105 protein-coding genes, 1 pseudogene and 2 riboswitches (1 of these 108 running past the window's edge) are annotated in these 112,898 nt (G+C 69.3%); of the genes and pseudogenes, 42 read left to right on the top strand and 64 right to left on the bottom strand.

The genetic code is table 11. The features are described 5' to 3' along the window. The 6 genes from DMC61_RS39385 to DMC61_RS39360 form a co-directional block, all read right to left on the bottom strand. A protein-coding gene (locus DMC61_RS39385; RefSeq protein ID WP_034308369.1) for an HAD-IIA family hydrolase crosses the window boundary here: on the bottom strand, positions 1-360 show its beginning. It extends 435 nt beyond the left edge of the window; 360 of the gene's 795 nt are visible here — the first part of the coding sequence; the start codon lies at positions 358-360; the stop codon falls past the left edge of the window. A gap of 10 nt (positions 361-370) precedes the next feature. Continuing rightward, positions 371-1,435, bottom strand: a complete 1,065-nt coding sequence (locus DMC61_RS39380) for a sulfate/molybdate ABC transporter ATP-binding protein (RefSeq protein ID WP_125695531.1) — start codon at positions 1,433-1,435, stop codon at positions 371-373. Next, entirely contained in the window at positions 1,432-2,199 is a 768-nt protein-coding gene (locus DMC61_RS39375; RefSeq protein WP_043849199.1) for an ABC transporter permease, read from the bottom strand. The genes DMC61_RS39380 and DMC61_RS39375 overlap by 4 nt, the downstream gene beginning before the upstream one ends. Before the next feature lie 85 nt (positions 2,200-2,284). Then, positions 2,285-3,037 (bottom strand): molybdate ABC transporter substrate-binding protein, encoded by a 753-nt coding sequence (gene modA, locus DMC61_RS39370; protein ID WP_125695530.1) that lies wholly within the window; start codon positions 3,035-3,037, stop codon positions 2,285-2,287. After that, positions 3,034-3,438, bottom strand: a complete 405-nt coding sequence (locus DMC61_RS39365) for a molybdopterin-binding protein (RefSeq protein WP_125695529.1) — start codon at positions 3,436-3,438, stop codon at positions 3,034-3,036. Before DMC61_RS39365 ends, modA begins: the two co-directional genes overlap by 4 nt. A 33-nt stretch (positions 3,439-3,471) precedes the next feature. Further along, on the bottom strand, positions 3,472-3,936 hold the full coding sequence (locus tag DMC61_RS39360; RefSeq protein ID WP_125695528.1) for a MarR family winged helix-turn-helix transcriptional regulator: 465 nt from the start codon (positions 3,934-3,936) through the stop codon (positions 3,472-3,474). 79 nt (positions 3,937-4,015) lie between these two features. Between DMC61_RS39360 and moaA the strand changes: the two genes are divergently transcribed. From moaA to DMC61_RS39340, 4 genes are all read left to right on the top strand, one after another. Continuing rightward, on the top strand, positions 4,016-5,080 hold the full coding sequence (moaA, locus tag DMC61_RS39355; RefSeq protein WP_199750214.1) for a GTP 3',8-cyclase MoaA: 1,065 nt from the start codon (positions 4,016-4,018) through the stop codon (positions 5,078-5,080). Between the two features lies 1 nt (position 5,081). After that, on the top strand, positions 5,082-5,336 hold the full coding sequence (locus DMC61_RS39350) for a MoaD/ThiS family protein (RefSeq protein WP_007033383.1): 255 nt from the start codon (positions 5,082-5,084) through the stop codon (positions 5,334-5,336). 111 nt (positions 5,337-5,447) lie between these two features. Further along, positions 5,448-6,299 carry a phosphatidylinositol-specific phospholipase C/glycerophosphodiester phosphodiesterase family protein gene (locus DMC61_RS39345; RefSeq protein ID WP_125695527.1) on the top strand — a complete coding sequence of 284 codons (852 nt, stop codon included), beginning with the start codon at positions 5,448-5,450 and terminating at the stop codon, positions 6,297-6,299. 455 nt (positions 6,300-6,754) lie between these two features. After that, entirely contained in the window at positions 6,755-7,393 is a 639-nt protein-coding gene (locus DMC61_RS39340) for a transglycosylase family protein (protein ID WP_125695526.1), read from the top strand. 217 nt (positions 7,394-7,610) lie between these two features. Here the strand turns inward: DMC61_RS39340 and DMC61_RS42055 are convergent. The 5 genes and pseudogenes from DMC61_RS42055 to DMC61_RS39310 all read right to left on the bottom strand — a co-directional run bounded on the left by DMC61_RS42055 (position 7,611) and on the right by DMC61_RS39310 (position 12,392). Further along, a pseudogene (locus DMC61_RS42055) lies at positions 7,611-8,527 on the bottom strand (molybdenum cofactor biosynthesis protein MoaE). After that, a complete protein-coding gene (gene moaC / locus DMC61_RS39325) occupies positions 8,524-8,994 on the bottom strand; it encodes a cyclic pyranopterin monophosphate synthase MoaC (RefSeq protein ID WP_016337573.1) in 471 nt (156 codons plus the stop codon). The pseudogene DMC61_RS42055 and the gene moaC overlap by 4 nt, the downstream one beginning before the upstream one ends. A gap of 17 nt (positions 8,995-9,011) precedes the next feature. Beyond that, positions 9,012-10,559, bottom strand: coding sequence for an alpha/beta hydrolase (locus DMC61_RS39320; protein ID WP_125695523.1), 1,548 nt, complete (start codon positions 10,557-10,559; stop codon positions 9,012-9,014). A gap of 148 nt (positions 10,560-10,707) precedes the next feature. Continuing rightward, a complete protein-coding gene (locus tag DMC61_RS39315) occupies positions 10,708-12,108 on the bottom strand; it encodes an NAD-dependent malic enzyme (RefSeq protein WP_125695522.1) in 1,401 nt (466 codons plus the stop codon). 101 nt (positions 12,109-12,209) lie between these two features. Then, positions 12,210-12,392, bottom strand: coding sequence for a hypothetical protein (locus DMC61_RS39310; RefSeq protein WP_016337576.1), 183 nt, complete (start codon positions 12,390-12,392; stop codon positions 12,210-12,212). A 93-nt stretch (positions 12,393-12,485) separates the two neighbouring features. Here DMC61_RS39310 and DMC61_RS39305 point away from each other — a divergent pair, with 93 nt between their 5' ends. Next, positions 12,486-14,729 (top strand): helicase-associated domain-containing protein, encoded by a 2,244-nt coding sequence (locus tag DMC61_RS39305; RefSeq protein WP_125695521.1) that lies wholly within the window; start codon positions 12,486-12,488, stop codon positions 14,727-14,729. 153 nt (positions 14,730-14,882) lie between these two features. Here DMC61_RS39305 and DMC61_RS39300 read toward each other — a convergent pair whose 3' ends face one another. The 6 genes from DMC61_RS39300 to DMC61_RS39275 form a co-directional block, all read right to left on the bottom strand. After that, complete coding sequence (locus tag DMC61_RS39300; RefSeq protein ID WP_125695520.1) at positions 14,883-15,473, bottom strand: DUF742 domain-containing protein; 591 nt, start codon at positions 15,471-15,473, stop codon at positions 14,883-14,885. A gap of 3 nt (positions 15,474-15,476) precedes the next feature. Further along, the gene (locus DMC61_RS39295; RefSeq protein WP_005156190.1) at positions 15,477-15,896 is read right to left on the bottom strand and encodes a roadblock/LC7 domain-containing protein; all 420 of its coding nucleotides are present in this window, start codon (positions 15,894-15,896) and stop codon (positions 15,477-15,479) included. A gap of 429 nt (positions 15,897-16,325) precedes the next feature. Beyond that, on the bottom strand, positions 16,326-16,934 hold the full coding sequence (locus DMC61_RS39290) for an ATP/GTP-binding protein (RefSeq protein WP_007033392.1): 609 nt from the start codon (positions 16,932-16,934) through the stop codon (positions 16,326-16,328). Then, positions 16,915-17,700: a DUF742 domain-containing protein gene (locus DMC61_RS39285; RefSeq protein ID WP_125695519.1), complete on the bottom strand. Its 786-nt coding sequence runs from the start codon at positions 17,698-17,700 to the stop codon at positions 16,915-16,917. Before DMC61_RS39285 ends, DMC61_RS39290 begins: the two co-directional genes overlap by 20 nt. 25 nt (positions 17,701-17,725) lie before the next feature. After that, positions 17,726-18,184, bottom strand: coding sequence for a roadblock/LC7 domain-containing protein (locus DMC61_RS39280; protein WP_085939650.1), 459 nt, complete (start codon positions 18,182-18,184; stop codon positions 17,726-17,728). 20 nt (positions 18,185-18,204) lie between these two features. Beyond that, positions 18,205-21,309: a nitrate- and nitrite sensing domain-containing protein gene (locus DMC61_RS39275; protein ID WP_125695518.1), complete on the bottom strand. Its 3,105-nt coding sequence runs from the start codon at positions 21,307-21,309 to the stop codon at positions 18,205-18,207. Positions 21,310-21,958: 649 nt separating this feature from the next. On the opposite strand from DMC61_RS39275, the gene DMC61_RS39270 reads away from it, so the two are divergent. The 5 genes from DMC61_RS39270 (at position 21,959) to DMC61_RS39250 (ending at position 26,740) form a co-directional block, all read left to right on the top strand. Then, positions 21,959-22,990 (top strand): ABC transporter substrate-binding protein, encoded by a 1,032-nt coding sequence (locus tag DMC61_RS39270; protein WP_125695517.1) that lies wholly within the window; start codon positions 21,959-21,961, stop codon positions 22,988-22,990. A gap of 247 nt (positions 22,991-23,237) precedes the next feature. After that, the gene (locus DMC61_RS39265; protein ID WP_228688255.1) at positions 23,238-24,242 is read left to right on the top strand and encodes an ABC transporter substrate-binding protein; all 1,005 of its coding nucleotides are present in this window, start codon (positions 23,238-23,240) and stop codon (positions 24,240-24,242) included. Positions 24,243-24,250: 8 nt separating this feature from the next. After that, positions 24,251-25,021, top strand: a complete 771-nt coding sequence (locus DMC61_RS39260) for an ABC transporter permease (RefSeq protein ID WP_037335622.1) — start codon at positions 24,251-24,253, stop codon at positions 25,019-25,021. Then, a complete protein-coding gene (locus DMC61_RS39255) occupies positions 25,018-25,851 on the top strand; it encodes an ABC transporter permease (protein WP_016337585.1) in 834 nt (277 codons plus the stop codon). The genes DMC61_RS39260 and DMC61_RS39255 overlap by 4 nt, the downstream gene beginning before the upstream one ends. Before the next feature lie 19 nt (positions 25,852-25,870). Next, entirely contained in the window at positions 25,871-26,740 is an 870-nt protein-coding gene (locus DMC61_RS39250; RefSeq protein WP_125695516.1) for an ABC transporter ATP-binding protein, read from the top strand. Between the two features lie 67 nt (positions 26,741-26,807). Here the strand turns inward: DMC61_RS39250 and mdlC are convergent, their stop codons facing one another. From mdlC to DMC61_RS39235, 3 genes are all read right to left on the bottom strand, one after another. Beyond that, positions 26,808-28,391, bottom strand: coding sequence for a benzoylformate decarboxylase (mdlC, locus tag DMC61_RS39245; RefSeq protein ID WP_125695515.1), 1,584 nt, complete (start codon positions 28,389-28,391; stop codon positions 26,808-26,810). A gap of 347 nt (positions 28,392-28,738) precedes the next feature. Further along, on the bottom strand, positions 28,739-29,416 hold the full coding sequence (locus DMC61_RS39240; RefSeq protein ID WP_016337588.1) for a copper homeostasis protein CutC: 678 nt from the start codon (positions 29,414-29,416) through the stop codon (positions 28,739-28,741). Between the two features lie 16 nt (positions 29,417-29,432). Beyond that, a complete protein-coding gene (locus DMC61_RS39235; RefSeq protein WP_199750213.1) occupies positions 29,433-32,108 on the bottom strand; it encodes a nitrate- and nitrite sensing domain-containing protein in 2,676 nt (891 codons plus the stop codon). A 191-nt stretch (positions 32,109-32,299) separates the two neighbouring features. Between DMC61_RS39235 and DMC61_RS39230 the strand changes: the two genes are divergently transcribed. Continuing rightward, positions 32,300-33,259 (top strand): ABC transporter substrate-binding protein, encoded by a 960-nt coding sequence (locus DMC61_RS39230; protein ID WP_125695513.1) that lies wholly within the window; start codon positions 32,300-32,302, stop codon positions 33,257-33,259. Here DMC61_RS39230 and DMC61_RS39225 read toward each other — a convergent pair. After that, positions 33,256-33,891 carry a hypothetical protein gene (locus DMC61_RS39225; protein WP_125695512.1) on the bottom strand — a complete coding sequence of 212 codons (636 nt, stop codon included), beginning with the start codon at positions 33,889-33,891 and terminating at the stop codon, positions 33,256-33,258. The genes DMC61_RS39230 and DMC61_RS39225 overlap by 4 nt on opposite strands. Before the next feature lie 86 nt (positions 33,892-33,977). Between DMC61_RS39225 and DMC61_RS39220 the strand changes: the two genes are divergently transcribed. The 3 genes from DMC61_RS39220 (at position 33,978) to DMC61_RS39210 (ending at position 37,707) form a co-directional block, all read left to right on the top strand. Next, positions 33,978-35,624 carry a DNA repair helicase XPB gene (locus DMC61_RS39220; protein WP_125695511.1) on the top strand — a complete coding sequence of 549 codons (1,647 nt, stop codon included), beginning with the start codon at positions 33,978-33,980 and terminating at the stop codon, positions 35,622-35,624. Between the two features lie 459 nt (positions 35,625-36,083). Further along, positions 36,084-36,839 (top strand): DUF4253 domain-containing protein, encoded by a 756-nt coding sequence (locus tag DMC61_RS39215; protein ID WP_125695510.1) that lies wholly within the window; start codon positions 36,084-36,086, stop codon positions 36,837-36,839. Positions 36,840-36,891: 52 nt separating this feature from the next. After that, positions 36,892-37,707, top strand: a complete 816-nt coding sequence (locus DMC61_RS39210; protein WP_125695509.1) for a DUF72 domain-containing protein — start codon at positions 36,892-36,894, stop codon at positions 37,705-37,707. Between the two features lie 115 nt (positions 37,708-37,822). On the opposite strand, the gene DMC61_RS39205 is transcribed toward DMC61_RS39210, so the two are convergent. Next, positions 37,823-40,645 carry a BTAD domain-containing putative transcriptional regulator gene (locus DMC61_RS39205; protein ID WP_125695508.1) on the bottom strand — a complete coding sequence of 941 codons (2,823 nt, stop codon included), beginning with the start codon at positions 40,643-40,645 and terminating at the stop codon, positions 37,823-37,825. Positions 40,646-40,702: 57 nt separating this feature from the next. Between DMC61_RS39205 and DMC61_RS39200 the strand changes: the two genes are divergently transcribed. Then, the gene (locus DMC61_RS39200) at positions 40,703-41,647 is read left to right on the top strand and encodes an o-succinylbenzoate synthase (RefSeq protein ID WP_125695507.1); all 945 of its coding nucleotides are present in this window, start codon (positions 40,703-40,705) and stop codon (positions 41,645-41,647) included. 56 nt (positions 41,648-41,703) lie between these two features. Here the strand turns inward: DMC61_RS39200 and DMC61_RS39195 are convergent, their stop codons facing one another. From DMC61_RS39195 to DMC61_RS39180, 4 genes are all read right to left on the bottom strand, one after another. Beyond that, a complete protein-coding gene (locus DMC61_RS39195; RefSeq protein ID WP_043848420.1) occupies positions 41,704-42,612 on the bottom strand; it encodes a M23 family metallopeptidase in 909 nt (302 codons plus the stop codon). 158 nt (positions 42,613-42,770) lie between these two features. Beyond that, positions 42,771-43,394, bottom strand: a complete 624-nt coding sequence (locus DMC61_RS39190) for a hypothetical protein (protein ID WP_125695506.1) — start codon at positions 43,392-43,394, stop codon at positions 42,771-42,773. A 78-nt stretch (positions 43,395-43,472) separates the two neighbouring features. Continuing rightward, complete coding sequence (locus DMC61_RS39185) at positions 43,473-44,267, bottom strand: transporter substrate-binding domain-containing protein (protein WP_016337599.1); 795 nt, start codon at positions 44,265-44,267, stop codon at positions 43,473-43,475. Then, entirely contained in the window at positions 44,267-45,037 is a 771-nt protein-coding gene (locus DMC61_RS39180; protein ID WP_125695505.1) for a DNA polymerase beta superfamily protein, read from the bottom strand. The genes DMC61_RS39185 and DMC61_RS39180 overlap by 1 nt, the downstream gene beginning before the upstream one ends. 128 nt (positions 45,038-45,165) lie before the next feature. Between DMC61_RS39180 and DMC61_RS39175 the strand changes: the two genes are divergently transcribed. After that, on the top strand, positions 45,166-45,390 hold the full coding sequence (locus DMC61_RS39175) for a PspC domain-containing protein (RefSeq protein WP_007033414.1): 225 nt from the start codon (positions 45,166-45,168) through the stop codon (positions 45,388-45,390). A gap of 181 nt (positions 45,391-45,571) precedes the next feature. Continuing rightward, entirely contained in the window at positions 45,572-47,266 is a 1,695-nt protein-coding gene (locus DMC61_RS39170) for a hypothetical protein (protein ID WP_125695504.1), read from the top strand. A 422-nt stretch (positions 47,267-47,688) separates the two neighbouring features. On the opposite strand, the gene groL is transcribed toward DMC61_RS39170, so the two are convergent. The 5 genes from groL to DMC61_RS39145 form a co-directional block, all read right to left on the bottom strand. Then, positions 47,689-49,317, bottom strand: coding sequence for a chaperonin GroEL (groL, locus tag DMC61_RS39165; RefSeq protein ID WP_016337602.1), 1,629 nt, complete (start codon positions 49,315-49,317; stop codon positions 47,689-47,691). 249 nt (positions 49,318-49,566) lie between these two features. Continuing rightward, a complete protein-coding gene (locus tag DMC61_RS39160; protein ID WP_125695503.1) occupies positions 49,567-51,012 on the bottom strand; it encodes a serine/threonine-protein kinase in 1,446 nt (481 codons plus the stop codon). A gap of 56 nt (positions 51,013-51,068) precedes the next feature. Beyond that, entirely contained in the window at positions 51,069-51,275 is a 207-nt protein-coding gene (locus DMC61_RS39155) for a cold-shock protein (protein WP_005164266.1), read from the bottom strand. Between the two features lie 114 nt (positions 51,276-51,389). After that, positions 51,390-52,013, bottom strand: coding sequence for an AIM24 family protein (locus DMC61_RS39150; RefSeq protein WP_063277719.1), 624 nt, complete (start codon positions 52,011-52,013; stop codon positions 51,390-51,392). 4 nt (positions 52,014-52,017) lie between these two features. Continuing rightward, entirely contained in the window at positions 52,018-52,695 is a 678-nt protein-coding gene (locus DMC61_RS39145) for a TIGR00266 family protein (RefSeq protein ID WP_016337606.1), read from the bottom strand. 74 nt (positions 52,696-52,769) lie between these two features. Here DMC61_RS39145 and glp point away from each other — a divergent pair, with 74 nt between their 5' ends. Next, entirely contained in the window at positions 52,770-53,963 is a 1,194-nt protein-coding gene (gene glp, locus DMC61_RS39140) for a gephyrin-like molybdotransferase Glp (RefSeq protein WP_125695502.1), read from the top strand. Between the two features lie 15 nt (positions 53,964-53,978). Here the strand turns inward: glp and DMC61_RS39135 are convergent, their stop codons facing one another. Further along, entirely contained in the window at positions 53,979-55,223 is a 1,245-nt protein-coding gene (locus DMC61_RS39135; protein WP_125695501.1) for an MFS transporter, read from the bottom strand. Beyond that, positions 55,220-55,792 carry a helix-turn-helix domain-containing protein gene (locus DMC61_RS39130; RefSeq protein WP_016337609.1) on the bottom strand — a complete coding sequence of 191 codons (573 nt, stop codon included), beginning with the start codon at positions 55,790-55,792 and terminating at the stop codon, positions 55,220-55,222. Before DMC61_RS39130 ends, DMC61_RS39135 begins: the two co-directional genes overlap by 4 nt. 81 nt (positions 55,793-55,873) lie before the next feature. On the opposite strand from DMC61_RS39130, the gene DMC61_RS39125 reads away from it, so the two are divergent. The 3 genes from DMC61_RS39125 (at position 55,874) to pssA (ending at position 58,325) form a co-directional block, all read left to right on the top strand. After that, positions 55,874-56,155, top strand: coding sequence for a GlsB/YeaQ/YmgE family stress response membrane protein (locus tag DMC61_RS39125; protein WP_125695500.1), 282 nt, complete (start codon positions 55,874-55,876; stop codon positions 56,153-56,155). 478 nt (positions 56,156-56,633) lie between these two features. After that, positions 56,634-57,362 (top strand): phosphatidylserine decarboxylase, encoded by a 729-nt coding sequence (locus tag DMC61_RS39115; RefSeq protein ID WP_125695498.1) that lies wholly within the window; start codon positions 56,634-56,636, stop codon positions 57,360-57,362. Positions 57,363-57,365: 3 nt separating this feature from the next. After that, positions 57,366-58,325 (top strand): CDP-diacylglycerol--serine O-phosphatidyltransferase, encoded by a 960-nt coding sequence (gene pssA, locus DMC61_RS39110; protein WP_016337613.1) that lies wholly within the window; start codon positions 57,366-57,368, stop codon positions 58,323-58,325. A 248-nt stretch (positions 58,326-58,573) separates the two neighbouring features. Here the strand turns inward: pssA and DMC61_RS39105 are convergent, their stop codons facing one another. Next, positions 58,574-59,215, bottom strand: a complete 642-nt coding sequence (locus DMC61_RS39105; protein WP_125695497.1) for a TetR/AcrR family transcriptional regulator — start codon at positions 59,213-59,215, stop codon at positions 58,574-58,576. 81 nt (positions 59,216-59,296) lie between these two features. Here DMC61_RS39105 and DMC61_RS39100 point away from each other — a divergent pair, with 81 nt between their 5' ends. Both DMC61_RS39100 and DMC61_RS39095 read left to right on the top strand, forming a co-directional pair. Continuing rightward, positions 59,297-59,911 carry a nitroreductase family protein gene (locus DMC61_RS39100; RefSeq protein WP_016337615.1) on the top strand — a complete coding sequence of 205 codons (615 nt, stop codon included), beginning with the start codon at positions 59,297-59,299 and terminating at the stop codon, positions 59,909-59,911. A gap of 13 nt (positions 59,912-59,924) precedes the next feature. Then, positions 59,925-62,204 carry an AAA family ATPase gene (locus tag DMC61_RS39095; RefSeq protein ID WP_125695496.1) on the top strand — a complete coding sequence of 760 codons (2,280 nt, stop codon included), beginning with the start codon at positions 59,925-59,927 and terminating at the stop codon, positions 62,202-62,204. A gap of 54 nt (positions 62,205-62,258) precedes the next feature. On the opposite strand, the gene DMC61_RS39090 is transcribed toward DMC61_RS39095, so the two are convergent. Next, the gene (locus DMC61_RS39090) at positions 62,259-62,900 is read right to left on the bottom strand and encodes a LytR C-terminal domain-containing protein (protein WP_125695495.1); all 642 of its coding nucleotides are present in this window, start codon (positions 62,898-62,900) and stop codon (positions 62,259-62,261) included. After that, on the bottom strand, positions 62,897-63,208 hold the full coding sequence (locus DMC61_RS39085) for a DUF3263 domain-containing protein (RefSeq protein ID WP_005160574.1): 312 nt from the start codon (positions 63,206-63,208) through the stop codon (positions 62,897-62,899). The genes DMC61_RS39090 and DMC61_RS39085 overlap by 4 nt, the downstream gene beginning before the upstream one ends. Before the next feature lie 158 nt (positions 63,209-63,366). On the opposite strand from DMC61_RS39085, the gene DMC61_RS39080 reads away from it, so the two are divergent. Beyond that, a complete protein-coding gene (locus DMC61_RS39080) occupies positions 63,367-63,933 on the top strand; it encodes a peptide deformylase (protein WP_037335552.1) in 567 nt (188 codons plus the stop codon). 79 nt (positions 63,934-64,012) lie between these two features. On the opposite strand, the gene DMC61_RS39075 is transcribed toward DMC61_RS39080, so the two are convergent. Next, complete coding sequence (locus tag DMC61_RS39075) at positions 64,013-66,181, bottom strand: glycoside hydrolase family 15 protein (protein ID WP_125695494.1); 2,169 nt, start codon at positions 66,179-66,181, stop codon at positions 64,013-64,015. Positions 66,182-66,342: 161 nt separating this feature from the next. Then, positions 66,343-66,473, top strand: a riboswitch (TPP riboswitch). On the opposite strand from DMC61_RS39075, the gene thiC reads away from it, so the two are divergent. Together thiC and thiD (DMC61_RS39065) are read left to right on the top strand one after the other, a co-directional pair. Then, positions 66,467-68,110 carry a phosphomethylpyrimidine synthase ThiC gene (gene thiC, locus DMC61_RS39070; protein WP_016337620.1) on the top strand — a complete coding sequence of 548 codons (1,644 nt, stop codon included), beginning with the start codon at positions 66,467-66,469 and terminating at the stop codon, positions 68,108-68,110. Its footprint overlaps the riboswitch before it by 7 nt. Then, entirely contained in the window at positions 68,107-68,925 is an 819-nt protein-coding gene (gene thiD, locus DMC61_RS39065) for a bifunctional hydroxymethylpyrimidine kinase/phosphomethylpyrimidine kinase (protein WP_125695493.1), read from the top strand. The genes thiC and thiD (DMC61_RS39065) overlap by 4 nt, the downstream gene beginning before the upstream one ends. A gap of 63 nt (positions 68,926-68,988) precedes the next feature. Here the strand turns inward: thiD (DMC61_RS39065) and DMC61_RS39060 are convergent, their stop codons facing one another. Then, entirely contained in the window at positions 68,989-70,506 is a 1,518-nt protein-coding gene (locus tag DMC61_RS39060; RefSeq protein ID WP_125695492.1) for an alkaline phosphatase family protein, read from the bottom strand. A gap of 95 nt (positions 70,507-70,601) precedes the next feature. Beyond that, on the bottom strand, positions 70,602-71,000 hold the full coding sequence (locus tag DMC61_RS39055; protein ID WP_199750211.1) for a helix-turn-helix domain-containing protein: 399 nt from the start codon (positions 70,998-71,000) through the stop codon (positions 70,602-70,604). Between the two features lie 88 nt (positions 71,001-71,088). Between DMC61_RS39055 and DMC61_RS39050 the strand changes: the two genes are divergently transcribed. Genes DMC61_RS39050 through DMC61_RS39040 form a run of 3 tightly spaced genes read left to right on the top strand, consistent with a single transcriptional unit; the run spans position 71,089 to position 73,690 of the window. After that, on the top strand, positions 71,089-72,012 hold the full coding sequence (locus DMC61_RS39050) for an NADP-dependent oxidoreductase (protein WP_125695491.1): 924 nt from the start codon (positions 71,089-71,091) through the stop codon (positions 72,010-72,012). 23 nt (positions 72,013-72,035) lie between these two features. Continuing rightward, on the top strand, positions 72,036-72,866 hold the full coding sequence (thiD, locus tag DMC61_RS39045) for a bifunctional hydroxymethylpyrimidine kinase/phosphomethylpyrimidine kinase (RefSeq protein WP_125695490.1): 831 nt from the start codon (positions 72,036-72,038) through the stop codon (positions 72,864-72,866). Between the two features lie 26 nt (positions 72,867-72,892). After that, entirely contained in the window at positions 72,893-73,690 is a 798-nt protein-coding gene (locus DMC61_RS39040) for an ion transporter (RefSeq protein WP_125695489.1), read from the top strand. On the opposite strand, the gene DMC61_RS39035 is transcribed toward DMC61_RS39040, so the two are convergent. The 4 genes from DMC61_RS39035 to thiO form a co-directional block, all read right to left on the bottom strand. After that, positions 73,668-74,102: a MarR family winged helix-turn-helix transcriptional regulator gene (locus DMC61_RS39035; protein WP_125695488.1), complete on the bottom strand. Its 435-nt coding sequence runs from the start codon at positions 74,100-74,102 to the stop codon at positions 73,668-73,670. The genes DMC61_RS39040 and DMC61_RS39035 overlap by 23 nt on opposite strands. Positions 74,103-74,211: 109 nt before the next feature. Then, positions 74,212-74,970 carry a thiazole synthase gene (locus DMC61_RS39030; RefSeq protein ID WP_016337628.1) on the bottom strand — a complete coding sequence of 253 codons (759 nt, stop codon included), beginning with the start codon at positions 74,968-74,970 and terminating at the stop codon, positions 74,212-74,214. A 1-nt stretch (position 74,971) separates the two neighbouring features. Further along, a complete protein-coding gene (gene thiS / locus DMC61_RS39025; RefSeq protein ID WP_016337629.1) occupies positions 74,972-75,172 on the bottom strand; it encodes a sulfur carrier protein ThiS in 201 nt (66 codons plus the stop codon). Beyond that, positions 75,172-76,245: a glycine oxidase ThiO gene (gene thiO, locus DMC61_RS39020; protein WP_125695487.1), complete on the bottom strand. Its 1,074-nt coding sequence runs from the start codon at positions 76,243-76,245 to the stop codon at positions 75,172-75,174. The genes thiS and thiO overlap by 1 nt, the downstream gene beginning before the upstream one ends. After that, positions 76,239-76,346, bottom strand: a riboswitch (TPP riboswitch). Its footprint overlaps the gene before it by 7 nt. Before the next feature lie 30 nt (positions 76,347-76,376). Here thiO and thiE point away from each other — a divergent pair. Beyond that, positions 76,377-77,042 (top strand): thiamine phosphate synthase, encoded by a 666-nt coding sequence (thiE, locus tag DMC61_RS39015; RefSeq protein ID WP_125695486.1) that lies wholly within the window; start codon positions 76,377-76,379, stop codon positions 77,040-77,042. Positions 77,043-77,118: 76 nt separating this feature from the next. On the opposite strand, the gene DMC61_RS39010 is transcribed toward thiE, so the two are convergent. Beyond that, entirely contained in the window at positions 77,119-77,832 is a 714-nt protein-coding gene (locus DMC61_RS39010; RefSeq protein WP_125695485.1) for a hypothetical protein, read from the bottom strand. A gap of 149 nt (positions 77,833-77,981) precedes the next feature. Between DMC61_RS39010 and DMC61_RS39005 the strand changes: the two genes are divergently transcribed. Next, on the top strand, positions 77,982-78,920 hold the full coding sequence (locus DMC61_RS39005; RefSeq protein WP_125695484.1) for a threonine/serine dehydratase: 939 nt from the start codon (positions 77,982-77,984) through the stop codon (positions 78,918-78,920). A 22-nt stretch (positions 78,921-78,942) separates the two neighbouring features. Here DMC61_RS39005 and DMC61_RS39000 read toward each other — a convergent pair whose 3' ends face one another. Further along, entirely contained in the window at positions 78,943-80,448 is a 1,506-nt protein-coding gene (locus tag DMC61_RS39000; RefSeq protein ID WP_125695483.1) for an MFS transporter, read from the bottom strand. 92 nt (positions 80,449-80,540) lie between these two features. Further along, entirely contained in the window at positions 80,541-81,296 is a 756-nt protein-coding gene (locus DMC61_RS38995; protein WP_005160527.1) for a GntR family transcriptional regulator, read from the bottom strand. A 140-nt stretch (positions 81,297-81,436) separates the two neighbouring features. Here DMC61_RS38995 and DMC61_RS38990 point away from each other — a divergent pair, with 140 nt between their 5' ends. Together DMC61_RS38990 and DMC61_RS38985 are read left to right on the top strand one after the other, a co-directional pair. Next, on the top strand, positions 81,437-82,480 hold the full coding sequence (locus DMC61_RS38990; protein ID WP_125695482.1) for an SIS domain-containing protein: 1,044 nt from the start codon (positions 81,437-81,439) through the stop codon (positions 82,478-82,480). Continuing rightward, the gene (locus DMC61_RS38985; RefSeq protein WP_125695481.1) at positions 82,477-83,424 is read left to right on the top strand and encodes an N-acetylglucosamine kinase; all 948 of its coding nucleotides are present in this window, start codon (positions 82,477-82,479) and stop codon (positions 83,422-83,424) included. Before DMC61_RS38990 ends, DMC61_RS38985 begins: the two co-directional genes overlap by 4 nt. 108 nt (positions 83,425-83,532) lie before the next feature. Here DMC61_RS38985 and DMC61_RS38980 read toward each other — a convergent pair whose 3' ends face one another. Beyond that, positions 83,533-84,216: a DUF3159 domain-containing protein gene (locus DMC61_RS38980; protein WP_016337637.1), complete on the bottom strand. Its 684-nt coding sequence runs from the start codon at positions 84,214-84,216 to the stop codon at positions 83,533-83,535. 272 nt (positions 84,217-84,488) lie between these two features. Here DMC61_RS38980 and DMC61_RS38975 point away from each other — a divergent pair, with 272 nt between their 5' ends. From DMC61_RS38975 to DMC61_RS38950, 6 genes are all read left to right on the top strand, one after another. After that, the gene (locus tag DMC61_RS38975) at positions 84,489-85,328 is read left to right on the top strand and encodes an SGNH/GDSL hydrolase family protein (RefSeq protein ID WP_125695480.1); all 840 of its coding nucleotides are present in this window, start codon (positions 84,489-84,491) and stop codon (positions 85,326-85,328) included. A gap of 143 nt (positions 85,329-85,471) precedes the next feature. Continuing rightward, entirely contained in the window at positions 85,472-86,188 is a 717-nt protein-coding gene (locus DMC61_RS38970) for a cell envelope biogenesis protein OmpA (protein WP_233595099.1), read from the top strand. Between the two features lie 7 nt (positions 86,189-86,195). Continuing rightward, positions 86,196-86,636 (top strand): hypothetical protein, encoded by a 441-nt coding sequence (locus DMC61_RS38965; protein ID WP_016337640.1) that lies wholly within the window; start codon positions 86,196-86,198, stop codon positions 86,634-86,636. Between the two features lie 91 nt (positions 86,637-86,727). Continuing rightward, positions 86,728-87,204, top strand: coding sequence for a hypothetical protein (locus DMC61_RS38960; protein ID WP_063273048.1), 477 nt, complete (start codon positions 86,728-86,730; stop codon positions 87,202-87,204). Beyond that, a complete protein-coding gene (locus tag DMC61_RS38955; protein ID WP_093936499.1) occupies positions 87,201-88,085 on the top strand; it encodes a hypothetical protein in 885 nt (294 codons plus the stop codon). The genes DMC61_RS38960 and DMC61_RS38955 overlap by 4 nt, the downstream gene beginning before the upstream one ends. Positions 88,086-88,231: 146 nt before the next feature. Continuing rightward, positions 88,232-88,882 (top strand): DUF4190 domain-containing protein, encoded by a 651-nt coding sequence (locus DMC61_RS38950; RefSeq protein ID WP_125695479.1) that lies wholly within the window; start codon positions 88,232-88,234, stop codon positions 88,880-88,882. Positions 88,883-89,162: 280 nt separating this feature from the next. Here the strand turns inward: DMC61_RS38950 and DMC61_RS38945 are convergent, their stop codons facing one another. The 8 genes from DMC61_RS38945 to DMC61_RS38910 all read right to left on the bottom strand — a co-directional run bounded on the left by DMC61_RS38945 (position 89,163) and on the right by DMC61_RS38910 (position 100,993). After that, positions 89,163-91,952, bottom strand: coding sequence for a BTAD domain-containing putative transcriptional regulator (locus tag DMC61_RS38945; RefSeq protein WP_125695478.1), 2,790 nt, complete (start codon positions 91,950-91,952; stop codon positions 89,163-89,165). A 557-nt stretch (positions 91,953-92,509) separates the two neighbouring features. Beyond that, positions 92,510-93,409, bottom strand: coding sequence for an ectoine hydroxylase (gene thpD, locus DMC61_RS38940; RefSeq protein ID WP_125695477.1), 900 nt, complete (start codon positions 93,407-93,409; stop codon positions 92,510-92,512). 24 nt (positions 93,410-93,433) lie between these two features. Next, on the bottom strand, positions 93,434-93,823 hold the full coding sequence (locus DMC61_RS38935) for an ectoine synthase (RefSeq protein WP_007033454.1): 390 nt from the start codon (positions 93,821-93,823) through the stop codon (positions 93,434-93,436). A 44-nt stretch (positions 93,824-93,867) separates the two neighbouring features. Continuing rightward, the gene (gene ectB / locus DMC61_RS38930) at positions 93,868-95,118 is read right to left on the bottom strand and encodes a diaminobutyrate--2-oxoglutarate transaminase (protein WP_043848424.1); all 1,251 of its coding nucleotides are present in this window, start codon (positions 95,116-95,118) and stop codon (positions 93,868-93,870) included. Positions 95,119-95,156: 38 nt separating this feature from the next. After that, positions 95,157-95,648, bottom strand: a complete 492-nt coding sequence (gene ectA / locus DMC61_RS38925; protein ID WP_125695476.1) for a diaminobutyrate acetyltransferase — start codon at positions 95,646-95,648, stop codon at positions 95,157-95,159. Between the two features lie 223 nt (positions 95,649-95,871). Continuing rightward, a complete protein-coding gene (locus DMC61_RS38920) occupies positions 95,872-98,844 on the bottom strand; it encodes a patatin-like protein (protein ID WP_125695475.1) in 2,973 nt (990 codons plus the stop codon). A 114-nt stretch (positions 98,845-98,958) separates the two neighbouring features. Then, entirely contained in the window at positions 98,959-100,203 is a 1,245-nt protein-coding gene (locus DMC61_RS38915; protein WP_125695474.1) for a DUF445 domain-containing protein, read from the bottom strand. A gap of 7 nt (positions 100,204-100,210) precedes the next feature. Beyond that, positions 100,211-100,993, bottom strand: coding sequence for an Abi-alpha family protein (locus DMC61_RS38910; protein WP_016337650.1), 783 nt, complete (start codon positions 100,991-100,993; stop codon positions 100,211-100,213). An 80-nt stretch (positions 100,994-101,073) separates the two neighbouring features. Between DMC61_RS38910 and DMC61_RS38905 the strand changes: the two genes are divergently transcribed. Beyond that, a complete protein-coding gene (locus DMC61_RS38905; RefSeq protein WP_233595098.1) occupies positions 101,074-101,961 on the top strand; it encodes a maleylpyruvate isomerase family mycothiol-dependent enzyme in 888 nt (295 codons plus the stop codon). A gap of 115 nt (positions 101,962-102,076) precedes the next feature. Here the strand turns inward: DMC61_RS38905 and DMC61_RS38900 are convergent, their stop codons facing one another. Further along, positions 102,077-102,475 carry a pyridoxamine 5'-phosphate oxidase family protein gene (locus DMC61_RS38900; protein ID WP_125695473.1) on the bottom strand — a complete coding sequence of 133 codons (399 nt, stop codon included), beginning with the start codon at positions 102,473-102,475 and terminating at the stop codon, positions 102,077-102,079. An 82-nt stretch (positions 102,476-102,557) separates the two neighbouring features. Between DMC61_RS38900 and DMC61_RS38895 the strand changes: the two genes are divergently transcribed. Continuing rightward, positions 102,558-103,487, top strand: a complete 930-nt coding sequence (locus DMC61_RS38895; RefSeq protein WP_125695472.1) for an AraC family transcriptional regulator — start codon at positions 102,558-102,560, stop codon at positions 103,485-103,487. On the opposite strand, the gene DMC61_RS38890 is transcribed toward DMC61_RS38895, so the two are convergent. Genes DMC61_RS38890 through DMC61_RS38875 form a run of 4 tightly spaced genes read right to left on the bottom strand, consistent with a single transcriptional unit; the run spans position 103,475 to position 106,616 of the window. Continuing rightward, the gene (locus DMC61_RS38890; protein WP_125695471.1) at positions 103,475-103,831 is read right to left on the bottom strand and encodes a lipopolysaccharide assembly LapA domain-containing protein; all 357 of its coding nucleotides are present in this window, start codon (positions 103,829-103,831) and stop codon (positions 103,475-103,477) included. The genes DMC61_RS38895 and DMC61_RS38890 overlap by 13 nt on opposite strands. Before the next feature lie 38 nt (positions 103,832-103,869). Beyond that, positions 103,870-105,018: a dipeptidase gene (locus tag DMC61_RS38885; protein WP_125695470.1), complete on the bottom strand. Its 1,149-nt coding sequence runs from the start codon at positions 105,016-105,018 to the stop codon at positions 103,870-103,872. A 9-nt stretch (positions 105,019-105,027) separates the two neighbouring features. Continuing rightward, a complete protein-coding gene (locus DMC61_RS38880) occupies positions 105,028-105,660 on the bottom strand; it encodes an alpha/beta hydrolase (protein ID WP_125695469.1) in 633 nt (210 codons plus the stop codon). Continuing rightward, positions 105,657-106,616 (bottom strand): ring-cleaving dioxygenase, encoded by a 960-nt coding sequence (locus DMC61_RS38875; protein ID WP_125695468.1) that lies wholly within the window; start codon positions 106,614-106,616, stop codon positions 105,657-105,659. Before DMC61_RS38875 ends, DMC61_RS38880 begins: the two co-directional genes overlap by 4 nt. A 97-nt stretch (positions 106,617-106,713) precedes the next feature. Between DMC61_RS38875 and DMC61_RS38870 the strand changes: the two genes are divergently transcribed. Beyond that, positions 106,714-107,166, top strand: a complete 453-nt coding sequence (locus DMC61_RS38870; protein ID WP_125695467.1) for a MarR family winged helix-turn-helix transcriptional regulator — start codon at positions 106,714-106,716, stop codon at positions 107,164-107,166. A 52-nt stretch (positions 107,167-107,218) separates the two neighbouring features. Here DMC61_RS38870 and DMC61_RS38865 read toward each other — a convergent pair whose 3' ends face one another. The 4 genes from DMC61_RS38865 to DMC61_RS38850 form a co-directional block, all read right to left on the bottom strand. Then, complete coding sequence (locus DMC61_RS38865) at positions 107,219-108,817, bottom strand: benzoate-CoA ligase family protein (protein WP_125695466.1); 1,599 nt, start codon at positions 108,815-108,817, stop codon at positions 107,219-107,221. Positions 108,818-108,834: 17 nt separating this feature from the next. Beyond that, complete coding sequence (gene boxB, locus DMC61_RS38860) at positions 108,835-110,256, bottom strand: benzoyl-CoA 2,3-epoxidase subunit BoxB (RefSeq protein WP_125695465.1); 1,422 nt, start codon at positions 110,254-110,256, stop codon at positions 108,835-108,837. A gap of 7 nt (positions 110,257-110,263) precedes the next feature. Beyond that, positions 110,264-111,856 (bottom strand): 2,3-epoxybenzoyl-CoA dihydrolase, encoded by a 1,593-nt coding sequence (gene boxC / locus DMC61_RS38855; RefSeq protein ID WP_125695464.1) that lies wholly within the window; start codon positions 111,854-111,856, stop codon positions 110,264-110,266. 93 nt (positions 111,857-111,949) lie between these two features. Beyond that, complete coding sequence (locus DMC61_RS38850) at positions 111,950-112,381, bottom strand: hypothetical protein (RefSeq protein WP_125695463.1); 432 nt, start codon at positions 112,379-112,381, stop codon at positions 111,950-111,952. Between the last annotated feature and the right edge of the window lie 517 nt (positions 112,382-112,898).

Here is a 112,898-nt window from a genome sequence, read left to right as displayed (position 1 = left end):
GCCGAGGACGACGTAGTCCGGGTCGCGTTCGGTCAGCACGTAGCCGACCTCGTGCAGCGCCGTGGTGAGCCCGGCCTCGCCGATCACGAACGCCGAGCCGTTCGGCCGCTGCGACGCGAGGAACTTCGCGGTCGCCAGCGCGGAGGTCCAGATGGCCTCCTCGGGGATGTCGAGGCCGGTCCGCTCGAGCCTCGCCCGCAGGTCGCGCGGGGTGTAGATCGAGTTGTTGGTCAGCACCAGGAAGCCGATGTCGTTGGCGCGCAGCTCCTTGAGGAACTCGTCCGCGCCGGGCACGAGATGCTCCTCCTGCACCAGCACGCCATCCATGTCGCTGAGGTAGGTCCAACGGCGCTCGTTCATGGGTCCCACCCTAATGATTGGAGACGGCGTGAACAGCCACGGACGCCGCCTTGACCGAAAGATCGACCGGTGTGCCGGGTTCGAGCGCCAGTTCGGCGACCGCGGCCGGGGTGAGGTCGGCGGCGAGACCCGCCGCCCAGCCGTCACCGCGGGCCCGGACGCGGATCACCGGCCCGTGTGGTTCGAGCGCGTCGACGGTTCCCCCGACGGTGTTGCGCGGGCTGCCCCGATGCTCGCCGTCGCGCAGATACACGGCGACGGCGCTGGGCGCGAAGACGGCGACGGCCGCTTCGCCCTCGACGACGTCTTCGGCCGAAATTCCGGCCAACAACCCGCCTGACGTGCGCAAACCGCCTTCAGCGGCGACGCCCGGCACCAGGTTCAGCCCGGCGATCCGCGCGGTGAACGCCGTGCGCGGCGCGGAGAGGACTTTGCGGGTCTCGCCGCGTTCGACGATCCTGCCGCCGTCGAGGACGGCGACGTGATCGGCCAGCGCCAGCGCGTCGAGCGGGTCGTGGGTGACCAGGACGGTCGGCGGTCCGGACCGCAACACCCGGCGGAGCAGCCCCCGGATGGCTGGCGCCGCGTCGACGTCCAGCGCGGCGAACGGCTCGTCGAGCAGTAGAAGTCCCGGCTCGGCGGCCAGCGCCCGCGCGATCGCGACCCGCTGCGCCTGCCCGCCGGAGAGCTGGGCGGGCCGTCGATCGGCCAGTTCGAGCGCGTCCACTTCGGTCAGCCACTCCCGGGCGCGCCGCTTCGCCTCGGCGCGCCCGGCTCCGGTCGAGCGCGGCGCGAAGGCGACGTTGTCCAAAGCGGACAGATGGGGGAAGAGCAGGGCGTCCTGGGAGAGCAGGCCGATCCCGCGCGCGTGCGGCGGCAGGCCCGCCAGGCCACGTCCGCCGAGCGTGATCCGTGCCCGGTCCGGCCGGAGCAGACCGGCGAGGCAGCCGAGCACGCTGGACTTGCCCGACCCGTTCGGGCCGAGCAGCGCGAGCACACCGCCGTCGGGGACGTCGAAGCCGACGTCCAAGGTGAACTCGCCGCGCCGGAGGGCGATCTCGGCCGAAAGGGTCACGACCGCACTCCTTCGAGCGCGCGCGGCCGGGCGAGCGCGATCACCGCGACGGCGACCAGGATGAGCAGCAAGGCGAGCGCCACGGCGCTGTCGACGTCGACCTCGGCCTGGGTGTAGACCTCCAGCGGCAGGGTCCTGGTCACCCCTTCGAGGCTTCCCGCGAAGGTGATCGTCGCGCCGAACTCGCCCAGCGCCCGCGCGAAGCTGAGCACGATGCCCGAGCCGAGCGCGGGCATCAGCAGCGGCAGCGTGACCCGGCGGAACACCGTCCACGGTTTGGCGCCGAGCGTGGCGGCGACCCGTTCGTACCGGTCACCGGCGCCGCGGAGGGCTCCTTCGAGGCTGACCACCAGGAACGGCATCGCGACGAACGTCTGCGCGATGACCACGGCGGCCGTGGTGAACGGCACCTGCTCACCGGTCAGCGTGGTCACCAGGATGCCGAGGAAACCCTTGCGGCCCAGCAGGTACAGCAGCGCCAGCCCGCCGACCACCGGTGGCAGGACCAGCGGCAGCAGCACCACCGCGCGCAGCACGCGGACACCGCGCGCCCCCGAACGCGCGAGCACCACGGCGAGCGGGACGCCGAGCAGCACACAGGCCACAGTGGACAGTCCGGCGGTGAGCAGCGAGAGTTTGAGCGCGTTCAGGGACGACGTCGAGGTGATGAGGCTCGGGAAGCGCGTCAGGTCCGACCGCACCAGCAGGCCGACGACCGGCAGCACCACCAGCGCCAGCGCGCAGATCGCCGGCGGCCAGAGGATCCAGGGGACCCCACCCCGCGCGTTTCGTCCTCTGAATGCGGTAGTTGCGCGTGCATCTATCGCATCCAGAGGACGAAACGCGGGGTCACGGCGTGCCAAAACCGACCTTCGCCAATTCCTTCTTGCCTTCCTCACCGAGGACGAAGTCCCTGAACAGCCCGGCGAGCTGGGCCTGCGGAGCGTCCTTCACCACCGCGATCGGGTACTCGTTGATCGCGCCCGCCGCCTCGGGGAAGTCCACTTTGTCCACCTTCGCGGCCACCGACGTCGCGTCGGTGACGTAGACGAGCCCGGCGTCGGCGTCGCCCGACTGCACCTTCGCGAGCACCGACTTGACGTCCTGCTCCTCGCTGGCGGGTTTGAGCGTGACCCCGGACGACTGCCGGACCTTCTTCGCCGCCGACCCGCACGGCACCTGCGGAGCGCAGACGACCACGGTCAGCCCGTCCTTCGCGAGGTCGGCCAGGCCCTTGATGCCCTTGGGATTGCCCTTCCCGACCGCGATGGCGAGCCGATTGGTGGCGAACACCGACGGCTGCCCGTCGAGCAACTCTCCCTTGGCGGCCTTGTCCATATTGGCCTGATCGGCGGAGGCGAACACGTCCGCCTTGGCGCCCTGGGTCAGTTTCTGGACCAGCGCCGAAGACCCCTCGAAGCTGAACTTCACGGTCACCCCGGAGTTCTGCGCCTCGAACCGCTTGCCCAGCGTCCCGAACGACTCGGTCAGCGACGCCGCCGCGAACACGGTCAGCGTCTTGGCCTCCGCGGCCGGCTCCCCGGAACCACAGGCCGTCGCGCCCAGTGCCAGGGCGAGCAGGGCGGGGACGACTCTCCTCATCGGCTTCCTTCCGGGGTTTCGATCACGACGGTGGTCGCCTTGACGACGGCGACCGCGAGCACCCCGGGCCGCAGCCCCAGCTCGCGGACGGCTTCGGCGCTCATCAGGGAGACCACGCGATGCGGGCCGCACTGCAGCTCGACCTGCGCCATCACCTTGTCCGTGACGACCTCGGTGACGAGGCCGACGAAGCGGTTGCGCGCGGAACGGCCGACGTTCGAGGGATCCTCGGGCTGTTCGGCCTGCGCCTTGGCGAACGCGGCGAGCTCGGCGCCCTCGACGACCTTGCGGCCCGCCGAGTCGTCGAACGCGGTGAGCTGGCCGGCGCGGACCCAGCGGCGGACGGTGTCGTCACTGACACCGAGCAGACGAGCGGCCTCAGACAACCGAAATTGCGGCATGCTTGGCAGATTACTTCCGCAGATACGGAAAAGCTATGCGATACCGGGGAGTTCGTCGCGAAGGCCGTCGAGCAACGCGCTCTGGAATCGCTCCAGCACTTTCCGCTCGTCCGGAGAGAACTGTTCGAGCACCGACTTCATGTTCGTGTACGCGGATTCGAAGAGCGGCGCGTACCGCTCCATGGCGCCGGGAACGACCTCTATCAGTACCTTCCGACGGTCGGCGGTGTCGCGGACGCGGCGGGCGAGGCCCGCCTTCTCGAGCCTGTCCATGACGCCGGTCACAGCACCCGTCGACAACCCGGTCAGTTCCGCGATCCTGCCCGCTGTCAACGGTCCCGGCGCCTGCCCGGCGAGTTCGAGCACCTTGTGGTCGGTGGCGGACAGGCCCATCCGCTCGGCGATGCGCGCGTGCCGGAGAACGGTCAGCGTGCTGCTTTCCCTGCCGAGATGGGCGAACCGGGCCAATTCCTCCGCCGAGAGCGGATATTTCGCCATCCGGAAACCCCTCCGATTCGGTGCGAAATGAGATTCTAGACAGTCGGTTTTCGCCCGCTTCGGGGTTAGTCTGGTGTCAATGACAGCAGTCGATCTCGGGTTTCCCCGTGTCCCCGGTACACGTGGTCGCCCCAGCGTGCCCAGGCCGGACAACCCCGCTCTGATCGACACCTTCGGCCGCGTGGCGACCGACCTGCGGGTGTCGCTCACCGACAAGTGCAATCTGCGCTGCACCTACTGCATGCCCGCCGAAGGGCTCGAATGGATGCCGAGCGCGGACGTGCTGACCGACGACGAACTGGTGCTCCTGCTGCGGATCGCCGTCGAACGGCTCGGGATCACCGACATCCGGCTCACCGGTGGCGAACCGCTGCTGCGCCAAGGGCTGGAGAAGATCGTCGAGCGGGTCGCGGCACTCGAACCGCGACCGCGGCTTTCCATGACCACCAACGGGATCGGGCTCGCGAAGCGCGCGAAGTCGCTCGCAGACGCCGGGCTGGACCGCATCAACGTCTCGCTGGACACCGTCGACCGCGCGCTGTTCGAGACGATCACGCGTCGCGACCGGCTTTCGCACGTGCTCGCCGGCATGGCCGCAGCGCGCGAAGCCGGGCTTGACCCGGTGAAGGTCAACGCGGTGCTGATGCGCGGGCTGAACGAAGACCAGGCCGTGCCGCTGCTGAAGTTCTGCCTCGCCGAGGGGTACCACCTGCGGTTCATCGAGCAGATGCCGCTGGACGCGCAGCACGGCTGGAACCGCGGCGACATGATCACCGCCGAGGAGATCCTCGGCATGCTCGGCGAGGAGTTCACGCTGTCGCCGTTCCCCGCCGCGCGAGGCGGGGCGCCCGCCGAACGCTGGCTGGTCGACGGCGGCCCTGGCGACGTCGGCGTGATCGCGTCGGTGACGCGTCCCTTCTGCGGCGCCTGCGAGCGGACGCGGCTGACCGCGGACGGTGCGGTGCGCTCGTGCCTGTTCAGCAACGACGAGACGGATCTACGCGCCCTCGTGCGCGCGGGCGCGCGCGAAGAAGAGGTGGCGGACGCCTGGCGGGCGACCATGTGGGGCAAGCTCGCCGGACACGAGATCAACGAGGCCGGGTTCGCGCAGCCGATCCGGCCGATGAGCGCGATCGGCGGCTGACATGGTGACCATCGTGGTGCGGTACTTCGCGTCGGCCCGCGCGGCCGTCGGCCTCGACGAGGAGAAGGTGACCCTCCCGGACGGCGCCCGCGTCGCCGACGCCGTCGCCCGCCTTCGCGAACTCCACCCGGAGAAGCTGGCGAAGCTGCTCGACGCGGTCTCGTACCTGCTGGACGGCGTCGCGGTGCGGGACCTCACGCGGCCGCTGACCGACGCGGCCGAACTGGACGTCCTGCCCCCGTTCGCCGGCGGCTGACCCCCTTTCGAACGTCACTGACCTGCGCGAACCTCGAAAGTGGTAGCAAAGGTCCCTTGCTCGCCGTCTCGCGTTCACCGTCCGGTCGCCGAAGCAGCCGAGGATGCGCCAGTGATCACTCCCCGCCGTATCCTCGCCGCGCTGCTCGCCGCGGTCGCCGCCACGAGCCTGGCGACCGCGCCCGCCTCCGCCCACGAACGTGGCGTCAAGCCGTTGCCGCAGGCGCACAGCCACAACGACTACGAGCACACCCGTCCGCTGCAGGACGCGCTCGACCAGGGCTTCACCAGTGTCGAGGCCGACATCTTCCTCGTGGACGGGCAGCTGCTGGTCGCCCACGACCTCGCGGACACCCGCCCGGACCGCACCCTGGAGTCGCTCTACCTGGAGCCGCTGCGCAAGCGCGTGCTGGGCAACCACGGCGTCGGCGTCTACCGGCAGCGTGCGGAGTTCCAGTTGCTGATCGACGTCAAGGGCGACGCGAACAGCACGTACGCGGCGCTGGAGAAGCGCCTGTACGCCCCGCGCTACTCCTTCCTTTTCTCTCTGTACGCGTTCGGACACGTGAAGAAGCGGGCCGTCACCGCGGTCATCTCCGGCGGCCGCCCCAAGGACGTGATGCTCGGGCAGAAGTTCCGGCTCGCCTTCTACGACGGCCGGATCAAGGACCAGAACGACCTCGGCATCGGCTCGGACCCCCGGGTCACCCCGCTGGTCTCGGACTCCTGGCCCGGGCTGTTCACCTGGACTGGCGAAGGCCCCTTCGCCGCCGAGGAGCGGGCGAAGCTGCACGACATCGTCAAGCGTGCCCACGCGGCGGGTCAGCGCGTGCGCTTCTGGGCCACGCCGGACGTCGCGGGGCCCGGCCGTGACGCGTTGTGGAAAGAGCTGGTCGCCGCCGGGGTCGACCACCTGAATACGGATGACCTGCCAGGGCTGGCGAACTTCTTGAGGTCTCGCTAAAGTGCGCGGCCCATTCGCGCGCGAAGGCGCACGAATGGGCCAGTCACCCCTTAATCCACGTGATGCAAGCCTCACGATCTGTGAATTATCTCGGTCAGGAAACGGCCAGATAACGGCCCGCTGACCTGCATAAACAGCCGAATCGTTATGGGTTGCGTGCTGTTACTGTGATGTAGGTCACAGCTCGAATAATTTCCGTCCCGGCCGTTCGTTACGTACCGTCGCTTTTCGGTTGGCCCCGACCGACCACGCAACACCGGGAACCCGTAGCGCCGAGCCCTGTCCAACGGATTCCCGGACCCAACCCCGAGCGAAAGCATTTCCGGACAGGGACGAGGGGACCGAGCCGACGCGTCGTGCGTCAGGCGAAGTCAGCTGGCCCGAGACGGCCGGCCAGGACCCGCGGGTCTTCCCTCAGCACCGACTCGTAGGCGCAGGGAGCGAGATTTATTCACATGTCTTACCGAGGCAAGCACCGCAAGATGTCCGCCGCCACCCGTCACATCGCCCGCGTCGCCATTGCGGGTGTCGCGGTCGGCGCTCCCCTCGCAATCGCCGCGACCCCCGCGTCGGCGACCAACTGGGACGCCATCGCGCAGTGCGAGAGCAGCGGCAACTGGAGCACCAACACCGGTAACGGCTACTACGGTGGTCTGCAGTTCTCGCAGAGCACCTGGCGCGCCTACGGCGGCACCGGCAGCGCGCACAACGCCACGCGTGAGCAGCAGATCGCCGTCGCCGAGCGGGTCCTCCAGGGCCAGGGCATCGGCGCGTGGCCGCACTGTGGCAAGAAGGGCGGCTCCGCCAGCCCCGCCAAGGCCAAGTCGAGCGCCCCGAAGGCCACCAAGAAGGTGACCCCGAAGAAGTCGACCGCGCCGGTCCAGAAGCAGCAGGCTCCGGCCCCTGCCCCGGCCGCGAACGTCGCCAACTCGAACCCGGCGGGTGACTACACCGTCGTGGCCGGCGACACGCTGTCGAAGATCGCTTCCAAGTTCAACGTCCAGGGCGGCTACCAGAAGCTGCAGGAGCTGAACAAGGAATACGTGCCGAACGCCGACTTCATCGTCGTCGGCCAGAAGCTCGCCACCAAGTGAGCTCTTGAGCACCAGTAAGTCGTGATGCCCGCGGGATTCCCCGCGCGGCCACGTCACGGCTGACAAAGCCCCACCGCGCCATTCCCCCGGCGGTGGGGCTTTGTCGTGTCCGGGGCCAGATCGCGCCTCCAGATGTCATGAAAGGGTCGTTCAGGACGAAAAATGTCCTGAACGACCCTTTCATGACACTTGGTGGGTCCGGGGCCGGCTCACCCCGCTACGGCGAGTTGACCCATTCGTCGCTGCCGTCGCTGAAGTGCTGGTGCTTCCACACCGGCAGCCGCGCCTTGACCTCGTCGACCAGCTCCGAGCACGCCGCGAAGGCCTGCCCCCGGTGCTCGGCCGCCACGGCGCACGCCAGCGCGACGTCCCCGATGGCCAGCGCGCCCAGCCGGTGGCTGACGGCGACCGCCCGCACGCCCTCCCATTTCCCCGAGAGGTCCATGACGACCTCCGCGAGCACGTCGGCGGCACTAGGGTGCCCTTCGTAGGCGAGCCTCTCCACCGACCGCCCGCCGTCGTGGTCCCGGACGACCCCACCGAAGGTCACGACGGCGCCCGCGGCCGCGTCGTCCACCAGCCGGGCGTGTTCTTCGACCGAAAGCGGCTCGTCGACCACCGCGATCCGTGCGACCCGAACGCTCACTGCTGTGCCTCCCGTGGGTGGTCGCCGCCCGCCAGCTGGTCGACGGCGTGGTCGAGAATCCCGTCCAGTACGCCCAGGCCGTCCCTCACCCCGCCGCGTGAACCGGGCAGGTTCACCACGAGGGTCCGGCCCGCGACGCCGGCGACGCCACGCGAGAGCACGGCCGTGGGGACCTTGGGCAGTCCGGCGGCGCGGATCGCGTCCGCGACGCCGGGGAGTTCGTAGTCGAGGACGGCGCGGGTGACGTCCGGGGTGCGGTCCGTCGGCGAGATGCCGGTGCCGCCGGTCGTCACGATCACCTGGACCTCAGCCGCGATGGCGTCCCGCAGGGCCTCGCCGACCGGGTCGCCGTCCTGGACGACGACGGGCGCGGGAACGTCCCAGCCCCGTGAAGCGAGCCAGTCCGCGATGACCGGGCCGGTCGTGTCCTCGTAGACGCCCTTCGCGGCGCGATTGGACGCCACGATCACCCTCGCGACCCGGTTCACGGCCGCTCCCAGGTCCCGGTCTTGCCGCCGTCCTTGCGGATCAGGCGGACGTCGTCGAGGGTCGCCGCCGGGTCCACGGCCTTGATCATGTCGTGCAGGGTCAGCCCGGCGACGGCGACGGCGGTCAGCGCCTCCATCTCGACGCCGGTCCGGTCGTTCGTCTTCGCGGTCGCGGTGATGTGCACGGCGGTCTCGTCGAGGACGAACTCGACCTTCACCCCGGACAACGCGATCTGGTGGCAGAGCGGGATCAGCTCGGGCACCTTCTTCGCGCCCATGATGCCCGCGATCCGGGCGGTCGCGAGCGCGTCGCCCTTGGGTAGCCCGTCCGTCGCCAGCAGGCCGAGCACCTCGGCCGTGGTGTGCACGGTGCCGCCCGCCAGCGCGGTGCGGGCGGTGGGCGTCTTGCCGGAAACGTCGACCATACGGGCGGCGCCCGTATGGTCGACGTGGCTGAGTTCACTCACGCCCAGCAGGCTAGTCCTCAGAACATCCGCTGCTTCGAGCGAACCTCGCCGAGGGCCTTCTCCCGTTCCTGCCGCTGCTCCGGCGTCATCGAGGCGAAGAGCCCGCCCCGGTCCGCGGCGCAGGCCGTGTCGTGGCCGGGACGCTTGCCTTCCACGAAGAACCGGTTGACGGCGTTGTTGCCGCAGGCGTTCTCCGAGCTCAGCCAGACCCCGTGCCCGCCGTCGTCGACCGACACCATCCGCGCCCGGTCGCCCAGCGCGCGCCGCATCTCCCTGGCCCCGCTCAGCGGGGTCGCCGGGTCACGCAGGTTCTGCACCACCAGGATGTTCGACGGGCCCCGGTCGCCGATCCGCACCTGCGGCTCGATCGGCTCGGACGGCCAGTAGGCGCACGCCCAGATGTTCGCCGCGGCGGCGCCGAACATCGGGTACCGCACCCGGTCCTTCTCGACGTTGCGCTGGTAGGCCGCGACGTTCTCCGGCCAGTTCACGTCGTTGCACACCACGTGCAGCTGCGCGGACAGCAGCTGCGCCACGTCGAACTGAGGAGCCTCCGCGGCCTGCTTCACGACGCCTTCGGTGTCGAGCGCCTGCCACTGCTGTGCCAGCGTCGGGAAGGAGGCGGTCGAGTACAGCGCGCCGAACGTCCCCGCCCGGAAGGCCGCGCCGTCCACCCCCGGGACCGCGCCGCCGTCGAGCTTGGCGACGAGCTCGTGGAACTTCGCCGTCACCTGCTGCGGTGTGCGGCCGAGCCGGTAGCTCTCGTGCCGCGCCGCCGCCCACTTCGCGAAGTCCGGGAAGCGGTCCTGGAACCCCTCCGCCAGCCGTCGGGACCCGGTCGTGTCGAGCCCGCCCGGACCGGTCGCGCTGTCGAGCACGATGCGATCGGTCTGCCGCGGGAACAGCGTCGAATACACGGCGCCCAGGTACGTGCCGTACGAGACGCCGTAGTACGAGAGCTTCTTCTCGCCCAGGGCCTCACGGATGCGGTCCATGTCGCGGGCGGTGTTGGCAGTGGTGATGTACGGCAGGTTCGCGGCCGTCTTCGAGTCGGCGCACTGCTTCGCGACGCCCTTCACGTACTCGGCGCGCTCCGCCACCGCCGCGGCGTCACGGGCGTACGGCGGGACGTTGCTGACCTGCTGCTCTGGCTTGAGGTCGCAGGTCACCGGCGTGCTGCGGCCGATCCCGCGCGGATCGAAGCCGATGATGTCGTACGCGTCGAGCACACTCGACGGCATGCCCGCCGACCGCAACCCGGCCGGCATCGTGAGCCCGGGCCCGCCGGGGCCGCCCGGGTTGGTGAGCATGATGCCGCGCCGCTTCGCCGGCTTGGTGCTGGCGAGCTTGGAAATGGCGACATCGATGGTCTTCCCGCCCGGGTCCCGGTAGTCGAGCGGGACCTTCAAGGTGGCGCATTGCACGCCGGGCGCGGCCACGCCCTCCGGGCACGGCCCCCAGTTGACCGACGAAACCGCGGCGGACGCCGTGGCCGGTACGAGTACCGCCATGGTGACCGCCGCGGCGGTGAGTGTCCCGATCCTGCTCAGGACAGAGCGTGTCATCCCCAACCCCCGTCATGATCGACTTCCTGGTCGGAGCCGAGCCTATGAGCGGGCCATCGGCGGAGTCGTCACCCTGAAGTCGGCCTCGAGGTCGGTCTCAGTGATGACGGCGCCGCCGAATGGAGCAAGGGACCTTTGCTACCACGTCCTAGGACTGAGCAGTCTTCGCTGCTTTTGCGGCCTTCTTCACGGCCTCGGCGACCGCGGGCGCGACGGCGTTGTCGAACACGCTCGGCACGATGAACGAAGCGTTCAGCTTGCCGTTGTCCACGACGTCCGCGATGGCGTCGGCGGCCGCGAGGAGCATCGAGTCGTCGATGTGGTGCGCCTGCGCGTCGAGCAGCCCGCGGAAGACGCCGGGGAACGCGAGCACGTTGTTGATCTGGTTCGGGAAGTCGCTGCGGCCGGTGGCGACCACGGCGGCGTGCTTCTGCGCCTCCAGCGGGTCGATCTCCGGGTCCGGGTTGGCCAGCGCGAACACGACGGCGTCGGATTTCATGGTCGCGACCTGCTCGGCCCCGAACAGGTTCGGCGCGGAGACCCCGATGAACACGTCGGCGCCGACGAGCGCCTCGTGCAGCGTGCCCGCCTGCTGCTCCTTGTTCGTGTGCCCCGCGATCCAGGTCAGGTTCTCGTCGAGGTTGCCGCGCTCGGAGTGCACGATGCCGTCGATGTCGGCGGCCACGATGTCGCCCGGGTTCTTGCGCAGCAGCAGGCGGATGATCGCCGAGCCCGCCGCACCGACGCCGCTGACGACGATCTTGCAGTCTTCGATGTTCTTCCCGACCACGCGCAGGGCGTTGCGCAGCGCGGCGACCACGACGATCGCGGTGCCGTGCTGGTCGTCGTGGAAGACCGGGATGTCGAGCTGCTCACGCAGGCGCTTCTCGATCTCGAAGCAGCGCGGCGCGGCGATGTCCTCGAGGTTGATGCCCGCGTACACCGGCGCGAGCGCCTTCGCGATCATGATGATCTCTTCGGTGTCCTGGGTGTCCAGGCAGACCGGCCACGCGTCGACGTCGGCGAACTTCTTGAACAGCGCCGCCTTGCCCTCCATCACCGGCAGCGCGGCGGCCGGGCCGATGTTGCCCAGCCCCAGCACCGCGGAGCCGTCGGTGAGCACCGCGACCGTGTTGCGCTTGATGGTCAGGCGGCGCGCGTCCTCGGGGTTCGCCGCGATCGCCTGGCACACACGGGCGACACCCGGCGTGTACGCGCGGGAGAGGTCGTCACGGTTGCGGAGCGCGACCTTGGGGGTGACCTCGATCTTGCCGCCGAGGTGGATCAGGAACGTCCGGTCGGAGATCTTGCGCACGCGGACGCCCGGCAGCGAGTCCAGGGTCTGCGTGATGTCCTGCGCGTGGTTCTCCGACAGGGCGTTGGCGCTGATGTCGACGACGATCGAGTCGGGGTGCGACTCGACGACGTCGAACGCGGTCAGCACGCCGCCGACCCGGCCGACGGCGGTCGTCAGGTCGCCCGCCGCGGTGGACGACGCGGGGGCCTCCACCCGGACGGTGATCGAATATCCGGGACCGGGAACCGGCATGGCACTACCCCCGCTGAGGAAAGCTCGAATAGGTCGATCGAAAACCTACTCCCGTGACGACCGCCACGAACCCTCGCAGGGGGTAACCCGTCGGTAGCTTCTTACCGGTTGATCTCGGTCTCGGGGTGCACGTACGGCACCGTGTCGAGGGGGAAGGTCACGTCGCCGAACGGGGACAAGGCGCCCTGCCGATCGGACGCGAGCTCGGTGACGGGGTGCTCCCCGTCCTCACCGGGCCACGTGGGGTCGATGCCCGCGCGCTTCTTGTTATCGCCCTTCGCCACAACGTCCTCCAGAGCATGGTCAAGCCGTTCTCGAGGGACAGTCTGCCCGAACGCGGCTGCCGGGCCACCACCCGCCCGGTATCCTGGTCGTCTATGCCCGCGCCATCCCTGGCGGACTGGCTGCGCCAGGAGTCCGACGACGCCCTCGCCGCGCTGCTGCGCACGCGTCGCGACCTGTCCACGCCGCCCCCGTCCGACACCATCGTGCTCGCCACCCGGGCAGGCACGCCGGGCTCCGTCGCGCGTGCGTGTGAAGACCTCGACACCTTTACCCTCGCCGTCCTCGACGCCCTGCTGCTGGCCGGAGCGGACACCGGACCGGTCGCCGCGGCCGAGGTCGCGCGGCTCGTGGGCAGGGAGATCGGCGAACCGCTGGCGTTGTTGCGCAAACGGGCACTGGTCTGGGGCGAGGACGACGCGCTGCGCGTCCCGCCGTCGGCCCGCGACGCGCTCGGCCCCTTCCCCGCCGGGCTCGGGGCGTCGTCCCCCGCGCTCGCCGGAGCGGACATCGAGGCCGCGCTCGCGGAGGTCGGCGAGGACGAACGCGCCCTGCTGACGACGCTGGCCGCCGGGCCGCCGATCGGCCGCACCCGCGACGCGTCGGCGGACGTCCCGCTGGAGCGGGCGCAGAACCCCGTCCAGCGCCTCCTCGCCCGGGGGTTACTGCTGCGCCGGGACGATCAGACCGTCGAGCTGCCGCGTGAGATCGGGATCGCGCTGCGCGGCGGGGTGGTGTTCGAGCAGGCGTCGCTGCGCGAACCGGAACTCCCCGTCCATCCGCATCAGCAGTCCACTGTGGACACGACGGCGGCCGGCGAGGCGATGGAGTTCTTGCGCCAAACCGAAAACATGCTCCGCGCCTGGTCCGAAACGCCGCCACCGGTGCTGAAGTCCGGCGGGCTCGGAGTCCGCGAACTGAAGAAGCTCGCGAAGGATCTCGACGTCGACGAGGCGCGGGTGACCCTGCTGGCGGAGATCGCGGTCGGCGCCGGTCTGGTGGCCGACAGCGAAGCGACCACACCGGAATGGGTGCCGACGACACTCACGGATTCGTGGCTCGCGTCGCCGACCGCGCAGCGCTGGATGACGGTCGCGCAGGCCTGGCTCGAACTGCCCCGGCTGCCCGGCCTCGCCGGCGGACGGGACGCGAAGGACAAGCCGATCGCGCCGTTGTCGGAGGATCTGCGCCGTCCGCTGGCGCCCACTTCGCGGCGCCGGATCCTCCTCGCGCTGGCGGCGCTGCCCGAGGGCGCAGGCGTGAAGAGCACCGACGAACTGGTCGCCGCGCTCGCCTGGCGCGCACCGAGGCGGGGCGGGCGGCTGCGGGACGAGACCGTGCGCTGGACGATGGCCGAGGGGACCGCGCTCGGCCTGATCGGGCTCGGCGGGCTCACCACGGCGACCCGGGCGCTGCTGGCCGAGGATCGCCCAGGGGCGATCGAGGCGATGCTCGACGCGCTGCCGCGTCCGGTGGACCACGTGCTCGTCCAAGCGGACCTGACCGTCGTCGCGCCGGGTCCGCTGGAGGCCGAACTCGCGGCCGAGATGGCGGCTGTCGCCGACATCGAATCGGCCGGGCACGCGACCGTCTACCGGATCACCGAGACGTCCGTGCGGCGCGCGCTCGACACCGGGCGGACCGCGGGCGAACTGCATCAGCTGTTCACGTCGAAGTCGGCGACGCCGGTGCCCCAATCGCTGAGCTACCTCATCGACGACGTCGCGCGGCGGCACGGACGGCTGCGCGGCGGGGCCGCCGAGTCGTTCCTGCGCTGCGACGACGCGTCGCTGCTCGCCGAGGTCATGGGGAGCCCCGTCGCGACCGAGTACGGCTTGCGCATGATCGCGCCGACCGTGCTCATCAGCGCGTACCCGCTCGCCGAAGTCCTCGACGCGCTCCGCGCCGCCGGGTTCGCTCCGGCCGCCGAAGGCCCCGACGGACGCGTCATGGACATCAGGCCGTCCGGCCGCCGCCTGCCCGCGAAGGCGCGTGCCGCGCGTCGCGCGCCTGGGGAGCCTGCCGGACTGACGGACGAGCAGGTGGGCAAGATCGTCGCGCACGTCCGGGCCGGTGACGCCGCTTCGGCGCGCCGCCGGGGCGAGACGGTGCGCGCGCCGCAGGGTGGCGGCGCCGGGGACACTTCCGCGACGCTGGCGCTGCTGTCGCAGGCGACCATCGAGCGGCGCGAGGTGTGGATCGGGTTCGTCGACTCACGCGGGACGGCGAGCCAGCGCGTGGTGCGGCCGCTGCGGGTCGGCGGCGGGGTCCTCGAAGGGACCGACAACGAGCGCTACCCGCTGCACCGGATCACGTCGGCCGCCCTCGTCGAAGACTGACCACTCCCCGCATTTAGAGGACGAAATGCGGGGAGTCAGGCACCGTGAAGCGATGTCCTGAAGGCCACCCTTGAGACATCTAACGTCCTGAAGGTGGCCTTCAGGACAGCCGAGAGCACCGGTGCGCATTTAGAGGACGAAATGCAGGAGGGGTCAGAGGGCCCGAAGGCCTTGAAGCACCCGTTCCATGAAAGCGCGCGAAGAGGAATCCCCGAGGATCAGCTCCGTCTGGTGGATCAGCACCAGCCCGGCGTCCGCCATGTCGCCCACGAGCACCTTCACCACGCCCAGCGGCAGCCGCAGATGCGCGGCGATCTCCGCGATCGAGCGGGTGTCCAGGCAGAGGTCGCAGATCTGCCGGTGTTCGGGGGTCCGCACGCCGCGGTACCGGCGGCCGTCCTCGCTGGTCGACACCAGCGCCTCCAGCGCCAGGTCGTGCGCGGTGCGGGTGCGCCCGCCGGTGCGGGTGTAGGGCCGGACCCGGGAGCCCGAAGCCGGAGGCAGGTAGACCGAAGCGGGCGCGACGTCAGCGGGCGCGGACCGCGGAGGCGATTGACGGATCGGCGAAGGCATCGAAGCGGGAGGCGCCGGCTCGGGAGGCGGCGCGGGCGGACGCCGCGGCATCACCGTGCTGATCGAGCTCAGCTCGAACCGGCTCGGCGAATCGAAGGCCTCGCGTTCGGTGCCCTGATAGAGGGAGTCCCAGCCGGAGGGGTCCGGTTCGGTGAATCCGCTGATCTTCATCGGTCACCCACGTACGCCGCCCTGCAGCTGCGCCCGCAGCTCGGGGGTGATCTGCTGGCCGACCCGCTCGACGAGCAGCGTCATCTCGTAGGCCACGGTGCCGATGTCGCAGGTCGGCGCGGCCAGCACGGCGAGTGACGAGCCGTCGGCGACCGACATGAGGAAGAGGTAGCCGCGTTCCATCTCGACGACGGTCTGGTTGACCCCGCCCGCGTCGAAGCAGCGGGCCGCGCCGGCGGTGAGGCTGATCAGGCCGGAGGCGACCGCGGAGAGCTGTTCGGCCCGTTCCTGCGGCAGCCCGTCCGACGGCGCGAGGAGAAGCCCGTCCGCGGAGACCAGCACGGCGTGTGCCGCACCGGGAACCCGGCGCGCGAAATCCGTGATGAGCCAGCCGAACGAGCTCTGCTGCCCGGATGCCGTCACAAGTCCCTCCTCGCTGCGTCAAGACCACCTGGGCGGCGTGGTCCGGGCGTCTCCCGCCCACCAGCACCGATCCCGGTGCCGACGAGCCGAAAGACGCCTCCACCCAGCGTATTCGTCCCGTCGATCGTGTCGAGCCCGCCACCCGGCCGACCGCGTTAACCGAACGTAAACGTCCAGCCGCTCACCGCGTCGACACATCGTGAACCACGCATTCGTGGGTCACCCTGTGGTGGCCTGGCGCGACCAGGTGTGAACCGGCGTCCGCGCAGGTCACCGACGTCGCGGCCACTCGATCGGGGGTCACCGCCGCCGGAACGCGTGAAAGGGGTCGCCCCGCGTTCGATCCGACCGGTGACGCCACTCCCCGAAGCGGGTGAAGCCTGCCGAGTTCACTCCAACGGCCGCATCCGCTCCGGGCTTTTGTCCCTTTTACCCCGCGCGCAACGCCGAATCGTGTGCGATGGCGTGCTGCACGACCGAGATCAACACCTGCTTGGCGGACTCACGTTCCCGCGCGTCACAGGCCATGATCGGCACGGACGGCGAGATCGTCAGCGCGTGCCGGACGTCCTCGATCTGGTGGTGCAGCAGCCGGTCGAAGCAGTTGATCGCCACGACGTACGGCAGCTTCCGGTTCTCGAAGAAGTCGATCGACGGGAACGCGTCGGCGAGCCGCCGCGTGTCGACCAGCACGACGGCACCGATGGCGCCGACCGCGAGGTCGTCCCACATGAACCAGAACCGGTGCTGGCCCGGCGTACCGAACACGTACAGCACCAGATCCGAGTCCAGCGAAATCCGGCCGAAGTCCATGGCCACGGTCGTCGTCGACTTGTTCGGGGTGGCCGAATTGTCGTCGACGCCGGTACTGGCCTCGGTCATCATGGCCTCGGTGGTCAGCGGATCGATCTCCGAAACCGCTCCGACCAGCGTGGTCTTCCCCGAGCCGAATCCGCCAGCGACCACGATCTTGGCCGACGAAGTCGGTCCGGTCACCTGCGGCGCATTCGCGTCGGAGTCAAATTCTCCGAAGCCCACTGAGCACCCTCTCCATGAACTCGATACTCGGCCGGTCACCCACGTTCTGGCTGGCGGTGTGCACCAGGACCAGACCGAGGCCGGCCACGTCTCCGATCAGCACCCGGACCACGCCGAGCGGCAGGCGCAACAGCGCCGCGACTTCGGCGACGGACCGGGTGTCCAGGCAAAGGTCGCAGATCGACCGGTGTTCGGGGACGCGTACCCGGTCGAGCACACGTCCCTGTTCGCTGGTCGAGATCAACGCCTCGATGGCAAGGTCGTACGTCGGCTTGGTCCGGCCCCGCGTGCGGAAATACGGCCGGACCAGGCCGGAGGATTCGACGTCGGTGGTGTACTGCTCGTCGACGTACTCGTTCTGCGCCTGCTGCGGCAGGGCCGCGCCGAGCGGGTCGGCGGCGGCCGCCGCCGCCCGGCGCTCCTCCTCCTTGTCGAAGGAGAACTTGGCGAACTCGCCCGAGTCGTAGAGCGGGCCGCTGCCACCACCGAACAGCTCCGCCCCCGGCCCGCCGAGCAGGCGTTCCCGGTAGTCCGAGACGCTGAAGTCGGCGGGTCCCTGACCCGCGTTCGAATCGGTCAGCCAGCGGGAGGCCTCGTCCGGGGACACGGGGTCGTTGTCCGCCCCCTGTGCCCGCCTCGATCGCCATTCGCGGTCGACCCGGTCCCGGAAGGACGTCCAGTCCTCCCGGCCGTCGTCTCGTTCCGACCACCCGCCGGAGAAGTCGTCACCGAGCCGGCCATCGCCCCTCAAGCGCCCGTCGTCCACGGCATTCTCCTCGGTTCCCGGTCGCTCAGCGGCGGACCGACGCGCCCTGCAGCTGCGCGCGCATCTCCGGTGTCAGCTGTTGCCCCACCCGTTCCACCAGCAGGGTCATCTCGTAGACGACCAAGCCGATGTCGCTCTCCGGCGATCCGAGGACCGCCAGGCAGGAACCGTCGGACACCGACATCAGGAAGAGGAAGCCGTTGGCCATCTCGACCACCGTCTGCGCGACCGTGCCGCCCTCGAACACCTTCGCCGCACCGCGCGCGAGGCTCGTGAGCCCCGACGCGACCGCGGCCAGCTGATCGGCCCTGTCCTTGGGAAGTCCCTTCGAGGACGCCAGCAGCAACCCGTCCGCCGACACCACCACGGCATGCGCCGCGCCCGGGACCCGGTGCACGAAATCCGTGATCAGCCAGGCAAAGCTGCTCGTGTGTCCTTTACCCTGCGCCTGGCCGCCAGGCTGCGCCGGACCACCCGGCTGCATCGCACCCGCCCGTGTCACTGTCACTCCTTACTGCTGTCATCGGCAGAGGTATCCCTGCCGGTCACCGGAACGCCGTTGTCATCCAGCGCATCGAGCGGGCGTTCCTTCAACGCGTGCCGTCCCGACGTGTAGCCCTTCTGGAAGCTTGCCATCCGACTCCGTGCCGCCGTCGCCGAGCGGGCGATCGCGCCCGTGCCCGGCATTCCGGAGGTCTTGTCGGCGAACGAGTCTTCCTTCTTCGGCTCGTTCCCGCCGATCGAGCCGGGGACGAGGTACTGGTTCGGCACCCGTTTGGGCAGGCCCGCCGGGGTGATCTCGTCGTTCCGGTCTTCGTACAGGACCTGCGCCGCCTGCCAGCCGTCGTCCGACGCGCTGCGCCAGCCATTGTCCTGGAGCACCGTCTCCGGCGGAACACTCCGTGGCGTCCGAGTGGGCAATGCCTCTCCGGAAGTGTCCTCGGCCGCGGGTTCCGCCGCTTCGGCGCCACCATTGGGGGTCCGCACGGGCAGTTCGGACTCGACCGGCTCGGTGTACGTCGTCGGGGAGTCGCCCCCGGTCTCGTCACCTTCGCTGAACCAGCGCGAGAGCACCGACTGGTAGATCGGCAGCCGCCGGGTGGGGACGTCGTCATCGAGCGCCGACTTTCCGGCGTCGGAGGACTCCTCCGGCTTGCTCGGCGGCTCGACCGGCGTGTACTTCGGCTCCCGCTTCGGCAGCACCAGCGACGCGAACTGGGTGTCGGTGCCGCTGGAGGCGCCGTCGCCGTTCGCCGGCGAGATGTCTTCGGCCGTCGGCCACGCCGGGGTCTCTTCGGCGGGGGACGCGGGGCTGAGGAACGGCCCGGCCGCGTTCTTGCCCGCGACCAGGTCGTCGAGGCTGATCGGCTGGTCGAGCGGGACGAGCCCGCCCTGCGACGCGACCGGTTGCGGAGCGGCCGGCGGCTTCGACGGCGGCGGAGGAGTCATCTCCAGGCCGCGGTCGGAGGCGGGGATGTTCGGCAGCGAGGACGACATCTCGGACACCGACGGCATCGAAGGCATCGACGTCTCCGAGCGGTTCGCCGGCGGCGGGGTGTTGCGCGCGCCGGGCCGCATCTGCGTGAGCAGCTCGGCGGGCACGACGACCCGCGCGATCACGCCGCCCTCGATGTCCTCGTTCTCCCGGAGCCGGACCTCGATGCCGTGGCGGCGCGCCAGGCGCGCGACCACGTACAGGCCCATCCGCCGGGTCACCGAGACGTCCAGGTCCGGCGGGTCGGCCAGGCGCTGGTTGACCTCGGCGAGCCGCTCCTCGGTCATGCCGACACCGTGGTCGGTGACCTGGATGGCGAGCGCCTTCTTGCGGGTGATCACCGCGCGGACGGTCACCTTCGTCTCCGGCTCGGAGAAGTAGGTGGCGTTGTCCAGCAGTTCCGCGAGCACGTGCACGAGGTCGTGGATCGTCAGGCCCTGGACGGCGACCTCGGGGACGATCCCGATCTCGATCCGGGCGTACTGCTCGATCTCCGAGACCGCGGCGCCGATGACGTCGGCGGCGGGCACCGGCTTGGGCACCGACTTCGCGAGACCGGCACCCGAGAGCACCAGGAGGCTTTCACCGTTGCGGCGCAGCCGCGTGGCGAGGTGGTCGAGCTCGAACAGGCTGGCCAAGTGGTCCGGGTCCTGCTCGTCGGCCTCCAGCCGGTCGATCACGCCGAGCTGGCGTTCCACCAGCCGCTGCGACCGGCGGGACAGGTTCACGAAGATGCCGTTGACGTTCTCGCGCAGGAGGGCCTGTTCGGCGGCCATCTTGACGGCCTGCTCGTGGACGACGTCGAACGACCGCGCCACCTCACCGATCTCGTCACGCGACGTGACGGGCACCGGTTCGACCGACCGCTTCGACGCGTTGACCGGGTCCGGGTCGTCGAGGATCGCTTGCACGGTTTCCGGCAGTCGTGTGTAGGCCACGTCGAGCGCCGTCTTCCGCAGCACCCGCAGCGGGCGCAGCATCAGGCGGGCGATGACGAGCATCAGGAACAGCGCCGCGAGCAGCGCCAGCAGCACGACCGCGCCGCCGATCCAGGCCGAGTTGATCGCGTCGGTGGCCAGGCCGTCGGCCTGTGCCCGCAGCTGACCGAGCAGATTGGTCTCGACCGCGCGCAGCTTGTCCAGCGCGACGCGGCTGTCGTTGCCGAGGGCGACGTTGTCGATCGCCGGCGGCTCGTTCTGCTGGTGCAGCGAGAACGCCATCGTGGTGATCCGGCGGCGGTCGTCGACCTCGGGACCGGAGAAGGTGTCCGAATAAAGCTGCCGCTGTTCGGGGCTGGCGTTGTTGAGGAACGCCGCCGTCGAGGCGTCACCGCTGGCGACCGCCGAACGCGCCTGGTCGAACAGGTCGCCGGGGAAGCCGGAGCGGAAGGAGGCGATCAGCAGCGCCGCGTCACCGCGGGCGATGAACTCCTTGCTCTCACTGATGGCCTGCACGGTGACGCCGAGGCGGAGCACGTCGCGGTTCGCCACCGCGGTGGTCACCTCGCGGCCGAGCTGGACCAGCGAGTCGAGGATGCCGGAGTAGGCGATGAGGATCGGGGTGTCGCCCAGCAGCGAGGTGTTCATCGCGCCGCGCAGCGGGCGCAGGGCGTCGAGCCGCTGCAGACCACGCGCGTAGCGGTCCCTCGTGTCCTGATCGTCCGGGTTGATCTGGTTCGCCGAGGCACGCAGGTCGTCGACGGCGCGGTCGACCTTGGCGATCTGCGCGTCGAGGCCGTTCTGGCGCGACGGGTCACCGGAGGCGATCTTGGCGACGGCGAGCGCGCGTTCGCTCTGCAGCTCGTGCACCACGAGGGTGATCTTGTCGGCGAACGCGACCTGGTCGGCCGTGTCCTGGAACCGGGCCGCTTCGCTGCTGTCGTCGATCACGCGGAGCGTGCCGAGCGCGAGCGCGGTCAGCGTCGGAATGATCAGGACGGCCGCGAGCTTCGATCGCAGACGCCAGTTACGCAGGCCCAGGAACGACCCGGCCTTCCCACCAGGACCGTCTCCGGTTTCCCGCGCAGGGGTCCCTCCCACCCCCGCGGTGTCTTCGTTCGGCACCGCCGCACCACCATCATCTTCATTCGGGCCGGGAAAGCCCATTTTGGACATGCCGTTCTGCTGCTGCCTGGGTCGGTTGTCGGGGACCACTACCCGCACGCTCCTGCCACCCGGCAGGGAGACGTTGAACGCGAGTGCTCACTCTGACGAATGAGGAAGTCGTCTTTGACGCAGTCTCTCAAGTGCACTTGGCCGAAATCCCGCCTGACGTCATTGGTCTATTCGGCCTAACCCGCCAGTGCGCGGGCGCGCACCAGTGAAGCACGGTCGTGTCCGACATCAGGATCGCGTTCGACACAGAGTGCCTTGCACCTCGGGAAAGGTCCAGAGCGTTCGGCCATCCAAGGCACTCTCTTTCACTACATCAGTGGTCCACACCTCACTACCGGTGCATGAGGGTAGCGAACGGGCGGCCCAGATGTAACCCTTCGGTCAAGACCTGCAAGTAAGCCCCGGACGGGTCTTGACCCGTTGACACTCAATCGTCAACAACTCCCCGCCCCGAACACGCCCAGTTGTGTTCACTTCTGACAAACAACCTGTTCGGGTGATCGTTACCACTTGGGATCATGGGATGACCACCCATTGTGAGCACAGTGTGTGTTCTCTACAGTGGGCCCGTGACTCGACAAAGAGTCACTTCCGAATTCCACATCAGGCCACGTCATCACGTGTCCTCCCCCTCGATCAGGAGCACCACTTGCTTTCGAAGAAGGCCTTGAGCGCCCGCCTCGGGCGGCCGTCTCGTGGAATGGCGAGGGCGATCGCATTCGCGATGGCGGCCGTCGTCACGACGTCGGTCGGTGGCTGCGGCCTGCTCGGCGGTGACGATTCGTCCTCTTCCGGCGGCTCGGGGAACCTCGAGAAGTCGAAGATCAAGGTCGCCGTGATGTCGACCATCGACCTGGCCCCGCTGCGCCTCGCCCAGGACGGCGGCTACTTCAAGAACGAGGGCCTCGACGTCGAGGCGGTGGAAGCCGCGACCGGTCAGGTCTCGCTGACCAAGCTGATCGGCGGCGAGGTCGACATCGCGTACGCGAGCTACACGCCGTTCTTCATCGCGATGAGCAAGAACACCGCCGACATCAAGCTGGTCGCGGACGCCTCCTCCGCCGGTCCGAAGAGCACGATGCTGGTCACGCTGCCGACGTCGTCGGTGAAGAGCGTCAGCGACCTGGCGGGCAAGAAGATCGGCATCACCGCGCCGAACACCGTGTCCGACACACTGTCCAAATCGGTCATGAAGGACCACGGCGTCGACGCCAGCAAGGTCCAGTGGGTGCCGATCCCGCTGCCGAACGTCGGGACCGCGCTCAAGAACGGCGACATCGACGCCGGCTTCCTGACCGAGCCGTTCATCACCCAGACCGCGAAGCAGGCGGGCACCGTCCCGGTCGTGGACACCGCCACCGGCGCCACCCAGGACTTCCCCACCGCGGGCTACGGCTCGCTCGGCAAGTTCGTGTCGGAGAACCCGAAGACCGTGGCCGCCTTCCAGCGCGCCATGCAGAAGGCCACCCGGGACGCGGCGGACCGCTCCAAGATCGAGCCGCTGCTGGTCAAGTACGCCAAGATCGACCAGGACACCGCCGCACTGACCACGCTGCTGACGTTCCAGTCCACCCTGGACCCCCGCCGCATCCAGCGGGTCCCGGACCTGCTCCTGCAGATGAGCGCGATCCCGACCAAGATCGACGTCGGTCCGATGATCGCGGCGCAGGCCACCAGCTGACGACGCGGCATTACATCTAATAGTCACATTTCTCGGAAATTGATCACTGAAAGTAATGATGTCCAAGCGGGTGATCAGGTGATCGGGCGAATGGCCTAAAATGATCACCCGCTCACGACACCCATTGTGAGCAGGTGGGCAAATCTCTAAGGTGACCGCGTGCCTGGCGGAATGAAGCCACGACACGGATGAAAAAACCCAACGGTGATTCATTGTTTCCGAGGAGCTGGCTTTGTTTCGAAACGCCATGAGCAGGAGCGGTGTACGTAGAGGACGGGGTGCCGTCGGCGTCGCCCTGAGCGCGCTCATGCTGGCCACCTTGGGCGCCTGTGGCGCACTCGGCGGCGAGGACACGTCCAAGGCGTCGGGTGGCGAAGGCGGCCTTGAGAAGCCGAAGATCAAGGTCGCCCTGCTGCCCGTCGTCGACCTCGCGCCGCTGCGGCTGGCGCAGGAGGGCGGCTACTTCAAGGCCGAAGGTCTCGAGGTCGAAGCGGTCGACGCGCCCAGCGGCCAGCAGGCGATGACCAAGATGATCGGTGGCGAGGTCGACATCGCCTTCTCCACCTACATGCCGTTCTTCGTGGCGAAGAGCAAGGGCGCGGCCGACATCAGGCTCGTCGCCGACGCGGTTTCGGCCAGCCCCAAGAGCAACGCGGTCGTCACCGTGCCGACCTCCTCGGTCAAGACGATCAACGACCTCGCGGGCAAGAAGATCGCGATCACCGACAAGAACACCGCCTCCCACCTGCTCACCGTCTCGGTGATGAAGGACCACGGCGTCGACACCAGCAAGGTCCAGTGGGTGCCGATGGCGCTGCCGAACATCGCCTCGGCGCTCGCGGCGGGCCAGGTCGACGCGGGCTACCTGCCCGAGCCGTTCCTGACCCAGGCCTCCAAGGTCGTCGGCGCGACCCCGGTCGTCGACATCTCGACCGGCGCCACCCAGGACTTCCCCCTGGCGGGCTTCGGCGCGCTCGGGTCCTTCGTGGACAAGAACCCCAAGACGCTGGCCGCGTTCCAGCGCGCACTGGGCAAGGCCGTGCGCGACTCGGCCGACCGCTCCAAGATCGAACCCCTCATCGTCAAGTTCGCCAAGGTCGACGCGGAAACCGCTTCACTGCTCACGCTGCCGACGTTCGGGTCCACTCTGGACGCCCGTCGCCTGCAGCGGGTACCGGACCTGCTGCTGCAGACCGGAGTGATCGGGGCCAAGCTCGACGCCGCTCCGATGCTCGCCCCTCAAGCTGGATAAAGGTAAAGGTGTCACGACTTCTCCGTGCCCTTGCCGGTCTGGCCGGTTTCTTCCTCGTGTGGGAAGTGATCGTCCAGGCCGGCCTGGTCCGTAAAGAGTTCCTCCCCCCGCCGTCCGTCGTCCTCGTGACGATCTTCGAACAGTTCGGCGAGACCCAGTTCGTCCGGGACCTGATCGCCACGTTCCTCGCGTGGGCGATCGCCCTGCTGATCGCGGTCGCCATCGCGGTGCCCGCCGGCCTGCTGCTGGGCAGCATCCCCGGCCTGCGCACGGCGACCGCGGTGGTCATCGAGTTCCTGCGGCCGATCCCCGCCGTCGCGCTGATCCCGCTGGTGCTCCTGCTGATCGGCGGCGGGCCCGAGGCGAAGATCACGCTGGCCGTGTACGCCTCGTTGTGGCCCATCATGTTCAACACGATCTACGCGCTCGGCGAGATCGACCCTGTGCTGCTGGAGACCGCGAAAGCCTGCGGTACCAGCAAGTTCCGGACGCTGACGTCGGTGGCGCTGCCGCATACCGCGCCGTTCGTGTTCACCGGGGTGCGGCTGTCCGCCAACATCGCGCTGATCGCGGTGGTCAGTACCGAGTTCCTCGCCGGGGCCAAACTCGGCATCGGCAACTTCATCATGCAGGCCAGCACCGGCTCCACCAGGTTCGACCTCGTGCTCGCCGGCACCGTGGTGGTCGGCGCGCTCGGCTTCCTCATCAACGGCGGGCTCGAGATGATCGGCAGGCGGGCGTTCCGCTGGAGCACGGTCGACCGGGAGGCGGTCTCGTGACGACCCTCACGCTGACCAGCCGCGTCGGCAGGCGCGTCGGCCGGGGTATCGGCATCCTCGTCCGCAACTGGCTGCTCTTCTTCGCCCTGCTCGGCCTCTGGGAGCTCGCGACCCGGCTCGCGGAAAGCCCGTTCTTCCCGCCGCCGAGCGAGATCCTGAACGCCTCGGTGAAGCTGTGGTTCACCGGCCCGGCCTCGCAGCTGTTCCTGACCGACACCGTGTTCGACAACGTGCTCCCGAGCCTCGGCCGGACGCTCGGCGGCTGGCTGCTGGCCGGCGCGTTCGGTGTCGCGCTGGGTGTCCTCTTGGGACGGTCCAAGCACGGGATGGACTACGTCGGGCCGCTTTTCGCGTTCTTCCGCTCGGTACCGCCGCCCGCGCTGATCCCGGTGTTCATCGTCCTTTTCGGACTCGGGCCGGGGATGCAGACCGGGTCGATCATCTTCGGCGCGATCTGGCCGGTGCTGCTCAACACCGTGGACGGCGTCCGGTCGGTGGACCAGGTGAAGATCGACACCGCGAAGTCGTTCCGGACGCCGCGGTCGTACTGGGTGCGCTCGATCGTGCTGCCCGCCGCGGGGCCGAAGATCTTCGCGGGCCTGCGGCTCAGCCTGTCCATTTCCCTGCTGCTGATGGTGATCTCGGAGCTGGTCGGCTCCTACAACGGCATCGGCCGCTCCCTGATGGACGCCCAGCAGGCGTTCGACTTCCCGCTCATGTGGTCGTGGCTGGTCCTGCTCGGACTGCTCGGCTTCGGGTTCAACGCGGCCTTCCTCGCGGTGGAGCAGAGAGTGCTTCGCTGGCAGCCCACCCGCAACGGCCGTATCTAGCTTTCGAAGGGTCAGCAAGATGTCAACCATGCTCGAAGTCTCCGGGCTGAACCACCGGTACGGCGCGGGAGAAAAGGCGCACGTCGCGGTCAACGACCTGTCGTTCACCGTCGAGGCGGGACAGCTCGCGAGCATCGTCGGCCCGTCGGGCTGCGGCAAGTCCACGCTCCTGCGCTGCATCGCCGGGCTGATCAAGCCGACGTCCGGCCGCGTCAGCCTGCACGGCGACGACGTCTCCGGCGTGCCGGAGGATCTGGCCGTCGTGTTCCAGGACTACAGCCGCTCGCTGTTCCCGTGGCTTTCGGTCGCGAAGAACGTCGAGTTCCCCCTGCGGTGGCGCAATTTGAGCCGCACGGAGCGCCGGACGCGGGCGCAGGAGGCACTGGAGTCGGTCGGCCTGTCCGGAGTCGGTTCGAAGTTCCCGTGGCAGCTCTCGGGCGGTATGCAGCAGCGCGTGTCGATCGCGCGGGCGCTGGCCAGCCGTCCCGCGCTGCTGCTGATGGACGAGCCGTTCGCTTCGGTCGACGCGCAGACGCGGTTCGAACTCGAAGACCTGACGCGGCGCGTGCAGCGCGAGAACGGGAGCACGGTCCTCGTCGTCACGCACGACATCGACGAGAGCGTCTACCTGTCGGACCGGGTGCTGGTGCTGTCGAAGTCGCCCGCGAAGATCGTCGCCGACCTGCCGGTCGGGCTGCCCGCGGAGCGGGACCAGATCACCACGCGCGAGTCCGCCGAGTTCGTGACGCTGCGGGGTGAGGTCGCGCGGCTGCTGCACGGTGGTGCCCCGGAAGCGGCCGCCGCCGCTTCGGACGCGGCCGAGTACGAGCTGGCGCAGCAGGAAGCTGCTGCCGATGCCGAAGCCGAGGCGCGCGCCAAGAGTTCCTGACGCGTGCGATGAAAGGTCCTTTCCTTGCAAAATTTGCGAGGAAAGGACCTTTCATTGCGTGTACGGCTCAGTACAGCGTGCGCGGGTTAGCGTCGATGCGGACGTGCACCAGATGCGGCCGCTCGTCCGGCAGCGCGGCCTCCAGCGCCGGCTTGAGGTCTTCGGCCTTCTCGACGACCGACGTGTTCAGCCCCAGGCTCTTCGCCAGCGCGGGGAAATCGATGCCGCCGAGGTCGACGCCCGGCACCTTCTCCCCGCCCGCGGCCTCGCCGAGGATGCGCACGGCGGCGTACTGCGAGTTGTCGAAGATCACGAACGTCACCGGCAGGTTGTGCTGCGCCGCCGTCCACAGTGCCTGGACGCAGTACATGCTCGACCCGTCGCCGAGGATCGCGACGACCTTGCGGTCCGGGCGGGCCAGCGCGGCGCCGACGGCGGCCGGGAGACCGTAGCCGAGGGTGCCGCTGGCGACGGTGAGGAAGCCGGTGTCGGTGGACTTGATCGGCAGGTGGTCGTGCAGGTCGTTGCGGTGGCTCGGGGTCTCCTCGACGACGATCGCGTCGTCCGGCAGGACTTCCGAGATCACGGAGTAGGCGAAGGCCGGGGTGATCGGCGTGACCGCGGCGGGCTTTTCCAGCCTGGTGCGGGGTTTCGGCGCTTCCCGCGGCGCGGCGCGGTCCAGCAGCGCGCGGATCGCGAGCTTCGGCGTCGCGCGGATGCCGGTGCCTTCCGCGGCCCTGGCGAGGATCTGCTCGTCGTCGCTGACCAGGAACAGTGGCGGCAGCGCGGTTTCCGACTCGCCGCGGTACACGTGGTAGGTGAACGCCGGGGCACCGATGACGACCACGAGATCGTGGTCGGTCAGCGCGCTCGCGAGCGCTTTCCGTTCCGGCTGAAGGAATCCGAAGAACTGCGGGTGGTCCTCGGGGAAGGAGCAGCGGGCACCCATCGGCGGCGCCCAGACCCCGGCGCCGACCTTCTCGGCCAGCTCGACGACGTCGGGCACGGCTCCTTCACCGTCGATACCGGGGCCGACCACGATCGCCGGGTGCTCGGCGGCGTCCAGTGCCGACACCAATTCGTCCAAAGCGGACGGATCGGGCGCGAACCCGCGGATCTGCGGCCGGGACACGATCGGCTTCGTGGTCTCGACGTCCCAGTCGTCCACGGGCACCGAGACGAACACCGGACCCATGGGTGCCTGCGTCGCGATGTGGTACGCCCGCGCCAGCGCCGCCGGGACGTCCTCCGCCCTGGCGGGCTCACAGCTCCACTTCACGTACGGCTTGGGGAAGTTCGCCGCCTCGACGGCGCCGAGGAAGGGATCGTCCGGCAGCAACGACCTGGTCTGCTGGCCGGCGAGGATGATCAGCGGGGCGTTGTTGCGGTACGCGGTGAAGATATGTCCGAGCGCGTGCCCGACCCCGCCCGCGGAATGCAGGTTCACCAGCGCCGCGCGCCTGCTCGCGCGGGCGTACCCGTCGGCCATCGCGACGACGGACGCCTCGTGGAGCGCGAGCACGTAGGTGAAGTCGTCGGGCCACTCCGTGAGGAAGGCGATCTCGGTCGTCCCGGGATTGCCGAAAACGGTGGTCAGGCCCAGATCGCGCAGCAGTTCCCTGGTCGCGTCACGTACGGTGCGGGTAGCCATGGCCACACGCTATCTCGTCGGTACCCGATAGTTGAAGATGCAACCTCGTATCACCGTGTGTGGTCTGGACCTGACCCCGTGCGTCCGTCCGGCAGCCCCGCATTTCGTCCTCTGAATGCGGTAGTCGCACGCGCAAGGAACCCCGGTGCGTACGGCCTGTTCCTTGATGCGATGCGGTGAAGCAAGCTATCCGGCGAAAAGTCCGTGAAGGCCTCCTTGCCTACCTTGAGGGTAGGGAAGGAGGCCTTCACGGCATGCCGAAGCGGCGCGGGGTGGAGCCGCACCCCTGGGAAGCCCCGCATTTCGTCCTCTGAATGCGGTAGCCGCACGCGCGAGGAATGCCCGGCCTACTCCTTGACCAGCGCCGCCCATTCGCGCACGGCGGCGACGTCCACATCGGACTCCCAGCCACCCGGCCGGACCGCGCTGCCGACGTGGAACGCGCCGACGCCGCCCGCCCGCAGCAGGTGCACCTGCTGCGCCCGCAGGCCACCGCCGACGAGCAGCCGCGGCCCGTCCTCGCGCCGGGCGAGCCGCTGCAGGACCGAAAGCCCGTGCGCCACCCCGTGCGGATGCCCGGCCGCGAGCACCGTGTCGCAGCCGAGCGCGGTCAGCTGGTCGTAGGCGCGCAACGGATCCCGCGCGCGGTCGATGGCGCGGTGGAACGTCCACGGCAGCCCGTCGAGTTCCTTGACCAGCGTCTCGCAGGCGTCCACGTCGACTTCGCTTTCCAGGTCGAGGAAACCGAAGACGAACTCGCGCGCGCCCGCGTCGATCAGGCGCCCGGCGTCCGCGCGCAGCCCGTCGAGGTCGCCGGCGGCGAAGGACATGTTGTCGCGCAGCATCACCCGCACCGGGAGATCGGTGGCGGCGAGTACGTCGCGCAGCGTCCCGACCGACGGCGTGAGACCGTCGCTGGCCATGTCGCTGACCAGTTCGAGGCGATCGGCCCCGCCCTCCTGTGCGCGCTCCGCGTCCACCGCGGTCAGCGCGATCACTTCCAGCAGGCCGGTTTTCGGGCTCATGGACCTTCCAATTCGCTCAAGCCGAGGGGTTGTCGTCACCCCTGGCGTGGCGACCGCGCCGGAAACCGCCTTGCAGGCTGGTCATCCGTTCGCGGACCGCTTCGGGGGAAAGTGAGAGTATCGGCCTCTCCCCCCGCGGTTTCTCCGGCCTGTCGTCCTGCGACCGGGCCTCGGGGACGACGGCGGGCAGCACCGGCCAGGTCTCCTCCGCCCCGTCCTCCTGTTCCAGCTCGGCGGGCGTCGGCCAAGCGGGCTCGGGTTCCGGCGCCTTTTCCTTGGGTTCCAGCGGCTTCAGCGTCGGCTCGGTCGGCTCGTCGGGATCCTGCGCGGGCACCTCGGGCACGGCGTTCTTCACCGGTTCGAATGACGGCAGCGAGGGCGGGCCGGGCTCGGCGGGCGAAGGTCCTTCGCGCGGGCCTCCGTGATCGAACCACTGCGAAAGCACGCTCTGGTACTTGGGCATCCGCTCGGTCGGCGAGTCCAGTTCGAGATGGTTGACGGCGTCGTCGTCCGAAGACGGCCACTCCGGCGGGGTCTCGCGTTCGACGACCGGGGCGCGCCGCAGCGGGCCGGGGTCCAGCACGGGCGCGAACCGCGATTCGTCCGCGCTCTCCTCGGGTTCGGGCAGCGGCGGGACTTCCAGCGGCGGTTCGGGTTCCGGCTCCGGCACGACGACGGTGACGGGCGGGGGTTCCGGCAGCGGGGCGGGACGCGGCGCTTCGACGATCAGCTCGGCGGGCACGACGACCACCGCGGTGATCCCGCCGCCGTCGGCGGACCGCAGGCGGACGTCGATGTGATGCCGGACGGCCAGCGTCGCGACCACGAACAGGCCCATCCGCCGGGAGACCTCGACGTCGACCTCCGGCGGGTTCGCCAGCCGCGTGTTGGTCCGGTCGATCTCCGCCTGCGGCATGCCGGCGCCGTGGTCGGTGATCTCGATCTGCCATTCGCCGCGGTCGGTCTCGTGCCCCTCGACCTGCACCATCGTGCTCTGATCCGAATAGCGGGTCGCGTTCTCCAGCAGCTCGGACACCACGTGCACGAGGTCGTTGACGGCCTCGCCGCGCACCGCGATCCGCGGCGCCGCACCGAGTTCGATCCGCTGGTAGTGCTCCACCTCCGACAGCGCGGCGCCGATGATCTCGTCGGCGACCACCGCGCCGCCGTCTTCACGGACGACGTCGGTTCCGGAGAGCACCAGCAGGTTCTCGCTGTTGCGGCGCATCCGGGTGGCGAGGTGGTCGAGCTCGAAGAGACCGGCGAGGGTGTCGGGATCCTGTTCGTCGGCCTCCATGCGGTCCAATACGGACAGCTGCCGCTCGACGAGATCCTGGCTCCGCTGCGACAGGTTCACGAACATCGCGTTGATGTTCTCCCGCAGCATGGCCTGTTCGCCCGCGAGCCGGACGGCCTCGCCGTGCACCGCGTCGAACGCCCGTGCCACCTGGCCGAGTTCCTCGCGGCTGAACACCGGGACCGGCGCGACGGCCAGCCGTCGCCGCAGGTTCTCCGGCTGCGGTTCGGGATCGCTGAGCAGACCTTCGACGGCCGCCGGGAGCTGGTGCTCGGCGACCTGGAGCGCGCTGCGGCGCAGGATCCGCAACGGCCGCAGCAGCGACCGCGCGATGATCACCGAAAGCACACCGGCGACGAGCAGCACGGCGAGCACGATGCCGCCGTCCCAGATCGCGGACGTCCTCGCGCGCGCCGCGAGGGCGTCGGTGCGTTCCTGGAGCTGGACGAGCAGCGCCTGCTGCACCTGATGGGCCAGATTGACCGTGTACGTGGCCGAGGTGTCCCACTGGTTCGGGTCCAGCCCGGCGAGCCCCTGATCGTTCTCGGCGCGGATGAGCGCCGATTCCACCATGTCGTTGCCGATGTCGACGATCAGGCCGATGACCGTGTCGTCGTACATGCGCTGCTGTTCGGGCGTCGCGAAGGTGCGGTAGTCGCTGCGGGCGGCGGCGAGTTCGGCCTCCGCGCCGAGCAGCGCGCGGGTCCGGTCGCGGTTGAGCCCGCCCTGCGCGAGCGCGGCCGCCATGATCGCGCGTTTGACCGACATCTGGTCCTTGACCCGCGCGAGCGCGTTGCCCGCGAGGCGGAGCTTCCCGAGATCCGGGTCGGAGACGTCGGCCGCGGTGGCGTCGCTGATGTCGAGCAGGCCGGAGATCAGCTCACTGTAGGACCGCAGCACCGCGTCGGCGGGAAAAGCGGAGTGTTCCGCGGAAAAGCGGAGCCCGGTCAGCACGCGCAGGCGGTCGCTGGTCTGCTGCAGACTCGTCGCCGCCTTGTCGCCGAGCCTGCTTTTGCTCTCGCCGAGTGTGCGGTCGAACGTGCCGATGGCTTCGTCGGCACGTTTGCGCTGTTCGGTCAATTCGGAAAGATCGCCCTTGCGATCACCCGCGACGAACCGGACGGTGAGGTCGCGTTCGCGCTGAAGCTGGTGCACCGCCTCGGCGACGGTGCTGTCGACCCGGCCGCGGGTGGCGAATTCGGCCAGCTGCCGCGCGTCCCGCAGATCCGAGTTGACCCGGAGCCCGACGAGGGCGACCACCGCGAGCGCGGGAATCAGGAGTACCACGAAGAGTTTGGTACGCAGGTGCCAGTTCCGCAGCCGCCAGCGGCCGCCGACACGGGGATGCCGTTCCGCCGCGTCGCCCCCACGGGGACGCTTGTCGCGACGGGCCACCTGGTTTCCTTTTCCCACCACGGGACCCTTTCCCATGGCTGACATCGGGGACGAGAGCCCGAACCTACTGTAGAGTAACAAGGTTCGAGAACGATCGAAAGCCGCGCCATCCGGCGTCTCCCGCAGGCGATCGTATGGGGCACGGACCATACGATCCAGAAGGAGGAGCACATTCTCTCGGTAGGTGAGCGGTGACGAAGATGCGTGTCTTGGCGATTCCGCTGGTAGCGGCGCTGCTGGCGACCGCCGGTTGCGGAGTGTTTTCCGGTGGTGACGCAAGTACCGACGCGCCACTCGAACGGACGGAACTCCGCATCGGCGTCGGAAGCCCCATCGACACGGCACCGTTGCGGGTCGCCGTCGCCGAAGGGAAGTTCACCGCGGCCGGCCTTTCCGTGACCCTCGTCGAGGTTCCCGCCGACCAGGCGATCGGCAAGCTCTCCGCCGGAGAGGTCGACCTGGCGTTCGCCAGCGACGTGACGATCTTCCGCGCGGCCGCGGCCGGGACGGCGCTGCAGTTGCAGGGCGAGGCCTACACCGCCGGCCGCAACACCATGGCGCTCGTCACACTCCCCGGCTCCGACTACACCGAACCGACGCTCAAGAAGTCACCGAAGATCGCGGTGAACATGCTCGACGACGTCGGCGTGCTGGCGGCCCGGTCCGTGCTGGCGACGGCGGGCGTCGACGTGAACCGGATCCAGTTCAAGCAGAACCCGTTCGACCGGATGCCGCAGGCGTTGCAGGCGGGCGAGGCCGACGCCGCGTGGATGGTGGAGCCGTACATCACCAGGGCCGAGAAGGAGCTCGGGGCGAGCATCCTCGCCGACGGCGCCCGCGGCGCGACCCTGGACTTCCCGATGTCGTCCTACGTTTCGATGGGCGCCTTCGGCCAGGCCAACGCCCGCACGCTCACGGTGTTCCGGAAGGTGCTCGGCGAAGCGCAGGTGCGGGCCGCCGATCCCGCCGTCGTCCGCGACGCGCTGCCGTCGTTCTCCGACATCGACCGGACGACGGCATCGCTGATCTCGCTCGGGACGTACCCGGTCTCCCTCAACGGCATCCGGCTGCAGCGCGTCGCCGACCTGATGCACAACTCGGGCATGCTCGGCGCCCGGCTCGACGTGCAGTCGATGGTGGCGCGCCCCTAGATGTTCTCGCCGGTCGGCCTGAGGCACACGGTGCGCTCGGGCGGCCCGGTGTAGTGCAGGGCGGTGTCTTCCGACGAACAGGCGGTCTCCGACGATCCCCGCGTGACGACCGCCCGCGCCTCCGCGCTGATGTCGGTGCAGCGGACCTTCGCGATCCGCGTCTCGTGCACGACGTCACGCAGGCAATCCCCGGTTTCGACGTTCAGCGCGAGACAGAGCGTCTTCTTGGCCGTCCGGCTGGACGAACTCCCGTACAGCTCGAACTGGATGTAGTCCGCGTCGCGGCATTCGGACGAGCCCGTCCTCACCTCGTCGACCCGGAAGGTCGCGCGGTTCGAGCTGCAACTGGCCGTCGTGTAGCTCTGGTTGCCGCCCGCCTCGTCGGTCAGGTACAGGCATTTGCCCGCCTCGACCGTGCCGAAACTGCCCGACCGCGAGATCCCCCAGGCGGCCAGGCTCCCCAGGCCCAGCGCGAGGACCACACCCAGCACGATCGAGACCCTGGCCAGCACGCTCAGCGGCGCCGGTTTCGGGAAGGGCGTCGGCGGTGTCGCCTCGGGCATCGGCGGCAGGGGCGCGGGCGCGTCGAACGGGTCGTACTCGGGCGTCCCGCCGGTCGGTGTAGTCGTCAAGGGTCCCCTCCAGTCACCTTGCGTACATCCTTCCACCAGCGGTGCCGCGACGGGAGCCGGTGTGGCCGGAACGTATAAAGGAGGATGTGACCGATGGCCCGCTGATCGTCCAATCCGACAAGACCGTGCTCCTCGAGGTCGACAACAGCCAGGCCGACGACGCGCGGATCGCCATCGCGCCGTTCGCCGAACTGGAACGCGCGCCCGAGCACGTCCACACCTACCGGATCACGCCGCTCGCGTTGTGGAACGCCCGCGCGGCCGGCCACGACGCCGAACAGGTCGTCGACGCGCTGACCACGTACTCGCGGTTCCCCGTGCCGCAGCCGCTGCTCATCGACATCGTGGACACGATGGGCCGGTTCGGGCGGTTGCAGATCGCGAACCATCCGGCGCACGGCCTGGTCATGTCGACCATCGACCGCGCGGTGCTGGAGGAGATCCTCCGGCACAAGAAGATCAGCCCGATGCTGGGCGCGCGTATCGACGAGGACACCGTCGTCGTGCACCCGTCCGAACGCGGACGGCTCAAGCAGGCGCTGCTGAAGGTCGGCTGGCCCGCGGAAGACCTCGCCGGTTACGTCGACGGCGAAGCGCACCCGATCGACCTGGCCGAGGACGACTGGGAGCTGCGCGACTACCAGCGCAAGGCCGCCGAGGCGTTCTGGGCGGGCGGATCCGGTGTCGTCGTGCTGCCGTGCGGCGCGGGCAAGACCCTGGTCGGCGCCGCGGCCATGGCGCACGCGAAGGCGACCACGCTGATCCTGGTGACGAACACCGTCGCCGGACGGCAGTGGAAGCGCGAGCTGGTCGCGCGGACCTCGCTGACCGAAGACGAGATCGGCGAATACTCCGGCGAGAAGAAGGAGATCCGGCCGGTCACCATCGCGACGTATCAGGTGGTCACGCGCAAGACCAAGGGCGAGTACAAGCATCTGGACCTGTTCGATTCGCGGGACTGGGGGCTGGTGGTCTACGACGAGGTCCACCTGCTGCCCGCGCCGGTCTTCCGGATGACCGCGGACCTGCAGTCGCGGCGGCGGCTCGGGCTCACCGCGACCCTCGTGCGCGAAGACGGGCGCGAGGGCGACGTGTTCTCCCTGATCGGCCCGAAGCGATACGACGTCCCCTGGCGTGACATCGAGGCGCAGGGCTGGATCGCCCCGGCCGAGTGCACCGAGGTCCGCGTGACGCTGACGGACGCCGAGAGGCTCGCGTACGCGACGGCCGAGGCCGAGGAGCGGTACAAGCTGGCGGCGACCGCGGACACCAAGACCAAGGTGATCAAATCGCTGGTCGACCGGCACCCCGGCGAGCCGACGCTGGTCATCGGTGCCTACCTCGACCAGCTGGAGATGATCGGCGACGAACTCGACGCGCCGGTGATCCAGGGCGCGACGCGGAACAAGGAACGCGAGGAACTGTTCGACGCGTTCCGGCGCGGCGAGATCAGGACGCTGGTCGTTTCGAAGGTCGCGAACTTCTCGATCGACCTGCCGGAGGCGTCGGTCGCGATCCAGATCTCCGGGACGTTCGGCTCGCGGCAGGAGGAGGCGCAGCGGCTCGGGCGTCTGTTGCGACCCAAGGGCGACGGACGGCAGGCGCATTTCTACTCGGTCGTCTCGCGGGACACCGTCGACACGGAGTACGCGGCACACCGGCAGCGGTTCCTGGCGGAACAGGGGTACGCGTACCGGATCGTGGACGCGGACGACCTGCTGCGCCCGATGTAGGCGCTCCGCTGGGGTGGTTGCGCTGTCCGTGAAGGCCTCCTTGAGGGACTCTGGGTCCCTCAAGGAGGCCTTCACGGCATTTCGGGCACTGGTCTGGGCCAAGGTGTCCTGAAGGCCTCCTTTGAGACGTTCAACGTCCCGAAGGAGGCCTTCAGGGCATCCGACCACCCGCCGGCCTGCGGCAAGAGAGCAAAGGACCTTTGCTACCACTTGCGCTCCGCCCCGACCACAAAGTCCGTGAAGGCCTCCTTCCCTACCTTGAAAGTAGGGAAGGAGGCCTTCACGGCATTTCGGCACCCAGCACGGCGAGTCCACTGTGGACACCCCATGGTGCACGTGTGACTCCAGCGACGCCTGAGGCGGCCGCTCCCGGATCCCGCAAACGGGGTATCGAAAATTGTCGGTGCTTCGAACTAGTGTTCGGTAGAGTTGACCGAACACCAGTTCGAGGGGAAGCCGATGACCATCGCACCGTTCCGACCGGGTACACCGCCAGTCCAGACCTTGCCGCCCGGCCGGTGGCACGGCCGGATCTGGGTTTCCGACCTGCCGTTGGCCAGGCCGGAGCGCTACACCGGCTGCGTCGCCGAGTTCGACCGGTCCGGGCTGTGGCCGGTGCTGATCCCGCACGACCAGCGCTTCGCGGCCAACGGCGAGGACTGGATCGACGACCGCGGCAGGCTCGCCCCCGCCGACCACCGGATCGACTCGGTGGATCCGGCCGAGGTGCTGGCCCGCTGGTGGGACACGTCGTGCTGCGACGGCGCCTGCCTGCGCCCGTTCGGCGCGAAGTTCCCCGGCCTCGCCCGCCGTCCGTCGCGCCGGGCGGATCCGCTGGCCGAGGCGGGCAACACCGGGTCGATCCTGGCCGCGCGCGGGCAGCACCGGCTGGCGCTGGTGCAGTCGGAGCGGCCCGCCGACATCCCCGCGATCCTCGGCTGGACCGGCATGATCAAGGCGACCGATCAGGTCCACGAGCTGTCCGCCGTCCTGCGCAGCTGGGAAGACCGCTTCGGCGCGACGCTCACGGTGCTGGGCTTCGATTCCATGGAGCTGTCGGTGGCCGCGCCGCCGCGGACCCAGGGCCGCGCGCTCACGGTCGCCGCCGAGCACCGCTCGTTCTGCCTGCCGTCGTTCGCCGGTCAGCCGGGCAATCTGCGCGAGTTCGCGTCCACCCTGGTGCAGACCCGCCGATGGCGGTTCTCGTGGGCGTGAGTGGACGTTTGTCGCGAGAAGAGAGGGGGAATCAGGCCCGCACGGGAAGGCGGTGATCGAAGTCGCGGAGCTGAGGATCGGCACCTCGGGCTGGCGCTACCCACCGTGGCGCGGGGACTTCTACCCCCGCGGCCTGGTGCAGCGGCGCGAGCTGGAATACCTGTCGTCCCGGATGAACTCCGTCGAGATCAACGGCTCGTTCTACTCGCTGCAGCGTCCCGAGCGGTACCGCGCGTGGGCCGAGCAGACACCGGACGATTTCGTCTTCGCCGTCAAGGGCGGCCGCTTCATCACGCATCTGAAGCAACTGCGCGACGTCGAGACGCCGCTGGCGAACTTCTTCGCCTCTGGCGTGCTGGCGCTCGGCCGGAAGCTGGGGCCGTTCCTCTGGCAGCTGCCGCCGCGGCTGGCGTTCGACGCCGAGCGCGTCGAAACGTTCTTCAAGATGCTGCCGCGCACCAGCCACGCCGCCGCCAAGCTCGCGAAGCGACACGACGACAAGCTGAAGGCCGAACCACATACCGATCCGAGCCCTCGCCGGAAGCTCCGCCACGCCGTCGAGGTGCGGCATCCGAGCTTCGACGAGCCCGAAAGCCTGGAACTGTTCCGGAAACACGACATCGCGCTCGTGGTCGCCGACACCGCGGGCAAGTTCCCGTTCATCGACGAGATGACGAGCGAAGACTTCGCGTACGTCCGCCTCCACGGCGACGAGGAGCTGTACGTCAGCGGCTACAGCGACGAGGCCCTCGGGAAGTGGGCCCGGAAGATCAAGAGCTGGGGTCGCGACACGTACGTCTACTTCGACAACGACGTCAAGGTCGAGGCGCCGAAGAACGCGATCGCCCTCGCGGAACTCCTGGCTTGACCGGCGCAAGCTGCACAGTCAGCGCGCAGTGAGCGGTGTCCGGTTTAGTGGCACTCGAGGTCACGGGCGTACTCGCGTGCTGTGCCTGGGGGTCGGCACGCCGGGCGCCCGTGCCTCACTCAGCCTTCACGGTTTCGCCGACGAGCGACGCCAGCTTGGTGCGGACGTCCTCGGCGTCGGGATGTGAAAGCTCGGTCAGCACCCGCACCGAACGCAGCCAGCACTCACGCGCCGACGAGGGATCACCGAGCCGCAGATGGATTCCGCCGAGCTGGGCCAGCACGTCGGCCGCCTCGTAGAGCTCGCCGTGGGCGAAGAACATCTCGACGGCGCGGCGCATGCAGGCGATGCCCTCGTCGCCGCGGCCGAGCCCGACCAGCGCGGTTCCCTTGGTGTGCAGGGTGAAGCGGGCTTCGTCGGGGAGCGCGTGCGCCTCCAGCGCCAAGGCCTGGTCGGCGAAGTCGAGCGCCTGCTCGAAACGGCCGGCCTGGGTGCAGATGTCGCCGAGGGCCTGCAGTGCGCTGGCCTCCATGCCCGCGCCGACGTTGCTCTCCCGGATGAGCCGCAACGCGCGCGTGCCGTAGTCCCAGCCCGTGTCGGGATCCTGGCTGGCCAGCGTGAGGTTGTAGAGGGCCCGCGCCTCGCCCTGCCGGTCCCCGACCTGCCGTTGCAGTTCGACGACCTGCTTCAGGTAGGCGATGCTGTCCTCGTACTGGCGGGCGACCCCGCAGGCCACGCCGAGCCCGCTGAGGATGGCGGCCTCGCCGGAGCGGTCCCCGAGGTCGCGGGCGGCGCGGAGCGCGACGCCGAACACCGAGCGCCAGTCCTCCAGCCGGGCCCGCACGATGAAGTACGACTGCAGCAGCCACGCCAGCTGCCAGCATTCCCGGTACCGCCGCTCCCGGTACGCGATGTTCACCGCGGCGATGAGGTTCCCGGCTTCCTCGTCGAACCAGTCGAGTGCCTGTTCGTAGTGCCCGAACTTCAGCCCGGCGCCGTCGAACCGCTCCGGCTGGACGAGCCGGTAGTGCCGTTCCGGACGCAGCAGTCTCGACGCGTTCAGCGCGGAGGCGAGCGACGCGTGCAGCAGCCTGTCCAGCACGGCCGTCCGCTCCTCGGGCCCGTCGAGCTTCGCCGAGAGTTCGGCCGCGTACGCGCGGATCAGGTCGTGGAACTGGTACCGGCCCGGCTTGGACCGCGCGATCAGATGCGCGGAAGCGAGTTTCGCCAGGTCCTCGTGTGCTTCCGCGATGTCGACGCCGGCCACCGCCGCGGCCGCGGGCACGCTGAAGTCGCCGCCGGTCGGCAGGCCGAGCAGCCGCAGCATCCGCGCGGCCCGCTGGTCGAGCGCCCGGTACGAGTACGAGAAGACGGCCCGGATGTTCGTCTCGTCGCCGTCGGCGAGGTCGAACGAACCCAGCCTGTCCTGTTCGGCTTCCAGCAGCCGGACGAACTCGCCCAGCGCGAGGTCCGGGAACTGCGCCGCCCGCACCGCGAGGATCCGGATGGCCAGCGGCAGCCCGCCGCAGTACCGGACGAACCGTTCGGTGGCCTCGGGGTCTTCGGCGACCCGGTCCAGCCCGATCGTCGACGCGAGGAGCGCGATCGCGTCCTCGTCCGGCAGTTCTTCCAGCGCGACACGCCGCGCGCCGTGGGTGGCGACGAGCGCCTGGAGCTGCCATCGGCTGGTCACCAGCACCAGGCAGCCGGGCCCGGGCAGCAGGGGCCGGATCTGCTCGGTGCTCCCCGCGTTGTCGAGCAGGATCAGCATCCGGCGGCCCGCGCTGTACGTGCGCCAGGTGGCCGCGCGCCCGTCGACGTCGGCGGGGATCCGGTCGGCGGGGACGCCGACGGAGACGAGCATGGTTTCGAGCGCGGCGGCGGGCTCGACCGGCTCGCCGGGACCGTAACCGCGAAGGTTGAGATACACCTGCCCGCCGGGGAAGCGGTCTCCGACCTCGTGCGCGAAGTGAACTGCGAGCGTTGTCTTGCCGATCCCACCCATGCCTTCGATCGAGGCGATGGACGTCGACCGTTCGGTGTCCAGCGCCTCCGGGACGAGCCCGTGCAGTGCCTTGAGGTCGCGTTGGCGGCCGGAGAACACCCGCAGATCGGCGGGGAGCTGGCGAGGGATCAGCGGTTCGGCGCCGAGCCGGTAGCGCGTCAGCTCGGAGTCCAATGTGGTCTCGGCGGACTCTTCGCCGGTCAGGATCGCCTGGTGCGCCCGCTGCAGCGACGCGCCGGGGTCCAGGCCGAGCTCTTCGGCCAGCACCGCGCCGATCCGGCGGTAGACGTTCAGCGCCTCGGCCTGCCTGCCGGAGCGGTAGAGCGCGATCATCAGCTGTTCGTGCAGCCGCTCCCGCAGCGGGTTCTCGCGGCACAGCCTGATCAGCTCGGGCACGACGACGTTGTGCTCGCCGAGCGCGATGAGCGCGTCGGCCCACTGCTCGCACACTCGTAACCGCTCTTCGCCCAGCTGATCGGCTTCGTCCCGAAGCAGCGCTTCGGAGTGGACGCCTTGCAAGGCCGGGCCGCGCCATTCGGACAAGGCCGCGGCGAACCGGCCCGCGGCTCCGCGCAGGTCGCCGTCCCGCGCGGCCTCCGCTCCGGCCGCGGCGTGGGCGCGGAAGCGGGCGAGGTCGAGCAGGCTTTCGTCGAGTTCGAGCAGGTAGCCGCCCCGTTCGGTGCGGATGGTGACCTCGTCGCCGAGCGCGCGGCGGACCCGCAGGACGTAGGTCTGGAGCGCCCCCTTGGACCGTCGCCGGTCGTCCGGCCACAGCCAGCGGCCCAGCTCCCCGACCGATACGACCGTGTTCGCGCGCAGCAACAGGCCGGCCAGCACGATGAGCGGCCTGCTGCCGCCCAAGGGCACCGGCAGCCCGTCCGCCGTGACCTCGGTGGGCCCCAGCACGCGAAAGTCGAGTGCCACGTCGCTCATTCTGTCCGGAACCGACGGAATCGGCACGCGATTCCCGCGGTGGCATGATCGGTGCCGATGGACGTCTACGCTATCCCCCTGCGCACGCGGTTCCGGGGCATCACGGTCCGCGAGGGGCTGCTGATCCGCGGTGAAGCGGGCTGGGGCGAGTTCTGCCCGTTCTCCGACTACTCCGACGCCGAGAGCGCGCCGTGGCTCGCGTCGGCGCTGGAGGCGAGCGAGCGCGGCTGGCCGTCGCCGGTGCGGGACAGCGTCGAGGTGAACGCGACCGTGCCGGTGGTGTCCCCGGAGAAGGCGTTCGAACTCGTTTCCGCTTCGGGCTGTCGCACGGCGAAGGTGAAGGTCGCCGACCCGCGGGTGAGCCTCGCCGAAGACTGCGCCCGGGTGGAGGCGGTGCGGGCCGCGCTGGGCCCGCGGGGCGCCGTCCGCGTCGACGCCAACATGGCCTGGGACGTGGACGCCGCGGTCAAGGCCATCGGTGAGCTGGACCGCGCGGCCGGCGGGCTCGAATACGTCGAGCAGCCGTGCCCGTCGATCGGCGAACTGGCCGTCGTCCGGCGCCGGGTCGGAGTGCGGATCGCCGCGGACGAATCGATCCGCCGGGCCGAGGATCCGCTCAAGGTGGCCGTCGCGGGTGCGGCCGACGTCGCCGTGCTGAAGGTGGCGCCGCTGGGCGGGGTGCGGCGCGCGCTGGAGGTCGCCGAGGCCTGCGGTCTGCCGTGCGTGGTGTCGTCCGCCGTCGAGACGAGCGTCGGGCTCGCCGCCGGGCTGGCGCTCGCGGGCGCACTGCCCACTTTGGACTTCGCGTGCGGCCTGGGCACGATGTCGTTGCTCACGGGCGACGTCTGCGGTGACTCACTGTCCCCTGTGGATGGTCGACTGCCGGTGCCGCTTCAGGCTCCCACTCCCGATCTGTTCGCCGCCCACGCCGCCGCTCCGGACGTCCGGGCGGCCTGGGAAGCCCGCCTCACCCGCGTCCGCACCCACCTCCGGATGTCATGAAAGGGCCGTTCAGGACAAAAGATGTCCTGAACGGCCCTTTCATGACACTTCTGAGATCAGGTGCAGTGCTCGAAAGGCGATTCGTAGCTGGCGGACCCCGCCGAGCCGCCCCACCGGACGCACTTCGCGCCGGCGGCCGCGCTCACCGGACCCGCGTAGTACTCGAAGCTGCCGGAGTCGGTCTTCCTGGCCGAACCCTGCACTTCGAGGAAGGCCGAGACCGCGCTGCCGGTACCGACCGAGGTGGACTTGATGGTGGTGACGCAGTTGTTCTGGTTCGTGGCGTTGTACAGCAGGTACGCGGTCGCGGCGCTGCCGACGGCCTGCGAGTCGATCACCTTGTAGCCGTCGCCGCACACCTCGACGGCGTCGTACGGGTTGGGGTTCCCGGTGCCGCTGCAGGTGTTCTTGGAGGTCACGTTGGCGTTGGGGTAACCGAACTTCACGCCGTTGAAGTACGCGGGCTTGATGTTGCTCGGCCACGACGAGTCGTTGGTGCGGACTTCGTAGTGCAGGTGCGGGCTGATGTTGTTGCCCGGCTTGGAGGTGTTGCCGACCTCGCCGATCTTCTGCCCCTGCGCGACCTGCGCGTTGAGCGCGACCGAACGGACCTTCAGATGCGCGTAGTAGGTCGACCATCCCCCACCGTGGTCGATCTTCACCAGGTTGCCGAACCCGTTCGCGGAACCCTGGTGCGCCGAGATGACGACCTTGCCCGCCGCCGCCGCGACCACGGTGTCGCCGAGGTCGGCGTCCGCGGAACCGCCGCGGTTGAAGTCGATCTCGTAGGCCCGGTGCGCGCTGCTGTTGTCGTTGTCGCCGTTCCACACCTGGTTGCAGGGGAACGGGAGCTGGAAGTTGGGACGCGGCCCGACGGCGGCTTCGGCCGACGTCGCGGTGATCGCCAGCCCGGCCATGCCCAGCAAGGCGGTGGCGGCCGCCGTGAGCACTCGTCTGAATCTCATCGGATGTCCTTTCTCGGGCGTTTCGCGAGAAGCGTCCCGAAAGGGCGTACAAGCGAGATACAAACGACCACGAGCCCTCCTGGCCGAGGGGACCAGGAGGACTCGTGCCGCCTCCGCACCGGGACCGTCCGCGTCTTCCCCGTCCCGGTGCGGGTGTCTCAGCCGACCCGCTCGATGGTGGCGCGGCGGATCAGGAACTTGCCCGGTTCGCGCACCTGCTCGAAGGCCGCGTTGTTCAGGAGCGCGCAACTGCCGGAGGCGCCGGTGACCTCGACGGTCGTGGACTTGTCGTTGTCCAGGTTCGTCACCTTCAGCTTGGTGCCCGCCGGGAACTCGCTGCTGGACGCCGCGGGGGCGCCGCCCTCGCCGGACAGCGTCACCGTGGAGCCCGGGCAGACGACCTCGCCCTCGCCGACGGCCGCTTCCTCCTGCGGCACCGCTTCTTCCTGCGGGGCCGCCTCGTCCTCGACCGCCGCCTGCTTCCCGCTTTCGGCCTGCACTTCTTCGGTGCACCCGGCGGCTTCGCGGCGCTGCTGGATGAGGTCGACGACGGCCTGCCTGTTCGCGATCCGCGCCTCGGACAAGGCGTCCGGCTGCGCCTTTTGGCCCGCGATGAAGGTGAGGTTGTTGCGGAGAGCGGTGTCGAGTCCCTGGCAGCTTTCCGCGGCCTGCCCGTCCGGAGTGCTGATCGCGAACATCGCCGCGGCGATGGCGGCCACCCCGAGCACGGACGCGATGCCGATCGTCGCGCGTTTGCGGTGTTTCCCGGCGCTGTTCATCATCGGTGTTTCCTCCGGTCTGGTTTCCTCCTCACCCACATCCAGGGATACGTTCGGATAACGAAGGTGGTTCAAACCGATTCAGCCGAGCCAGGGTTTCGCGATCCGCGCGTACGTGCCGTCGTTCAGCGCGAGATGCAGCCACTGGTCGGCCCACTCCTTGAACACGACGTCGCGCGGCAGGAGGTACGCCTTCTCCGAGAAGGTGAACGGCTCGTCGGGGTGCACCGCGCACAACCGCGGGTTCTGCTTGGCCTGCCAACGGGTCTCGGTCGCGTCGGTGATCATCAGGTCGGCCCGGCCCGCCAGGATCTCGGCGAAGATCGTGTTGTTGTCCGGATGCCGCACGATGGTCGCGCGCTTCAGGTTGGCGTCGGCGAACTGTTCGTTGGTACCGCCCGGATTCACGATCGCCCGCACCCCGGGCTGGTCGATCTGCTCCAGGGTCTGGAACCGTTTTTCGTTCTCGCACAAGGTGATGGGTGTCTTGCCGTCGCGAAGATAAGGGGCGGTGTAGAAGCCCTTTTTCGCGCGGTCCAAGGTCACCGATACCCCGCCCATCGCCAGATCGCATTTCCGCCCGACATCATCGGCGATCGCCTTCCAGGTGGTCTGGACCAGCTGGAGCCGGACGCCGAGCCGCCCGGCGAGGTCGCCCGCGAGATCGATGTCGATCCCGCTCCACGCGCCCGCGGCGTCCCGATAGGTGAACGGGCGATAATCCCCCGTCGAACACACACGGATCTCCCCGCGGGCCTGAACGACGTCGAGCCTGCTTCGCGCGCCATGGCCTTCAGGCGCGGCACTGGCCGTGCCGATTCCCAGCACGGTCAGCACCGCGACCCCGAACGTGAGCGCTTTCGCCTTGATCGTCATCAAGGCATCTTCCACGCCCTGAGGTAGGCGCGCACCAGCCAAGCGTCGGCCCAATCGGCGTCCGGCTTCTCCGGCAGCGGCGACGCGCCGCGCACCAGCTCGCCGAGCCGGCGCTCCAGCGATTCGGCCGCCTCCAGCGCTTCCTCACGGGTTTTCTTGCCCTGCCTCAGATCCCGGAGCCAGCCGAGCCAGGGTTCGGGGACCGGCAACGTGATCCGACCGGTCTCCAGCAGCTCCACGCCCTGCACGCCGAGCCGCACCATGTGCATGGCGAACTTCGTGTCGAAGCCGTACTCCTCGATCAGCTCCGACCTGCCCGCCTTGCCCCGCAGCCCCAGCATCCGCTCGCGCTGGGCGCGGGAGTAGCCGAGGAACCGCAGCCCGGCGCGGCGCGAGACGATCCGGTGCGCGTGCTCGCGCAGTTCGGCGCCCAGCTCGTCGATCACCACGATCTCGGACTCGGGCACGAACAACGGCAAGAGAACGGTCGGGTTCCCGTTGAGCACGAGCCGCATCCACTTGCGCAGCGAGTAGACGATCAGGTCGAGATCGCCAGGGCCGGATCGGGCGCCTTCGGGCTGTGTACGGAAGATGTACTGCTCGAACCGCTTCAGGCCGATGACGTGGTCCGGCGGCTCGATGCAGATGCCGAGCTCGTCCCGGTCGTCCTGGCCGAGCACGGCGGTGCCGTGCAGCCCGGACCCGACCTGGCAGCGCAGGATCGTGCCCTGCTCGGCGATGGCGGCGAATTCGGGGCTGTCGTGTTTCACCGGACAAGTCATACTCGCGGCCAGGGGCACCGGGCATCCGGTTTTCGGCCCCTCAGGGTCGGATTCCAGGGTCGGGTCGGGGCCGTTCCCCGATGCGCCGGGGGTCGTTCCGGAGCGAACATCGAGCCATGACGAACAGCGTGTACACCCCCCAGGCCACCAAGAAGCTCTACCGCAGCCGCACCGACAAGATGCTCGCGGGCGTCGCCGGCGGCTGGGCCGCCTACCTCGGCGTCGACGCCGCGATCCTGCGCATCGCCCTCGTGGCCGGCGTCTTCTTCACCGCCGGATTCGCGATCCCGCTCTACGCCGCCGCGTGGCTTCTGACTCCGGAACAGCCGGGCGAATCTTGATCGGGGGCGGATCGCGTTCAGCCCGCTGAACGCGATCCGACAGGGCAGGGGGACGAAGGTGAGAAGCCCGGGCTTGGGGAAGCCCGGGCTTCTCGCTTTTCCGGAGTTCGGCCGCGAGAGCGCGTGTTCGCCGTTACACTTCCCCTGACTTTGTCACAGGGAGCGGGAAGCGGGGGCCTCCATGGCCAAGTATCTGAGCCTCAGCGAGTACAAGCGAATGCTCGACGGCGCGCTGGACGACTTCCACCAGGCGCTCACCAAGCGCTGGATGGAAGACGCCGTCGACGCCATGACGCGGCTCTCGCCCGCCGTGCCGTGCTCCGCGGAGCCCTGGGCCTGGCAGTGGCCCGCCGAATCCTACGGCCACCTCTCGGGTGCCGACGATTTCTGCGGATACCTGACCTGGGTCATGGACGGTATGCACGGCCACTACAAGGACGTCCACTGCGACGGCTGGAACCCGCAGACCCAGAAGAACGTCGAGTGCCACGTCGAACGGAATCTCGCGCAGATCGAGCGGCTGGCCTGGAACCGGCGGCAGGAGTTCGCCAAGTTCGTCCCGCAGCTGGAGGGGCCCGACCTCGCGAAGCTGGAGGCCGCCCACAACACGTTCCTGAACGTCGCCGGCAACCTCGGCTTCCAGGACAAGAACGGGCGGGTTGCCGAACTTCTCGGTCAGGGCGCGGTCGTCCGGAACGTCGAATGGCTGGCCGGTACGACCAGCGCGAACGAGGAATGGTTCATCGAGTGGACCGGACTCGCCGCCAAAGCCTTCCGTGAAGGATTCTTCGCCTCGATCGCGCCGACCATGGCGCACCAGTCGCTCATCCTCGCCAGCCTGTCCACGCTCTACTCCACCCGCGCCGCGACGATCCAGGCGACCCGGCTCAACATCATCAAACGGCTCAACTGGGCCACGAAGAAGCTGGACGAGAAGGTCACTCTCAAGGTCTTCACCGCGGACTCGATCCTGGAGAAGGTCGACGGGGCGAAAACGCTGCACGGGATCGCGACCAATCTGCTGTCCGCGGGGGCGAAACTCAGCAAGGTCGTGAAGACCGTCGACGAGGCGGGCGGGAAGGTTCTCGGCCCGGTCGGCGCCGTCCTCGACCTTGCCGTTTTCGCCGGCGGGATCATCAAGGGACTCACCGTCGAACAGGACGCCATGTCCCTCCAGGACATCCTGCAGAAGCTCACCACTTCGATCCAGGACGAGCACAACGCCTTGTCCGGTCTCGAAGCCGACTTCGGCTCGAACGTGCTGGCCCTGCAGAAGGCGATCGCGGGGGTGCACAGCTACGAACTGGAGCTCTACGACCTCACCGCGAACACGCTGCCGAACCAGACCGATCGCGCGAAGTACAAAGGCGTCAGGGTCGAGGTCCACTTCCTGTTGCGAGTGGCGCAGACCTGCTTCGAAGCGGCCGAAGCCTATTCGGCACAACTGCGGATTCTGGCCGAGGCCGACGGCGCCGACCGGCACCTCGCGGGCCGCGACGAGCAGACGTGCACGGGCGACGACACGACGTTGGAGATCCGCGACGCCGTCGAGCAGTTCATGAGGACGAGCTGCGCGCGATTCCTGCTCGCCGGTGAGCAGCTCAGGAAGGCGGCCGAGGCCTACGCGCGGATCGACGGCGAGCTTTCCGAAGACCTCAAGAAGCTGTTCGCCGCTTGGGAAAGCGCCAACAGCGACCGGGGGAAGATCGACCCGAATCCCGAGACGGTCGAACGGGAGAATCCCGCCACGGAGGCGGGCGGAACCGACCGGACCGGCCTTGAGCCGAGGAAGCCTTCGGTGCCGAACTCCATCGATCCGTACGAGGAGGATCGTCGGAAGCAGGGCGGCAAGTACGCGGTGGACGGGAAGTCGTAGGGCGCGGCACTCACTGGGTCATCGGCACGTTCGGCCCAGGTGCACCAGCAGCCAATGCGACTTCCTGTGGTCGAGCGTGGAGGATTTGGGACGTTGAGTGTCCCAAATCCTCCACGCTCGAATCAGCTGACCAACATGAGGGTTGGCGTGCCGGAGGTCGACGATGTTGGAGTCGGGACGTTGAGTGTCCCGACTCCCACATCGTCGAGGGGACTCTCGGCTCTCGAAGCTTGATCAACGGAGGATTGGGGACACTCAATGTCCCCGATCCTCCGTTGATCAAGCTCGTATGACCCGGTTCGCAGCCGAGTGGGAGGCGAATACCGGCCCACCAGAAACACCACTGACGCCGCACTCAGCAAAGGAAAAGCCCGGACGCGCGAGGCGCGTCCGGGCTTTCCGGTGGTGCTACAGGCTCGAACTCAGAAGTCCATGCCGCCCATGCCACCGGACGGGTCGGCGGGAGCGGCCGCGGCCTTCTCCGGCTTGTCCGCCACGACGGCTTCGGTGGTCAGGAACAGCGCCGCGATGGAAGCGGCGTTCTGCAGCGCGGAGCGGGTGACCTTCGTCGGGTCCGGCACGCCGGCCGCGAGCAGGTCCTCGTACTCGCCCGTGGCGGCGTTGAGGCCGTGGCCCTGCGGGAGGGACTTGACCTTCTCCGCCACGACGCCGCCTTCGAGGCCGGCGTTGATCGCGATCTGCTTGAGCGGCGCCTCGACGGCGACCTTGACGATGTTGGCACCAGTGGCCTCGTCGCCCTCGAGCTTCAGACCGGCGAAGGCGGCCTCGGCGGCCTGGATGAGAGCGACGCCACCACCGGCGACGATGCCCTCTTCGACGGCGGCCTTGGCGTTGCGCACCGCGTCCTCGATGCGGTGCTTGCGCTCCTTCAGCTCGACCTCGGTGGCGGCACCGGCCTTGATGACGGCCACGCCGCCGGCCAGCTTCGCCAGACGCTCCTGGAGCTTCTCGCGGTCGTAGTCCGAGTCCGAGTTGTCGATCTCGGCGCGGATCTGGTTGACGCGACCCTGGATCTGGTCGGCGTCGCCCGCACCCTCGACGATGGTGGTCTCGTCCTTGGTGATGACGGCCTTGCGCGCCTTGCCCAGCAGGGAAAGGTCCGCGTTCTCCAGCTTGAGGCCGACGTCCTCGGAGATGACCTGGCCACCGGTCAGGATCGCGATGTCCTGCAGGATCGCCTTGCGGCGGTCACCGAAGCCCGGGGCCTTGACGGCGACGGACTTGAAGGTGCCGCGCATCTTGTTGACGATGAGGGTGGCCAGGGCCTCGCCCTCGACGTCCTCGGCGATGATCAGCAGCGGCTTGCCGGACTGGATGACCTTCTCCAGCAGCGGCAGGACGTCCTTGACGGTGGAGATCTTGGAGCCGAAGAGCAGGACGTACGGGTCCTCGAGCTCGGCTTCCTGACGCTCCGGGTCGGTCACGAAGTAACCGGAGATGTAGCCCTTGTCGAAGCGCATACCCTCGGTGAGCTCGAGCTCGAGCCCGAAGGTGTTGCTCTCCTCGACGGTGACGACGCCTTCCTTGCCGACCTTGTCCAGCGCCTCGGCGATGAGCTCGCCGATGGTGCGGTCCGCGGCGGAGATCGACGCGGTGGCGGCGATCTGCTCCTTGGTCTCGATCTGGACGGCGGCCTTGTGCAGCTGCTCGGTGATGGCCTCGACGGCCGCCTCGATGCCGCGCTTCAGGCTGATGGGGTCGGCCCCGGCGGCGACGTTGCGCAGACCCTCGCGGACGAGAGCCTGGGCGAGCACGGTGGCGGTGGTGGTGCCGTCACCCGCGACGTCGTCGGTCTTCTTGGCAACTTCCTTGACGAGCTCGGCCCCGATCTTCTCCCACGGGTCCTCGAGCTCGATCTCCTTGGCGATGGAGACACCGTCGTTGGTGATCGTCGGCGCGCCCCACTTCTTTTCGAGCACGACGTTCCGGCCCCGCGGGCCGAGGGTCACCTTGACGGCTTCGGCGAGGGTGTTCAAGCCGCGCTCAAGACCGCGGCGGGCGTCCTCGTCGAACGCGATCAGTTTGGCCATTGCGGTGTGGTCCTCCGGTATTGGGCGCCGCCGCACGCCTACTACAGCGCGGCGGCAGGACTCTTCCTCGGCCAGGCTCGGTGCCCGCGACGGACGACCCACCCGATCAAGGGTGCGGCCTCACCGTCCCGACCTTCAGGCGAACGGTCGGTGACCGTCACGCCTGGCACTCGACGGCGTCGAGTGCCAACGTCGTGTTTAGCACTCTCCAGGGGAGAGTGCAAGAACCGCAGGTCAGCGCGGTGGTATTCAGTTGCTCGGCTTGATGGGGATCGACGACGGCGGCGGCTTCAACGACGAGCCGGGAGCCTGCGACTGGGACCCGCCGGGGCCGACCGGGATGTTCGGCGCGGTGGTCTGCGGGCCGTTGCCGCTGTTCGAGTCACCGAAGATGAAGATGGCGGCCACGATCGCGCCCGCGACCACGAGGGCGCCGACGATGATCCAGATCCACTTGGCGCCGCCGCCCTTCTTGGGCTGCTGCTGGAAACCGCCCTGCTGCTGCGGCGGGCCGTAACCGGGGGGCGGCCCCTGCTGGAAGCCACCCTGCTGGAACCCCTGCTGCTGCGGCGGGCCGTAGCCCGGCGGCGGACCCTGCTGGAAACCGCCCTGCTGGAAGCCACCCTGCTGCGGCGGCGGGCCGTAACCGGGCGGCGGGCCCTGCTGCGGCGGGGGACCCTGCGGTCCCGGTCCCTGCTGGCCGTAGCCGGGCTGCTGTCCTCCGTACGGGTGCACGGGGCCCCCCTCTCCCTGTGGCGGCGTGTTCTGCCGTGGCGCCTGCTGCGGGACCGCCTGCTGGACGGTCGCGGCCGCCGCCTGCCCGGGCGCGCCGGGCGGCTCGTTCGAAGTCGCGAGCGGACCGAGCGCGCGCCTGGCGGCCGCGATCATCTCAACACAGTTGGGGTAGCGCTCGGCGGGATTCTTCGCCATTCCCTTCCGGACGACCTCGTCGATGCCGGCGGGCAGGCCGACGATCCGCGAGATGGCCGGGGGCTCGCCGTTCAGATGTCCCTTGATGACCGTTTGCACGTCGCCCTTGAAGGGCGGGCTGCCGGTCAGGCAGGCGTAGAGGACACAGGTGAGCGCGTACTGGTCGGTGCGGCCGTCGAGCGGCTCGCCGCGCAGGTGCTCGGGCGCCGCGTACGTGGGCGAGCCGAGGAAGTCGCCGCCGCGGGTGCGATGCCCGGTGGCGCCGCGGCGGGTCAGGCCGAAGTCGGCGACGTAGACGTGCTCGCGCGAGGTCTCCTTGCTGGTGACCAGGACGTTCGCCGGTTTGACGTCGAGGTGCACGAGACCCCGGTTGTGCAGGGTGTCGAGCGCGTCGGCGACCTGGTCGAGCATGTTCAGCGCGCGGGCGGGCGCGATCGGGCCACCGGAGATCAGCCCGGCGAGGTCCCCGCCGTCGACCATCCGCATGGCGATGTAGAGCATGCCTTCGAGCTCGCCGAAGTCGTACAAGGGCACGACGTTGGCATGGTCGATCGCGGACGTGTTCCGCGCCTCGTCGACGAAGCGTTCGCGGAATTCGGCGTCGGCCCCGAGGTGATCACCGATGACCTTCAGTGCCACCTTGCGTCCGAGCCGCACGTCCGTGGCCTTGTAGGTCACGCTCATGCCGCCCTTGCCGAGCACGCCGTCGATGCGGTAGTTGCCCAGCCGACGACCCGTCAGGTCCCCCGACTCATCGCCTGTCACGCAGCGAAGCCTAACGCGCCAGTTCCGGGCGCCGCCGGGGGTCGCCCGAAGTCCTCCTACGAGACCTTGCGTACGTCCGCGGCCTGACTCCGCCCGTCACGGCCGGACTGGACTTCGAATTCCACGCGATCACCCTCGTCGAGCGTCCGGAATCCGTCGGCCTGAATGGCCGAGTAGTGGACGAAGACGTCGGGCCCTTCGGTGGATTCGATGAATCCGTAGCCCTTTTCCGAGTTGAACCACTTGACGGTGCCGACTGCCACGGCGCACTCCCTCAGCACAGGATCCGTCGGCCTTCTCTGCCCCGGCCGGCGGTTTCGAGTGCAGTTCACGCTACCCGAATTACCGGCTTCGGCAATGCTCAATTCGTCCCAAGGTCATCCGCGAGAAAGCCGCCTATTGCGCGCTTGCACCAGGACGCGTCCTGGTCCAGCGAAGTCCAGCGCGAGCCCTTCGCCGGTGCGGACCGACTGCGGGCCGGACTGGTCGACCGCGCGGAGACGGCACTGCACGGTGTCCGGATAGGCCAGCAGGAAGTCCGGCCGCACGGTGACGAGTTCGCCCGCGGTGAGTTCGAAGGCGTCGACCGGGCCCTGCGCGGCCAGCACGAGCGGGCCGCTTCCGCTGTAGTGCTCCAGGAAACCGGAATCGGCGCCGAAGAGCTTCTGCAGCGGCGCCCAGCCGGGGTCGTGCCGGACGGTCGCCGGCCGGGCCAGGATCGCGTCCCGGCTCACGCACCAGCCCCCGCCGCCGTTGAACTCCAGCGGGTAGACGTCGCCGGCGGCCAGCGGCGCGAAGTCGATCCAGCCGCCGCCCTCCGGTGCGTTGAACACCGACGGGGCGGCCTTGCCCGCCCGCGAGCCGCCGCGGGACGGGACGGTTTCGGTGATGCCGAAACTGCTGGCCAGCATGGTGTCCCCGGCGGCCTGGACGGCTTCGCCGGGGGACAACAGCACTCGTGCGACCCCGAAGTTCGGGGTGTGCCTCGTCTGGACCCGCATGCGGTCAGCGGGAGGGGACCTGGGCGATCACCCAGGCGGACAGCGCCGACGGGTTGCGGGTCTGGGTGAGCAGCTGGCCAGGCCCGGCGAAGTCGAAGACGAGGCCTTCACCGCTCTTCATCGACTGGATGACGCCAGTGGCGACCTTGCGGATCTGGTACTGCAGGGTGTCGGCGAACGCGACGACGTGCCCGGTGTCGATGGTGATCACCTCGCCCTGCTGCAGGGTCACCGTCTCCAGCGCGCCGTAGCAGGCCACGACGAGCGGGCCCTGTCCCGTCGCGTGCGTCAGGAAGCCGCCCTCGCCGCCGACGAGGTTCTTGAGCCCGCCCCATTTTGTCTCGGTCTGCACGCCGTGGGAGGACGCGAGCCACGAACCGCGGGTGACGCACCAGCCGGTGCGGCCGTCGAGGTTGATGATCTGCATGTCGCCCGGCAGGTTCGCGGCGACGTCGACCCAGCCGCCGTTCTGCGGGGCGGTGTAGGTGGAGATGAAGAAGGACTCGCCGGAGAGGAAGGCGCGGCCGAGGCCCTTCATGATGCCGCCCTGCGCCTGGGACTGGACCTGCACGCCGTAACTCGTCGCCATCATCGCGCCCGACTCGACCTGCGCCGGCTCGCCCGGGGCGAGGATGAGCCTCGCCACCGCGAACGATGGCTGGTGACGGATCTGAACCTGCATGTCTTCTTCTCCCCGGATGGTCGTTGTGACGCGCAGAGTCTTGCATGCGGGGCCCGAGGCGGGAGGATGGTCCGGTGATCTCCGTCGACGCCCACCGTGAGACCGTCACCGGCCTGCTCGGGAACGCCCCCGTCATCCGCCTTCCGCTCGCCTCAGCCGCCGGGCTCGTGCTCGCCGAGGACGTGCGCGCGGGGGTTTCGCTGCCGCCGTTCGACAATTCCGCGATGGACGGTTACGCCGTCCGCGCCGAAGACGTCGCGGAGGCACCCGTGACGTTGCCGGTCGCCGAAGACATCCCCGCGGGCCGGGTCGACAGCACGAAGCTGGAGCCGGGCACCGCGCACCGGATCATGACCGGTGCCCCGATGCCGCCCGGTGCCGACGCGGTGGTGATGGTGGAGCACACGGACGGTGGTGTGACGGACGTCCGGATTCTCAGGACGGCTGTCCCGGGCGCGCACATCCGACGCCGGGGCGAAGACGTCGTCGAGGGCACCGTGGCGCTTTCGGCGGGAACGGTGCTGGGGCCGGCCCAACTGGGTCTCGCGGCGGCCGTCGGGCTCGCCGAGGTTCCCGTGTACCGGCCGCTGAAGGTGCTCGTGGTGTCCACCGGCACCGAACTCGTCGACGCGCCGGAACCCTTGCGGCACGGGCAGATCTACGAATCGAACAGCATCATGCTGGCGTCGGCGATCCGCGCGCTCGGCTGCGAGGCCGAGGTCGTGCGCAGCGTGGTCGACGACGTGGACGAGTTCCGCGCGGTGATCGAGCCGCGGCTGGCGGAGGCCGATCTGCTGGTGACGTCGGGCGGCGTGAGCGCGGGGGCGTACGAAGTGGTGAAGGACGCGCTGACCGGGGAGGGCGTGGAGTTCCGGAAGGTCGCGATGCAGCCGGGCGGGCCGCAGGGCTGCGGACGCTGGAACGGCGTGCCGGTGGTGACGCTGCCGGGCAATCCGGTGAGCGTGCTCGTGTCCTTCGAAGCGTTCCTGCGGCCGGCGTTGCTCGCGGCGATGGGGCACACGGGGGTCGACCGGCAGCGGGTGCGGGCCCGGCTGACCGAGGCGATGACCTCCCCCGCCGGACGGCGCCAGTTCCGGCGGGGCTTCTACACGCATTCCGAAGGCGAGGTCACCGGGATCGTCGGTCCGCGCGGCGGGCCGGGCTCGCATCTGCTGGCGTCGTTCACGCAGGCGAACTGCCTGATCGTGCTGCCGGAGGACATGGACTCGGTCGAGCAGGGCGACGAGGTGGACGTCCTCCTGCTCTGACCTGCGTTCAGCGGGCTAAACGCGATCCGTCGGGAAGTCGCGGCAGCGGCCGACCGGGGTGAACAGCAGGACGAAGACGGCGACCACCTCGAGCCCGGCCATCAATCCCAGCGTCTGCCGCACGCCCGCCGTCTCGCCGAGGATCTCGCCGAGCAGCACGCCGAGCGCGACCGCGCCGAAGCTGAGCACGGACGAACTCGCGGTGACCCGGCCGAACATCGCCGCCGGGACGTAGCGCTGCCTGAAGGTGGCGTTGAGGACGTTCGAGCCGACGACGCCCGCGCTGACCGAGAACCCCGCGGCGACGAAGAAGGCGAGCCCCCAGCCGCCGTTCGCCAGCGGGCCGAGCAGCATCATGAGCGCTCCGAATGCCTCGCAGAGAACGAAGGCCCGCGCGGTGCCGATCCGGGCGGCGATCTTGCCCGACAGCGCGGCCCCGGCGACGCCGCCCGCGCCGACGAGCGCGAGCACGAGCCCGGCGGTGCCCTCCCCGACGCCGAGATCGCGGACGAGGAACACGACCTCGATCGACTGGTAGCCCATGAGCGCGACGTTCGAGATCGCGCCGAAGACCGCCAGGACGCGCAAATACGGGTCGTGGACGAGGAAAACGAGGCCGTCGCGGATCTCGTCACGCAGCCGCGAACGCGTCTTCGCCGGGCGCTCGGGCTCACGGTGCCGGATGGATCGCAGGCACAGCACGGAGATCCCGAAGCTGACGGCGTCGGCGAACACCCCGGCGACGGCACCGAACCAGTGCGCCAAGAGCCCGGCGAGCCCGGGTCCGCCGATCTGCGCGGCGGATTCGCTGCCCTGCAGCTTTTCGTTGGCCTCCTGCAGTTGTTCCTTCTCGATCAGCGAAGGCAAGTACGCGCGATACGCGACGTTGAAGAACACCTTCGCGACGCCCCCCGCCAAGGCGACGACGATCAGCTGGGTCATCGTGAGCAGGCCGGTCCACGCCGCGACCGGGACGCTCAGGAACACCAGCATGGAAATGCCGTTGCACACCAGCATGACCGGGCGTTTCGGCCGTCTGTCCACCCAGGCGCCGGCGGGCAGGCCGATCAGCAGCCACGGCAGCCAGGCGGCCGCGGTCAGCAGCCCGACCGCGAGGGTGCTCGCCTGCAGGGTGACCACCGCGACGAGCGGCAGCGCGACGACGGCGATGGAACTGCCGAGCACGCTGGTCGTCTCGCCGGTCCACAGCAGCCGGAAATCTCTCGATCGCAGCAGTCCGCCGCGTTCGCGGGTGGTCACGGGCGGGCCGGGACGGCGCGGGTGGCGATGAAGACGGGGCGGCGTTCCTGGCCGTCGTCCGGGATCTCGCGGCCGCTGTAGGACTTGATCAGCTCGTGGACCTTCTGTTCGAGCTCGGCCAGTTCGGCGACCGACATCTTCGCCCAGCTGTCGGTGGCGAAGGCGGCGCGATGCCATTCCTCCGGATAGGTCTCGCGTTCGGCGAACCATTGGCGCGCCATGGAAACCTGACGTTCGAGGGCGAGGGATTCGGCGGCGGCCGCGACCGGGTCGTCGGGGAAGTCCGAAGGCGACCAGGAAACCGCGTAGCCCACTCGGCGCCACCAGCGCTCGCGACGGTCGCGGGCGAGCTCCGGTGCCTCCTCGACCAGATCGCTGGCGGCCAGCACCTTCAGGTGATGACTGACGTTCCCGACCGCCTGCCCGGTCCGTTCGGCGAGCACGGAAGCCGTGGACGGGCCGTCGAGGCGGAGGACGTCGAGCAGGCGCCGCCGCAGCGGATGCGACATCGCGGCGAGCACCTTCGAATCGTGGACTTCATGGACTTCGCGATCAGCACTGTCGGCCATGACGCACAACAGTAGTTGCACAAGAGCGATTGTACAAGTCTCCTTGTGCGCTACTCCATCCGGGTCGGTAACCTCGATGGCATGGGTTTCTTCTCGTGGATCGTGTTCGGCGCCATCGCCGGCTGGCTGGCCAATGTCGTGGTGGGCGGCCCGGACCGGCGCGGCGGCTGCCTGTTCAGCATCCTGATCGGCGTGCTGGGCGCGGCGCTGGGCGGTTTCGTCTACCGCCTCGCCACCGGCACCGAGCGGACCTTCGAGTTCGACTTCCCCAGCTTCGGCGTCGCCATCCTCGGTTCGATCGTGCTGCTCGCCCTGCTGCGGCTGGTGCGCGGCTCCGGGCGGAGCGACTCGTATCGGCGGTGATCAACGGAGTAACCGTTGGTAACGGTTTTCTCGCGACCGGTGATCACCGGCGCGCGGCGAACTAGAGTGGGATGTTCGCTCGGTTCCAGTGGCCGCGTCCGGATGCATGTGCCGTCGGGGGGCATATGCATCCGGACGCGCGTGCCTCGGCGATGATCGAGGCGGCGCGGACGGGGTCGACGAGCGGAGGCAGCGGCGCCGCCGAAATGTCCCTCTTCCAGGCGCGGAACAACTCGGCGAGTCGCTCGCCCGCGGGGTCCGGGCTGGCGGGCATTCGGGAGTCCTTCAAGGTCTGCTATCGGCGTCAATTACCTAGAGTTATCGCGTATTTCGACCTTGCGTTACCGGGATGTGGCCCCGCCCACCCGGCGCGGGGAAACCCTTCCGGGGGAGGCCACGGCCCGGTTCCGGACAGGGCGGTAGCGTGGTGGCTCTTCCTGTCCCGACCCCCCGACACGAACTGCGGTGAACCCGACCAATGAGCGGCAACCGGCCGGAAGCCACTGGTAATCCCCTCGCGCACGCCGTGAAGCTGGCCCGCGAGACCGTTCCGCCGATGCACCCGGCCGGCAGGCCGTTCGTGTTCGGCGGTCTCGCCGCGACGCTGGTGCTGCGGAGGTTCTCCAAGCGCCTGGGCGTCGTCGGCGCGCTCGCGACGGCCGCCACGGCCGCGTTCTTCCGTGAGCCCAAGCGGGTCCCGCCCGCCCAGGCCGGCCTCGCGGTCGCGTCGGCGGACGGTCTGGTCTCGCTGATCGAAGAGGCCGTGCCGCCGCCCGAGCTGGGGCTGCCCGCCGAACCGCGGATGCGGGTGAGCGTGTTCCTGTCGGTGTTCGACGTGCACGTCCAGCGGGTCCCGGCCTCGGGTGTGATCGAGCGGGTCGCGTACCGGCCCGGGAAGTTCCTGTCGGCCGACCTGGACAAGGCGAGCGACGACAACGAGCGCAACTCCGTGCTCATGCGCACCGACGACGGCCACGAGCTCGTCGTGGTACAGATCGCGGGGCTGGTGGCCCGGCGCATCCTCTGTGAGATCCGCGAGGGTGACAAGGTCGGCGTCGGCGCGACGTACGGCATCATCCGCTTCGGCTCGCGAGTCGACCTGTACCTGCCGCCGGGCAGCAAGGTCCTCGTCTCGAAGGGCCAGCGCACGATCGGCGGCGAGACGCCGATCGCCGAGCTGCCCACGGCGCCGCACCCGGAAGGCTGATCCATGGTCCGTGTGACCACTCCCGGCGTGCGGCTGCTGCCGAACGCCATCACGGTGCTCGCCCTGTGCGCCGGTCTGTCGTCGGTGCAGTTCGCGCTGATCGGCAACTATCCGATGGCGATCGCGTCGATCGGGATCGCCGCGGTGCTCGACAGTCTCGACGGCCGGATCGCGCGGCTGCTGGACGCGACGTCGAAGATGGGACAGGAGCTCGACTCGCTGTCCGACGGCATCTCGTTCGGTGTCGCGCCCGCGCTGGTGCTGTACGTCTGGCACGCGGAGGGCGAGCGCATCGGCTGGGTGGCGTCGCTGATCTTCGCGGTCTGCATGATCCTGCGGCTGGCGCGGTTCAACACGCTGATCGAGGACACCGAGCAGCCGCCGTACGCGGGCGAGTTCTTCGTCGGTGTGCCCGCGCCCGCCGGTGGTCTGCTGGCGATGCTGCCGCTGATCCTGGAGCTGCAGTTCGGGCAGGGCTGGTGGTCGCACCAGTACGTGGTGTGGGTGTGGACGATCGCCGTCGCCGCGCTGCTGATCAGCCGGATCCCGACGCTTTCGCTGAAGACGGTGAAGGCGCCGCCCAAGGCGATCGCGCCGCTGCTGGTCGGGGTGGGCCTGCTGGCCGCCGCGATCATCCAGTTCCCGCTGGTGGCGCTGGCGATCGCGCTGATCCTGTACCTGGCGCACATCCCGTACTCGGTGTACCGGCACCGCTGGCTGGCGAACCATCCGGAGGCGTGGATGGCGCCGCCGCGGGAACGGCGCGCGATCCGGCGTTCTTCGAGTCGCCGCCGTCTCGGCCTGCGACCGCCACTGCGGCGCGTGGTGGCCGGCGCCGCTCAGCGCGTGCGGCTGCAGCGGGGCGAACAGCACGTCGCGCGGGCTCCGCGCACCATCTCGACCGACAAGGACCGGGGCGCGCGACGCCGCTCATGGCGCCGCATCGGCCTGCGGAAACGCTGATCCACCCGGCCGACCGTCCACTCCCAGCCCCCCGCCCGTCCCTGGGGGACGGCCCCGCGCCCAGCGTACCGAGGGTGTCCGACGAGGCCGGGGGAAACGGGGGTCGGAGGTCGTAGTTGTCCACAAGTGGGTGAACCTGTGGACAACTTGGGGATCGTTGACTGCGGACGGTGTCGCGAAAGCCACTTTCGGGACGCTGGATGTCTCGAAAGTGGCTTTCGCGACATCCGCGCGCGACCCAGCGAAGCTCAGCCCACCGAAGCCCGCAGCCCGCCGATCACCAGGTCCAGCTGGGCCTCGAAGTCCTGCAGGCAGTCGCCGTCCAGCAGCGACGGCAGCGCCCGGTGCAGTGAGGGCAGCCCGTCCGCGGTCACGGATCGCTGGAACCAAGCCACCACCGGCTCGGCCCGCTCCAGATCCGACGGGTCCGGGACACCGGAAAGCCCCACCGTCTCGGTGAGCACGGCCCCGAACACCAGCCCGATCAGCGATCGGTAGCCCCGCGCGGCGCCGCGTTCGTCGAGTCCGGCGTCCAGCAGCGCGGAGAACATCGCGTCGATGAACTTCAGCGCGCCCGCCGAACGCGGGTTCGCCGCGTCGGTCGCGAGCGCCCGGACCACCACCGGATGCCGCGAAAAAGCCGTGTACAGACCATGAGTCAGCGCACGCAGCCGCTCGTCCCACGGCCCGGGTCCGGGCAGCGGCACGCTCTCGAAGACCCGCGCGGTCAGCCCGTCGAGCAGATCGCCCTTGTTCGCGACGTGGTTGTAGAGCGACATGGCCTCCACGCCGACGTCGGCGGCCAGCTTCCGCATCGACAGCCCGGCCAGCCCCTGCTCGCCCGCCAGCCGCAAGGCGGCGTCGAGCACCTTCTCCCTGCTCAGCGCCATGTGTCCCAGTTTACCCGTACCCCCTTACGCCGTAAGTACTTACACCGTATGCTTACGCCGTAAGTCACCTGGAGGGATGCCATGGACACCGAAACGCTGCTCACCACCACCCGCTCGGTCCGCCGCAAGCTCGACCTGGACCGGCCGGTCGACGAAGGACTGCTCGAAGACTGCGTTCGCGTCGCGCAGCAGGCGCCTGCCGCGGGGATGCTGCTCGACGCCCAGCGCTGGGTGATCGTCCGCGACCCGGATCTGCGCGCGGAGATCGCGAAGATCGTCCGCGCCGAGGCGATCCCGACCATGGCGAAGTACGGGCACCTGGCGAGCGAGGCCGTCATGCGGTCGGCACGCCACCTCGTCGACAACCTCGGCCGCGTCCCGGCCCTCGCCATCCCGTGCATGATCGGCCGCCCGCCGTCGGATCCCGTGATCCAGAACGGGTACTACGGCTCGGTGTACCCGGCGATCTGGAGCTTCCAGCTCGCGCTGCGGTCGAAGGGGCTCGGCAGTTCGATGTGCGCGTATCACCTGCCCGCGCGCGAGGCCGAAGTCGCGAAGCTGCTCGGAATCCCCGAAGACGTCGCGCAGATCAGCCTGCTCGCCGTCGCCCACACGACCCAGCGCGACTTCTCCCCGGCCGCCCGCCGACCCGCCGGGGAGATCCTGTCCTTCGACCGCTGGGCACGGTCCGCGTAGATAGGGTGGCGGGGTGAGCGCACCCCAGATCACGCTGACCGTCCGGCACACCCCGTCCGCACTGGACTCCCGCCGCGGCGTCGTCCGGCTGCACCCCGAAGTCCTCGACGCGCTCGGCCTGATGGCCTGGGACGCCGTCCGCGTCACCGGCGCGCGGGTCAGCTCCGCGCTGGCCGCCCCGTCGGACGGCGAGGGGATCCCGGGCGTGATCCTCCTCGACGACGTCACGATGTCGAACCTCGGCGTGACCGAAGGTTCGGAAGTGGTCGTCGCGCCCGCGGAGGTGTCGGCCGCGAAGACGGTCACCGTGGCGGGCTCGCGCATCGCGAGCGTGTCGCTCTCCCCGCACACCCTGCGGCTCGCCCTGATCGGCAAGGTGCTGACCGTCGGCGACGCCGTTTCCCTGCTCCCCCAGGATCTCGCGCCCGCGCCGGGCTCCGACGTCTCCGCGGTCCGCGGCCAGCTTTCCCGCGCCATCGGCATGACGTGGACGAACGAGCTGCTCACCGTCACCGCCACCGAACCCTCGGGGCCGGTCGCCGTCGGACCGTCCACTGTGGTCAGCTGGCGCGACGGCGCCCGCACCGGCGAGGCCGAGCCCGCCGCCGCACCCGCCCGTGCCGGGACGACGCTGGCCCGCAGCACGCCTGCCACTCCCCACGAGGATTTCATCGACGCGGAGATCGTCGAAGACGAGCGGATCGACGAGATCGCCGAGGAATCCGTGCCGCCACTTTCGGATCTCGCCGGTTCCGAAGCGGCCGCGCGCAAACTCGCCGAATGGTTCGACCTGGCCTTCCATCGTCCGGAGCTGCTGGCGAAGCTCGGGACGTCGGCGCATCTCGGGGTCCTGCTGTCCGGGCCGGAAGGCGTTGGCAAGGCGACACTCGTCCGCGCCGTGGCACAGGCCGAGAAGGTGCGGGTGGTGTCGCTCGCCGCGCCGAACATCGCCGTCCTCGAACCGAACGTCGCCGCCGCGCGGTTGCGCGAAGCGATCGAGCAGGCCACCCGCGACGAAGACCCGGCCGTCCTGCTGATCACCGACATCGACGCGCTGCTGCCCGCGTCCCAGCCGCCACCGCTCGCGACGGTCGTCCTCGACGACCTGCGCAAAGCCTTGCGCACCAAGGGTTTCGCCATGGTCGCCACCACCGGGCGCGCCGAGTCCACCGATCCGCGGCTGCGCGCCGCCGACCTGCTCGACCGCGAGCTGGGCCTGCCGCTCCCGGACGCGAAGACCCGCACGGAACTGCTGCGTGTGCTCCTGCGCGACGCCCCGCTGGAGCCCGGCGTCGACGTCGGCCCGATCGCCGAGCGCACCCCCGGCTTCGTGGCGGCGGACCTCATCGCGCTCCGCCGCGACGCCGCCCTCCGCGCCGCACTGCGCCAGCGTGACGTCGACGAGCCGCGGATCTCCCAGCAGGACCTGCTCGACGCGCTCACCACGGTCCGCCCCATCTCGATGTCCACTTCGGACAACCTGGCCACCGGCGGACTGACGCTGGACGACGTCGGCAACATGACCGACGTCAAGCAGTCGCTCACCGAAGCGGTGCTTTGGCCGCTTCGCTACCCGGACTCGTTCGCCCGGCTCGGCGTCGATCCGCCGCGCGGCGTGCTCCTGTACGGGCCGCCCGGCGGCGGCAAGACGTTCCTGGTCCGCGCGCTCGCCGGCACCGGCGCGCTGAACGTCTTCGCGGTCAAGGGCGCCGAACTGATGGACAAATGGGTCGGCGAGTCCGAGCGCGCGGTGCGGGAACTGTTCCGCCGCGCCGCCGAGGCCGCGCCGTCGCTGATCTTCCTCGACGAGATCGACGCGCTCGCCGCGCGCCGCGGCCAGTCGTCGGACTCGGGCGTGTCGGACCGCGTGGTCGCGGCGCTGCTGACCGAATTGGACGGTGTCGAGCCGATGCGCGAGGTCGTCGTCCTCGGCGCGACGAACCGGCCGGAACTGGTCGACCCGGCGCTGCTTCGGCCGGGACGGCTGGAGCGCCGCGTCTACGTCCCGCCGCCGGACGCGCACGCCCGCGAGGCGATCCTCGCCGCCAGCGCCAAGAACACCCCGCTCGCGTCCGATGTGGACCTCGCGGCATACGCGGCCACTTTGGACGGTTACTCGGCGGCGGACTGCGCCGCGCTGATCCGCGAGGCCGCGCTGACCGCGATGCGTGAGTCGCTGGAGGCCAAGGAGGTCACCGCCGCGCATCTGGCGAAGGCGGCCGAGACGGTCCGGCCGTCGCTCGACCCGGCCCAGCTCGCGGCGCTGGAGGCGTACGCGCGGACCCAGGTCTGAGAATGCGAAAAGGGCCCGCTTCCCCGTGAGGAAGCGGGCCCTTTCACGTATGGACTAGGAGCCGTCCTTGTCGTTGGTCTTGTAGTCCTTGGTGAGGATGACGATCACACCGGGGCCGATGTTCTCGATCTCCTTGAACCGGGGCTCGGCGCGGAACCCGAACTCCAGCGCCAGCGCCTTCGCGGCCGCCTCCTCGTCGGTGCCCGGGCGGAAGTACGCCACCGTCTCGGGGAGCCTGCCCGGGTAGCCCTTGACCTCGGAGACGTTCCAGCCCGAGGCGCGGAAATCCTTCGCGGCCTGCTCGGCGAGGCCCTGGATCGTGCTGTTGTTGTAGACGCGCACCGTCACCCACTTGTGCGACGCCTGCTGATCACCACCGGGCTGCCCCGGCTGGCCCGGCTGACCGGTCTGCCCCGGCTGGCTCGCCGGAGGGGCCGAGCTCGCGGGCGCGCTCGACGGCGGTGCCGACGACGACGCGGGCGGCGTGCTGGCCGAAGGCGAACCGGGCGCCGGGGACGAAGGCTGCGTCGCGCCGTCCGAAGACGTGGGCGCGGGGCCGGGCGGCGTCGCGGTGTCGGAATCACCGCCGCCACTGGTCAGGGTGATCCCGCCGATCACGGCGGCGATCACGGCGACACCGACCAAGGCCAGTCCGGCGGCCTTCATCGGCCGGGACAGGCCCGAAAACAGACTCATGAGAGATCGATCCCCAGTCGCCGGGCCGCGCGATTGCGCTGCCGGGCCGCTCGCGTCTTTCGCAGGCGCTTCACCAGCATCGGGTCGGCCTGCATGGCTTCGGTCTTCTCGAGCAGCCGGTTCAGCAATTGGTAGTAGCGCGTCGACGACATCGAGAAGCGTTCGCGGATGGCCTGTTCCTTCGCGCCGGCGTACTTCCACCACTGACGTTCGAACGCGAGCATGTCGAGCTCGCGCTCGCTGAGGCCGTTCACGGTCTCCGACGGGGACGGCTGGTCGGGCTCAGCCATCGACTCCGCGGCGTCCATCCGACTCCTCGCAATCAGGTCAGTGCTCGGCGGGCGTGAAACCACAGGCTTGTCATTCCGCGGCGCCATTAGACCACGGATGCGGCGCCCGGCCTCGGTAACGGCGTCGGCGCGTCATGGGTAAGGGTGTACCAGAAGGGTCCGACTAAACTGCGCGCGTGACCGTCCATCCCATCGTGATCGCCGGCGAGCCCGTGCTGCACAACCCGACTCGGGAGATCACCGAGTTCGACGACAAGCTGCGCACCCTCGTCGACGACATGTTCGAGACCATGTACGCCGCCGAAGGGGTGGGCCTCGCGGCCAACCAGATCGGCCTCGACCTGCGCGTGTTCGTCTACGACTGCCCCGACGACGAGGGCACGCGCCACAAGGGCGTCGTGGTGAACCCGAAGCTCGAGACGTCGGAGATCCCGGAGACGATGCCCGATCCGGACGACGACTGGGAGGGCTGCCTGTCGGCGCCCGGCGAGTCGTACCCGACCGGGCGCGCTTCGTGGGCGAAGGTCACCGGCTTCGACGTCGAGGGCAATCCGATCGAGGTCGAAGGCACCGGCTACCTCGCGCGCTGCCTGCAGCACGAGACCGACCACCTGGACGGCTTCATCTACCTCGACCGGCTGGTCGGGCGGCACGCCCGCGCGGCGAAGAAAATGCTCAAGTCGAACAAATGGGGCGTTCCGGGCAACTCGTGGCTGCCCGAGGCTCAGCCCTCCGACGACTGATCCCTCAGCGCATGTCATGAAAGGGTCGTTCAGGACGAAAGATGTCCTGAACGACCCTTTCATGACATTTACGCGAGGGTCAGCACCCCAGGAAGTGGCACCGCACGACCCGAGGCTGCTCGATCACCTTCCCGGCCTCCACCGACCACGCGAGCCGGAGGTACTGGGCGTGCGTCCAGGCCAGCGGCGTCGCGGACGCGGTCGGCGTGCCCGCCGGGAAGCCCGGCCGCCCCGAAGGCGCGTTTTCGTCCCAGACCTGCTCCGGCATCGTGTCCCCCGAACTACTGACGCGCCCGAGGTCGCGAAGCCGCTTCGCGGCCGTACCCCGGTCACCGGCGGCGAGGTCGTACTCGCCGCGTTCACCCGCGAGCAGCGGCCACAGTCGCCCGAAGGTGGTCCGGCTTTCGGCCGGGAACGTGTAGTCCCACGGCGAGCCGTCGGCCTTCTCGCCGTATCCGTCCTTCGTGTAACGGTGCCAGAACTGCCCGGTCGGTGTGGTGAACGCGATGTCGGCGTCGGTGACCTTGACGCTGTTCCTGATCACCGGATCGTCGGCACGGTAGATGCCCAGCCTCACCAGTTCGAGGAAACCGGCGTCGGTCACGGCACGCTGGTCCATGGTCACGCTGGAGTTGCCGAGGTTGTACTTGGTGCCGTTGTTCGCATTGCCGTCCTTGGTCAGCCGGACGAAGTACGGGTCCTTCGACAGCGGGCCGTTCGTGGTCACCGTCCACTGGGCGAGTTTCGCCTTGAAGGCGTCGGCGGTGTCGAGATAGCGCTTCGCGTCACCGGCGGCGCCGTTCGCCTTGGCGAGGTCGGCCGCGCAGACCAGCCCGGCGATCACCGCGGCGATCGTCGAGGGCGAGTAGCCGTCCTGCTCCTCCCAGCGTTCCTGCTGGCTGTACGGCGACGCGTGCCCGTTGTCCGCCTTGTAGGACAACAGGAATTCCGCCGCCTTGCGCACACCCCGCCAGGTCTTCGCGTCGGTGCGGCCGAGCTGCTGCGCGAGCACGATCGGCAGCGCGGTCTCGTCGAGCTGGATGGACGTCCAGTACGGCGTGCCGTCGACGTGGCTGTTCTGCGGCAGATGCCCGTCCGGCAGCTGCTGCGTGCCGAACATGTAGTCGACCGACCGGTTCGCGGCGTCGCGGACACCGGCGGCGAGCAGCCCGGTCGCGATCTGGTAGAGGTCACGCGGCCAGACCAGGTGATAGGTGCCCGACGGCGACCATTCCGGGTCGTTGTTGCCGAACCGCCACGGCATGCTCGGCGAAGCGATGAGCGCGCCACGGTGGATCTTGTCCTCGCTCGCCGCGAGCATGAGCACGGACGCCTGATAGAGGTCCCGCTCCCGCTTGGTCTTCAGCGACGACGGCGCGTCCTTCAGCTGACGGAGGTACTGCTTCCAGCCCCGGTCGTACGCGCGGGCCGCGTCGGCGAATCCGCGCCGTAGAGAGGCTTTCGCGTTGGCGAGCGCGTCGGTCTCCTTGGCGCCCATGCCCAGCGAAAGCGTGAAGTCCCGCGAGCGGACGCCGTCGGCGGAGGTCTGCCCGGTGATCAGCACGTTGCCCTTGGCCGCGGTCGCGTAATCCTTGAGGCTGAACGATTTCGTCAGCTGCGTGATGCCGTCGGAAGAGCCCGAGTACCCCACGGAAGTACGCGAGAACGCCGGTTCCGCCGCCAGCGCGGCCGACGTCTTCGCATCCGATGAGACCGCGCTCGCACCGTCGGCGCGCGCGGAGTCGTCGGAGCCTTCGTTGGTGAGGTCGGGATCCGCGACCGCGTACACCTGATACGGGCGGCCGGTCAGCGAGACGAAGTCGACGTCGATCAGCACACTCGCACGCGCCGGGTCGGTGACGTAGGTCTTGCGGAGCTTCCACCGGCGGTGGTCGTCGGTGATGGTCTGTTCGTAGGTGAGGCCGCCGCTGCGGCGCACCTGCTGGGCCTTGGCCGAGGAATCGACGGTCGCGAAGCTCGTCCCGTCGGTGACGACGAGGTCCAGCGACCGCACGCCCGGTGTCGACAGATCCGGGTAGTAGACCTCGGACATCCGGCCGCCCTGCAGGGTGAACCAGACGTTGCTGACCTGCTCACGGGCGGTCCCGAAGCCGGTCTTGTCGGCAGGCAGCCAGCTCGGATGGGCGCCGGGCTCGCCTGGCGCCTCACCGCCCTGGGCCTCGGCGACCGCGGGGACCAGCCCCGCGATCAGCACGCCTGCCAGTGCCGGGAGCACGAGTTTTCGCATATCCACCCCAGACTTCTGTAACGGTGCAGAACCTCCGGGATTCTGTCGTGAATCCCCGGCGCGCACAGGACCCGAACCGGTGAACCACCAACGCTGTCGACAAGTCGCCACCGAGGGCGGGTTGATTGATCCGGCCCCGGCGTGGCATGGTCGGGGCACAACCAAACAACCGCGGGAGCTCGCGCCATGGCGGGCTGAGAGGGCGGCTGGAGTCTTTCTAGAGGACCCGGCGCCGCCGACCGCATGAACCTGACCGGGTAATGCCGGCGTAGGGAGTGAACGTCGTTGACGACGCTTGAGAATGCCCAGGGCATCAAGCCGACCGTGACCACCGGTCCGATCACCGGTTCCCGGAAGGTCTACCACCAGACGGAATCCGGTCTCCGGGTCCCCGCGCGGCGGATCGACCTTTCGAACGGCGAGCATTTCGACGTTTACGACACCTCCGGCCCGTACACCGACGACGACGCGCAGATCGATGTCCACAGTGGACTCCATCGGCTGCGCGCCGGCTGGGCCGACGGTCGTGAGCACAACACCCAGCTCGGCTGGGCCAAACAGGGCGTCATCACCCGCGAGATGGAGTACATCGCGGCACGCGAGCGCTGCTCGCCGGAATTCGTGCGGGACGAGGTCGCGCGCGGCCGCGCGGTGATCCCCGCCAACCGCAAGCACCCGGAGACCGAGCCGATGATCATCGGCAAGAACTTCCTGGTGAAGATCAACGCCAACATGGGCAACTCGGCCGTCTGGTCCTCCGTGGAGGAAGAGGTCGACAAGATGGTGTGGGCCACCCGCTGGGGCGCCGACACGATCATGGACCTCTCCACCGGCAAGCGGATCCACGAGACGCGCGAGTGGATCATCCGCAACTCGCCCGTCCCGGTCGGCACCGTGCCGATCTACCAGGCGCTGGAAAAGGTCAACGGGGAGCCCGAAAAGCTGTCGTGGGAGGTGTACCGCGACACCATCATCGAGCAGTGCGAGCAGGGTGTCGACTACGTCACCGTGCACGCCGGGGTGCTGTTGCGCTACATCCCGCTGACCGCGCGCCGGGTCACCGGCATCGTCTCGCGCGGCGGCTCGATCATGGCGGCGTGGTGCCTCGCGCACCACAAGGAGTCGTTCCTGTACACCAATTTCGCCGAGCTCTGCGAGATCCTGCGCGAGTACGACGTCACCTTCTCCCTCGGTGACGGCCTGCGCCCGGGCTCGATCGCCGACGCGAACGACCGCGCGCAGTTCGCCGAGCTGGAGACGCTCGGCGAGCTCACGCACATCGCCCGCGAGCACGACGTCCAGGTGATGATCGAGGGCCCCGGCCACGTGCCGATGCACAAGATCAAGGAGAACGTCGAACTCGAAGAGAAGCTGACCGGCGAGGCGCCGTTCTACACCCTCGGCCCGCTCGCGACCGACATCGCGCCGGCGTACGACCACATCACCTCGGCCATCGGCGCGGCGCAGATCGGCTGGTACGGCACGGCGATGCTCTGCTATGTCACGCCGAAGGAGCACCTCGGCCTGCCGAACCGCGACGACGTGAAGACCGGCGTCATCACCTACAAGATCGCCGCGCACGCCGCCGACCTCGCCAAGGGGCACCAGTACGCGCAGGAGTGGGACGACGAACTGTCCAAGGCCCGCTTCGAATTCCGCTGGAACGACCAGTTCAACCTGTCGCTGGACCCGGACACCGCGCGTTCGTACCACGACGAGACGCTGCCCGCGGAACCGGCGAAGACGGCGCACTTCTGCTCGATGTGCGGGCCGAAGTTCTGCTCGATGCGCATCACGCAGGACGTCCGCAAGTACGCCGAGGAACACGGTCTGTCCACTGTGGAGGCCATCGAGGCCGGTATGTCGGAGAAGTCGACGGAGTTCGCCGAGCAGGGCAACAAGGTGTACCTGCCGGTGGTCAATCCGTGACAGCCACCCCCAGGACGGCCCTCACCATCGCCGGATCGGATTCCGGTGGTGGTGCGGGCATCCAGGCCGATCTGCGCACCTTCTTCGCCAACGGGGTGCACGGGATGGTCGCGCTGACCGCGGTCACCGTGCAGAACTCGCTGGGCGTGCAGGGTTTCAGCGAGATCCCGGTCGACGTCGTCACCGGCCAGATCAAGGCCGTCGCCACGGACATGGGCGTCGACGCGGCGAAGACCGGGATGCTGGCGACGGCCGAGATCATCAACGCCGTCGCCAAAACGCTCGATGAAGTCCACATCGGACGCTCGGGTACGCCGTTCGTCGTCGACCCCGTCGCCGCTTCGATGACCGGGCACGCGTTGCTGCGCGAGGAGGCTTTGGAGGCGATCCGCACCGAGCTCTTCCCGCGCGCCACGCTGATCACGCCGAACCTGGATGAGGTGCGGCTGCTGACCGGCGTGGAGGTCACCGGACCCGGGACCCAGCGGGAAGCGGCGGAAGCGTTGCTGGAGTTCGGTTCCGAGTGGGTGCTGGTGAAGGGCGGGCACCTCGACGCCGCCCAGGACTGCGTGGACCTGTTGTCCGACGGCGAATCATGGGTCGAGCTGAGCGGCCCGCGCTTCGACACCCGGAACACGCACGGCGGTGGGGACACGATGGCTTCGGCGATCACGTCCTCGCTGGCGAAGGGGGCCGATGTGCCGACCGCCGTCGCCGAGGGCAAGCGGTTCATCGAGCGGTGCGTGGCGGAGTCGTATCCGCTGGGGGCCGGGGTCGGTCCCGTTTCACCCTTCTGGCGGCTCTCGAGCCCTTGAGGCGTGCAATGAAAGTGTCTTTCCTTGCAAATTTTGCAAGGAAGGACACTTTCATTGCACGCGTTACCGGATCGTGAAGCGGGGAGCGTCCACCGCCCAGTACCAGTCGTTCCCCGCCGCGTAGAGCCGCCAGGTCAGCTTCACCGAACGAGCCCCGGCGGGCACCCGCACCGAAGCCGACGTCGGCACCGAAAGCACGTCGCCGCCCTTGTTCGCCGTCCCGGACTCCGGCCCGTAGGCCAGCACGTTCTGCTCAGGGCCACCGTCGAACGACGCCGTCAGCGCGCCCCGCTGCGTCCCCTCCTGCCGGTAGTGCGAAACGAACGCGACGTCCACAGTGGACTTCCCGGAGACGTCGAGCGAAGGCGACACCAGGGAGGAGTCGAAGGTGCCGCGCGACGAGGGCGAACCCTTGTCGTCCCACTCGTCCGGGTCCGCGACCGCGAAGACGCCACGTGCCCGCGCGTTCGCTTCACGCTGCTGTCCGGGGGCGGTGCGGGTCCAGAAGTCGTCGGTCGTGAAGGCCCAGCCCTGCCATTCCGTCACGCCGGCGGGCATGCCGGACGCGTTGCGTACCGTCCAGCCGCCCGGCGCGTCGTGCGTCCAGCCGAGCACCCCGGACGGGACACCGGTTTCGTCCTGCCGGGGCTTCAAAACGGCCGAGTCGAAGACGTCAGAGGGCACGGCGCCGAGCGGATAGCCGTCGTAGACCGCCGGTGCCGCGATGCCCAGATGCCGCAGCACGGTCGGCGCGATGTCGACGATCTTCGGTGCCACGGCGGGGGTTCCGGCAGGAACGGCGCCGCCGGCGGCGATCACGAAGGTCATCCGCTCCTCGGGCGTGTCACCGCCGTGGCCGCCTGAGGGCGTGTGGCCGTGGTCCGAGGAGATCATGATCAGCCAGTCCTCGTTCGCGCGGTCCGCGCGGGCGTCGACGGCGGCGAGCAGGCGTCCGATCAGCGCGTCGTCGGTGCGCAGGCTGGCTTCGTACTGCGACGAGTCCGCGCCGTGCTCGTGGCCGGCGATGTCGGTCTGTCCGAAGTAGACGAACGACGCGTCGGCCTTGTCCTGCTTGAGATGCTTCTCCGCGTCGACGGCCACCTGCTCGTCGGTCTTCTCGTAGCCCGCGCTGTCGCCGTTCAGGACGAATTTACGATCCTGGCCGGTGCGCAGGATCCGGTCGCCGATCGGCGTCCAGTCGACCGCGGCGTAGGTGTCGAGCGCCGGGTTCGCGGTTTCGGCGCGCGCGAGCCAGCTCGGATGCGAGGCGAGATCGTTGCCGGTGAAGGAATTGTCCTTCACCTCGTGCTTGTCCGGCCAGACGCCGGTGAGGATCGTGGACCAGCCGGGGCCGCTGACCGTCGGCGCCATCCCGCTGCCGTACAACGAACTGCGCGACACGTACCCGCGGTTCGCCAGCGCGTGGACGTTCGGGGTGTCGGCGGCCATCAGCTTGTCGAACCGGGCGCCGTCCAGGCCGATGACCAGCACCTTGGGCGTTTTGGCCGCGGCGACGGCGACACCGGACGTCAGCCCGGCGACGGCCACCAAGACCGAGAGGAGGGAAAGCGTTCTGCGCACGTAAGCCTCCGGGTAACTTGTTCGAACCAATTGTTCGTCAAGTTAGTGCGCCGAACCGACTTCCCGATGAAGTCCGCGTGCCTTCGCGGAGGACTTCAGCCGACGGGCTCCATCACCCGCGAGTCGTACTCCTTCCGCGACTGGAGGATCCCGTCGAAGTTGGCGACCGACCATTCGCTGACCGCCATGAGCAGCGTGCCCGCGCTCGCGCCGCGCTCGGTCAGCGCGTACTCGACGGTCGGCGGCGTGGTCGGGAAGACCGTGCGCGTGACCAGGCCGTCGCGTTCGAAAGCACGCAGGTTCTGCGTCAGCATCTTCTGGCTGATCCCGCCGACGGCGCGGCGCAGCTCACCGAACCGGTGCGGCCGCCGCGACAGCGCGCCGAGCACGAGCGCGGTCCACTTGTTGGCGAGCAGATCGAGGACGTCTCGGCACGGGCAGTTCCGCAGGTAGATGTCCCACGGGGATTCCGGCACTTCACAGGTGGTTTCCATCAGGTACCTAGTTTACCTTTAAGTGCCTTCTGGCGAAAAGAGACCAAGCGCCCGAGCATGGAAAGCACCAACAACGGAGGAGCTTTCGATGCGCGTCGTGACCCAGCAGCGGTTTGGTGGCCCGGAAGTGCTGGAGGTGACCGAGACCGACCGGCCCGCCCCCGGTCCGACGGAGGTGCTCGTGCGGGTGCGCGCCGCCGGGATCAACCCGGTCGACTGGAAGACCCGGGCGCACGGTGTCTTCATGGGCGAGCCGCCGTTCGTCCTCGGCTGGGACGTCTCCGGGGTCGTGGAAGAGCTCGGCGTCGGCACGACGCGTTTCGCCGTCGGCGACGAGGTACTCGGCTTCCCGTGGTTCCCGCGGCAGGCCGGGGGCTACGGCGAATACGTGACCGCGCCCGCCCGCCAGTTCGTGCGCAAACCCGCGAGCCTCACCCACGAACAGGCCGCCGGGCTGCCGCTCGCCGGGCTCACCGCGTGGCAGGGCCTGGTGGACCTCGCCGATGTCCGGCCGGGGCAGCGCGTGCTGATCGACGCGGCCGCGGGCGGTGTCGGGCACCTCGCCGTCCAGGTGGCGAAGGCGCGCGGGGCGTACGTCGTGGGCACGGCGAGCGCGGGGAAGCACGGCTTCCTCCGCGAGCTCGGCGTCGACGAGCCGATCGACTACCGCGACGAAACCGCGACCACCTCCGAGGTGGACCTCGTGTTCGGGCTGGTCGGCGAGCGGAGTGACCTGCGCTGGCTGGACGCGGTGAAACCCGGCGGCCTGCTGATCGCGGTCCCCGGTGGCCCGAGCGAGGCTGTCATGTCGAAGGCGGAGCAGCTCGGCGTGCGGACGTCGGGGATGCTCGCCGAACCCGATCAGCTCGGCCTGCTGGCGCTGACCGGGCTGGTCGAGAAGGGCGAATTGCGTGTCCACGTCGACCAGACCTTCCCGCTGGAAGACGTCGCGAAGGCGCACGAAGTCGGCGAAGGCGGCAGGGTCACGGGGAAGCTCGTCCTGACCGTCTGAGATCGCGCATGGAAAATGAACCCATGAGCGAGAACCCGAGCCCGCCGTCGGCGCTGACCATCGCGGGGTCCGACTCCGGCGGCGCCGCCGGCCTGCAGGCGGACCTGCGCACGTTCCTCACCTGTGGCGTGCACGGCCTGGTCGCGGTCACCGCCGTGACCGTCCAGAACACCCTCGGCGTGCACGATCGCACCGACATCCCGCCGCAGATCGTCGCCGGGCAGATCGAGGCGGTCGCGGCCGACATGGGCGTCAACGCAGCGAAGACCGGCATGCTCGCCTCGGCCGGGATCATCCACGCCGTCGCCGCAGCGTGCGACAAGGCCGAGATCGGCCGTGACAGCAAGGTGCCGTTCGTGGTCGACCCGGTCGCGGCGTCGATGCACGGGCATCCGCTGTTCGACGAGGCCGGGCTGGTGGCGCTGCGCGACGAGCTCCTGCCGCGCGCGACCGTCCTCACGCCGAACCTCGACGAGGTCCGCCTGCTGACCGGGATGACCGTGACCACCCGCGAGCAGATGCACCAGGCGGCCGTCGTCCTGCACCGGCTCGGGCCGAAGTACGTGCTCGTGAAGAGCGGACACCTCGTCTCCGACCCGGAGTGCGTCGACGTGCTCTTCGACGGCTCCACGTTCGTCGAGCTGCCGGGCGAGCGGTACGCGACGCAGCACACGCACGGCGCCGGGGACACGATGGCGTCGGCGCTGACGGCCGGTCTCGCGAAGGGGATGTCCGTCGTGGAGGCCGCCCGGTACGGCAAGTGGTTCGTCTCACACGCGGTCGAAAACGCCTATCCGATGGGCGCGAAGGTCGGTCCGGTTTCGGCCTTTTGGCGGCTTGCGCCGGAGCACTGAGCACACGGACGGTTACCATCTGCGCCGTGACGGGACGCGAAACGGTGGCCAGGGTCGTCGAAGACCGCCGCTTCCAGAACTTCATCATCGCGGTGATCGTCTTCAACGCCGTCACCCTCGGCCTGGAGACCTCGACCAGGATGGTCGCCGAGCACGGGTCGCTGCTGCACACGGTCGACTACATCGCGCTGGGGGTCTTCGTCCTCGAACTCGGCGCGAAGCTCTACGCCTACCGCGCGAAGTTCTTCCGCGACCCGTGGAACATCTTCGACCTGGTCGTCGTCGGCATCGCGGTGATCCCCACGACCGGCCCCTTCGCGGTGCTGCGGGCGTTGCGGGTCCTGCGGGTGCTGCGGCTGATCTCGGTCGTGCCGTCGATGCGGAAGGTCGTCACCGGCCTGCTCGCGTCGATCCCCGGCATGGCCTCGATCGCCGCGCTCCTCGCACTGATCATCTTCGTCGCGGGCGTGGTGGCGACGAAGCTGTTCGGCGCGATCTCACCGGAGAACTTCGGCGACCTCGGCACTTCGCTGTTCACCCTGTTCCAGGTGATGACGGGCGAGGCGTGGCCGGACATCGCGAAGGAGGTCATGCGAGAAGCACCCATGGCCTGGGTGTTCTTCGTGGTCTACATCCTCGTGTCCAGCTTCGCGGTGCTGAACCTCTTCATCGCCGTGGTGGTCAGCGGGATGGAGGACGAGCTTCGCCAGGACATCCGCGAAGAAGAGGCGAAGCAGGCCGAGACCCAGGCTCAGGCGAACAAGGAGATCCTCGACGAGCTTCGCGCTCTTCGCGCGGAAGTCAGCGCTCTTCGTCGGCAATAAGCGCTTCGAGCGCGGGGAGAGCCGCCGCCAAGGCCGCCTGGTGCTCCGGAGTCAGCCGTTCGAGGCGTTTGCCGAGTTCGTTCACCCGCGTCGACCGGACGCCGGAAACCAGCCTCTCGCCCTCTTCGGTGGCCTCCGCGAGCCAGGCGCGCCTGTCGATCGGGTCCGATTCACGGCTGACGTAGCCCGCTTCGACCAGCGAAGCGACGATCCTCGACATGGTGGCCGCGGCGACGCCTTCCTTCGCCGCGAGATCACCCAGGCGGAGCTGGCCGTAGTTCACGAGGGTGGCGAGCGCCGAAATGGCGCCGTGGCCCGGCCCGGGCACGCCCGCCTGGCGCAGTGACCGGGACAGCCTGCCCACCGCCAGGAACAACCTGCCCGAAATGTCCTGGACCGTTGACGTGGTCACCACTGGCTCCTCTGGGTACACGGCGGCGGGTGCGCCTCCGGAAAGTGCCGTCAACCATACGGGCTCCGGGGGCTTACTCGCTGTCAAGGCCGTGAACCGTACAAAAGGGTTATCGAGGAGGGCTGGAGGCGTGCGCCCAGAACCGCTGCGGGATCCGCCCCGCGCCGGCGGCCAGCCGCCCGGCGGTGACGGCGGCCCGCATCGCCGACGCCATCCGTTCCGGATCCGCGGCCCTGGTCACGGCGGTGGAGAGCAGGACGGCGTCGCAGCCGAGCTCCATCGCCAGGGTCGCGTCGGAAGCCGTGCCGATCCCGGCGTCGAGGATCACCGGGACCCCCGCGCGCGACACGATCAGCTCGATGTTGTGCGGGTTCCGGATGCCGAGACCGGTGCCGATGGGCGCGCCGAGCGGCATCACCGCCGCACAGCCCGCCTCCTCCAGCCGCAGCGCCAGCACCGGGTCGTCGTTCGTGTACGCGAGCACGGTGAAGCCGTCCGCGGCGAGTTGTTCGGCCGCTTCGAGGGTCTCGAACGGGTCCGGCAGCAGCGTGCGGTCGTCGGCGTGGACCTCCAGCTTGATGAGGTCGGTTTCGAGTGCTTCGCGGGCGAGCTGCGCGGTGAGGACCGCTTCGGCGGCCGTGCGGCAGCCGGCGGTGTTGGGCAGCAGGCGGATGCCGAGCCGCCGAAGCAGTTCGAGGACGCCGGAGCCGCCTTCGGCGTCGGCCTTGCGCATGGCGACGGTGGTCAGTTCCGTGCCGGACGCCACCAGCGCGCGTTCCAGCACGGCGAGGTTGCCCGCGCCGCCGGTGCCGATGATCAGCCGCGACGAGAGCTTGTGCTCGCCGATGACGAGTTCGTCACCGTTCATGTCAGCCTCCTTGCACAGCGGTGAGGATGTCGACGCTGGCGCCCTTGCGCACCACCGATTCCGGCCAGTCGCCCCGCCGGACGACCACGCCGTCCACCGCGACCGCGACGCCCCGCGTCGCCGTGCCCAGCGCCTCCAGCACACCCTCGACGGTGGTCCCGTCGGGGAATTCGCGCCACTGGCCGTTGACCTGGATCTCCATCACACCCGCTCCTCGCTTCGCCGCGACGGCGTGGCCGCCGCGACCTCGTCCGGCAACGGCCGTCCGTCCAGCCAGGCGACCGCGGCGTCCGCGGTGACCGGGGCCATCAGGAGACCGTTGCGATGGTGACCTGTCGCGGCGAAGACACCTTCGCCCAGCTCACCGATGAAAGGCATTGTGTCGACACTCGCCGCGCGAAGCCCGGCCGCGGTCTCGACGAGCTCGTACTCGGTCAGGCCCGGGAAGACGCGCTCCGCGCCTTCGAGCAGCTCACGTACGCCTCGGACGGTGACGGTCTCGTCGAAACCGGCCTCGTACTGGGTCGCGCCGAGCACGAGCTGACCATCGTCGCGCGGGACGAGGTAGATCGGGCGGCCCTCGACCATCGCGCGGACGGTCCGTTTCGGCGGCGGCAGGCAGCCCCGTCGCGGCCGCAGGCGGAGGATCTCACCCTTCAGCGGGCGGACGGCGCCGTCGAGCGCGGGGTGCAGGCGTCCGGTCCAGGCGCCCGCGGCGAGGACGACGTCGCCTTCGAGGCCTTCGAGTTCGGTGACCGTCTCATGGCGGAACTCGACGCCGCGCACGGCACACGCGTGTTTGAGCGCGATCAGCAGCTTTCTGTTGTCCACGGCGAGATCCCCGGGCACCAGGAGTCCACTTCGGACTGTCCCGGCGAGACCGGGCTCGGCACGGCGGGCTTCGCGGCCGGTCAGCTGCTCTACCTCGCGGCCGAGTTCGGTGAGGTACGCGGCGAGCATTTCGAGGTTGCCCGCGTCGGCGCTGTCCAGCGCGACGACGAGCGTGCCGTGCGGGGACAGTCCCGGATCGACACCCTCTTCGGCCAGGTCACGCGCGAACTCCGGCCAGCGCCGCAGCGACGCCTCACCGAGGGTGAGCACGTCCTCCTCGCCGGGCCAGGCCTCGGTGACCGGCGCGAGCATGCCGCCCGCGAGCCACGACGCGCCTCGTCCCGGATCCGGGTCGTACACGGTGACGCGACGACCGCGCGCGGACGCGCGCCAAGCGACCGAGAGGCCGATGACCCCGCCGCCGACAACCGAAAGTTCTGCCATGAGATCACGCTCCCTGCGCCGGCATGACCCGGATCAGGTTCCACGGTCGGAGCGGTCCCGGCTCCCTCTCAGCCCGTCCTCGGGCTCCCGTGCGGACCACCCCACCGTAGCGCGCGAGTACCGTCGCCGCCATGCCCACCCTGTCTGGTTCGCCGATCCGCGCCCGGCTCGCGGACGCCCGCCTGTACCTCTGCACCGACGCCCGCCGCGGCCGCGGCGATCTCGCCGAATTCGCCGACGCGGCGCTGGCCGGCGGGGTCGACATCATCCAGCTGCGGGACAAGACCGGCGGCGCCCCGATCGAGGCGAAACACGAGATCGCCGCCCTCGAAGTGCTGGCCGAGGCGTGCGAAAAGCACGACAAGCTGCTGGCGGTGAACGACCGGGCGGACGTCGCGCTCGCCGTCGGCGCGCACGTGCAGCACCTGGGCCAGGACGACATCCCGGTGCCGCTGGCGCGCCGCGTACTGGGCGACGACGTGGTGATCGGCCGGTCCACCCATTCGGCCGAACAGGCCGCGGCCGCCGCCGGGGAGCCCGGCGTCGACTACTTCTGCACCGGCCCGTGCTGGCCGACCCCGACGAAGCCGGGCCGGTCCGCGCCGGGACTCGATCTGGTGCGCTCGACGGCCGCGTCCGGGACGACGCGGCCGTGGTTCGCGATCGGCGGGATCGACACCGAGCGGCTGCCCGAGGTGCTGGCCGCGGGCGCGTCCCGGATCGTCGTCGTCCGGGCGATCACCGAGGCCGAAGACCCCGAAGCGGCCGCTCGCACGCTTCGCTCCGCCCTCTCCTGACCCCATGCGTTTCGTCCTCTGAATGCGGTAGTCGGTATCGCGAACTACCGCATTCAGAGGACGAAATGCAGGGGGGTCAGGGCACGGGGGTGTTCGAGGCGGGTGGGGCGGACGGCGTCGTCGAAGGTGCCTGAGAGGTCGAAGGCGTGGTGGACGGTGCTGTCGGCGTCGTCGGGGGCGCCTGCGTAGTGGTGGGCGTCGTCGAAGGGGGCGGAGTGTTCGTCGGCGTCGTGTCCGGCTGGTCGTCCTTCGTCTCCGAAGGGGGCGTCGCGGGCGGGGCGTCGTGCTTGTCCTGCCGATCCTGCGCCTGCCCGCCGCCGATGATCTTCCCTATGGTCGTCCCGGTCCCGCCGCCGAAGGTCTTCCCGGTCGCGCCCTCGAAGCCGGTGATCGCGACGAGCGCCACCGCGAACGCCACCACGCTGACCCCGGCGATCACCGCCCAGCGCGGCTTGAACTTCCGGCCGGAGGGTTCCTCTTCGTCCTCGGACGGTTTCAACCGGACGGTCTCCGCTTCGCCGGGGTCGAGCACCCGGCGCCGTCCCGGCACGGTCAGCACCACCCGCGCCTTCAGCGCCGCGTCCTTCGTCCGCTGAAGCGAACGCAGGTACAGCTCGCCGCCGAGCGTCGTGATCACACTCGCCAGCCCGGCGCCCGCCACCGTTCCGGCCACGCCGAGCGTGGAACCCAGCAACGCCGCGGTGATCGCGGCCATCGCCGCCGCCGTCACCTGGATGATCCGGCCCTGCTTTTCCGTCTTTTCGGTCTTCTCCGAGGTCTCCTTGGTCATGATCCCGTTCTGCAGCTAGTCGGTCCTCACCCGTCCTAACGAATAAGGCGCACGGGATGCTCCCCTCGTTGTCCGCACGTGAGGAGCGCCACGCCGTCTGTCCAAAAAGGACTGTCCACGACTCACAACTCCTTGACATAATCGGATGTATGGATCTGGTATCGATCGAGGAAATCCGCGACGCGGCGAGCCGTGTCAAAGGCGTCGCGGTGCGCACACCCCTGCTGGCACAAGGGTGGGCGCCGTTGTGGCTCAAACCGGAAAGCCTTCAGCCGATCGGCGCTTTCAAAGTGCGCGGGGCCTACAACGCGATCGCCGCACTGACCGAAGACGAGCGCGCCCGCGGCGTCGTCGCGTTTTCCAGTGGCAACCACGCGCAAGCGGTCGCCTACTCGGCGAAGCGTTTCGGGATCCCCGCGGTGATCCTGATTCCGGACGTCGCCCCGCGCGCCAAGGTCGAAGCCACCAGGGCGCTCGGCGCCGAAGTCATCGAAGTCCCGATCGACGCCCAGGAGTCCTCCGCACTCGCCGTCGCCGAGGAACGGGGGCTCACCATGATCCCGCCGTTCGACCACCCCGACGTCATCGCCGGACAGGGCACCGTCGGCCTGGAGATCGCCGAAGACCTGCCGGACGCCGACGTCGTCCTCGTCCCGCTCAGTGGCGGCGGGCTGGCCTCGGGCGTCGGCACGGCGATCAAGGCACTGCTGCCCGGCGCGAAGGTCATCGGCGTCGAGCCGGAGCTGGCGGCGGACACCGCCGAAGGCCTGCGCGCGGGCAGGCGGATCGAGTGGCCGATGGACCTGCGGGCGCGGACCAGCGCCGACGGCCTGCGCGCCCAGCCGTCGGACCTGACCTTCGCCCACCTCCAGTCGGTGCTCGACGACGTCGTCACCGTTTCGGAGGAGGAGATCCGGAACGCCGTCCGGACGCTCGCGCACCGCGCCCGGCTGGTCGCCGAGCCGAGCGGCGCCACCGCGACCGCCGCGTTCCTCTCGCACCGCGACGCGCTGCCGCCGGGCAAGGTCGTTTCGGTCGTTTCGGGCGGCAACCTGGACCCGGCGACCCTCGCCGACCTATTGGCGTAACTCGCGTGAGTTACGCCTTCGATCACGCGTGATGCCCGGGGCGGACGTGCGTCGGGGGCGAGTCGACCCCGCAATGGAGGCATTCGCCGGGGTGCGGTGACTCGTCGGCGTCCTCGGCCGAAGGAGTGTCGAGGACGCCGTTGTGGATGCCGAGCGCGATCAGCCCGCCCCCGATCGCCAGCGCCGCGCACACCAGCAACGCGGTCCGCCAGCCCGCGGTCAGCGCGACCGGATCGGTGTACGCGGCGCCGGACAGGCCGGCGACGGCGGGCAGGACGGCGATCGCGAGCAGGCCGCCGGACCGGGCGATGGCGTTGTTGACCCCGGAGGCGACGCCGGCGTACCGGTCCGGCGCGGCGGCCAGCACCGTCGCGGTCACCGGCGCGACGACCGTCGCCAGCCCGGCGCCGAACACGACGACGTCGGGCAGCACCGACCCCAGGTACGAAGAGCCCGGCCCGACCCGCATCAGCAGGAGCATGCCGACGCCGACCAGGATCGGGCCGGCGACCAGTTGCGTCCGCGGCCCGATCTTCTGCGCGAGCGCGCCCGACCGGCCGGAGAACAGCAGCATGATGACGGTGATCGGCAGCCCGGCGAGCCCGGCCGCGGTCGGCGAATAGTCCAGCGACACCTGAAGCTGCATGACCATCAGCATCATCACGCCGCCGAGCGCCGCGTAGACGACGAAGGTCAGCGCGTTGGCGAGGCTGAACGTCCGGTCTCGGAACAGTTTCGGCGGCACCAGCGGATCGGCGGAGCGGTGCTGGATCACCAGGAACGCCACCAGCCCGGCGACACCGAGCACGATGGCCACCAGCACGACGGCGTCGCCGATGCCGCGGCCGGGCGCCTCCACGAGCGCGCCGGTGAGTCCGGCGAGACCGATCGCGCCGACGGCGGCGGCGAGGAAGTCGGGATGCCCGGTCGCCTCCTCGTCTCGGGACTCCGGCACGTAGCGCCGGGCGAGCAGCACGCAGACGGCGGCCAGCGGCAGGTTGATCAGGAACGCCAGCCGCCACGACCACACCTGTACGAGGACGCCGCCGAGCAGCGGGCCGATCGCCGCCGCGATACCGCCGAGCCCGGACCAGGCGCCGATCGCGCGGGCCCGGTCGTCGTGGGCGAAGGACGCTTGGAGGATCGCGAGGGAGCCCGGTGTGAGCAAAGCTCCCCCGATCCCTTGGAGGATCCGGGTCACGACGAGCATCTCGGTGGTCGTCGCGGCGGCGCACAGCCCGGAGGCGACACCGAACCAGACGACACCCACGATGAACATGCGTCGGCGGCCGTAGCGGTCGCCGAGCGATCCGGCGACGAGGATCAGCGCGGCGAGCGCGAGCAGGTAGCCGTCGAGGATCCACTGAAGACCCGCGACGGACGCATCGAGTTCGTCGCCGATCCTCGGGAGCGCGACGTTGATGATCGTCCCGTCGAGCATCGCCATGCCCGAGCCGACGATGGTCGTGGCGAGCACGCCGCGCGCCACCGGCGTCCCCCATCGGATTCCCGCCGCCGTGTCAGTCATGGGATGACTGAATCACGACGATCGGTACCCCGGCCACCGGGGAATCGGCGCGAATTCCGGGAAAGCGATCTTTCCCGGAATTACCTGACTCGTCAGGGAAGCAGCGTGGTGACGAATTTGTAACGGTCGCCCCGATAGATCGCCCTCGCGAACTCGACGGGTTTTCCGTCGGTGGCGAAGGAATGCCTCGAAAGGAGCAACATCGGCATTCCGACGTCGGCGCCGAGCATCTCCGCTTCGTGCGGTCCGGCGAGGGCGGTCTCGATCGTTTCCTCGGCCCTTTCGAGCTCGACGCCGTAGTGCTCCCTCAACACGGCATACAGGGAACCACCTGCGGAAACGTGTTTGCGCAAACCGCGGAACCGGCCGAGCGGGAGATGCGTGGTCTCCAGCGCCATCGGCTGCGAATCGGCGAGCCGGAGACGGCGAAGGCGAAGAATCTTCGCGCCCACCCGGATTCCGAGCAGTTTCGCCAGATCGGCTTCGACGGGCAGTTCGTCGATCTCCAGGAGCTTGGAGGAAGGCTTGAGGCCCTGCTTGCGCATGTCCTCGGTGTAGGACGACAACTGCAGGCGCTGCGCGAGTTTCGGTTCGGCGGCGAAGGTGCCCTTGCCCTGCACGCGGTGGAGCCTGCCCTCGGCGGTGAGGTCGGCGAGCGCCTGCCGGACGGTGGTGCGCGAAACGGTGAATTCCCCCGCCAGTGCCCGTTCCGTCGGAATCGGCGAGCCCGGGGGCAACGCGTCGAGCAGATCGAGCAGATGCTGTTTCAGCGCCCAGTACTTGGGTTCGCGCTGTCCGCGCATCCCTGCCGTAGCGCCCGCCTCACTCGCGGTGGTTGTCTCCAACATGACCGACTCCCTAAGCCTTCCCACTCGAACGCGCACCGTCCCCGCTAGGAAACGTACCCTTCTCCACAAACGTCCATTCGGGCTAGCATTGGTCTAGACCTACTCGGGGGACGAAGTACGTCCCGGTGGAAGGGAACGAGATGACCGAACAGCGCCCCGGCGAGCACATGGCCGCGGAGATCTCCCAGCAACCCGCCATTCTGGCAGGAATCGTGGAGCGACAGGCCGAAATCGCCGAGGTGGCCGAAGCCATCTCCAAGCGCCCGCCCAGGTTCGCACTGCTCGCCGCCCGGGGCTCCAGCGACCACGCCGCCCTGTATGCGAAGTACCTGATCGAAGTACTCCTCGGTCTCCCCTGCGGTCTCGTCTCGCCCTCCACCGCGACTTTGTACGGCGCCCGTCCCGATCTGCGGGACGTTCTCTTCATCACAGTAAGCCAAAGCGGTGGTTCTCCGGATCTCATCGAGGTCACCGAAACCGCGCGTCGCCAGGGAGCGCTGACCGTCTCGGTCACCAACACCCCGGAATCGCCGCTGCGCGCCGCCGCCGAACTCGGCGTCGACATCGGCGCCGGACTGGAAAAGGCCGTGGCCGCCACCAAGACCTACTCGGCCACCTTGCTTTCGCTTTACCTTCTGATCGACGCGGTCCGCGGCGGCAAGGGCGAGGACGCGGAGAAGCTGGGCGAGCTCGCGCAGCAGACCCTCGACGGTTCCGTCGAAGGCGTGCAGCGCGCGGTGGACCGTTACCGCTTCGTCGACCGGGTGCTCACCACCGGCCGCGGCTACTCCTATGCCTCGGCGCTGGAAGGTTCCTTGAAGCTGGCGGAAACCAGCTACCTCGCGGCCCGCGCGTACAGCGGCGCGGACCTGTTGCACGGCCCGGTCGCCGCGATCGACGGCGCCACCGCCGTACTGGCCGTGACGAGCCAGGGCCACGGAGTGGGCGCGATGCAGGAGGTCCTCGAGGCCGTCGGCAAACGCGGCGCGGACGTGCTGGCGGTCGGTTCGGCTTCGGCCGACGTCCCGGCGGCGCTGCGGATCGGCGTCGCGCCGTCCGCCGAAGAGGTCGCCCCGATCCTGGAGATCCTGCCCATCCAGCGGATCGCGCTCGGCCTTTCGCTGGCGCGCGGCGGTGACCCGGACAGCCCGCGCGGGCTGCTCAAGGTGACCAAGACCCGGTGAGTCACGTCGTAGGTGTGGACGCCGGAGGCACGTCGACGCGAGCGATCGTCGTCGACGCCTCCGGCGCCGTCCTCGGCACCGGGCGCGCGGGCGGGGCGAATCCCAACTCCCATCCGCCGCACGAGGCGGCGTCGCGGATCGCGAGCGCGATCACCGGCGCGCTGGGCGCACTCGACCCGGCCGCGACGGCGGCGTGCGTCGTCGGCATGGCCGGCGTCAGCAAACTGAGCGATCCGTCGATCGCGGAGATCTTCGAAGCCGCTTGGAAGGACGCGGGGATCGGTCCGGTGCGGACGGTCCCCGACCCGGAGGTCGCCTACGCGTCGGCGACCTCCTCGCCGGACGGTTCGGTTCTCGTGGCGGGAACCGGGTCGATCGCCGGCCGGATCCGCGGCAGGCGCATGGTCTCCACGGTCGGCGGCTACGGCTGGTTGCTCGGTGACGAAGGTTCGGCGTACTGGCTCGGCCGTGAAGCCGTTCGCTCCACTTTGGATGTTCTGGGCCGCGGCGGCGAACCCGGTCCGCTCGCGCGCGCCGTGCTCGCCGAAGCGCTCGGACCGTCCGCAGTGGACCCCGCGGCCGGAGCCTCGCTGTGGCGCGCGCTCATCACGAGCGCCAATTCCGAAGCGCCGATCCGGCTCGCGAGGTTCGCCCCGTTCGTCAGCGAGGCCTACCGCGAAGGCGACCCGGTGGCGGACGAGATCACCACCCGCGCGGCCGCCTTGCTGGTGACGAACGTCATGACCGCGCGGGATCCCGGGGAGAGGACACCGATCGTCCTGGTGGGCGGCGTGCTGTCACCGGAGGGCCCGGTCGGGACGAAGGTCCGCGCCGAACTGGCCGGTCTCGAGGTCCTGACCAGCACCGACGGCGTGCTCGGCGCCGCATGGCTCGCCGCCGTCGACGCCTACGGCGAAGGGGCACCGCGGCCGGCGTCACCCTGAAAAAACACCCGGGACAAGCCCGAAAAGACCAAACCATCGACTCCGGGGCCGAACTCCGGGTACCGTAGGACCCGGCCCCCGGACCCTCCCCCCTCGCCGGGGGCCGCCTTATGTCCTGGGCAGCCCACCGGGCGCGGAATCCGAGGGATTTTCGTTTTCCTCCACCACCCGCAGACCGGGATGTTCCGGCGGCAGCGTGCGGTAGAGCACCCAGCCGCTCACGGCGACCGTCACCGCGACCAGCGGCCAGGACAGCACCGTCCGCGCGATGCCGAGCGCGACCACCTGCCCGCTCCACCACAGCGAGCCGTAGACGGCGACCCGCAGGGTGTACTGCAGGAAGACCCACACCCAGCTCGCCCGCGAATACGCGCGCAGCAGCGCGGGATCGCGGCGCCAGCGGGTCTTCTGCCCGATGACGAGCCCGACCACGACGCCGAGCAGCGGCCACCGCACCACGATGCTGGCCGCCCACAGCAGCGCGCTGGCCACATTGGACAGCAGCTGGATGAGGAAGAAGTCTTCGGCGCGGCCGGTGTGCAGGGCGATCAGCGCGGCGGCGATCACCGCGGCGAGGCTCACCACGACCGCGCGGGCCTTGTCGCCCCGCGCGACCCGGTACCCGCCGAGCAGCACCGCCACCCCGATGGCCGCACCGGAGCCCCAGGCGATCGACTGGCCGGCGATCAGCCAGCCCAGGACGAAGGCCGCGGGCGGGATGCTCGCGTCGATGGCGCCACGCCGCCCGCCGAGGATCTGGGCGAGCGACTCGCGCGGGGGTCGTGAGGTCACCCTTACAGCCTGCCGGATCTATGAGCCCGAACACCCGGGCGGGGAGACGTTCGCCACATACCGTGTCCGGTTTACGCCCGCTTGAGGGGAATCTCCGCAGCCCAGGAGTGTACATCCCGGTAATGGAGATGCATGGACGTCCGACAAAATAAGAGACTGTGTCAACGGGCTGAACCACGGGTTTCGGCCGGGTGGGATTGCAGGGGCGCTCTCAGCTGTTAGTTGTGGTGTACAAGTACCACCGGGGGCACACGGACGGAAGGGGACCCAACGTGTACGGATTCGACAGCTATGTGGCGATAGGTGACAGCTTCACCGAAGGACTCAACGACGACTTGCCCGACGGCACCTTCCGAGGCTGGGCGGACAGGCTGGCGGAGATCCTCGCCGAAGGCAGGCCCGACTTCCAGTACGCGAACCTCGCCCTCCGCGGGAAGATGCTCGACGAGATCCTCGAAGAGCAGCTGCCCATCGCCCTCGAGGTGAAGCCCGACCTGGTCACCTTGTGCGCGGGCGGGAACGACATCATCGTGCCCGGCGCGGACGTGGACGCCGTCGCCGCGCGGCTGGAGGCGGGGGTGGCCAAGCTGCGCGAGGCCGGGATCCCGGTGCTCATCTTCAACGGGCCGGACACCAAGTACCTGTCCGTGATGCACGTCCTGCGGGGGAAGGTCGGCATCTACAACGCGCATCTGTGGGCGATCGCCGACCGGCACGGCGCCAAGATGGTCGACATGTGGGCGATGGCCCCGCTGCACGACCGCCGTGCCTGGAGCGACGACCGGCTGCACTTCACCCCCGAGGCCCACCGGCGGATCGCGCTGCGCGCGGCCGAGGTCCTCGGCGTCCCGGTCGCCGACGACTGGCGTGAGCCGTGGCCGGCGTCCGAGCAGCCGAGCACCTGGATCACGTCGCGCCGTTCGGATCTCGAATGGACGAAGGCGCATCTGCTGCCGTGGATCCGGCGTCAGCTCAAGGGCGAGTCGATGGGCGACGGCCTGTCCCCGAAGCGGCCCGAGCTCGCGCCGCTGCTCCCGCTGGAGCAGATCGAGTCGGGGACCGTGGCCATCCCGGCCAAGGACTTGCGGGAGATCCACCACCACGCGAGCTGAAGCGCGGAAGTACGTGAAGGCCCCCTTCATTGCGTCTAGCGCAGTGAAGGGGGCCTTCACGTACTTCTAAGGCGGCATCACCCGAACGGGTCATGTCCCGTTCGTCCGATGCACCCACGCCTGACGCGGCTTACAGTCCCTTCATGCCCGGTACACGCTGGAGCCGCTTGCTGCCTACAGCGCTGCTGGTCACGCTCGCCTTGACGGCGATCACCGTCTGGTCGGCCTCGGACGACATCGAGGCCGAACTGGCCGCGCGCGCGAAGGCCGCGCTCGCCGACGTCGGCGTCTCCGGCGGTCAGGTGAGCTTCTCCGGCCGCGACGCGAGCCTCACCGGTTTCCCGCCGGACAAGGCCGCGCAGGCGATCGACGCCATCCAGCGGATCGACGGGGTCCGGACGGTCGAGATCTCGGGCGACACCGCCCCGCCCGCGGGTCCGGTGACCACCAGCGGCGAGCCGTCGAGCCAGCCCCCGCCGAGCCCGCCGCCCAGCCCGACTTCGACCTCGGCCAAGCCGACGGACAGGGCCGGGTTCCAGGCCGAGATCGACCGCCTGCTCGCGGCCACGCCGATCACCTTCGAACCGGACACCACCGACCTCACCCCGGACGGCGAACGCGGCGCGCTGGAGATCGCGAAACTGCTCACGGACGCGCCCCGCGACCTGAAGTTCCGGATCACCGGGTCGGTCGCGACCGGTTCGGACCGGAAGCTCGCGCTGAACCGGGCGCTCACGGTGGAGCGGCTGCTGGAGCGCAACGGGGTCAAACGCGACCAGGCGTACTCCCCTCAGCGCAAGAACTCCGACGGCGCGAGCGGCGAGGGCCGCCGCGTCGACATCACGGCGGAACAGAGGTGATGGCCTGATGCTCTGGCTCTTCGGGCAGATCTGGCTGTGGCTGCTCATCTCGTTCGCCCTCGGGTGCGGTGTCACCTGGCTGCTGATGCGCGGCGAACGACGCGAGCGGCCCGCGGCGGAACCGGCGGCCCACGAGCCGGTGCGCGAGTTCCCGGTGGAGCGCGAGCCGGACCCCGAGCCCGTGCCCGAGTTGCTCTCCACCGAACGGACGCAGTTCCTCCCGCCCGCGCGGATCCAGGACGACGACGAGCCGTACGACCAGGAGGCGGAAGGCCACCGTGAGGGTCAGCTGATCCCGGAACCGGTGCGGGCCTACCACCCGGAGCAGCCGGAACCGGCCGCCCGCAACGGGGAGGGCGCGCACGAGCCCGAACCAGTCTGGCCGAGCGACGAGGACTGGCCGCCCGCCAGGCAGGCGCCCGAGCACCGGCCGGGGCAGGGCGGCTGACACTCGCCTGGTAAATTCGGCTACGCACTGTGAGCGGGACGCCGGGTACGTTTCTTCGATCGGGAGCTCCGGCACACGAAGGAGGCTCCGATTGGCGCTCCCCTATTGGACGCCGCACAACCTGCTGCCTCCTGGCCGCCATCCCGCCGATCTGGCCGATGTCTACGAGCGGCTGGTCTTCGACGCGCCACACCAGAACGACCGTGAAATCCTGTTCAGCGCGCTGAACAGCTACCTGGGCGTCGCCCGGCGGATCATGCCGACCGGCCGCGCGTGGATCGGCGGCGACCTGACCGCCAGGACCCCGCATCCGCCGCGCGGGCTCGACGTGGTGCTGTTCCCGGACGAATGGGGCGCGCTCAAACGGCTCGACGACGCGGGCCGCTCGGCGCTGTACGGGCTGCTGACCTTGCGCGGGGTCATCGTCGGCCAGCCCGCGATGTATCTCGACCAGGTCCAGCCCGTCGGCGGCATGCTCGACGGTTTCCTCTGCCGCCCCGGCGACGAGGAGATCTGGGAAGAAGTGTGGGCATCGGGTGGCAGGGGAATTCCGGAAGTGATCTGGTGAGGAACGAATTCCGGCGTATCGCCGACGAGATCCCCGGCGGCACCTGGCTCGACGACCTCGCCCGCGCGTCGGCGATGGCCGCGTACGCGAAGTTCGAGCGGACGTCGCGCTCGCCGCTGCTTCGCGTGTCCGTGATCGGCGAGTCGCATCTGGACGCGTACACCTTCTCCGACATCAGCCGCGCGTTGCAGGACGCGACGGCGAAGATCGGGCACATCATCCGCAATCCGTCGGGCGAGGTGACCTTCGTCCAGCCCGCGGACCGGGAGAAGGCCCCGCTGATCCAGCGCGGCCAGGCGGGCAACGCGATCTTCTTCGGCTTCCCCGAACCGGCGCTCGACGACGCGCTGATCCACGACGGGATCGAGTCGCTGTCCGAACGCGCGGTCAAGGAACTGTGCGACTTCCTGCCCGCCAACGGCTCCGACGACGGCGCGCTGGACGCGGTGCTGCTGCAGCGCGACACCGTCCGCAACGCGGTCAGCGACATCGTCAACGCGGTCAGCAAACACGCCGGGATCGGGATGGCGCTGACCCCGACGGCCGGCGACGAATTGACCCGCAGCATGACCACCGAACAGGCCCGGATCCTGTCCGGAAGCCTGCGCGAGTCGCGCGAGGCCGTCGGCTACGAAACGGTCAGCGGCAGGCTCGACGGGGTCCGCACCCGGCGCCGGATCTTCTATCTCGAACGCGAATCGGGCGGCACGATCCAGGGCGCGGTCGCGCCGGATCTGCTCGACGAGATCAAGGAGAACCTGGACCGGCCGGTGACCGCGCGGCTGCGTGTCGTGCGCACCACGACCATCGACGGCCGCCGCGGCCGCCCGGTGCACGAACTGCTGGAGATCACCCCGGAAGTGAGTCTGTTCGATCAGTGATCGGGTTTCCGACAATTCTCGTCAGAAAATGTCGATGACCGCTTGATTATCGTGGAATGATGACTTTTTCCGGCAGGTAACAATTTCGGCCATTGCCCCGAACGATGGGTTAACGTCTTCGGACGGAAGCCTCCGAAAGGGCATGTATGCCGACCGATCCACCTCTCCCGCACCCGCCTGCCACCCGCTACGGCCCCGGGTTCGCCGCGCACGGAACACGGCACCGCAAACCCAAGAACGGCCTGGTCATCGCAGGTTTCCTGGTCGGCCTGGCGGCACTCGGGGTCGCCTTCGTCCCGGTCGCCGGGATCGCCGCCTGGCCGCTCGCCGTGACCGGAATGATTCTTTCCGTGATCGGTTTGACCAAAATCAAGAAGGGCGAAGCGGACAAGAAGGGAATGGGGATCGCGGGGCTCGCGCTTTCCATCGCCGGGCTGCTGGCCGCCGGCGGGTTACTGGTCTACACCAGTTTCTTCGCCACCGGCGAGTCGGGCTTGCACATCCCGGCCGTCGCCGGGGACAAGAACACCGTCGAGTTCGTCGTCAGTGCCTCCGGCGGCGCGACCATCCGGTTCGGCTCGCTCAACGACCAGCGGACCGAGACGACCCCGGCCAGCACCGACGAATGGCGCGGCACGGCGTCCTTCAACTCGGGCGACTACCTGCTCACCGTCACCGCGGACACCCGGAACTCGTCGGTCAGCAACCAGATCGCCTGCACGATCCTGGTCAACGGCCAGAAGGTCGCGGAGAACAAGGGGCAGACCATCGCCCTGTGCACCGCCGGCACCCGCTGACCCCACGCGTTTCGTCCTCTGAATGCGGTACTTGCACACGCAAGGACCGCATTCAGAGGACGAAACGCGGGTGGTGCCGCCTGGCGGCCGGCCGGTATCGCCCCCACCTCCACCGGCCGGACCGCCACGAGCCGCTCCTGGCGGCTCTTCAGGCGGGCCCGCGAAGGGCCCGCCCGAGCGCCGATCCCTACCGCATGCCCCTCCCCTAGGGCTCGATCGACGCTGAACCGGACCCTACGCGCGTGAGCGGCGAGGCCACTAAGAATCCGCTAAGGATCACTCACGGACTTTCGCCGAGGTCCGTGAGTTCCGCACGGACCAATCCCGCGAGTTTCGGATTGGCGTCCGCGAGGATCTTCAGCGCGAGCGCGAATTGCTCGCGGGCACCGTCCACATCCGACCCGGCCCGCAGCACCCGGCCCAAGGTCAGCCGCAGGACGCCCTCCTGGAGGACGAACCGCCTGCTGATCGTCAGGTCCACGGCCTCCCAGACGTATCGTTCGGCCGCGGCGAGTTCGCCGATCCGCATGCTCAGTTCGGCGAGATTGTTCAGCGAGACGACGACGTAGCTGTCGTCGCCGAGAGTGCGGTCGATTTCCAGCGAGGCGACCTGATGCCCGATCGCCTCGATGAACCGCCCGGCGCGCTTCTCGGCCTCGGCGCAGTTGTTGAGCGCCTGCCCGCGCAGTTCGAGGTCGCCGGTCCGCTCGGTCTCCTCGACCGCCTGCCGCAACGTCCTGATCGCCTCGTCGTACCGGCCGAGCAGGGTCAGCGCGGAGCCGAGATGGATGTTCGCCGAGATCATCAGCCTGCTGTCGCCGATCGCGCTCGCGAGTTCCAGCGCGCGTTCGGCGTCGGCGAGGCAGCCCTGCGGCAACTCGAAGGTGAGCGCGATGGCGCACCGGGAGATCAGCATCCAGCACCGGCCGAGGACGTCGCCGGACCGTTCGGCGGCCTCCAGCCCGATCTCGACCAGCCGCGTCCATTCGTCCAGCAGCGGGTACACCGCGCGATAGGTGTGCGCGACCCTCGCCAGCCGCCAGACGTCGTCGTGCCGTCCGGCGGCGCGGGCGGCTTCCAGGACTTCGAGCAGGTTCTCCCATTCCGAGGTGAACCAGTCCTGCGCGTCGTCGAAGGAACCGATCGGCGGCGTCTGCGCGTCGGTCAGCACGCCGGTGAAATCGAGGGGGTCGACGATCCGGAGCATCTTGCGCCGGGCCCGGTCGCCGACGGCCTGATAGAACCGCACGGAACGCGACAGCACGGCTTCCCGGTCGGCCTCGTCGAGCTCGTTCTCGGCCAGTTCGCGAAGGAACAGCCGGACCAGATCGTGCGGGACGAAGGCATCGCGGCCGGTTTCGGCGAGCAGGTTGTGCGCGGCGAGCACCCGCAGATGCCGCCGCGCCTCGGCGACGGTGATCCCGCCGATCGCGGCCGTCAGATGCGAACCGGCCGAAACGCACTGGACGACGCCGAGCCGCAGGAAGGTGTCCGCGACCTCGGACGGCAGGCCGCGGAACGAGACGTCGAACGCCGCGCGGACCCCGTCGTCCGGCCCTTCGACGTCGAGCGCGGCCAGCCTGGTGCGCTCGTTGCCGAGCTCGTCGACCAGATCCTGCGCCGACCACTGCGCGCTGGCGGCGAGCCGGGCCCCCGCGATCCGCAGCGCCAGCGGGAGATAACCGCACAGCCGGGCGAGCGCGTGGTTGAGGTCGTAACCGGCGGGCCCGGCGAGCTCCTCGATCAGCCGGACGGCGTCACCGGGCGCGAGCGTGCCGAGCACCCGGAGTTTGGCGGCATTGGACACGGCGAGCCCGTCGAGACGGGAACGGCTGGTCACCAAGGCCATCGACCGCGAACCGGGCGGCAGCAACGGCCGGACCTGCTCGGCGGAGCGGGCGTTGTCGAGGATCACCAGCATCCGGCGGCCGGCGATCATCGACCGGTAGAGGGCGACGCGTTCGTGGACCTGTTCCGGGACGCCCTCGGCCGGGACGCCGAGCCCGAGCAGGAACTGGGTGAGCAGTTCCGCGGGTTCCAACGGCGGATGCTGCGGGTCGAAACCGCGCAGCGCGGCGAAAAGGATCCCGTCGGGGAAGCGGCGGGCCGCCCGATGCGCCCACCACACCACGAGGCTGCTCTTGCCGATCCCGGCGGTGCCGGTGACCACGCCGACCGCGGTCTCGCCCGCTTCGGCCCGCTCGGCGAGCTCGTCGAGCCAGGCCAGATCCGCCTCGCGGCCGGCGAGGTTCGGCACCGCGGGCGGCAGCTGCTGGACGGGCGCCGTCTCGGACTTCGGTTCCGCGACGACCTTGACCGGCAGATCGTCGTTGAGGACGCGTTCGTGCAGCCAGCGCAGGTCGGCGCCGGGTTCGACGCCGAGCGTGCGCAGGGTCGCCCGGGACACCGTGCGGTAGAGCTCGAGCGCGTCTCCGCGGCGCCCGGCGTGGTACAGCGCGCGCATCAGCTGACCGGCCGTGCGCTCGGCGAGCGGGGCGGCCCGGACCAGCGGGCTGAGCTCGACGATCAGTTCCGCGTGCCTGCCGAGTTCGAGATCCGCGTCGACCCTGGCACCGTGGACGGCGAGCCGCAGATCCTCCAGTTCGGGGGCGCGGACCGAACCCGGCACACCGGCCAGCGCGGGCCCCTGCCAGAGCGAGAGGGCCTCCGCGAGCAGCTCGGACGCCTTGTCCGGCTCCTCCGTCGAAGCCCGCTCCAGCAGGGACCGGGCACGGTGGACGTCGATCCGGTCGGGCTCGACCGTGAGCTGGTAGCCCGGCGGCGCGGTGAGGATCCGGGCGCCGCGCGGGTGATCGCCCTGGATGTCGCGGAGCACGCGGCGCAGATGCGAAACGTTGCCGTGGACGATCGTGCGGGCGGTGGCGGGCGGATCGTGGCCCCAGAGCGCGTCGATGATCTCGTCGAGCGCGACGACCTTGTTGACCTTCAGCGCCAGCAGCGCGAGCAGGCCCCGGACGCCGGGTCCGCCGACGGGGACCGGCCGGTCGCCGTCGAGGAGACGCACGGGACCGAGGAGTTGGAAGCGGGCAGGGGAACCGCTTTCGGCCATGACAAGCCCCCCTCCCTCCGATCTCTCCCCTTACCGGAGTAGCCAACCTACCGCGCGAAGGGCCCGCCAACCAGAACGCGGCAGGTCGTGAAGGCCTCCTTCCCTACTTCGAGGGTAGGGAAGGAGGCCTTCACGGATGCTCGATACGGACAAAAGCCCCAGATTTCTGTCCACTGTGGACCTCTGCGCGGGGCATGGCTAGCCGCAAGTCCGTGAAGGCCTCCTTGAGGGACTCTGGGTCCCTCAAGGAGGCCTTCACGGAACGAGCCTGGGCCCACGGAGACATAAAAAGGCTCCGTGCCATCAGTCCCGATCTGATGGCACGGAGCCGGGGGATGTCCGACTTGGGCCGCCTGGGGGCGCGACCCACATCGGACATCGGCGTCCACGTCCGTCCGGGTGGGCTCACCCCGAGCGAAGAACCCGTTCGGTCGTCGACAACACCTACGTGAGCGAGCCCACTGGCCCGCTCACGTGGCGACAACGTAACAGGGCGCACACCAACGGCTACAAGCGCCCCGTCATGGCCTTCGCGACCTGCGGTTTCGCAAATCGGGTCAGCGCGTCAGCGGCGTCGAGTCGCGGCCGGCGATGAAGGCGGGACGCGGTTCGATCGCGGCGTACGGCTTCTGCAACGCGTTCTCGACGCTGTTGAACACGACGAAGATGTTCGACCTCGGGTACGGCGTGATGTTGTTGGAAGAACCGTGCATCACGTTCGAGTCGAACCAGAGCGCGGAACCGGCCTGCCCGGTGAACTGGTCGATCCCGTATTCGGCGGCGAGCGCGGTGATGTCCTCCTCGCCCGGGACGCCGACCCGCTGCTCTTTCAGCGAACTCTTGTAGTTGTCTTCCGGGGTTTCCCCGGCGCACTGCACGAAGGTCCGCTGCGAACCCGGCATCACCATCAGCCCGCCGTTGAACGGGTAGTTGTCGGTGAGCGCGATGGAGCAGCTGACCGCGCGGGGCACGGGCATGCCGTCCTCGGCGTGCCAGGTCTCGAAGTCCGAGTGCCAGTAGAACCCGGTGCCCTTGAAGCCGGGCATGTAGTTCACGCGGCTCTGGTGGATGTAGACCTCGGAGCCGAGGATCTGCCGGGCCCGGTCGAGCACGCGCGGGTCGCGGACGAGTTCCGCGATCAGCTCGCTGGTCTCGTGGACGTCGAAGATGGAGCGGACCTCACCGGTCTTGGCCTCGGTGATGACGCGCTCGTCGTCGCGGTGGTCCCCCGACGACATCCTGACGAGTTCTTGCCAGTAGGTCTGGACCTCGCCCGGCGACAGCAACTGGTCGACGACGGTGTAACCACGCGCTTCGTGGTTGGCGAGCGTGGCCGCGTCCAGGGGACCGTCGGCCTCGGTGCCCCAGACGGTGGGGTGCGTCCTGGGCAGGTGTTCGGGCTTACCCGTGATGCGGGTCGGGTAACTGTCGTCGACTCGGGTGTCGGTCAGCGTCAATGCAGTCGCCTCCTCGAGCGATTTCTAGGGTTCGGTGACGAGCGGGTACACGCCGTTTTCGTCGTGGACCTCACGGCCGGTGATGGGCGGGTTGAACACGCAGACGCACTTGATCTCGGTCTTGGGCCGGACCTGGTGCTTGTCGTGGTCGTTGAGCAGGTACAACGTGCCCGGCTTCAGCTGGAAGACCTCACCGGTCGCGGTGTTTTCGAGCTCGCCTTCACCGGAGGTGATGAACACCGCTTCGATGTGGTTCGCGTACCAGAAGTCGTTGACCGTCCCGGCGTACAGCGTGGTCTCGTGCACCGAGAATCCGACGCCTTCCTTGGCCAGCACGATGCGCTTGCTGCGCCAGTTCGGGGTCTTGATGTCGGCGTCGGTGTCGGTGACCTCGTCGAGGGTTCTGACAAGCAACGGAAAACTCCTTCTCGTTCCTGATTGAGGGCGGTCGGTTCGGGTCAGTTGAGGACGGCGGCGACGGCCTCGTCGATGATCGACAGGCCCTTCGTGAGCTCGTCGTCCGTCAGGGTGAGCGGCGGCAGGACCTTCATGACCTCGCCGTCGGGGCCGGAGGTCTCCATCAGCAGCCCGCGCTCGAACGCGGCGGCGCAGACCTTGCCCGCGAGGTCGCCGTTGGCGAACTCGATGCCCCGGGCGAGGCCGCGGCCCTTGGCGAACAGGTTCGCGTCCGGGTACGCCTCGACGATGCCCTGGAAGGCGGCGGCGATGCGCTCGCCCTTGGCCTTCGTCGACTTCTCCAGCTCGTCGTCGCTCCAGTAGACGCGGAGCGCCTCGGTCGCGGTGACGAACGCCGGGCTGATGCCGCGGAAGGTGCCGTTGTGCTCACCCGGCTCCCAGACGTCGAGGTCCGGGCGGATCAGCGTCAGCGCCATCGGGATGCCGTAGCCGCCGATGGACTTCGAGAGGCAGACGATGTCGGGTTTGATGCCCGCGTCCTCGAAGCTGAAGAACGGGCCGGTGCGGCCGCAGCCCATCTGGACGTCGTCGAGGATCAGCAGGATGCCGTGCTTCTTGCACAGGTCGTCCAGCGCCTTGAGCCACTCGATACGGGCGGCGTTGATGCCGCCTTCGCCCTGCACGCCTTCGACGATCACGGCGGCGGGCTCGTTCAGGCCGCTGCCGGAGTCTTCGAGCAGCTTCTCGAAGTAGAGGAAGTCCGGGATGGAGCCGTCGAAGTAGTTGTCGTACGGCATCGGGGTGGCGTGCACCAGCGGGACACCCGCGCCGCCGCGCTTCATCGAGTTGCCGGTCACCGAGAGGGCGCCCAGCGTCATCCCGTGGAAGGCGTTGGTGAAGTTGATGACCGATTCCTTGCCGGTCACCTTGCGGGCGAGCTTCAGCGCGGCCTCGACGGCGTTCGCGCCACCGGGGCCGGGGAACACGACCTTGTAGTCGAGATCGCGCGGCTGGAGGATCTTCTCCTGGAACGTCTGGAGGAAGTCCCGCTTCGCCACGGTGAACATGTCGAGCGCGTGCGTCACGCCGTCACGGGCGATGTAGTCGATCAGCGCCCGCTTCAGCGCCGGGTTGTTATGCCCGTAGTTAAGCGCGCCGGCCCCCGCGAAGAAGTCGAGATAGGCCTTGCCGTCTTCGTCGTACAGGTAGCTCCCCTGGGCCCGGTCGAACACCACGGGCCAACCACGGCTGTAACTGCGTACTTCGGATTCGAGTTCCTCGAAAATGCTCATCACGTTTTCTTTCTCCCTGAGATCCCCGGATTTACGTTCTATTGACTGCTGAGCGGACCGATTCGGTACAGGTCCTCCTGCTCATGCGTTCCTTCCTCGGCCGGGAAATCCGTCGCGGAGAACAGATCCTGGCGTTCCACGGTGGCGTCCCACCGCTTGGCGAACGAGGCGAACAACCGGATCGAAGCCTCGTTGTCCGGCGTGATCGTGGTTTCGAGGTACCGCACGCCCTGGGCGGTCAGACGGCTGAACAGCTCGTCGAGCAGGGCTCCGGCCAGGCCTTTTCCGCGCTGGGACGCGTCGACCGCGACCTGCCACACGAAGCCGGTGTCCTGCTTGCGGTATCCGATCACGAAGCCGACCGGTACGCCGTCGACTTTCGCGACGACCGAGGTGTCGGCGAAATCGTGACACCACAGCAAATAGGCGTAAGGCGTGTTGAGATCGAGCTTCTTCGAATCGCGGGCGATTCTCCAGAGCGCGGCACCGTCTGCCTTGGTCGGAGTTTCGATCAAGTGCTTTCCGGACATGTCCAAGAAACGTACCGGAGGATTCGGGCGCGGTCAGATCCGCGCGGCGGCGGCAACGCGGCTACCTGCAACAACCTCGAAACACACGTGACAAAGGTAACTGTAACGTTTGAAACGCAGCACTTGTGGGTAAGGCCGCCTCGGTGCGGTCTCACTGCACGTGACGATACCAACCGTTACCACTTCGTCGCACGGTCAGGGCGCGATTCGGCACCCGATTCCGCTATTCACGACGTCGCTTGCGACCCGCGAGCGAACCGATCGGCGTCCAGATGGCGGGCAGGACGAGCAGCAGGCAGACGACCAGCCACCACACCGGCGCCTCGCCCCGCCGCCAGCCCGCGACGACACCGCCGAGCCAGCCGAAGAGCGGGTCACGCACCGGTGGCAGGAACGCGGCGAACAGCAGGGCCGCCACCACCAGCACACCGAGCACCGTGAGCACCATCCGCCACGTCTTGCGCAACGTCATCAGGCTGACCACCAGGAACACGACGGCGCCCGCGGCGACCGGCACGCCGACCCACTGCAGGACCGGGCCGCCCTGTCCACCGAGGACGAAACCCGCCAGCACGGTGATCAGCGCGGCGAGCACGTTCCACGGCGACGGCAGGGTGGCCGCGCCCCGCGTGATCCACCACGCGCTGCGCCCGGCGGCCTTGGCGAAGGTCGCGGCGGGCTGCACCGATTTGGGCACCCGGGTCGCCCCCGCGGCCGCGTTGAGCCCGGCGGCACCCGCCTTGACCAGCGTCTTCGTCAGGAGCATCGTCCCGCGTTCGTGCTCGAACCGTTCGCCGGAGACCTGGCACGCCTGGAACGCGCGCTGGGTCTGCTCGTCGGTTTCCGGCTCGTTCTCGATCATCCGGCGGAACCGTTCCGACGGTTTCCCGTTCCCCTTGGCCGTTTTCGCGTCGTGTCCGCAGTGGAGGCCGACACACGGCAGTTCCTCGCGCGCGATCTCCAGCTGCCGCACCCTGGCGAGCACCATCGCCGTCACCGGCATGCTGATCGGCAGGGCGGTTTCCCCTTCAAAATCGGCGAGCTCGCCGTCGAGCCCGAGGAAAGCCAGCTCCCCGGCCAATTGCGCGCGCAGGGCGTCCGCTTCCTCTTGGGACAGGCCGTCTTCCGTGCCCGGCTGCCGCCAGCCGATCCCCTTGAAGGTGTCCCGCACCTGTTCCCGGAACGCCTCGCGCCCGACGACGTCCCGTAGCAACCGCAGGCGTTTCGGGTCGAGCAGGCACTGCACCAGCCAGCCCGCGCCGTCGACGCGGCCCCACATCCAGTCGTTCGCGCGCCAGGAAGCCTTGTAGAACGCGCCGAAGTAGTCGGCCTGCATCCCGGTGAGCTTGTCCCAGGAACGACGCCGTTTCATGTCCATCAGCGTCCGCGAATCCGCGCTCACCTGGACGAGATCGACCCGCTGGTCGACCGACGGCGGCTGCGCGAGCAGTCCCCGGGTCGCGATGTGGAGACGCACCAGCCGCGAGGTGACGATGGGATCTCCGGCGCTCTTGTCGTCCGATGTGAGCCCCGTCCAGGCCAGCAGGGTGCTGACCGTGTCGGCGGCCTCGGTGTCGGGTTTCGCTTGTGCCAGCGGCAAAAGGATCGGCGTCGCCTGCCGGAGTGCGGCGACGACGAGCGGCCACGCCTCCTTCAGCGTGTCCGACCGGCCGAGCGCCGCCCATTCCTTGGCGAGGCCTTCGATCCACGCGGCGAGCGTGACGTCGGCCGACGGCGGGCCCTGTTCGGCGACCCAGCCCGAAAGCCGTTTCCCGCGCGCGGCCTTGTGGCGCGCTTCGTGCAGCAGCACCCGGCAACGGTTGAGCTGCACCGCCTGCGCCGGCGACGGATCGAGCCGGAAGCCCGCGTTCACCAGCTGGAGGCCGGTGGCCACGGAATCGTCGAGCGCGGTGGTGCGGAAGGCGACCAGGTCGGCGAGGTCGCAGGTGTCCTTCGGCGGCTCGGTGGGCAGGCCGTCGCGCAGCCCGGTGGCCGCGGCCGCGCGCAGCTGCGCCGCCGTGCCCGATGCCCACTGGCGGCCTTGATCCTCCACATCGGACAGTGAGAGCCTGCGGGTCGCCTCGCGGACCAGCGCGGTGGCGTCCTCCTGCACCCGGCGGTCGCGGTAGTCGTTCATCAGCCGCTGGTCGACCAGCGAGTCGGGCCCGCCGCGCACCCCCATCGCGGCAAGGGAAACCCGGGTCCCTCGCGTCCGGACGACGGCGTCGTTGTGCCTGGTCAGGTCTTCCAGTTCGGCGCTGATCGTCTGGCTCAGCACGGTGCCGACGACCTTGCTCATCGCGCTGCCCAGCAGCGGCGGGCGCTCGGGATCGACCGCGACCCGCTCGGCCTCCCGCTCGGCCGTCGGCACCACGTACAGCAGCAGCCGCCGGACGTCCGAATGCGACTGCCGTTCGAAGATCTCCCGCAGCGCCGGCCGCAGCGGCTTGTTGAGCAGGACACCGCCGTCGGTGAGCCAATGCGACCGGGTGACGTCGGTGTACTTCGTCATGTCCGGATGCAGTGGGCCGGTCTTCTCGCCGATCGGCATCCGGGAGAGCTCGAACGCACCGGGGAACGACGCGGTGGACCGGGCCGCGAGCGCGAGCGGGCCGACCACCTCGTCCGTCCACAAAGGAGCGTCGAAGCGGAACAGCAGGCGATGTTCGGTGTCCCGCACCAGGTTTCCGAGCGCGTCGTCGAAGCGGGTCGTCTCGCCGTCGATCATCGTGCCGGTGAGCAGCACGGTGATGTCGGGGCAGTCCGGCTTGACCGTCGCCTTGTCGGTGATCCGGTGCAAGGCGTCCTTGAGATCACCGAGCAGCACCTTGTCGCCGTCGAGCAGCGACCGCGGCTCCTTCTCGCCGGGGTCGCGGATCAGGTTGTCGAGCGATCCGGTGCTGATCCACGTGTCGCGCAGCACCTGCGGGCTCGACCGGAACGCCTCGGCCAGCCCGAGGCACGCCGCGTTGATGCCGCCCGCGCTCGTGCCGGTGAGCACGTCGAGCGAGACGGTGGCGTTGAGCAGGTCGAGCAAGGCCCGGTACGGGCTCTTCGATTCCGGTGTTCTCGACGCCTGCAACAGATGCGAGGTCTCGGTGGCGACCCCGCCCATCCAGACCGCGAGACTCGCCCCGCCCACCATGGTCATCGCCAGCCGGATCTCCTGCGGCCACGGGCTCCCCGCGTCGGCCATGTGCGCCCTCCCCAAGGCTTTGGTGCAGGGGGCACTCTAGCCCGGACGGCGGACCCGGTGTACCGCCGAAGAGGCAGCCCTCCGCGCATTTCGTCCTCTGGATGCGGGAAGGGGTCAGGCGGCGAAGTGCTCCAGCAGGAGGACCTGGGCCTCACCGACGGCGAAGCCGAGGACCGCGCCGGTCGCGATCAGGATCCATTCGTCCTGCTGGAAGGCCGGCCGCAGCAGGCCCTCGAATTCGCGCGGCGACAGCTCCTTCATCTTCGTCACCAGCACGTTCCGGATGTCCATCGCGTCGGTCGCGTAATCCTCGATGTACCGCATGGTCTCGGGAAGCTTGTCCATGATCTTCTCGGCGATGTTCAGCTTCATGTCCTGATACCGCCTGCTGCCGACGGCGAACACCACCAGCGGTTTCCCGACGCCGACGCGGCGCCCCAGCTGTTCGTCGAGCTGACGTTGGATGAGCCCGAGCACCCGGTCCGACAGCGGGCCGTGCAGCACCGCCTCGATCACGTTGTGCGGGGTGATGATCTCCTTCGCGATCAGCGCTCCGTACGCCTCCGCGACCTCCCCGCGCCGCTTCAGGAACAGCCCCTGCCAGCGCACGCCGAAGTACCGGCGTTCCTCGATCGGATAGAAGATCATCCGCAGCGCCAGCCAGTCGGTGAACCAGCCGGTGAAGAGCCCGAACAGCGGCATGATCAGCGGGAACTTGAAGAGCACCCACGCCACCATCTGGATGACGCCGATGAGCCCGCCGAAGAAGATGCCGGAGCGGGCGATGAACTTGAACTCCTTGTCGCCCGCTTCCTGGAAGATCCGGTTCAGCAGCCGTTTGTCCTTGACCAGTGCGGTGACCACCATGCCCTTGAGGTCGAACACACTGTCCACATCGGACTTGATGAGTTCCAGCACGGCCGCGACCATCCGCGGCGTCTCGGCCTGGACGCGCTGGATCACCAGCCGCTGCATCCCGACCGGCAGCGATTCCCACAGCCCCGGCTGGTAGTGGGCGGCGACGTCGCGCACGATGTCCTCGACGGCCGCCTGCAGCGGTTTTTCGATCTCCTTGGCGATTCTCTGCGGATCGAGCCGAGCGACGACCTCCGCCGGTTTGATCAGCTGTTCGGTCATCGTGTCGCAGGCGATGCTCGCCATCCGCGCGGCGCGTTTGGGCACGATGCCCTGCCAGCCGAGGAAGGGTTTGATCCCGATGAACTCGACCGGCTGGAACATCATCCGGATCGCGACGAGTTTGGTGGTGTAGCCGATCAGGGCGGCGACGATCGGGATGGAGACGTAGATCGGCCAGTGCCTGCCGAAGTCGGCGAGGATCCCGTCGAGGAACGCACCCATGCCGGGGTCAACCGGCGCTCGGGTCGCAGGCCTGCCAGAACTGGGCGCCGAGCCGGGAAATGTGGACCGTGCGTTTGACGAACTTGGCCCGCTTCACCGACTTCTCCGCCTCACGGACGGTCTCGTCGGTCAGCAGGATCTCGTACTGCGTCTCCAGCGCGGGCACCTCTTCGTCCAGCTCGACCAGGCCGAGCCCGATCAGCCTGGTGAGGTAGCCGGGCACCTGGTCCGGCAGCGACACCCCGGCCGCCTTGCCGACGGTGGAGGCATTGCGGAGCACGAACCGCCCAGCGGCGCCGAGGCTCGTGCGCTCGGCGACGTCGACGGCGGGGAACGGCGAACCGTCGGAGAGCGCGGAAAGGATGCGGGCCTCGTCCGGCGTGAGTTGCCGCAGGATGATCGCGTAGAGGTATTCGCGCGCCCGCTCGCGGCCGAAGCCGATCGAGTGGTTGAGCAGTTCCGCCATCGCCGCGCGGAGCGGTTCGAGCTGGGCGCGGGTGTGCACGAGGGTGATGGTGGCCTCGACCGGCCGGGAACCGTTGGTGTCGGGCCGGTTCATCGCGGACGCGGCGGTGAGCGCGGCGTGGTACGGGTCGTCGACCTCGTCGAGACGGCGGCGCAGCTCCGAAAGCAGCTGCCGCTCGCCCTGTTTGACGATCTGTTCGGCGATCTCGACGCCGGGGAGTTTGCGGGTGAACTCGAAGCCCGTGCGCGCGGCCCAGCCCGCCAGCTGTCCCGCTCGTTTGGCGAAAGCGGCCAGGTCTTCACCGGCGGGTCGATCGTTGCTCACGGGCACTCCCCTCGCGTTCGCGCTGATGCTACCTGCGAGTAGGCCGAATGGCCGAAAATGTGATGGACCTGGGTGTTTGGATGGTGACCATGAGCTTCACGCGTTGGGGCCCGCCGATCGACGTCCTCCCGTTGTTCGCGCGGGAGGAGCAAGCCCTGCTGGACGTACTGACGGGCCTCGACGCGGACCAATGGGCCGCGCCGACGGTGTGCACGGGCTGGACGGTGCACGATCTCGCCGCCCACATCCTGGGCGACAAACTCGGCAGGCTGTCCCGCGATCGCGACGATTACCGGACGACGGCGCCCCGGGAGGGCGAGCGGTTCGGGGACTTCATCGACCGGATCAACGACGAATGGGTGGTCGCGTGCCGCCGGCTGTCGCCCGAAGTGCTGTTCGCGATGCTGGTGGACAGCACCTCGCAGATCGCCGAGATGTTCGGCCGCGCCGACCTCGACGCCGTCGGCGACCCGGTGAGCTGGGCCGGGGACGAGCCCGCGCCGGTGTGGCTCGACGTCGCCCGCGAGTACACCGAGTTCTGGGTGCACCAGCAGCAGATCCGGGAGGCCGTCGGCGCGCGGCCGCTGGACGATCCGGACTTCCGCGGGCCGGTGGTGGACACCTTCATGCGGGCGCTGCCGCACACCCTGCGTGACGTCGACGCCCGTGTCGGCAGGCAGGTCGCGTACACCGTCACCGGTCAGGGCGGCGGGAAGTGGACGGCACGGCGGACCGCGGACGGCTGGGAACTCGACCGCGCCGCGTCGACGTCACGGGCGCCGCTGGCCTCGGTGACGACGGACGCGGACACGTTCTGGCGGCTGTGTACCCGGAACCCGGCGGATCGTGCCCGGGTCACCGCCGAGGGCGACGAAAACGTTTGCGCCGCCCTGCTCGGGATGACTTCGATCATCACATCAGCGTCTGTGGGTGAACCCGCGTCCGCGATCGACGTCGGCAGGGCGTGACCTGGTCTTGCAGGTCTCGAAGGTGGTTAAGGCGCCCTGCCACCGCGATAGCGGTGGCAGGGCGCGGGCGGGTTCACACGCTCGGTCATTTTCAGGCCCACCTTCAGCTCTGCCATCACATCAGGTAACGGCCGACCTTCTCCGGCCGGATGACGAGCCGCACGAGGTCGAGGGTCTGGATCCCGGCGAGCTCGCCCGCGTGGGCCGGGTCTTCGAGGTCCCAGTAGCGCTCGGCGAGCCGGGCGGCCAGCTCGTGCGCCCCGTCGGGCTCCACCGTGACGCGGCCGGAGACGGAGACCCAGCGCTCCCGTTCGCCCACCGGCGCGGCCACGATGATCGACGCGCGGGGGTCGTTCTTCAGCCGCCGCACCTTGGGTGACTCGCGGGGCGTGAAGAGCTGGATCGTGCCGTCGTCGGTGGCCTCGAACCACACCGGCCGGACCGGGCCGTCGGCCACGGTCAGGAATCCGTGCAGCGGGCGGCGGAGGAATTCGAGGTCGTCGGGAGTCAGCATGCGTCCGATTCAATATGGCGGGCTCGGACGTGCCCATAGGCGAAAGGCCGGATCACCTGTCCATTCGTCTAACCTCGGCCGCGTGGACGTGTTCAGTGACTTGATCCGCGGCGTGCGGTCCCACGGCTCCTTGTTCGGCAGTACGACGCTGTCCCCGCCGTGGAATCTGCACTTCGTGGACGGCGCGCCGCTGACCCTGTGCGCCGTGCTCACCGGCGCGGGCTGGATCGTGCCGGAGGACGGTCCGGCCGAGCCGCTTCGCGCGGGCGAGTCGGTCATCGTGCGCGGGCCCGCGACCTTCTCCTTCGTCGACAAGATCGGCACCTCGGCTACACCGCTCGCGTGCGGCGAGCACTGCGCGACGCCCGAGCAGGGCGGGACCCGGCACCGGCTTGGCTGGGTCGACGACCCGGGCGGCGAGATGACCTTGATCGTCGGCGCGTATCCAGTGCGCGGCGAGATCGGCCACCCGCTGCTGGACGCGCTGCCCGTCGTACTGCGGGTGGACGCCGGCGGCGCGGGCGACCCGGTACTGGAGCACCTCGCCACCGAAGCCGCCGTCGACGCCCCTGGTCAGCAGGTGGTCCTCGACCGGCTGCTGGACTGGATGCTGGTCTGTTCCCTGCGCGAGTGGTTCGACCGGCCCGGCGGTGATCCGCCGGCGTGGTGGGCCGCGCAGCGGGATCCGGTGGTCGGCGACGCGCTGCGCCTGCTGCACGCGGAACCGGCGGCCCCGTGGACGGTCGGCTCACTGGCCGCACGGGCCGGGGTTTCGCGGTCGACGCTGGCCAAGCGGTTCGCCGATCTGGTCGGCGAACCGCCGCTGACCTATCTCACCCGCTGGCGGATGACGCTCGCGGCGGATCTGCTGACCGGCGAGGAGTCCGCGACCATCTCGGATATCGCCCGCACCGTCGGCTACTCCGACGCGTTCGGGTTCAGCGCGGCGTTCAAACGTGTGCGGGGTGTCAACCCGAGCGACTTCCGGCGCGGGGTCCTTCAGCGCAGCTGATGCCGGGACTTCTTGGCCTGCTTGCGCAACTGCAGGATCCGGGCGCCGCCGACGAGCGCGAGCAGCGCGCCGCCGGCGATCACCGAGAACAGCATCGCGACCGCCAGCGGCATGCTGCCGGACATGCCCAGGAAGTGCACGGTGGCCGTGTCCTGGTTCTGCAGGATGAACACGAGCAGGAACACCAGCACGATCAGCGCCACGATGACGGCGATCCAGGTGCCGCTCACCCGCGTCCGTTTGAGCTTCGGGCCGGCTTCGAATTTACCGCTGTGGCGTGCACCGCCCACGGTGTCGGACGGCTTGACGGGAACCTGGGCGGCGCCCTCCTCCGGCTGCGTCATGCTGGACAGTGTCCGCCGAAGCGGGCTTGATCGCGCTCTCAAGCGTCCGAACGGGTGACCTCGTCCGCCGCGCGGAGCACGCGCAAGGTGTTCTTCCCGGCCAGTTTCGCGCAGTCCTCTTCGCTCCAGCCACGTTCCAGCAGCGCGGCGAAGAGCACCGGGTACTTCGAAACGTCTTCGAGGCCTTCGGGCAGCGTCGCGACTCCGTCGTAGTCGCCGCCGAGTCCGATGTGGTCGACACCGGCCACTTCGCGTGCGTGCTCGATGTGCGCGACGACGTCGTCGATGCCCGCCTTCGGCTTCTCCGGGCCGCCTCGCTCCGCGGTGAACTTCGTGCGCTGGTCGATGTTCCGGTAGTCCTTGCCCGCGGCTTCCATGTCCTGGCGCAGCCGGTCGTCCCACTCGGCGACCTTCGGCGAGATGAAGCCCGGCACGAACGTCACCATCGCGACGCCGTCCTTGGCCGCCAGGGTTTCCAGGACGTCGTCGGGGATGTTGCGGGGATGGTCGTTGACCGCGGTGCAGGACGAGTGGCTGAAGATCGCCGGCGCGGAGCTGACCTCCAGCGCGGCGCGCATGGTGCTCGGCGCGACGTGCGAGAGGTCGACGAGCATGCCGATCTTGTTCATCTCGCGGACGACGTCACGGCCGAAATCGGTGAGCCCGCCGTGCTCGGGTTCGTCGGTCCCGGAGTCGGCCCAGGTGGTGTTGTAGTTGTGCGTCAGTGTCATGTAGCGGACGCCGAGACGGCGCAGGATCCTCAGCACGCCAAGGGATTCGGCGATGCTGTGGCCGCCCTCGGCACCCAGCAGCGAAGCGATCTTGCCGTCGCGGAACGCGGCCTCGGCCTGATCGGCGGTGTCCACCAGGGCCAGGCGGTCGGGGTAGCGCTCGGCCATCTGGTGCACGATCTCGATCTGTTCGAGCACCGCCGTCACCGCGCTGTGCCCCTCGAACTGACAGGGCACGTAGACGGACCAGAACTGCATCCCGAGCCTGCCCTCGGCGAGCTTCGGGAAGTCGGTGTGGAGATGCGGCTGACGGACCGTGAGATCCGTGCCGGCCACGGCCTCGACCGGATCGGGCCCGGTCGTCACCCGCAGTTCCCATGGCAGATCGTTGTGCCCGTCCGCGAGGAGGACCCTGTCGAGCAGGGCCTGGGCGCGGACGAGGTCCCCGTTGGTCATCGGACGATTTTACGTTCGCGTGCTTTGCTCTCCGCGCTCCCCGTTGAGCCACCCCGCGGCCGCTACCAAACCGTTGCCGGTGACCTGGTGCCCTCCGGGGTGCCGGTGGGCGGCGACGTCCGCGCCGCGTTCGCGAAGGTCGCGGACGAGCTTTTCGGCCGAACCCAGCGGAGCCATCGGATCTTGTTCGCCGTTCGACAGGAAGACGCGCGTTCCGGACAGGTCGTTCCGCGGCGGCTCCGGCAGCGGCGACATCGCCGCGAACAGCGCGGACTCCCGGACGGCGTCCGGGCGGAGCAGGGTCACCGCGGCGGCGATGTTGGCGCCGTTGGAAAAGCCGATGGCGACGAGCCGCCGGTCGCCGAGGCCGTATTCCTCGCGCGAGGCGAGCACGAAATCGGCCAGCTGGTTCGCGCGGAAGACGACGTCCTCGTGGTCGAAGACGCCCTCGGCCAGCCGGCGGAACCACCGCGCCGCACCGTGTTCCGACACCGGCCCGGCCGGCGCCAGCAGCGCCGAGGCCGGGCTCAGCTGCCGGGCGAGCGGCACGAGGTCGTCCGGCCCGCCGCCGGTGCCGTGCAGGAGCAGCAGCACCGGCTCGTCGGCCGCGCCCTCGACGTACTTGTGCTCCAACGTCCTCATCGCGGGTTGTTCTCGCTCGGGAGGTCCAGCTTCGGCAGCATGGCCTCGATGTCCTCGCGCTTGGGCTCCAGCCACGGCGGGAGTTTGAGCGCGCGGCCGAGTTCGAGCAGCGGCTCGTCGATCGCGAAGCCGGGTTCGTCGGTCGCGACCTCGAGCAGGGTGCCGCCCGGCTCGCGGAAGTAGATCGAGCGGAAGTACTGGCGGTCCAAAATGGACGTCACGTTCACGCCGTCGTCGATGAGCTCGTCGCGCCAGGCGGCCTGGGTCTCTTCGTCCGGCGCGCGCCAGGCGACGTGGTGCACGGTGCCCGCGGCCACCAGCCCGCGCGGGGCGTCGGGGGTCACGAGGACGTCGACGAGCGCGCCGGGGCCGCCCTCACCGGCGGAGAACCGGAGACGGTTGCTCTCCTGGTGTTCGAAGGACAGGCCGAGGCCGTCGGTCAGCATCCCGGCGGTCGCGTCCTCTTTGGACACCGACAGCGTGACGGAGTGCAGTCCGCGGATCGCGTGCTCGGCGGGGACGAGCTTCGTGTCCCACGGGTCGCGCGGGTCGCCCTGCGGATGCGCGACGAGCGCGAGCTTCAGGCCGTCCGGGTCGGCGAAGGTGAGCGTCTCCTCGCCGTCGGAGTTCCGGATCTGGCTCGTTTCGATGCCGCTCGCGGCGAGGTGCTGCTTCCACCAGCCGAGCGAGGCCTCCGGCACGGAGAACGACGTCGTGGTCGCCTGGCCGGTGCCGTGGCGGCCCTTCGGCGCGTCCTTCCACGGGAAGAACGTCATCAGCGAGCCGGGCTTGCCGGACGCGTCGCCGTAGTAGAGGTGGTAGGTGCCGGGGTCGTCGAAGTTCACGGTGGTCTTCACCAGCCGCAGGCCGAGGGCCCGGGTGTAGAAGTCCGCGTTGCGCTGGGGGTCGCCACCGATGGCGGTGACGTGGTGCAGGCCCGAAGTCTTGATCGACATGGTGCCCTCCTCTGGAGCCGGTGGAATCAAGCTAACCCGATAACCTCTCGCGCGCAAGATATATTCCTGGAAGATTTATTGGTGTACTCTCGCCCGCGTGACAGCCGAGGAACCGCAAGACGACGAAGTGGTCACGTGGTGGGGCCTGGTGATCGAGGGCTACCTGGCCACGCAGAACAAGCTGATGAGCGAGATCGCCGAACGGTTCGGCCTGGCGCCGGCGTCGTTCGACATCCTGCTGCGGCTCGTGCGCTCGCCCGAGCACCGGATGCCGATGACGCGGCTGGCCGTCGAGGCGGCGTTGTCCAGCGGCGGGTTCACCAAGGTCGCCGACCGACTGGTCGCCGCGGACCTGATCTGCCGCGTGCCCAGCCCGGACGACCGCCGGGTCACCTTCGCGGCGCTCACCGAGCACGGCCTCGACGTCGCGGAAAAGGCCCGGGAGGCGTGCGCGGAGATCCTGCGTCGCATCGTTCTGACCCCGCTGGGCGACGACGCGCACGCGCTCGCCGAAGCCATGCGCACCCTGCGCACCGTCAACGGCGGCTGACACCCCGCGTTTCGTCCTCTGGATGCGGTACTTGCGTGTGCAAGGACCGCGTTCAGAGGACTAAATGCGGCGGGGCGGGGGTCTGGACCTCGTACATGTCCCGTACCAGTTCCCGGATGACGTTGCGCCGGATCTTCCCGGTCGCCGTCTTCGGCAGTTCGCCCAGCTCGACGATGCCCCTCGGCCGCTTGAACGACGCCAGGCCCGCCCGGCAGAACTCGATCAGCTCGTCCGGGTCGAGCCGGTGCCCCGGCACGCCGACCACGCAGGCGACCGGTTTCTCGATGCCGTCGGCGTCGAAGGTGGCCACCACCGCGACCTCGGCGACCGCCGGATGTTGCCGCAGCCTGTCCTCCACCTCGGTGGGCGAAACCCAGATCCCGCCCGGTTTCAGCATGTCGTTGAAGCGCCCCAGACAGGTGTAACTGCCATCGGCGTTGCGCACGAAGCTGTCGCCCGTCCGCAGCCATTCGCCCTGGAAGACCTGCTTCGTCGTCTCGTACCGGGCCCAGTACCCGGTCGCGATCGACGGCCCGGCGACGAACAGCTCACCGGGCTGACCGTCCGGCACCGGATCGCCGTGCTCGTCGCGCAGCGCGATCTCGTAGCCCGGCACCGGCGTCCCGGTACTGCCCGGGCGGACCTGGCGCGGCCGGTTGGACAGGAAGATGTGCAACGCCTCGGTCGAGCCGATCCCGTCGAGGATCTCGACGCCGAACCGGTCGCGAAACCGTTCGTACAGCACGGCCGGCAGCGGTTCGCCCGCCGAAACCGCTTGGCGCACCGAGGCGAACGTGTCGTCGGGGATGTCGCTGGCGAGCAGCGCGGCGTAGAACGTCGGCACGGCGAAGAACAGCGTCGGCCGCTCCGCGCGGGCCCTGGCGGCGATCAGTCCCGGCGTCGGCCTCGCCGGTTCGAGCAGCGTCGTCCCGCCTGCCGCGAGCGGGAAGAACGCCGAATTCCCCAGGCCGTAGGCGAAGAACAGCTTCGGGACGGAGAGGAACCGATCGTTCGGGCCGATGTCCAGCACGCCTCGCGCGTACGTCTCACAGACCGCGCGGATGCCCGCGTGCCGGTGCATCGCACCCTTCGGCTTGCCCGTCGTCCCCGAGGTGTACAGCCACAGCGCGGGCGAGTCCTCCCAGGTCGGCGCCGGTTCGAAGCCGACGTCGTCCATTGTGGACAGATCGCCCCACTGGTGCGTGCGGATCCCGGACGGCAGATCGGCCGCCTTCGCCCTGTCCAGCACGACGTCGGTGACCTCCGGCGCCAGCCCGAGCGCGACCGTCGCCTGCGACGCGAACTCGCCGGAGACGCACAGGACCCTGGCCCGCGAATCGGCCAGCATCTTGCCCAGGTCCAGCCCCGTGACCATGGTGGACACGGGCACCGCGACCGCTCCGGCCAGCATCGCGCCGAGGATCCCGGTGAGCAGTTCGACGTCGTCGGCCATGCAGAACAGGACCCGCTCCTCCGGGCGGACGCCGATCGCCTTCAGCCCCGCCGCGACCCTGCGGGTTTCGGCCGCCAGCCCCGCGTACGTGAGCCTTCGCCGCGGGGAAACGACCGCGTCCTTCGCGCCCCACCCTTCCGCCAGATGCCGGTCGAGCAGGTAGCTCGCCGCGTTGAACCCGGTAGCAGCAGCGGTCACGGGCGCACCTCAATCGCTCAGCTCAGGTAAACGTATTCGTAGTCGAACGGTTTCCCATTGATGCCCTGGCGTGGCGGCGCCACCCAGCTCGCGATCTTTCCTCGCTCGTACACCGGGTGCATCAGCGATCGGACGAAGGTCAGGTCTTCGGGAGTGGGCAGCCACTTGCGTTTGCCGGCCAGCCAGGTCCGCTCGTCGACAACGGTGCCGTCGGGCGTCACATGGTGGCCGGAGTTTATGCCGACTTCGCGATTGAATCCAGGGTGCGGGAGGACGAATCGGAAATCGACGCCCGCCTCGTCCAGGATCTTGTTCCAGCGGTTGACCCCGGTCTGGCAGTCGGCGCGGTACTCCTCCCGCAGGTCGAGGTTCAGCAGCAGGATGGCCGCGTGTTCCTCGGTCTCCCAGGTGCCGTCGGCTTTCGGCCGGGACAGCGATCCGGCGGCGTCGGTGAGCTTGTGGTCGTCCTTGCGGCGAGACTCCTGCCAGCGGCCTTTCAGCCCGGCGGTGTAGTAGTTCGCCGCGTTGGTCGACGTCTCGCCGCCGAACAGGTCGAGCGAGACGGTGTAGTGGAAGTTGAGGTAACGCTGGATCACGTCCAGCGGGATGCCGCCGTGCCCGCCGATGTCGAAGGTGTCGTGCTCGCGGATCAGCTCGGCGCTGCGGGTGACCACCCGGTCGACCCCCGTGGTGCCGACGAACATGTGGTGCGCCTCTTCCTTGAGCATGAATTCACAAGTGCGGGAAAGCGGGTCGAAGCCGCTTTCCTTGAGGGTGCCGAGCTGATATTTGCCATCGCGATCGGTGAAATAGGTGAACATGTAGAACGCGAGCCAATCCGCGGTCTCCTCATTGAAGGCGCCGAGGATCCGCGGGGCGTCCGGACTTCCGGAATTCCGGAGCAGCAATCCTTCCGCCTCGTCGCGGCCTTCGCGCCCGAAGTAAGCGTGCAGCAGGTACACCATCGCCCACAGATGACGGCCTTCTTCGACATTGACCTGGAAAAGGTTCCGCAGGTCGTAGAGGCTCGGCGCGGTGAGGCCCAGCAATTTCTGCTGCTCGACCGACGCGGGTTCGGTGTCGCCCTGGATGACGATGAGCCGCTGCAGGTCGGCGCGGTACTCGCCGGGAACCTGCTGCCAGGCGGGCTCGCCCTTGTGCTCGCCGAAACCGATGACGCGGCCGGGGTCGGGCTCCGCGAGGAAGATCCCCCACCGGTAGTCGGGCACGTTGACGTGGCCGAAATGCGCCCAGCCGTCCCGTCCGACACTCACCGCGGTGCGCAGGTAGACCCCCTGCGTCCGCAGGGTGGGGCCCATTTCGCCCCACCAATCCAGGAACTTCGGCTGCCAGCCCTCCAGCGCCCGCTGCAGGCGGCGATCATCGGAGAGGTCGACGTTGTTGGGGATCTTGGCGTCGTAATCGATCTTGGTGGGCATACGCTGTTCAAACCCGCTTCCTGTCGAAGACGGCCTTCTGACCAGTACCGTAGCGACGCAACGCACCCTCGGGACCGGATGCGTTCGGACGAGTGAAGATCCAGTTCTGCCAGGCGGCGAGCCTGCCGAAGATCTTGCTTTCCACTGTTTCGGGACCCACGAACCGGTGATTGGCCTCCATCCCGGTCAACGCGTCGGGGCTGAGCGAGGCCCGTCCTTCCAGCGCGATCCGGATCTCGTCCTCCCAGTCGAGGTCGTCCGGGGCGTCGGTGACCAGGCCGAGTTCGTTCACCTCCGCCGGGGTCAGCGCTTTGCCGCGCACCTCCGCGAGCCTGGTGACGTGGTCCGGGTCCCCGAAGAAGCGGGATTCGAGGCGGGTCAAGCCGTTGCCCATCGGGAAGCGGCCGAAGTTGGCTTCGGACAACGTGATCGCCGCACGTTCTTCACTGTCCTCGTCGTCGATCGGCGGACCGTCCAAGATGTACTGGCGGTCGGCGGCGAGCGCGAGTTCCAGCAGTAGCCCGGCGTAGCAGCTGCCCGGCTCGATGAGGGCGATCAGGCTCCGGCTGGTGACGTCCAGCCGCTTCAGCGTCCGCTTGAAGTAGTGGACGATTTCGTTGCTCAGACAGTCTTTCGCGTCGAACACGGCGCGTTCGTGTTCGAGGACCTTCGCCGGATCGCCTTCGGTGCGGAGCACCCATGTGCCGAGTTCGGGTTCGTTGGTGCGCAGACGGAGGATCGCGTCGTCCAGTTCGCGCGTGACGTCGAGCAGCCAGCCGTCGTCGTCTTCGGGGCCCTTGACGGTGATCGTCGCTTCGGTGTCGCCGCGGACGATGTCGACATAACGATGCTTGAGCGGCTTCAGTTCGACACCTTCGCCGTCGAGCCGCTCGCTGGTCCGCGCGAACTCCTTCGCCCTGGCCAGCACGGCTTCCCGGAACCCTTGCCGCGGCACGAGTTCGTCGACGAGCCGCCAGTCGACGGCGGTCCGCCCCTTCACTCCGTCGGGGCGCGTGGCGAAGACGTCGGCGAGGTCGCGCCGGACACCGCGTTTGTCGACCACCCGGGTGAGCCCGCCGGTGCCGGGGAGGACGCCGAGGAGCGGCACCTCCGGCAGCGCGACGGTCGAGGAGTTGTTGTCGACCAGCAGGATCTTTTCGCAGGCGAGCGCGATCTCGTAGCCGCCGCCGGCACACGTGCCGTTGACCGCCGCGACGTAGACCTGGCCCGAATGCGCGGCGGCGTCCTCCATGGCGTTGCGCGTCTCATTGGTGAATTTGCAGAAGTTCACCTTCCACTCGTGCGACGACGCCGCCAGCATGCGGATGTTCGCGCCGGCACAGAAGACGTTGTCCTTCGCGCTGGTCACGATGACCACGCGGACCTCGGGATGTTCGAACCGCAGGCGCTGCGTGGCGTCGTACAGCTCGATGTCCACGCCGAGGTCGTACGAGTTGAGCTTGAGCTCGTAACCCGGTAGGAGGCCGCCGTCGGGATCGACATCGAGTTCGAGCCACGCGACGTCGCCGTCGGTGGTCAGTTTCCAGTGCCGGTAGCCGCTGGGATGACGTTCGAACGTCACCGATGTGGTCCGCGTCACCCTTCCGATTGTCTACATTGCACTGATCAGCGTCAATGTTATGTAGAAAGTTGGTCACGGAGCAGGTCGAGGAAACGTGACCGTGCCCTCGCGTCACATAGGGGAACCGACCGCCGCGGGAACACGGTTGAGCTTTGTCGCCGCCCAGGTCACGAAGGCCCACAGCAGCAACGCCGCGGCCAGGTCGGTGTAGATCGTGGCGAACCAGAAGGCCGGGATCTGCGGCACGGCGATCAGGAAATGGCCGAGGCTCGCGAGGCCGGACAACGAGTAGACCATGAGGAACGCGAGCGCCCGCCAGTAGCGTCCGCGCAGGTAGTCGCGGTAGCCGGCGGCGCCGAACGCGGTGAAGAGGACATACGCGACGACGACCAAGGTGGCGGCGGCCCCCACCGAAATCCCCTCGACCTGCGGATAGTCGGCCGCCCTGAACACGTTGTGCGCGTAGTGCAACGTGGTGGTCAGCAGCGTGAAGGCCAGGATCAGGCGTAGCGCGGTGAGACCGCGGGTTTGCAGAGCTTCCATGTTCGCCCCCTTGCGATTTGATAGATCGCTCTAGCGAGAGAGTAGCCCACGGCGGGCCGGAGGTGAAGGGCGCTGGCACCGCGTGACCGGCGGGTTGCGGGAGGGGTGTGTGGAAACAGGGACGTTGAGTGTCCCTATTTCCGCACACCCCGCACTCTGCGTAGCGATGCTGACTGGCTGTGAGGGGTCGGCGGGCAAGTCCGCGAAAGCCTCCATCGAGTTTCGGCGGACGAGGGCGCCCAATGTGGCATTAGGGACGCTGAGCGTCTCCGATGCCACATTGGGCGCACTGCATGAGGACTGCGTTGTCTCGGCGCCGCACCGAGCCGCGACTCTGAGCACGCAAGTCCGTGAAGGCCTCCTTGAGGGACTCTGGGTCCCTCAAGGGGGCTCGGAGTCATGGGGTGCTTGCAACACCGTCTGCGGGAAGGGGCGGGGTTGTGCGGGTGTTTCGGTGGTTGCCGCGGTCGGTGCGGGTGGGGTTTTGGGATCAGGTTCGTGCTGGGGTGGCGGCGAA

The sequence above is a fragment of the Amycolatopsis sp. WAC 04169 genome (assembly GCF_003947535.1).
Classification (GTDB): domain Bacteria; phylum Actinomycetota; class Actinomycetes; order Mycobacteriales; family Pseudonocardiaceae; genus Amycolatopsis; species Amycolatopsis keratiniphila.
Note: the sequence above shows the minus strand (reverse complement) of the source record. Positions and strands in the feature narration are given on the sequence as shown.

Excerpts from the sequence above, each read along its gene's own strand:
- modA (WP_125695530.1), bottom strand. The coding sequence starts at position 3,037 with ATGAGGAGAGTCGTCCCCGCCCTGCTCGCCCTGGCACTGGGCGCGACG.
- DMC61_RS39365 (WP_125695529.1), bottom strand. The coding sequence starts at position 3,438 with ATGCCGCAATTTCGGTTGTCTGAGGCCGCTCGTCTGCTCGGTGTCAGT.
- DMC61_RS39360 (WP_125695528.1), bottom strand. The coding sequence starts at position 3,936 with ATGGCGAAATATCCGCTCTCGGCGGAGGAATTGGCCCGGTTCGCCCAT.
- moaA (WP_199750214.1), top strand. The coding sequence starts at position 4,016 with ATGACAGCAGTCGATCTCGGGTTTCCCCGTGTCCCCGGTACACGTGGT.
- DMC61_RS39350 (WP_007033383.1), top strand. The coding sequence starts at position 5,082 with ATGGTGACCATCGTGGTGCGGTACTTCGCGTCGGCCCGCGCGGCCGTC.
- DMC61_RS39340 (WP_125695526.1), top strand. The coding sequence starts at position 6,755 with ATGTCTTACCGAGGCAAGCACCGCAAGATGTCCGCCGCCACCCGTCAC.
- DMC61_RS39320 (WP_125695523.1), bottom strand. The coding sequence starts at position 10,559 with ATGACACGCTCTGTCCTGAGCAGGATCGGGACACTCACCGCCGCGGCG.
- DMC61_RS39315 (WP_125695522.1), bottom strand. The coding sequence starts at position 12,108 with ATGCCGGTTCCCGGTCCCGGATATTCGATCACCGTCCGGGTGGAGGCC.
- DMC61_RS39305 (WP_125695521.1), top strand. The coding sequence starts at position 12,486 with ATGCCCGCGCCATCCCTGGCGGACTGGCTGCGCCAGGAGTCCGACGAC.
- DMC61_RS39300 (WP_125695520.1), bottom strand. The coding sequence starts at position 15,473 with ATGAAGATCAGCGGATTCACCGAACCGGACCCCTCCGGCTGGGACTCC.
- DMC61_RS39280 (WP_085939650.1), bottom strand. The coding sequence starts at position 18,184 with ATGCAGCCGGGTGGTCCGGCGCAGCCTGGCGGCCAGGCGCAGGGTAAA.
- DMC61_RS39275 (WP_125695518.1), bottom strand. The coding sequence starts at position 21,309 with ATGTCCAAAATGGGCTTTCCCGGCCCGAATGAAGATGATGGTGGTGCG.
- DMC61_RS39265 (WP_228688255.1), top strand. The coding sequence starts at position 23,238 with ATGAGCAGGAGCGGTGTACGTAGAGGACGGGGTGCCGTCGGCGTCGCC.
- DMC61_RS39250 (WP_125695516.1), top strand. The coding sequence starts at position 25,871 with ATGTCAACCATGCTCGAAGTCTCCGGGCTGAACCACCGGTACGGCGCG.
- mdlC (WP_125695515.1), bottom strand. The coding sequence starts at position 28,391 with ATGGCTACCCGCACCGTACGTGACGCGACCAGGGAACTGCTGCGCGAT.
- DMC61_RS39240 (WP_016337588.1), bottom strand. The coding sequence starts at position 29,416 with ATGAGCCCGAAAACCGGCCTGCTGGAAGTGATCGCGCTGACCGCGGTG.
- DMC61_RS39215 (WP_125695510.1), top strand. The coding sequence starts at position 36,084 with ATGACCATCGCACCGTTCCGACCGGGTACACCGCCAGTCCAGACCTTG.
- DMC61_RS39205 (WP_125695508.1), bottom strand. The coding sequence starts at position 40,645 with ATGAGCGACGTGGCACTCGACTTTCGCGTGCTGGGGCCCACCGAGGTC.
- DMC61_RS39200 (WP_125695507.1), top strand. The coding sequence starts at position 40,703 with ATGGACGTCTACGCTATCCCCCTGCGCACGCGGTTCCGGGGCATCACG.
- DMC61_RS39195 (WP_043848420.1), bottom strand. The coding sequence starts at position 42,612 with ATGAGATTCAGACGAGTGCTCACGGCGGCCGCCACCGCCTTGCTGGGC.
- DMC61_RS39190 (WP_125695506.1), bottom strand. The coding sequence starts at position 43,394 with ATGATGAACAGCGCCGGGAAACACCGCAAACGCGCGACGATCGGCATC.
- DMC61_RS39185 (WP_016337599.1), bottom strand. The coding sequence starts at position 44,267 with ATGACGATCAAGGCGAAAGCGCTCACGTTCGGGGTCGCGGTGCTGACC.
- DMC61_RS39175 (WP_007033414.1), top strand. The coding sequence starts at position 45,166 with ATGACGAACAGCGTGTACACCCCCCAGGCCACCAAGAAGCTCTACCGC.
- DMC61_RS39170 (WP_125695504.1), top strand. The coding sequence starts at position 45,572 with ATGGCCAAGTATCTGAGCCTCAGCGAGTACAAGCGAATGCTCGACGGC.
- groL (WP_016337602.1), bottom strand. The coding sequence starts at position 49,317 with ATGGCCAAACTGATCGCGTTCGACGAGGACGCCCGCCGCGGTCTTGAG.
- DMC61_RS39150 (WP_063277719.1), bottom strand. The coding sequence starts at position 52,013 with ATGCGGGTCCAGACGAGGCACACCCCGAACTTCGGGGTCGCACGAGTG.
- DMC61_RS39145 (WP_016337606.1), bottom strand. The coding sequence starts at position 52,695 with ATGCAGGTTCAGATCCGTCACCAGCCATCGTTCGCGGTGGCGAGGCTC.
- DMC61_RS39130 (WP_016337609.1), bottom strand. The coding sequence starts at position 55,792 with ATGGCCGACAGTGCTGATCGCGAAGTCCATGAAGTCCACGATTCGAAG.
- DMC61_RS39125 (WP_125695500.1), top strand. The coding sequence starts at position 55,874 with ATGGGTTTCTTCTCGTGGATCGTGTTCGGCGCCATCGCCGGCTGGCTG.
- DMC61_RS39115 (WP_125695498.1), top strand. The coding sequence starts at position 56,634 with ATGAGCGGCAACCGGCCGGAAGCCACTGGTAATCCCCTCGCGCACGCC.
- pssA (WP_016337613.1), top strand. The coding sequence starts at position 57,366 with ATGGTCCGTGTGACCACTCCCGGCGTGCGGCTGCTGCCGAACGCCATC.
- DMC61_RS39105 (WP_125695497.1), bottom strand. The coding sequence starts at position 59,215 with ATGGCGCTGAGCAGGGAGAAGGTGCTCGACGCCGCCTTGCGGCTGGCG.
- DMC61_RS39100 (WP_016337615.1), top strand. The coding sequence starts at position 59,297 with ATGGACACCGAAACGCTGCTCACCACCACCCGCTCGGTCCGCCGCAAG.
- DMC61_RS39090 (WP_125695495.1), bottom strand. The coding sequence starts at position 62,900 with ATGAGTCTGTTTTCGGGCCTGTCCCGGCCGATGAAGGCCGCCGGACTG.
- DMC61_RS39085 (WP_005160574.1), bottom strand. The coding sequence starts at position 63,208 with ATGGACGCCGCGGAGTCGATGGCTGAGCCCGACCAGCCGTCCCCGTCG.
- DMC61_RS39075 (WP_125695494.1), bottom strand. The coding sequence starts at position 66,181 with ATGCGAAAACTCGTGCTCCCGGCACTGGCAGGCGTGCTGATCGCGGGG.
- DMC61_RS39055 (WP_199750211.1), bottom strand. The coding sequence starts at position 71,000 with ATGGAAACCACCTGTGAAGTGCCGGAATCCCCGTGGGACATCTACCTG.
- DMC61_RS39050 (WP_125695491.1), top strand. The coding sequence starts at position 71,089 with ATGCGCGTCGTGACCCAGCAGCGGTTTGGTGGCCCGGAAGTGCTGGAG.
- thiD (WP_125695490.1), top strand. The coding sequence starts at position 72,036 with ATGAGCGAGAACCCGAGCCCGCCGTCGGCGCTGACCATCGCGGGGTCC.
- DMC61_RS39030 (WP_016337628.1), bottom strand. The coding sequence starts at position 74,970 with ATGAACGGTGACGAACTCGTCATCGGCGAGCACAAGCTCTCGTCGCGG.
- thiS (WP_016337629.1), bottom strand. The coding sequence starts at position 75,172 with ATGGAGATCCAGGTCAACGGCCAGTGGCGCGAATTCCCCGACGGGACC.
- thiO (WP_125695487.1), bottom strand. The coding sequence starts at position 76,245 with ATGGCAGAACTTTCGGTTGTCGGCGGCGGGGTCATCGGCCTCTCGGTC.
- thiE (WP_125695486.1), top strand. The coding sequence starts at position 76,377 with ATGCCCACCCTGTCTGGTTCGCCGATCCGCGCCCGGCTCGCGGACGCC.
- DMC61_RS39010 (WP_125695485.1), bottom strand. The coding sequence starts at position 77,832 with ATGACCAAGGAGACCTCGGAGAAGACCGAAAAGACGGAAAAGCAGGGC.
- DMC61_RS39005 (WP_125695484.1), top strand. The coding sequence starts at position 77,982 with ATGGATCTGGTATCGATCGAGGAAATCCGCGACGCGGCGAGCCGTGTC.
- DMC61_RS39000 (WP_125695483.1), bottom strand. The coding sequence starts at position 80,448 with ATGACTGACACGGCGGCGGGAATCCGATGGGGGACGCCGGTGGCGCGC.
- DMC61_RS38995 (WP_005160527.1), bottom strand. The coding sequence starts at position 81,296 with ATGTTGGAGACAACCACCGCGAGTGAGGCGGGCGCTACGGCAGGGATG.
- DMC61_RS38990 (WP_125695482.1), top strand. The coding sequence starts at position 81,437 with ATGACCGAACAGCGCCCCGGCGAGCACATGGCCGCGGAGATCTCCCAG.
- DMC61_RS38970 (WP_233595099.1), top strand. The coding sequence starts at position 85,472 with ATGCCCGGTACACGCTGGAGCCGCTTGCTGCCTACAGCGCTGCTGGTC.
- DMC61_RS38965 (WP_016337640.1), top strand. The coding sequence starts at position 86,196 with ATGCTCTGGCTCTTCGGGCAGATCTGGCTGTGGCTGCTCATCTCGTTC.
- DMC61_RS38950 (WP_125695479.1), top strand. The coding sequence starts at position 88,232 with ATGCCGACCGATCCACCTCTCCCGCACCCGCCTGCCACCCGCTACGGC.
- DMC61_RS38945 (WP_125695478.1), bottom strand. The coding sequence starts at position 91,952 with ATGGCCGAAAGCGGTTCCCCTGCCCGCTTCCAACTCCTCGGTCCCGTG.
- ectB (WP_043848424.1), bottom strand. The coding sequence starts at position 95,118 with ATGAGCATTTTCGAGGAACTCGAATCCGAAGTACGCAGTTACAGCCGT.
- ectA (WP_125695476.1), bottom strand. The coding sequence starts at position 95,648 with ATGTCCGGAAAGCACTTGATCGAAACTCCGACCAAGGCAGACGGTGCC.
- DMC61_RS38920 (WP_125695475.1), bottom strand. The coding sequence starts at position 98,844 with ATGGCCGACGCGGGGAGCCCGTGGCCGCAGGAGATCCGGCTGGCGATG.
- DMC61_RS38915 (WP_125695474.1), bottom strand. The coding sequence starts at position 100,203 with ATGGGTGCGTTCCTCGACGGGATCCTCGCCGACTTCGGCAGGCACTGG.
- DMC61_RS38905 (WP_233595098.1), top strand. The coding sequence starts at position 101,074 with ATGGTGACCATGAGCTTCACGCGTTGGGGCCCGCCGATCGACGTCCTC.
- DMC61_RS38900 (WP_125695473.1), bottom strand. The coding sequence starts at position 102,475 with ATGCTGACTCCCGACGACCTCGAATTCCTCCGCCGCCCGCTGCACGGA.
- DMC61_RS38890 (WP_125695471.1), bottom strand. The coding sequence starts at position 103,831 with ATGACGCAGCCGGAGGAGGGCGCCGCCCAGGTTCCCGTCAAGCCGTCC.
- DMC61_RS38885 (WP_125695470.1), bottom strand. The coding sequence starts at position 105,018 with ATGACCAACGGGGACCTCGTCCGCGCCCAGGCCCTGCTCGACAGGGTC.
- DMC61_RS38880 (WP_125695469.1), bottom strand. The coding sequence starts at position 105,660 with ATGAGGACGTTGGAGCACAAGTACGTCGAGGGCGCGGCCGACGAGCCG.
- DMC61_RS38875 (WP_125695468.1), bottom strand. The coding sequence starts at position 106,616 with ATGTCGATCAAGACTTCGGGCCTGCACCACGTCACCGCCATCGGTGGC.
- boxB (WP_125695465.1), bottom strand. The coding sequence starts at position 110,256 with ATGCCCACCAAGATCGATTACGACGCCAAGATCCCCAACAACGTCGAC.
- DMC61_RS38850 (WP_125695463.1), bottom strand. The coding sequence starts at position 112,381 with ATGGAAGCTCTGCAAACCCGCGGTCTCACCGCGCTACGCCTGATCCTG.